Source organism: Candidatus Scalindua japonica (assembly GCF_002443295.1).
Taxonomy (GTDB): domain Bacteria; phylum Planctomycetota; class Brocadiia; order Brocadiales; family Scalinduaceae; genus Scalindua; species Scalindua japonica.
Genome location: NZ_BAOS01000010.1, coordinates 57,672 through 173,014, shown reverse-complemented (window position 1 = coordinate 173,014; position 115,343 = coordinate 57,672). Strand labels below are relative to the sequence as shown.

The 115,343-nt window shown below is 39.4% G+C and carries 95 protein-coding genes and 2 pseudogenes (2 of these 97 cut by a window edge); 46 read left to right on the top strand and 51 right to left on the bottom strand.

The annotated features are described in order from the left end of the window. From SCALIN_RS06715 to speE, 7 genes are all read left to right on the top strand, one after another. Positions 1-1,135, top strand: the 3' portion of a protein-coding gene (locus SCALIN_RS06715) for a hypothetical protein (protein WP_096893663.1). 629 nt of this gene lie to the left of the window's left edge; only the last 1,135 of its 1,764 coding nucleotides appear in the window; its start codon lies beyond the left edge, outside the window; it ends in the stop codon at positions 1,133-1,135. A 118-nt stretch (positions 1,136-1,253) separates the two neighbouring features. Beyond that, positions 1,254-2,096 carry a methyltransferase domain-containing protein gene (locus SCALIN_RS06710; protein ID WP_096893662.1) on the top strand — a complete coding sequence of 281 codons (843 nt, stop codon included), beginning with the start codon at positions 1,254-1,256 and terminating at the stop codon, positions 2,094-2,096. Positions 2,097-2,166: 70 nt separating this feature from the next. Beyond that, positions 2,167-3,258, top strand: a complete 1,092-nt coding sequence (locus SCALIN_RS06705) for a radical SAM protein (RefSeq protein WP_096893660.1) — start codon at positions 2,167-2,169, stop codon at positions 3,256-3,258. A 91-nt stretch (positions 3,259-3,349) separates the two neighbouring features. Continuing rightward, positions 3,350-5,533, top strand: coding sequence for a tetratricopeptide repeat protein (locus SCALIN_RS06700; protein WP_096893658.1), 2,184 nt, complete (start codon positions 3,350-3,352; stop codon positions 5,531-5,533). 123 nt (positions 5,534-5,656) lie between these two features. Continuing rightward, positions 5,657-6,316, top strand: a complete 660-nt coding sequence (locus SCALIN_RS06695; protein ID WP_133111729.1) for a cysteine hydrolase family protein — start codon at positions 5,657-5,659, stop codon at positions 6,314-6,316. Positions 6,317-6,675: 359 nt separating this feature from the next. After that, positions 6,676-7,068 carry an adenosylmethionine decarboxylase gene (speD, locus tag SCALIN_RS06690; protein WP_096893655.1) on the top strand — a complete coding sequence of 131 codons (393 nt, stop codon included), beginning with the start codon at positions 6,676-6,678 and terminating at the stop codon, positions 7,066-7,068. A 12-nt stretch (positions 7,069-7,080) separates the two neighbouring features. After that, positions 7,081-8,022 (top strand): polyamine aminopropyltransferase, encoded by a 942-nt coding sequence (speE, locus tag SCALIN_RS06685; protein ID WP_203415386.1) that lies wholly within the window; start codon positions 7,081-7,083, stop codon positions 8,020-8,022. Positions 8,023-8,155: 133 nt separating this feature from the next. On the opposite strand, the gene SCALIN_RS06680 is transcribed toward speE, so the two are convergent. From SCALIN_RS06680 to SCALIN_RS23830, 7 genes and pseudogenes are all read right to left on the bottom strand, one after another. Beyond that, positions 8,156-8,536, bottom strand: a complete 381-nt coding sequence (locus SCALIN_RS06680) for a response regulator (protein ID WP_096893652.1) — start codon at positions 8,534-8,536, stop codon at positions 8,156-8,158. 3 nt (positions 8,537-8,539) lie between these two features. Next, positions 8,540-8,698: a hypothetical protein gene (locus SCALIN_RS22015; RefSeq protein WP_162532190.1), complete on the bottom strand. Its 159-nt coding sequence runs from the start codon at positions 8,696-8,698 to the stop codon at positions 8,540-8,542. Positions 8,699-8,783: 85 nt separating this feature from the next. Next, complete coding sequence (locus tag SCALIN_RS06675) at positions 8,784-9,149, bottom strand: response regulator (RefSeq protein ID WP_162532189.1); 366 nt, start codon at positions 9,147-9,149, stop codon at positions 8,784-8,786. 342 nt (positions 9,150-9,491) lie between these two features. Beyond that, positions 9,492-10,982, bottom strand: coding sequence for a sigma-54-dependent transcriptional regulator (locus SCALIN_RS06670; RefSeq protein ID WP_162532188.1), 1,491 nt, complete (start codon positions 10,980-10,982; stop codon positions 9,492-9,494). Positions 10,983-11,192: 210 nt separating this feature from the next. Beyond that, positions 11,193-11,603 carry a hypothetical protein gene (locus SCALIN_RS06665; protein WP_096893648.1) on the bottom strand — a complete coding sequence of 137 codons (411 nt, stop codon included), beginning with the start codon at positions 11,601-11,603 and terminating at the stop codon, positions 11,193-11,195. 769 nt (positions 11,604-12,372) lie between these two features. Beyond that, a complete protein-coding gene (locus tag SCALIN_RS06660; RefSeq protein WP_096893647.1) occupies positions 12,373-14,532 on the bottom strand; it encodes a Tex family protein in 2,160 nt (719 codons plus the stop codon). 116 nt (positions 14,533-14,648) lie between these two features. Beyond that, a pseudogene (locus SCALIN_RS23830) lies at positions 14,649-14,924 on the bottom strand (transposase); the annotation flags it as partial. A gap of 885 nt (positions 14,925-15,809) precedes the next feature. Between SCALIN_RS23830 and SCALIN_RS06650 the strand changes: the two are divergent. Further along, a complete protein-coding gene (locus tag SCALIN_RS06650) occupies positions 15,810-16,961 on the top strand; it encodes an iron-containing alcohol dehydrogenase (RefSeq protein ID WP_096893643.1) in 1,152 nt (383 codons plus the stop codon). A gap of 231 nt (positions 16,962-17,192) precedes the next feature. Here the strand turns inward: SCALIN_RS06650 and SCALIN_RS22630 are convergent, their stop codons facing one another. Continuing rightward, positions 17,193-17,429, bottom strand: coding sequence for a hypothetical protein (locus SCALIN_RS22630; protein WP_203415384.1), 237 nt, complete (start codon positions 17,427-17,429; stop codon positions 17,193-17,195). A 264-nt stretch (positions 17,430-17,693) separates the two neighbouring features. Here SCALIN_RS22630 and SCALIN_RS06640 point away from each other — a divergent pair, with 264 nt between their 5' ends. The 7 genes from SCALIN_RS06640 to scpB all read left to right on the top strand — a co-directional run bounded on the left by SCALIN_RS06640 (position 17,694) and on the right by scpB (position 27,668). Next, positions 17,694-19,307 carry a putative sodium/potassium/calcium exchanger gene (locus SCALIN_RS06640; protein WP_096893642.1) on the top strand — a complete coding sequence of 538 codons (1,614 nt, stop codon included), beginning with the start codon at positions 17,694-17,696 and terminating at the stop codon, positions 19,305-19,307. A 398-nt stretch (positions 19,308-19,705) separates the two neighbouring features. Next, positions 19,706-19,870 carry a hypothetical protein gene (locus SCALIN_RS22010; protein WP_162532187.1) on the top strand — a complete coding sequence of 55 codons (165 nt, stop codon included), beginning with the start codon at positions 19,706-19,708 and terminating at the stop codon, positions 19,868-19,870. Between the two features lie 264 nt (positions 19,871-20,134). After that, a complete protein-coding gene (locus tag SCALIN_RS06635) occupies positions 20,135-20,350 on the top strand; it encodes a hypothetical protein (RefSeq protein WP_096893641.1) in 216 nt (71 codons plus the stop codon). A 485-nt stretch (positions 20,351-20,835) separates the two neighbouring features. Next, positions 20,836-23,517 (top strand): AsmA-like C-terminal region-containing protein, encoded by a 2,682-nt coding sequence (locus SCALIN_RS06630; RefSeq protein ID WP_096893640.1) that lies wholly within the window; start codon positions 20,836-20,838, stop codon positions 23,515-23,517. Positions 23,518-23,760: 243 nt separating this feature from the next. Then, positions 23,761-25,623, top strand: coding sequence for an ATP-dependent zinc metalloprotease FtsH (ftsH, locus tag SCALIN_RS06625; RefSeq protein ID WP_096893638.1), 1,863 nt, complete (start codon positions 23,761-23,763; stop codon positions 25,621-25,623). Next, entirely contained in the window at positions 25,604-26,974 is a 1,371-nt protein-coding gene (locus SCALIN_RS06620; protein WP_096893636.1) for a trypsin-like peptidase domain-containing protein, read from the top strand. Before ftsH ends, SCALIN_RS06620 begins: the two co-directional genes overlap by 20 nt. A 151-nt stretch (positions 26,975-27,125) precedes the next feature. After that, a complete protein-coding gene (scpB, locus tag SCALIN_RS06615) occupies positions 27,126-27,668 on the top strand; it encodes an SMC-Scp complex subunit ScpB (protein ID WP_096893635.1) in 543 nt (180 codons plus the stop codon). Between the two features lie 264 nt (positions 27,669-27,932). On the opposite strand, the gene SCALIN_RS06610 is transcribed toward scpB, so the two are convergent. The 5 genes from SCALIN_RS06610 to SCALIN_RS06590 all read right to left on the bottom strand — a co-directional run bounded on the left by SCALIN_RS06610 (position 27,933) and on the right by SCALIN_RS06590 (position 34,610). Then, positions 27,933-29,072: a 4Fe-4S binding protein gene (locus SCALIN_RS06610; RefSeq protein ID WP_096893633.1), complete on the bottom strand. Its 1,140-nt coding sequence runs from the start codon at positions 29,070-29,072 to the stop codon at positions 27,933-27,935. Between the two features lie 25 nt (positions 29,073-29,097). After that, positions 29,098-29,844 (bottom strand): TorD/DmsD family molecular chaperone, encoded by a 747-nt coding sequence (locus SCALIN_RS06605; RefSeq protein ID WP_096893632.1) that lies wholly within the window; start codon positions 29,842-29,844, stop codon positions 29,098-29,100. Positions 29,845-29,970: 126 nt separating this feature from the next. After that, positions 29,971-30,603 carry a 4Fe-4S dicluster domain-containing protein gene (locus tag SCALIN_RS06600; protein ID WP_096893630.1) on the bottom strand — a complete coding sequence of 211 codons (633 nt, stop codon included), beginning with the start codon at positions 30,601-30,603 and terminating at the stop codon, positions 29,971-29,973. Positions 30,604-30,623: 20 nt separating this feature from the next. Next, positions 30,624-33,608 (bottom strand): molybdopterin-dependent oxidoreductase, encoded by a 2,985-nt coding sequence (locus tag SCALIN_RS06595; RefSeq protein WP_096893629.1) that lies wholly within the window; start codon positions 33,606-33,608, stop codon positions 30,624-30,626. Between the two features lie 57 nt (positions 33,609-33,665). Then, positions 33,666-34,610, bottom strand: coding sequence for a c-type cytochrome (locus SCALIN_RS06590; protein ID WP_096893627.1), 945 nt, complete (start codon positions 34,608-34,610; stop codon positions 33,666-33,668). 950 nt (positions 34,611-35,560) lie between these two features. Here SCALIN_RS06590 and SCALIN_RS06585 point away from each other — a divergent pair. Next, positions 35,561-37,378, top strand: a complete 1,818-nt coding sequence (locus tag SCALIN_RS06585) for a sensor histidine kinase (RefSeq protein ID WP_096893625.1) — start codon at positions 35,561-35,563, stop codon at positions 37,376-37,378. After that, on the top strand, positions 37,371-38,027 hold the full coding sequence (locus tag SCALIN_RS06580) for a response regulator transcription factor (RefSeq protein ID WP_096893624.1): 657 nt from the start codon (positions 37,371-37,373) through the stop codon (positions 38,025-38,027). The genes SCALIN_RS06585 and SCALIN_RS06580 overlap by 8 nt, the downstream gene beginning before the upstream one ends. Positions 38,028-38,202: 175 nt before the next feature. Here the strand turns inward: SCALIN_RS06580 and SCALIN_RS06575 are convergent, their stop codons facing one another. The 8 genes from SCALIN_RS06575 to nifJ all read right to left on the bottom strand — a co-directional run bounded on the left by SCALIN_RS06575 (position 38,203) and on the right by nifJ (position 48,496). Continuing rightward, positions 38,203-39,177, bottom strand: coding sequence for a cytochrome-c peroxidase (locus SCALIN_RS06575; RefSeq protein ID WP_096893723.1), 975 nt, complete (start codon positions 39,175-39,177; stop codon positions 38,203-38,205). A gap of 104 nt (positions 39,178-39,281) precedes the next feature. Next, positions 39,282-39,443: a rubredoxin gene (gene rd, locus SCALIN_RS06570; RefSeq protein WP_096893622.1), complete on the bottom strand. Its 162-nt coding sequence runs from the start codon at positions 39,441-39,443 to the stop codon at positions 39,282-39,284. 125 nt (positions 39,444-39,568) lie between these two features. Beyond that, complete coding sequence (locus SCALIN_RS06565) at positions 39,569-40,060, bottom strand: rubrerythrin family protein (RefSeq protein WP_096893621.1); 492 nt, start codon at positions 40,058-40,060, stop codon at positions 39,569-39,571. A gap of 144 nt (positions 40,061-40,204) precedes the next feature. Next, positions 40,205-41,635, bottom strand: a complete 1,431-nt coding sequence (locus SCALIN_RS06560) for a multiheme c-type cytochrome (protein ID WP_096893620.1) — start codon at positions 41,633-41,635, stop codon at positions 40,205-40,207. A 110-nt stretch (positions 41,636-41,745) separates the two neighbouring features. Then, entirely contained in the window at positions 41,746-41,907 is a 162-nt protein-coding gene (locus SCALIN_RS22005) for a hypothetical protein (RefSeq protein ID WP_162532186.1), read from the bottom strand. Between the two features lie 54 nt (positions 41,908-41,961). Beyond that, positions 41,962-42,711, bottom strand: coding sequence for a hypothetical protein (locus tag SCALIN_RS06555; protein ID WP_096893618.1), 750 nt, complete (start codon positions 42,709-42,711; stop codon positions 41,962-41,964). Between the two features lie 621 nt (positions 42,712-43,332). Then, on the bottom strand, positions 43,333-43,941 hold the full coding sequence (locus SCALIN_RS06550) for a PEP-CTERM sorting domain-containing protein (protein ID WP_162532185.1): 609 nt from the start codon (positions 43,939-43,941) through the stop codon (positions 43,333-43,335). 967 nt (positions 43,942-44,908) lie between these two features. Beyond that, a complete protein-coding gene (gene nifJ / locus SCALIN_RS06545; RefSeq protein ID WP_096893615.1) occupies positions 44,909-48,496 on the bottom strand; it encodes a pyruvate:ferredoxin (flavodoxin) oxidoreductase in 3,588 nt (1,195 codons plus the stop codon). Positions 48,497-48,927: 431 nt separating this feature from the next. Here nifJ and SCALIN_RS06540 point away from each other — a divergent pair, with 431 nt between their 5' ends. The 5 genes from SCALIN_RS06540 to SCALIN_RS06520 all read left to right on the top strand — a co-directional run bounded on the left by SCALIN_RS06540 (position 48,928) and on the right by SCALIN_RS06520 (position 52,507). Further along, a complete protein-coding gene (locus tag SCALIN_RS06540) occupies positions 48,928-49,533 on the top strand; it encodes a sigma-70 family RNA polymerase sigma factor (protein ID WP_096893613.1) in 606 nt (201 codons plus the stop codon). Further along, positions 49,533-50,384, top strand: coding sequence for a zf-HC2 domain-containing protein (locus SCALIN_RS06535; RefSeq protein ID WP_096893612.1), 852 nt, complete (start codon positions 49,533-49,535; stop codon positions 50,382-50,384). Before SCALIN_RS06540 ends, SCALIN_RS06535 begins: the two co-directional genes overlap by 1 nt. Further along, positions 50,381-51,046: a TIGR04282 family arsenosugar biosynthesis glycosyltransferase gene (locus tag SCALIN_RS06530; RefSeq protein ID WP_096893610.1), complete on the top strand. Its 666-nt coding sequence runs from the start codon at positions 50,381-50,383 to the stop codon at positions 51,044-51,046. The genes SCALIN_RS06535 and SCALIN_RS06530 overlap by 4 nt, the downstream gene beginning before the upstream one ends. Then, positions 51,047-51,850: a DUF3108 domain-containing protein gene (locus tag SCALIN_RS06525; RefSeq protein ID WP_096893609.1), complete on the top strand. Its 804-nt coding sequence runs from the start codon at positions 51,047-51,049 to the stop codon at positions 51,848-51,850. It begins immediately after the preceding gene. 315 nt (positions 51,851-52,165) lie between these two features. Next, a complete protein-coding gene (locus SCALIN_RS06520; protein WP_096893607.1) occupies positions 52,166-52,507 on the top strand; it encodes a nucleotidyltransferase domain-containing protein in 342 nt (113 codons plus the stop codon). A 65-nt stretch (positions 52,508-52,572) separates the two neighbouring features. Here SCALIN_RS06520 and SCALIN_RS06515 read toward each other — a convergent pair whose 3' ends face one another. The 3 genes from SCALIN_RS06515 to SCALIN_RS06505 are packed head-to-tail and all read right to left on the bottom strand — an operon-like array spanning position 52,573 to position 55,883. Further along, positions 52,573-53,565 (bottom strand): flippase-like domain-containing protein, encoded by a 993-nt coding sequence (locus SCALIN_RS06515; RefSeq protein WP_096893605.1) that lies wholly within the window; start codon positions 53,563-53,565, stop codon positions 52,573-52,575. Positions 53,566-53,583: 18 nt separating this feature from the next. Then, positions 53,584-55,104 carry a B12-binding domain-containing radical SAM protein gene (locus SCALIN_RS06510; RefSeq protein ID WP_133111726.1) on the bottom strand — a complete coding sequence of 507 codons (1,521 nt, stop codon included), beginning with the start codon at positions 55,102-55,104 and terminating at the stop codon, positions 53,584-53,586. Continuing rightward, entirely contained in the window at positions 55,074-55,883 is an 810-nt protein-coding gene (locus SCALIN_RS06505) for a sugar phosphate isomerase/epimerase family protein (RefSeq protein WP_096893602.1), read from the bottom strand. The genes SCALIN_RS06510 and SCALIN_RS06505 overlap by 31 nt, the downstream gene beginning before the upstream one ends. Before the next feature lie 704 nt (positions 55,884-56,587). On the opposite strand from SCALIN_RS06505, the gene SCALIN_RS06500 reads away from it, so the two are divergent. Further along, positions 56,588-57,517: a septum formation inhibitor Maf gene (locus tag SCALIN_RS06500; protein WP_133111724.1), complete on the top strand. Its 930-nt coding sequence runs from the start codon at positions 56,588-56,590 to the stop codon at positions 57,515-57,517. Between the two features lie 268 nt (positions 57,518-57,785). Here the strand turns inward: SCALIN_RS06500 and SCALIN_RS06495 are convergent, their stop codons facing one another. From SCALIN_RS06495 to SCALIN_RS06455, 9 genes are all read right to left on the bottom strand, one after another. Next, entirely contained in the window at positions 57,786-58,787 is a 1,002-nt protein-coding gene (locus SCALIN_RS06495) for a DUF2278 family protein (RefSeq protein ID WP_096893721.1), read from the bottom strand. A 124-nt stretch (positions 58,788-58,911) separates the two neighbouring features. Then, positions 58,912-59,223 carry a DUF3303 domain-containing protein gene (locus tag SCALIN_RS06490; RefSeq protein ID WP_096893599.1) on the bottom strand — a complete coding sequence of 104 codons (312 nt, stop codon included), beginning with the start codon at positions 59,221-59,223 and terminating at the stop codon, positions 58,912-58,914. A 30-nt stretch (positions 59,224-59,253) separates the two neighbouring features. Beyond that, positions 59,254-59,877, bottom strand: a complete 624-nt coding sequence (locus tag SCALIN_RS06485; RefSeq protein WP_096893598.1) for an Lcl C-terminal domain-containing protein — start codon at positions 59,875-59,877, stop codon at positions 59,254-59,256. Between the two features lie 151 nt (positions 59,878-60,028). Next, positions 60,029-61,087, bottom strand: a complete 1,059-nt coding sequence (rsmA, locus tag SCALIN_RS06480; protein WP_162532184.1) for a 16S rRNA (adenine(1518)-N(6)/adenine(1519)-N(6))-dimethyltransferase RsmA — start codon at positions 61,085-61,087, stop codon at positions 60,029-60,031. Between the two features lie 148 nt (positions 61,088-61,235). Beyond that, positions 61,236-61,727 carry a rubrerythrin family protein gene (locus SCALIN_RS06475; RefSeq protein WP_096893596.1) on the bottom strand — a complete coding sequence of 164 codons (492 nt, stop codon included), beginning with the start codon at positions 61,725-61,727 and terminating at the stop codon, positions 61,236-61,238. A gap of 65 nt (positions 61,728-61,792) precedes the next feature. Next, entirely contained in the window at positions 61,793-62,233 is a 441-nt protein-coding gene (locus SCALIN_RS06470; protein ID WP_096893719.1) for a flavodoxin family protein, read from the bottom strand. A 28-nt stretch (positions 62,234-62,261) separates the two neighbouring features. Continuing rightward, positions 62,262-63,299, bottom strand: coding sequence for a 4-hydroxythreonine-4-phosphate dehydrogenase PdxA (gene pdxA, locus SCALIN_RS06465; RefSeq protein ID WP_096893595.1), 1,038 nt, complete (start codon positions 63,297-63,299; stop codon positions 62,262-62,264). Positions 63,300-63,307: 8 nt separating this feature from the next. Beyond that, entirely contained in the window at positions 63,308-63,952 is a 645-nt protein-coding gene (ribE, locus tag SCALIN_RS06460) for a riboflavin synthase (RefSeq protein ID WP_096893594.1), read from the bottom strand. Positions 63,953-64,099: 147 nt separating this feature from the next. Further along, a complete protein-coding gene (locus SCALIN_RS06455) occupies positions 64,100-64,756 on the bottom strand; it encodes a phosphatidylserine decarboxylase family protein (RefSeq protein ID WP_096893592.1) in 657 nt (218 codons plus the stop codon). 272 nt (positions 64,757-65,028) lie between these two features. On the opposite strand from SCALIN_RS06455, the gene SCALIN_RS06450 reads away from it, so the two are divergent. Then, complete coding sequence (locus SCALIN_RS06450) at positions 65,029-65,757, top strand: hypothetical protein (protein ID WP_096893590.1); 729 nt, start codon at positions 65,029-65,031, stop codon at positions 65,755-65,757. 726 nt (positions 65,758-66,483) lie between these two features. Here SCALIN_RS06450 and SCALIN_RS06445 read toward each other — a convergent pair. The 4 genes and pseudogenes from SCALIN_RS06445 to SCALIN_RS06430 form a co-directional block, all read right to left on the bottom strand. Continuing rightward, positions 66,484-67,443 carry a hypothetical protein gene (locus SCALIN_RS06445; protein WP_133111722.1) on the bottom strand — a complete coding sequence of 320 codons (960 nt, stop codon included), beginning with the start codon at positions 67,441-67,443 and terminating at the stop codon, positions 66,484-66,486. A gap of 26 nt (positions 67,444-67,469) precedes the next feature. After that, a pseudogene (locus SCALIN_RS06440) lies at positions 67,470-68,036 on the bottom strand (Fe-S-containing hydro-lyase); the annotation flags it as partial. Positions 68,037-68,171: 135 nt separating this feature from the next. Continuing rightward, a complete protein-coding gene (locus SCALIN_RS06435; protein ID WP_096893585.1) occupies positions 68,172-69,014 on the bottom strand; it encodes a fumarate hydratase in 843 nt (280 codons plus the stop codon). A 22-nt stretch (positions 69,015-69,036) separates the two neighbouring features. Further along, on the bottom strand, positions 69,037-69,924 hold the full coding sequence (locus SCALIN_RS06430) for a GGDEF domain-containing response regulator (RefSeq protein WP_096893584.1): 888 nt from the start codon (positions 69,922-69,924) through the stop codon (positions 69,037-69,039). Between the two features lie 282 nt (positions 69,925-70,206). On the opposite strand from SCALIN_RS06430, the gene SCALIN_RS06425 reads away from it, so the two are divergent. Both SCALIN_RS06425 and SCALIN_RS06420 read left to right on the top strand, forming a co-directional pair. Beyond that, positions 70,207-70,398 carry a CooT family nickel-binding protein gene (locus tag SCALIN_RS06425; protein WP_096893582.1) on the top strand — a complete coding sequence of 64 codons (192 nt, stop codon included), beginning with the start codon at positions 70,207-70,209 and terminating at the stop codon, positions 70,396-70,398. A gap of 92 nt (positions 70,399-70,490) precedes the next feature. Continuing rightward, a complete protein-coding gene (locus tag SCALIN_RS06420; RefSeq protein WP_096893580.1) occupies positions 70,491-70,733 on the top strand; it encodes a DUF8180 domain-containing protein in 243 nt (80 codons plus the stop codon). A 49-nt stretch (positions 70,734-70,782) separates the two neighbouring features. On the opposite strand, the gene SCALIN_RS22000 is transcribed toward SCALIN_RS06420, so the two are convergent. From SCALIN_RS22000 to SCALIN_RS06380, 9 genes are all read right to left on the bottom strand, one after another. After that, positions 70,783-70,950 (bottom strand): hypothetical protein, encoded by a 168-nt coding sequence (locus tag SCALIN_RS22000; protein WP_162532183.1) that lies wholly within the window; start codon positions 70,948-70,950, stop codon positions 70,783-70,785. A 170-nt stretch (positions 70,951-71,120) separates the two neighbouring features. Then, positions 71,121-71,774, bottom strand: coding sequence for a HamA C-terminal domain-containing protein (locus SCALIN_RS06415; RefSeq protein ID WP_096893578.1), 654 nt, complete (start codon positions 71,772-71,774; stop codon positions 71,121-71,123). Between the two features lie 391 nt (positions 71,775-72,165). Next, entirely contained in the window at positions 72,166-74,652 is a 2,487-nt protein-coding gene (gene gyrA, locus SCALIN_RS06410) for a DNA gyrase subunit A (RefSeq protein WP_096893577.1), read from the bottom strand. Next, positions 74,649-75,359: an MBL fold metallo-hydrolase gene (locus SCALIN_RS06405; RefSeq protein ID WP_203415382.1), complete on the bottom strand. Its 711-nt coding sequence runs from the start codon at positions 75,357-75,359 to the stop codon at positions 74,649-74,651. Before SCALIN_RS06405 ends, gyrA begins: the two co-directional genes overlap by 4 nt. 31 nt (positions 75,360-75,390) lie before the next feature. Further along, positions 75,391-76,593, bottom strand: coding sequence for a nucleoside-diphosphate kinase (locus SCALIN_RS06400; protein WP_096893576.1), 1,203 nt, complete (start codon positions 76,591-76,593; stop codon positions 75,391-75,393). Between the two features lie 128 nt (positions 76,594-76,721). Beyond that, positions 76,722-80,192 carry a DNA polymerase III subunit alpha gene (locus tag SCALIN_RS06395; protein ID WP_096893575.1) on the bottom strand — a complete coding sequence of 1,157 codons (3,471 nt, stop codon included), beginning with the start codon at positions 80,190-80,192 and terminating at the stop codon, positions 76,722-76,724. A 158-nt stretch (positions 80,193-80,350) separates the two neighbouring features. Beyond that, positions 80,351-81,775 (bottom strand): sigma-54-dependent transcriptional regulator, encoded by a 1,425-nt coding sequence (locus SCALIN_RS06390; protein ID WP_096893574.1) that lies wholly within the window; start codon positions 81,773-81,775, stop codon positions 80,351-80,353. 122 nt (positions 81,776-81,897) lie between these two features. Continuing rightward, positions 81,898-84,009 carry a sensor histidine kinase gene (locus tag SCALIN_RS06385; protein WP_096893573.1) on the bottom strand — a complete coding sequence of 704 codons (2,112 nt, stop codon included), beginning with the start codon at positions 84,007-84,009 and terminating at the stop codon, positions 81,898-81,900. A 12-nt stretch (positions 84,010-84,021) separates the two neighbouring features. Further along, positions 84,022-85,044, bottom strand: a complete 1,023-nt coding sequence (locus SCALIN_RS06380; protein ID WP_096893572.1) for a radical SAM/SPASM domain-containing protein — start codon at positions 85,042-85,044, stop codon at positions 84,022-84,024. Positions 85,045-85,228: 184 nt separating this feature from the next. On the opposite strand from SCALIN_RS06380, the gene SCALIN_RS06375 reads away from it, so the two are divergent. The 4 genes from SCALIN_RS06375 to SCALIN_RS06360 are packed head-to-tail and all read left to right on the top strand — an operon-like array spanning position 85,229 to position 89,568. Next, positions 85,229-86,326, top strand: coding sequence for a class I SAM-dependent methyltransferase (locus SCALIN_RS06375; protein WP_096893571.1), 1,098 nt, complete (start codon positions 85,229-85,231; stop codon positions 86,324-86,326). 38 nt (positions 86,327-86,364) lie between these two features. Next, a complete protein-coding gene (locus SCALIN_RS06370; protein WP_096893570.1) occupies positions 86,365-87,939 on the top strand; it encodes a carbamoyltransferase family protein in 1,575 nt (524 codons plus the stop codon). Between the two features lie 55 nt (positions 87,940-87,994). Continuing rightward, on the top strand, positions 87,995-88,291 hold the full coding sequence (locus tag SCALIN_RS06365) for a carbamoyltransferase N-terminal domain-containing protein (protein WP_096893569.1): 297 nt from the start codon (positions 87,995-87,997) through the stop codon (positions 88,289-88,291). Further along, positions 88,288-89,568, top strand: a complete 1,281-nt coding sequence (locus SCALIN_RS06360; RefSeq protein WP_230406569.1) for a carbamoyltransferase family protein — start codon at positions 88,288-88,290, stop codon at positions 89,566-89,568. Before SCALIN_RS06365 ends, SCALIN_RS06360 begins: the two co-directional genes overlap by 4 nt. Positions 89,569-89,763: 195 nt before the next feature. Here the strand turns inward: SCALIN_RS06360 and SCALIN_RS21995 are convergent, their stop codons facing one another. The 5 genes from SCALIN_RS21995 to SCALIN_RS06340 form a co-directional block, all read right to left on the bottom strand. Beyond that, the gene (locus tag SCALIN_RS21995) at positions 89,764-89,931 is read right to left on the bottom strand and encodes a hypothetical protein (RefSeq protein ID WP_162532182.1); all 168 of its coding nucleotides are present in this window, start codon (positions 89,929-89,931) and stop codon (positions 89,764-89,766) included. Between the two features lie 187 nt (positions 89,932-90,118). Next, on the bottom strand, positions 90,119-91,267 hold the full coding sequence (locus tag SCALIN_RS06355; RefSeq protein ID WP_096893567.1) for a glycosyltransferase family 4 protein: 1,149 nt from the start codon (positions 91,265-91,267) through the stop codon (positions 90,119-90,121). Then, entirely contained in the window at positions 91,264-92,055 is a 792-nt protein-coding gene (locus tag SCALIN_RS06350; RefSeq protein WP_096893566.1) for a glycosyltransferase family 2 protein, read from the bottom strand. The genes SCALIN_RS06355 and SCALIN_RS06350 overlap by 4 nt, the downstream gene beginning before the upstream one ends. After that, positions 92,056-93,162 (bottom strand): DegT/DnrJ/EryC1/StrS family aminotransferase, encoded by a 1,107-nt coding sequence (locus SCALIN_RS06345; RefSeq protein WP_096893565.1) that lies wholly within the window; start codon positions 93,160-93,162, stop codon positions 92,056-92,058. A gap of 150 nt (positions 93,163-93,312) precedes the next feature. Next, positions 93,313-94,296: an NAD-dependent epimerase/dehydratase family protein gene (locus SCALIN_RS06340; RefSeq protein WP_096893564.1), complete on the bottom strand. Its 984-nt coding sequence runs from the start codon at positions 94,294-94,296 to the stop codon at positions 93,313-93,315. A 336-nt stretch (positions 94,297-94,632) separates the two neighbouring features. Here SCALIN_RS06340 and SCALIN_RS06335 point away from each other — a divergent pair, with 336 nt between their 5' ends. The 16 genes from SCALIN_RS06335 to SCALIN_RS22625 form a co-directional block, all read left to right on the top strand. Then, positions 94,633-95,493 carry a glycosyltransferase family 2 protein gene (locus SCALIN_RS06335; protein WP_096893563.1) on the top strand — a complete coding sequence of 287 codons (861 nt, stop codon included), beginning with the start codon at positions 94,633-94,635 and terminating at the stop codon, positions 95,491-95,493. Between the two features lie 33 nt (positions 95,494-95,526). Beyond that, positions 95,527-96,702: a glycosyltransferase family 4 protein gene (locus SCALIN_RS06330; protein ID WP_096893562.1), complete on the top strand. Its 1,176-nt coding sequence runs from the start codon at positions 95,527-95,529 to the stop codon at positions 96,700-96,702. A 148-nt stretch (positions 96,703-96,850) separates the two neighbouring features. Beyond that, a complete protein-coding gene (locus tag SCALIN_RS06325) occupies positions 96,851-97,855 on the top strand; it encodes a glycosyltransferase family 4 protein (RefSeq protein ID WP_096893561.1) in 1,005 nt (334 codons plus the stop codon). Then, positions 97,839-98,936, top strand: a complete 1,098-nt coding sequence (waaF, locus tag SCALIN_RS06320) for a lipopolysaccharide heptosyltransferase II (protein ID WP_096893560.1) — start codon at positions 97,839-97,841, stop codon at positions 98,934-98,936. The genes SCALIN_RS06325 and waaF overlap by 17 nt, the downstream gene beginning before the upstream one ends. A 198-nt stretch (positions 98,937-99,134) precedes the next feature. After that, positions 99,135-99,809 carry a heavy metal response regulator transcription factor gene (locus tag SCALIN_RS06315; RefSeq protein ID WP_096893559.1) on the top strand — a complete coding sequence of 225 codons (675 nt, stop codon included), beginning with the start codon at positions 99,135-99,137 and terminating at the stop codon, positions 99,807-99,809. Then, positions 99,787-101,223, top strand: a complete 1,437-nt coding sequence (locus tag SCALIN_RS06310) for a heavy metal sensor histidine kinase (RefSeq protein WP_096893558.1) — start codon at positions 99,787-99,789, stop codon at positions 101,221-101,223. Before SCALIN_RS06315 ends, SCALIN_RS06310 begins: the two co-directional genes overlap by 23 nt. Before the next feature lie 26 nt (positions 101,224-101,249). Further along, positions 101,250-102,086, top strand: coding sequence for a hypothetical protein (locus tag SCALIN_RS06305; protein ID WP_096893557.1), 837 nt, complete (start codon positions 101,250-101,252; stop codon positions 102,084-102,086). A 326-nt stretch (positions 102,087-102,412) separates the two neighbouring features. Beyond that, positions 102,413-103,786, top strand: coding sequence for a TolC family protein (locus tag SCALIN_RS06300; RefSeq protein WP_096893556.1), 1,374 nt, complete (start codon positions 102,413-102,415; stop codon positions 103,784-103,786). A 162-nt stretch (positions 103,787-103,948) separates the two neighbouring features. Further along, positions 103,949-105,166, top strand: a complete 1,218-nt coding sequence (locus SCALIN_RS06295; RefSeq protein WP_096893555.1) for an efflux RND transporter periplasmic adaptor subunit — start codon at positions 103,949-103,951, stop codon at positions 105,164-105,166. Continuing rightward, positions 105,163-108,252 (top strand): efflux RND transporter permease subunit, encoded by a 3,090-nt coding sequence (locus SCALIN_RS06290; protein ID WP_203415381.1) that lies wholly within the window; start codon positions 105,163-105,165, stop codon positions 108,250-108,252. The genes SCALIN_RS06295 and SCALIN_RS06290 overlap by 4 nt, the downstream gene beginning before the upstream one ends. Before the next feature lie 184 nt (positions 108,253-108,436). Continuing rightward, entirely contained in the window at positions 108,437-109,330 is an 894-nt protein-coding gene (locus tag SCALIN_RS06285) for a B12-binding domain-containing radical SAM protein (protein WP_096893554.1), read from the top strand. An 88-nt stretch (positions 109,331-109,418) separates the two neighbouring features. Further along, positions 109,419-111,134 (top strand): phospholipid carrier-dependent glycosyltransferase, encoded by a 1,716-nt coding sequence (locus SCALIN_RS06280; RefSeq protein WP_096893553.1) that lies wholly within the window; start codon positions 109,419-109,421, stop codon positions 111,132-111,134. 182 nt (positions 111,135-111,316) lie between these two features. Beyond that, positions 111,317-112,960: an ArnT family glycosyltransferase gene (locus SCALIN_RS06275; protein WP_096893552.1), complete on the top strand. Its 1,644-nt coding sequence runs from the start codon at positions 111,317-111,319 to the stop codon at positions 112,958-112,960. 3 nt (positions 112,961-112,963) lie between these two features. Further along, complete coding sequence (locus SCALIN_RS06270; RefSeq protein ID WP_096893551.1) at positions 112,964-114,130, top strand: DegT/DnrJ/EryC1/StrS family aminotransferase; 1,167 nt, start codon at positions 112,964-112,966, stop codon at positions 114,128-114,130. A 14-nt stretch (positions 114,131-114,144) separates the two neighbouring features. Next, a complete protein-coding gene (locus tag SCALIN_RS06265; protein ID WP_203415380.1) occupies positions 114,145-115,104 on the top strand; it encodes a glycosyltransferase in 960 nt (319 codons plus the stop codon). Beyond that, positions 115,082-115,343 carry the start of a formyltransferase gene (locus SCALIN_RS22625; RefSeq protein ID WP_203415379.1) on the top strand. Its footprint extends 680 nt past the window's final position, so the window shows 262 of its 942 coding nt (coding positions 1-262); it begins with the start codon at positions 115,082-115,084; the stop codon falls past the right edge of the window. The genes SCALIN_RS06265 and SCALIN_RS22625 overlap by 23 nt, the downstream gene beginning before the upstream one ends.

Sequence of the window (115,343 nt, the reverse complement as noted above, 5' to 3'; positions counted from 1 at the left end):
TTGGGACTTGCTATTTGTTTTTCTTGGTGTCGCTTCAATAATAATAATTACAAATTGTTATTATTACATAAAAACCAGATCCTTTCATAATTTTTTTAATTATTATAAACCAAAGAACGTTATCAGTTACAAGAAATCTATGCCTGCCGAACGTAATATTTTTAAATTTGACGCGAAAGCGTATTTTGTCATATTTTCCTGCTTTCTTTGCGGAATATACTATTTTGTCGTTGGTATCACCTTCTCAGTCATCAACCATAACACCAGCATTATCTTTATGTCGGTACTGCCTTTTGTATCTCTGGCAGGTATCTGGTATCAGAATAAATTCTATATGTCACACTTCTACTCACTACTGCCTTTTGCTTCAATTGTTGCGGCATATGGTTTCAGACAGATGCTCGGGTTTTCTGGTTTAGGGTTTGTCATCTTTGCTGGTATTTCTATTCTCCTGTTGTTACCAGCTTTGTTACAGATATTTCGATATTATATCAAATACGATGCGCTTACATTTCACATAAAAACATCTCAGGTTATTAAGCAAAAGTACACACTAAACTTTATTGCAGAAGAAGGCATTGCCGAATATGTAAAACAAAATACTGCGAAAAATGATTACGTATTACAATGGGGATATAATCACGAGTTTTACGTCTTAGCTCAACGGATGGCGGCATTGAGCGGGAAATTAGCATGTGCATTAATGACTGATCCACTATTGAATGATGCGACAATACCCAGCTGGAGGAAGCACGTATTGTCAGATATCAAAAAGTTTGCTCCCGAATTCATTATTGACTTTTACGGCTCTCTGAATATCAAAAAAGTAAATGAAGTTTCAGGAATGCTTTATAAACTGGATAAATATTTCTATGGGATATACCCTTTGTATCGTCTGGTTGATACCCACTGTAGCAGGAAAAAAACAGCAACCGAAGAAATGCTGAAATCCTTAACAGAGAATAATACAAAAAGAACCATAAACAGTAAGATTTTCAACTGTAATGATGATTTTATACAATTTGTGAATCGGTTAGTAATGAAGGGCAGCATAAAAAAGGCTGATATATACACCAACGATGGCGTAACGCAGATGTTTGATGACTGGAGGAGTATCAATAACGAAAAACGATAATGGCATAAAGGTGTCAATATCTGCAGTATAAGCATGGGTTTATAAATATAAGGATAAATGAATCAGTTACCGATTATAAAAAAAACCAATCTACCATTATCTTGTAAACGGATATAAAATGAGAGTCCTGGATTTAGCGAAGCGATTATTGCCGATAAGTATTAAACTGAAAGGCCAATGCTTAATTAATAACCATCTGCCGCGATGGTTGAGTAGGAAAAAGCTACATAACATAATTGAACATAAACTTCGAACATTCAATAACCTTAAAGAGAGCATTCGTTTCTTAAATTATGATTTTAAAGACAAAAATGTGCTTGAACTGGGACCTGGCTACCTGTTTGGCCTTGCTTACCTTTTTCTGGCTGAAGGTGCTAAAAATACTGGAGTTGTTGACAGTTTTGACTGGAAGCGGTTTGTGTTGAGATATGATTATGTAATGGAGTATTACAGAAAGCATATCGAACAGGAGTATAACACTCGAATAGAGGCAACTTTCTATCCTACTAAATCAACATCTACCATTCAATCATTCGTCAACGAGAATGGAGATTCTGGGTATGCGGCCAATGAAATCGATTTAATTTATTCTAATGCGTGTCTGGAGCATGTACGTAAAGTTGATACTGTCTTCAAGAATATGTTCCGTGTTTTGAAAACTGGTGGCATCATGGTACATCAAATTGATTTGCGCAACCACTATGATTTTGACAAGCCATTAGATTATTTAAGACTGTCTGATCAGGAGTGGGAGACTCAGAATCACCCTGATGATTCTTACACAAACAGATTAAGGGTCTGTGATTATCGGAATATTTTAAATCAATATCCACATAGGGTATTAAAGTTTGCTATACAATTTGATGATCAGTTTACGGCACCTGATGATATAAATCAGAAATTTATCAATTCTAAGGACGTTGATGCGGTTGGGCTGTTTATGGTTATTGAAAAGTTATAAAATTATATTCAGCTGTTTGCCGTGCTTTCTTTAAAATTTTAATATTTCCTTTAATGAGGTGTTAAAAACAATGATTACAATGAAATCTATACTACATTCTCTGAGTTCATTTTGCCTACCAGGAAAGGTACTTACCTCTCCATTAGATAAACCTGAACGAATGCATCTCAATTTAACAAGTGCCTGCAATATACACTGTATAATCTGTCGCTGGGGTGATAAAAAATCATACCCGAAAGGTGTTTTTTTAAGTAAAGATGTTATTGATAAACTGATAACTGAAACATTTGATTCCCTGAGGGAGCTGAGAATTGATTCTGCCGGAGAAAATCTCCTCTCCAGTCATTTCGCTCATGTCCTGTCGGAGGCAACGAAACGCAATGTCCCTATATTTATATCTACTAATGGTACGATACTTAACGAAAGAAATGCTGAAGTTATCTGCAATTCATCAGTAAAGAATATGCAGATATCAATTGACAGCCCTGTAAAGGAAACACTTGAATTATTGAGATCTGGTGCAGGATATGAAAATGTTATTAAGGGAGCAGAAACTATCGTAAAAGCCAGGAGAAAAACAGATAATAATAAAAAACCACATATTGATTTCCATGCTGCTCTGTTTAAGTCTAATCTGGAACAAGTGCCGGATTTATTACGGCTGGCAAAAAGAACAGGTATTGACGGAGTAACCGTCGCATTCGGTTTTATTCATGAACACATGAATCCGGATTGGTCAATATTCTGGGAGAAAACGAGGACGAAAATAGTTATTGCGAAATCGCTGCTTCTATCAAAAATACTGGGCATACATTTTTCTGCACCGATTAATTTTCTAAAAATATTTGGTAAATACAAATCAAATAATTATTGCAATTACCTGTTCGAGTCTACCTATATTGAACCAAGCGGTAAAGTATCTCCCTGTTGTATTGGTCGTTACGATTTAGGAGATCTTAATCACTCTTCATTTTCTGACATCTGGTCAGGCAAAAGATATAGTGAATTACGAAGGACCTACAATACTGATACACCAGTATACAATAAATGTGCAAGTTGTTATATAACAGGCTATTGGGACCCAGATGACTATAAAACATATTTCCACCCGTCTCACTGGAAATATGTTGAAAAAAAATCAAACAAAATACACCCCGGCTAAAATAATTAGAGGTTTAATACTGTTAAAATTTGAGATGTTTAGTCATTGTTACAGAAACATCTGAATAAATACAAACTGAGGTATCTTGTAAATGACAAATGTATTGGCAGTAACGATATTAATTCTCACTGCGTTGACGTTAAACATCCCTAAGTTACGAAAGCCCCTATCTGAAGATGACGGTAACTGGTATTATTTATCAGTATTCTGGCAAAAAGGGGTTAGAATGTTCAAGGGATACGACAATAACGGTTATTTTGGAGTACCATGGATATCGGCAAGGCTTTACAATATTATCGGCTTTGAGAGATTAACATTCTTTTACATATTTAAATCGATCTGGTACAGTCTTACATCAGTATCTATTTACTGGCTGAGCCTGTGCTTCTGGAATGACCCTCTCTTGTCATTTGTTGCCGGGCTATCTTTCGCAATGTTAACCGCTGTACCAAACACATTATTTGTTTTAACGTATGCTGAGCACTTTTTTATTCTACCCATAAATCTTTGCATTATTTTTACATATTATGGCATGACAACCGGAAATAGTTTTTATTTTGTTCTCTCTGGTATTATGTCTGCGTGGTCTGTCCAGATAAAAACTCCCGCGCTTATCTTCAGTATGCTATTACCGCTAATTTTTTATTTCACACCGCACTTCTTAGCGGGTGTTTCTTATTACATGGTAGCGTTTATGGGAATTAATCTACTGCCAATATACCATGTTAAAAGGCAAGGCGGAGATTTAAATCAGTATTTACATAGAACATTTTACCCCGCAATTGAAGCATTCAATGTCTATATCATCAAACTTAAATTAAAGCCGCTAATTAATCGTATCTCAAAAACATCTGATTATCTTACAACAGGCACATATGTCAAAGCCCACCATAATAAGGATAGAAAGACTCAATGGGCATGTTTCAGTGACTTTATGCTGCCCGCAATTAAAGATTTATATATGATTCTTTTCTTAGCTGCTGCTCAGATTATTCTGCTATTTAAAGATTTCGATCTGTTCAGTTTATCAATGGTTTTACTCTTTATCATCTTCCTGTTAATGCAGCAGGTTCAGAAAAACTATTATACTCCACATTTCAATCCATGTTGGGCGCCTGTCAGCATTCTTGCGGCAAAGACTGCCTTTGACATATGGCCGTACCTCTTAAATAGTGGTGTTTTAGGATGGACGGTAATAGCATTCATCGGTATTGAGTGTACCAGAATTGGAATAACAATTATTAAGTCATTTTCTAAAGGTGAGATTAATTCTTTCGGATATCTTGATCCTTTATTTGGAAAGCTGTTTCGATTAGGCGAAACTATCGGTCAATATATTCGCAAGCATTCTAAAGAAGAGGAAAAACTGTTCGTGTGGGGAGATCAACCTTCTATATATCTTTACGCAGGACGAGAAGCCTTCAATTCGCATATCAGCTATCTCGTGCCTTATGCACATCATGATCATATCATAATTGAAGACGAATTACTTAACTCCCTGAGGGAAAAACCTCCTGAATTGCTGCTTTTCTACAATTATAAGGTAAAAGATAACTGGAATATCAAAAGGCTCCAGAATAAAATCGGTATTCCATACAATCTTATGAAAACTTTCAGGCTTACTGATCACAGGTATAAAAATGCCGGTAACCCGCAAGGCATCTGCTTTGACTTTCCGCTTTACCGAAGAAACGATCAACTATACAGCGAAATATTACTTGACCGTGCTTTAAACGCAGAGATCAATGGAAATGTTCATGAAACCCGGAAGCATCTTGAATACATTCTTGACATTTTTCCTGATAATTTTGAGGCTTCAGTAAGATTGTCTTTAATGAAGGAAAATTCAGTTGACAAAAAGAGAATGAGGGATTTCCTGGATGAAAAAATTAAAGAAGGCAACAATTCTAGGAAAATTTCATCTCTCTTCAGACTGTTGGCGGAACTTGATGTTGAAACAGAAGATTTTGATAACGCTCTGAACAAATATGAAAAAGCAGTTGCTTCAAATCCTAATGACTTCAGAAGTTATAATGGATTAGGCGAATTGTATTTATCCATGGATAAAACAGAAGCAGCCATTACCTTATTTAATAAAGCGGTTGCGTTGAACCCCTATTTTCCTGATGTTTATAATAACGTTGGTGTATTATTAGCCGGTAAAGGTAAATATGAAGATTCAATAAAATTTTTTCAAAAAGCACTTTCAATCTTGCCTACCCATACAGACTCACTTGAAAACCTGAGAGCAGCGGGCTCACATCTTGAAGAGTGAATAAATAAAAGCGGAGTATTTGTTGTTGACAAATATTGACAACGCTAATAAAAACAGGTAATTATTAAAGACCGAACGAGTTAGTGGAGTTTACGTCTTTATCTCTTGCGATTTTTAGATTCTTTGCTTATTATATTTTTTTCATTATTTTATACGCCATACGGCACACCTCACCTCAGCGTTATGGTAACCGATAATCAGTCACTAATTCTTATAGATCCATTGATCGGATTTTGCGGACTAAGCGGTTCTCTTGCAAAGAGGTATGGAGAGAGGGAACTCGCCGAGATCAGAAATACAATTCCCAGAATTGCCCAGGCCGCGGCGATTTCGACTAGAACACATCTTGTGAGGTCTGAATATTTTGCAGGTCAATTTACAGATGGAAACATGGATGACACTCTCGCCAATCTATGTGTTCCGGATGCTAACGAAGACTGTAGAGTAATCAGTGAATTGTCGAATGTTAAGTTTAGATCGAGAACAACTAAGTGTGAGGAGAACGCCTTTTCCTCTAAAGAATTCGGGAACGTAGTAGGTGATGACATCAGGAACGGAATTAGTAAGTTTGTAGTTGCGGGCTTCTTGCTTGAGCATTGCGTTAAAGTAACTGCAGAAAAACTTGTAGAATTCCTCTCTGATGGAAAAATTCAAGTAGTGGTTTGCACCGACTTGACTGCATCAAGAGTGGAAAAATATTCAAACGGAGTTGTAGAAAGTACAAAAGTAAACCTGAAATCGAAAGGAGTAGTAATTGAAAGCTGGGAAGAGGCATCACCATAACCTGTAATGGCTCCGTTTATCAGACAAAGAACCTTGACGTGATTCTCTGGAGTGTTTACTTGCAATACGTATAAACCTAGCCGGACACTTATCATATTTAGTACCTTTTTTATTATAGCCAGGCATAGCTTTCTCCAGGTAACAAAAATCTTTCTTGACAAATCAACGTATATAGATAAAAATGCATCTTCATTTTTTTTTAGTATAGAACCGTATGAGTTAAAGAGTTGTAAGAGTAATTTAAGGCAATGTTAAGGTCATGGTACCTGATTGTTCGCTTCTTTGTTGTTAAGGCGGGCGGTCAACAATCGCCACAAATTATTCTTTATCTTTCTTCTTAAGAAATGGGGGGGTAGAGAATGGAAGCATTCGGACGACATCTTTTAGTTGAGATGTGGGATTGTAACAGGGAAATCCTTGATGATGCGGAAAAGATAACACAAATTATGTGTGATGCTGCAAATGATGCCGGCGCGACTGTAGTCAAATCTATTCACCACGAGTTTGATCCTCCGGGAATAACTGCTGTAGCTATTTTATCAGAGTCACATATTTCAATTCATACGTGGCCTATAGAAGGCTATGTGGCTGCTGATATATTTACTTGTGGAACTGTAGCTGATCCTCAAATAGCCGTTAAGAGGCTGCTGGATGGTTTTGGGCCAAAAGAGCACACTTCCGTTGAGATAAAAAGGGGTTCACCATTTATCAAGGAGACAATGCTTTCTAAAGCGTTGTCTACAACTACTTAGAGAGGCAAACAACTGAAAAAAGACCTTCCTTCACGATGGATTTACGACTATTTCAGCCCTTCTGAAGTTCATAAACATGCCATTAAAGGTACAATATACCATGGAAATTCAGATATCCAGGAGATAGTAGTAGCCGAAACTCACAATTTTGGCAGATGCCTTATTCTTGATAATGAATTCCAATCGTTTGAACTGGATGAGTTTATCTATCACGAAGCGCTTGTACAGCCTGCTATGATAATGCATCCTGAACCAGAAAAAGTAGCTATTATAGGTGGTGGTGAGGGTGCTACATTGAGAGAAGTCCTCCATCATAAGACAGTCAACAAGGCTATGATGGTGGACATTGATGAAAAAGTGGTGGAATGTGCGGAAAAGTACCTGCCGACCTTTCATAATGGCTGCTTTTCAGATAAAAGGACAGTGCTTACTTTCGGTGATGGTCGCAAATTCATTGAGGACTCTGATGAAGAGTTTGATGCTGTAATAATGGATATTACCTGCCCACTGGAAGAGGGTCCCGCTTACAAGCTATTTACTAAAGAATTCTATGCTCTTGTAAAACAGAAGCTTACACCTCATGGTGTATTGTCTATCCAGGCAAGCACAACTTCACCAGTAGCTCTACAAACATATACCGTTCTCAGTAAAACGCTTCAAGCGGTATTTCCTAATGTATTTCCATATGCCGCGTACGTGCCATCATTCGCCCTGCTATGGGGATTCTGTCTCGCCACAAACGACCTGGATCCTGCCCAGATAAGCCCTGAAAAGATAGACCGCAGGATTTCTGAGAGGGTCAATTCAGAACTGAGATTCTATGATGGTATTACCCACCAGGCGCTCTTTAACCTTCCGAAGTATCTCAGGAAAGCACTTAAAGAACAGACTCACGTTAATCTGGACAAAAATCCCCTTATGGAACAATACCCAGGTCTGGCAGACAAGGATTAATAATTACCGTTCAGCCAGAGATTTCTGTAATTGATCTACCAGGAGTGTTTATGTGAAACTCAACATGATTTTTGCTATAAAAGGTCTTTAGAAAGAACGGGTGTTTAGATTATTGAAAAAAATAAGTTTCTATCTACATCTCAATTCCAAGAATATTAACCACTTTTTCAAGGAGCTCATCAAGATCAAAAGGTTTTGTTATATAATGATTAACACCGATATCTTTAGCCATTTGTTTATCAAACTTCTGTCCCTTTGCAGTAAGTATCAAGATGTAAACATCTTTCATTCCAAGTATATTCTTAGCCGAATTACACACATCAAAACCACTCATTTCCGGCATCATGACATCAAGGAGTACAAGATCTGGTTTTGCTCTCTTAATAATCTCAAGTGCCTGTTTTCCATCATTTGCAAGTAGTAACTCTACTCCTTTGTCTATAAGTGGTTCAAGGGTTTGTTCAATTAAGATTCTCATTCCGGGTTCATCGTCTGCAATTAAAATCGTTGCCATCTCTCATTCTCCTGAAATGATATTTATGTGTCGCATCATTTGAAACTTCCGTTTTCTTTGCCTTCCACACACATAATTAATAATTGGTATAGATAGTTTATCGGTGGTTTCAAGAGAAATGAACTGCAGCATCGTAATCTCAATCATTCCATTATTTTCCATTATGAGAAGCCCTCTCCGTACACCGGTATTCTCTATTAGTATATCCTTACATATTAATTTTCTCTTGTCAGTACTATATAATTTTCTATCCAATTTTTGCGTTGATTTCGGTAATCAAGGTTTCATTTATAGCGGTCTTATCAAGAATTACAAGTGTTGGATCTATTTCCTTTAGACTTTTGTATTTTTGCCGAGGATAGTTACTGGCTATAATAACGGGTATATCAGCATATTTGGGTATATTTTTCAAAAATAAGAAGAATGTATCTCCTGTTATCATGTCCAGTAATATATCAAGAATAATCAAGTCCGGGTTTTCTTCTTCCACTTTAGCTAATGCATCATTTTCGTCATATGCATGAATTATTCTGTAATCAGTATCGTCTAGAATGAGTTCATACAAAGTATGAAAGGACACGTCATATTCCACTATCAGGATTTTTTTACTCACTATCCAATACTCCACATATCTACAATAAATGAAAGTTTTGTGACAATAAATCTCTGCTGGTCCAAATAGATCATGCATTAGAATGGAGAAGTCTATCATGTCTTTGGACCAGCAGGTGAATGGCGGTTACTACATCAATTAAGTGTATTCGCAAAATTGATGCCAATGTTTCTTTGTGGATAGTGATGCTTTAAGTGGTTATGTAACAATATGATAGTGCTGTGGATTTGGTTTTGGATATTGCCTTCTACAGTAAATCCCTAACAAGAATTGTTATGGTTTTATAACAAAATAATACTTTATTACGTTTAGGAATCGTTCAATTTGGTAGATTTTATTTTTTTATTTCTTTAGATCCTTCCAATTGATTTCAAGTACGTGAAACTGTTGTCTCATATTATTTTCTGTAATTCCAAATAAATCGGCCAGGTCTTGATATCTGATATTACTATTTTGTCGGTCGCTCTTAAGCCTTTGGACACATTTTTGTAATATCTCCTTTCGCCCACCATTCGTAGTATATATTTTGGCAAACTTCATCCATTTATCTTTTCCTCGCCATTTTTTCTTAAAAATTTCGTCTATCAATTTTTCAATATCTGATGGCTGCTTTTCGATTTCTCCTTTGACGTCAAAATCAAAATAGTCAGTCTGCAGGATGTTAGAATCACCCGCGTTTATCATTGCTCGCCGTACGGTATTCTCAAACTCTCTTATGTTTCCAGGCCAATCATATCTTTTCAATAGCTCCAATACATCAGCCCGTAAATAATCTTTTTCTCCGTTTTTTGTTTCAACAAGAATATTCTTGTCGTCCTCCTTATTGAATTTTCTAATGAAGTAAGCAAGAAAATCTGGAATGTCATCCTTTCTCTCTCTCAAGGATGGGACCAGGATTTTATACTGATTTAAGCGGTAAAACAGATCCTCTCTAAACTTATCTGCTCTTATTAAGCTCTGAAGGTTTTTGTTTGTTGCCATAATAACCCTGGCATCTATCTTGATATCTTTCTTTCCTTTCATTCTCCGTATTGTCTTTTCCTGTAAGAATCTCAATAACCGTCCTTGCGCTTCCAGTGAGGCGTCACCTATTTCGTCAATAAATACAGTTCCTCCACAGGCTTCTTCAAGAATTCCATGATGGCTCTCTTCTGCTCCTGTAAAAGCTCCCTTTTCATGGCCGAAGAGTTCACTTATCAGAATGTTATCACTAGGAAAGTCAGTACAACTTTTTATTACAAATTGTTTATCACTTCTATTGCTATTGTCTTTAATTGCACTTGCAATCAAGCCCTTTCCTACACCACTTTCACCCGTAATCAATATGGTTGCGTTTGTGGCAGCAGCATTTAAAATGTCTTTACACACTTTTTTCATAGCCGTAGTCTTGCCAATAACAAAGTCAAACTCCTTTTGTAGAGAATCTGAGGTTGCTTCCGTATTCCTGATAGCACGCCTGATCTTCTCAGTAAAACTTCTATAAATGCCATCTATACCAGAGTTTAGCTGGTTTTTTGCAAAAGCAAAGGCACATTCCGGGTAATCTTTAAGCATGAAATCATCATCCGCCACTGTACTGGAGAGCATTATAATAGTGAGATTCGGATAACTCTTTTTTATATGTTTAAATACTAATTTACCTTTGCTAACATTACCAAATAGTACATCAAGTAACACTGCGTCAGGTTTAAAAGAGCTGATTGCCTTTAAAGCATTTTCGGCCTCAGTTTCATACTCAACCTCCAGGTCGTGTTCTTGAAGTCCGGATTTTAACAATGTACACCAACCCGGCTCGTCATCAATGACCAAAATTCTGTTTTTTCTGTAATTCAATCTTTTATCTCCTTCCATTATCTATTATTACATGGATTGAATAGTTTTGCTCTATGTACAGTAGTCACTTCTGCCTTGGTGAATATTCCTCATTATCTGGTAGGTATATGAGATTTTTTTTCTGTAAATAACGAAAATTAAAGGATGCGTCTACCAGACTTACTCGCCCGGATGAGTCATTCAGGCTGGTATACTAACCTTTTGGAAAAATCAGCTATCATTTTCTGGTTCTGGTCGGGACAGTCTGGATATAATATCTTTAAGAAGTTTTACCAGTTTGTCCCCATTGGTTAATAGCACAACTTTGTTTTCTTCTGAATAATCACCAGGTTCATCAAGTAGATCGAACATGGCCTTGTAGTTTAAATCTGCCTCAGAGAGCTGTTTGTCAATCTTGTAGTATATTCCCGCAAATCTGTTTTCTATCGTGTTCTCCAGCTTATTATATAAAGCTATCTCTTTACTGAGCCTATCTCTTCCGGTAACAATGATTACCTCTTTCATATTAAACCACCTCTTATTAAATGTATTTGCATCAGCACTTTTCAACCGATTAATACAGGATTCTATTATCCCCAGGACATTATTTAACCTGTGAATTAATATTTCTATATTTTCCATATATTCCTTCCTCATGCCAAGTCGCTAAATACACAAAGGGTTCACTTCAGGCAATTGCGGTGACAAACTATCAACCTGTTATCTCCGTCTGCAAGACTACAATATTATTATATATTCGATTATTCTCTGAGATTGTTTTAAGAAAAAAGCAGTATCCCAATTTGAAATTTCCTGTAATGTTACATAACTACAAGGAGATTTACAAGCCGAAACGGTAACTGTTTGTTATAAAACCATAACGAATTTTGTTATGGTTTTATAACAAAACGAATATTTGATTTTCTTGATGAAAACGGTAACTATCAATCGGGAAATGACATACGTATTGGTATTGATTACAGGTTGTGATGGCATGAAATTTGATATTAACAGCTTTTTAATAATAATCGTGATTTTCGTGGAGAAACGTATTTGCCAATGGCTTAGTTTTTATTTTAGGACAAAAACCGGAATATACATATTATGAACAAGAAAGAGAAGCTAACATTATACGGGGCTATAATCGGATTAACGCTATGTGCCGGGTTCCTGATATGGGTAACAGTTGGGGTTTGCAAATAAAATATCTTAGATTTTACTGACACTTTGATTCAGCATTGTTGTAATAACTTGCAGTTCTTTTTAAAGTTGTTAATTATGATAGACTTTTACTGAATGTAAACCTGTTTAGTAACTCGATACAATAGAAGATCTTTAAATTCATCAATGCTGATGGTTCAAAATTGTGACAATGACTATTTTAGTCAATTAGTCATTTCTGCTGTTGTTATTACCGAGACAGATGTTTCATCGAAAGAGATATCCTTTTTCTATCAACGTCAACTTCAAGGACTTTGACTTTGACGATATCTCCAACGGACACATGACCTTTTATGTCCTTTACGAATTTATTGGAAATTTCTGAGATGTGGACAAGGCCGTCCTGGTGTACACCAATATCAACAAAGGCACCAAAGTTGGCTACGTTGGTTACACTACCCTCCAGTATCATATCCGGTTCCAGATCTTCTATTTCATTAATTGATTCATCAAAGGCAGCAGTAATAAATAGTTTACGTGGATCACGTCCCGGTTTTTTAAGCTCTTCCAGAATATCAGTTATTGTGGGAAGTCCGGCTTTTGCACTGACAAACAGGTGAGGATCAAGTTTGTCAATCAGCTCTTCACAACCAATTATTTTACTCGGCTTTTCCTGAAGATTTTCAGCAAACATGTCTACAATATAATAACTCTCCGGGTGTACCGCCGAATTGTCCAATAGATTCGCAGAGTTGCGGATACGCATGAAACCGGCGCACTGTTCAAATGCTTTTGGACCCAGTTTTTTGACTTTTAGAAACTGGTCCCTACTGGAGAAAAGTCCGTTCTGGTTGCGGTAGCTCACAATATTTTCAGCCAGACTGCTGCTGATACCGGCGACATAGGAGAGTAGCTCCTTCGAAGCGGTATTAACGTCTACACCTACATAATTGACACAGTCTTCGACGACATCATCCAGCTTTTTTTTAAGTTTTTTCTGCTGAACATCATGTTGATATTGGCCTACACCAATAGATTTCGGATCGATCTTTACCAGCTCTGCCAGTGGGTCTTGCAGCCTGCGCGCGATACTCACCGCTCCACGGACAGTAATATCTTTGTCCGGAAATTCCCTTGCGGCAACTTCAGATGCGGAATAGATAGATGCCCCTGATTCATTAACTATTACGACTTTTATCTTTCCTTTAAATTCCGTTGCTTCATCCTGGGCCAGCGCCCAGTGTACAAATTTGCCTGTTTCCCGTGATCCGGTACCATTACCAATGGCTACTAACTCTATTTTATATCTGTTAAACCAGTCATATAGTATTCTGGCAGAACCTTTAAAATCATTTCTTGGTTCAGTGGGATAGATTACGGCGTCATCAAGGAGTTTTCCGGTATTATCCAGTGCTACAATTTTACAACCTGTGCGAAAGCCAGGATCGATTCCTACAATAGGACATCCACCACCAGGAGGGGCCAGAAGTAAATTGTTTAGATTTGAAGCAAAGGTCTCTATCGCTTCCTCATCCGCTTTGTCTTTGTTTTCAAGGCGGATTCTCGAAATTATTGATGTTTTCATCAACCGACTATATGAGTCTTCAATTGCCTCTGACACTATTTCCGCTGACTGGTTCTTTTTATCTCCTAATATACTGTTTTTCAGTTTTGCGAGAATCTCTTCATCAGGTACTTCAATTGTAAAAGTAATCACACCTTCGTCTTCCGCGCGTCTCAGGCCCAGCATATTATGGCTTGAGATAGAGTTGACAGTATGATGGTAATCATAATACATATTGTATTTTGTATTTTTCTCTTTGTATTCTTTCTTCACCTTTGAAACATAATGGCCTGCATCATGCATGTATGTGTAGACAATATTTCGGTAATCAGAATTTTCCGATATAATTTCTGAAATAATATCCCCGGCTCCTGCCAGTGCATCTTCAACACTCTCTATGTTCTTAAAACTATCCATTCCCTCTATGGCCGAGTTCACAGGATCAAAGCCATCATCTATTTCCAATATCTTCATGGCCAGTGGTTCCAGCCCTTTTTCCCTGGCGATTGTGGCACGGGTCCTTCTCTTCGGTTTGTAAGGTAGGTATATCTCTTCCAGCTCAGTCTTGGACAGACAATCATTGATAGTTTTTTCAAGCTCCGGAGACATCTTATCCTGATCGATAATAGTTTTTATTACCGTCTCTTTACGCTCTACGAGCTCACCCAGGTAGGTGTTACGCTCCTCTATATTGCGAAGAGCGACTTCATCAAGGCCACCGGTTATTTCCTTACGGTATCTTGCTACAAATGGAACTGTGTTACCCTCGGCAAAGAGGGATAATACCTTAATAACTATTGGTTTTGGCAGATTGAGTTCATCTGCAATAATATGTGTATTATTCATAAAGATATCTACCTTCTCTGAATTTGATTTTATAGCGATTCGGTTGATCGAAGTTGGCACTATATTTAGTGTTCACCTTTTATTTCGGAATCATTTACAGGCGCGACGTCCACAGCTTACTGAACTAGACAATAAAACAATTTGCCTCTTGACCTAGAAGTTTTACGAATATAACGAAATGCCAATTCGTCCAAATAGTAATCTAAAGGTGATTGATGTACGTCTCCTTGATGAGTACCAGATAACAACCTTTTCAAGGGTGAAATTGCTCTATGCGCCAATGTCAACAAATTTCTTTCAACATCATTAGGTTTTCTAACAATATTATGTTTATAACCTTTAGATGTCAATCCATCATAAGAAATCCAGCCATCTGTACAGATTCTACTTCCGTGCTCTACCTTTTTTCAACGGATGGAACCAAGCTCATAGCCGAGGCATCCGGTACACGAAAAAGGCGGATATGACCAATATGCTTATCTTTTTTTTCAGTGGCGAAGAGAACCAAAGGCGTTCCATCTGCTCATCGTTCTCTTTTACCTTTTCAACTGCCTCCAATGTAGACTTCATCAACTTCTACGGTTCCAGAAATGCGATCACATCCAAGGCATATCATAACGGTTCGCAATCTATGAAACCACGGCCATGCCGTTTCATACTCTAGTAAGACCCAAGCTGCTCTCGGCTCGCATAAAATATGCGTAGCATTTATAGTACACTGATAATGTTTAATTACTAGTATGTGGTTCAATATATAGCTTCACCCCTCTCCAGAATGAAGTTTATGCGTCTGTTCTTTAGAAACTTCAAGTTCATACTGTAGGGAAGTATAATAACACACCCTTGCCGTATTAGGGTTTGTCTTGGCGTTCTTCATCGGAATGAGTATACCATAGTATTTATACCTATACTACTTTATTGAGCAACTGTATATTATATGTTATTGTAACCTCTGGTTTTCTGTCCGAATGGTATCTGTAAGAATGGCATTGTCGGGCTTTAAGCTGATACATATTTTAATATAGGTTTATTGTATCAGCATGCTAGTATAAACCTATGCGCTTTAAGTGCACAGTGGTTTAGTTCCCCTATACTTTTCTTGACAAAAAGCAAATTTAAGCTATATAATAAATCCGTTTGTTGATCCTCTATTCCAAAATGCTTGGTTGCTATACGTATATACGACGGTGTGAGACTAACGGCTTAACATAACGAATTAATTAAGTGACTCACAGTGTTTCTGGCCTTGCACTAAAATCTATAAAGGAGAAAAATTTATGTCATCATTTATCGTTCCAAGGAAAATATATCATGGGCTTGGGTCTTTGGAGAACCTGAAAGAGGTAGAAGGCAATAAAGCCGTTATCGTTATAGGCGGTGGTTCAATAAAGAGCTCCGGGTTTCTCGATAAAACTATCAACCTTTTGAAGGAAACCGGTATTACCTCGACTGTTTTTGAAGGGGTAGAGCCTGACCCTTCCGTTGAAACCGTGATGAAAGGGGCGGAATTTCTCAAACATGAGAAACCTGATCTTATTATTGGTCTGGGTGGGTGTTCTGCCATCGATGCAGCTAAGGCCATGTGGGTATTTTATGAATACCCTGAAGTAACTTTCGAAGAGATTGTTCGTCCATTTACGATAAAACCACTGCGCAACAAGGCCCACTTTGTTGCTATCCCATCCACCAGTGGGACAGGTACCGAGGCGACCGGCGTTTCGGTCATCACTGACCGTAGTAAAGGGACCAAATACCCCTTAGTTTCCTATGAGATCTGCCCCGATATTGCTATAGTAGACGGAAATCTTTGCCAAAGCATGCCCCCCAATATCACCGCTAATACAGGGATGGATGCGTTATCCCACGATGTTGAAGCCTTTGTTGCCGACCTGGCATCACCTTACACAGACGCTCTTTCCATAGATTCTGTTCGCATCGTTTTCGATTACCTTCCCCGGGCTTTTAAGGACGGAAATAACCTTGAGGCCCGTCAGGCCATGCACGATGCTTCCTGTTTGGGCGGGATGGCATTTTCCAACGCTATTTTAGGTATTATCCACTCAATGGCACACCAGATTGGTGGCATGTTCAGTGTTCCCCATGGTTGTGCTAATGCCATCCTTATGCCAAACGTGATTCGGTTTAATAGCCGCAGCACTGACAAATACCGCTTGTTGGCCCAAGCTCTGGGAAAGGAAACTGCCGAGGATTTTGCCAAGGAGATAGAGAATCTAAGGCAGAGCGTGGGTATTAAGAGTAATTTCAAAGAGTATGGTGTCGATCCTGAGGTTTGGAAAGAAAAATTGGATGCCATAACGCAGAACGCCATGGAAGATCCTTGTACCGGCACTAATCCGCGGCAACCAACTCTGGAAGAGATAAAAAGGATTTTCGAAAGCTGCTTCAGCGGTGGGGTTGTAGATTTTTAATCCTGAGAGATTGCAGGCCATATAAGAAAAATGGATAAGCATAACTCTTTTGTTTTTTGATGATCCACGACAAGCGACTTCTGTACTAACGGGATTACTATGTTGTAAGCCAAATAAGCTACCCATCGGTTGAGTAATTTAAAAAAGTTTGGCGGTAGATAATGCAAGCCCGGGCAGGCTGAAAGCATTAGCCGTATGTGCCTTTTGTGCTGAAATTATACGACTCCCTGGCTATTGATCACCTCTGTCATTACCGGAGAACACTACAGTTTCTACAACCCCGTCCCTGTCAACTACCGTTGCCCACATATTAAGGCCAAATCCCCCATTCTCTTCTCCAACAATACTCTTCAGGGCTTCCTTTATTTTCGGATATTGAGGTAAACCGTCCGCGAAAGATTGAAGTGAAATTACCACAGTAACCAGCATAAATACTGGAATAGTATAGATTGACTTGCGTTTCTTCATAAAGCCTTATCTCCTTTTTAAATTCATTGTTGGTCTAATTGCTAATAAGTAGATAAATAAGTAGATAGTTACTTAATACTTTTTATACCATTGGAATGGATCGGAATAATATAACTGCAAGTTTATTGAAGTCAAGTGAAAACAGAGAATGTAGTATACCAGATTTACTATCAAACATTCTTTATAAATTGATTGACAAGATAATGATAAAGGATAAGATTTCTAGTTATTACTATTTAATGTATAAGTCATGTTGGAATCCTGATGGCAAAACAAAAGAGTAATAAAGAAGAAAAAGAGGTTAAAAAAAAGACAAGATCTAAGGGTACGGTAAAGTCAGCCTCAAAGGAATCAACAACACGAAAACTAACAGACGATAAACCCAAACCAAAATCAAGACCAAAGCCCAGACCAAAGCCAATAACAGAACCTGAAATAGAAACATCTTCTGACACTGAAAAGTATTTGGCACAAATAGATAAAACTCAAACCGATAAACCGGCAGATAATTTAAACAAGGTAAATGCTGGAAAGTCCGATACTGAGATTTCCTCAGAGAAGGTGGAACATTTACACAAAGACGACCAGACAGGTGGGGCAACAGAGGCAATTCTCGAAACTACTGAAATTGAAGGTTTACAGGCTGAAGAAAAATCCGACAGCATGATAGGGGAGGCTACTGTAGATCCCGACGCAAATTTGAATCCTATTGAAAAACCAGGAGGTACTCAAACAGACGAGCATTCGGGTGAGGTACATGGATCTATAGTTGAAGGTCCAGGGACAACTGAAAGTACAAAAGAGAAGCTAGATGATATACGATCGGATGACCAGACTGATGAGCCAACTGAGTTGAATGCCAGAAGTTCCGATACGGAAATCGAAGTAGGTGAAGTGGATGTCTCACAGACAGAAGAAATTACTGATGCAATACTCGAAGCGGCTGCAGAGTCTGAAAGACTTGCAAAAGTGGCAGAGAGAACAGGTCAGGGGAAGGAGGACTCTCAAGAGGACATTCCTGTGGATGGCATGTCTGAATCCACTATTGAAGACTCCGTTGCTGCTCAATATACAACAGAAAGCTTTCCAAATGAAGTTAAAAGTGTCCAGACTGAAGGCGAACAAAAGAGTGTTGTAGTTGGAACGGAAGGCATTGATACAGCAGAAAGTTCTGGTCAGGATGGAGAAGGCGTACTAATAGATAGATCAGAGGATGTGTCTGAATATGTTGCTGAGAACTCTGTTGCTGGCTGGGATTCAAAAGAGAAAAAAGATGGTACTAAGGATGATGGTCCGCCTGAAGGAGTAGACGATATGCTGACTGATCAGCAAGAGAGTGGCGTAGAGGATGAAGTTGATGAAAGTGCTGAAACATTAACAAACCATACCGGGAAAGCAGACGACACACAAACAGACAGCCATGTGATTTCTTTGGTAGAAGCCAATATTGAAAATGATGAGGCTTCAACGGCGGTTTATTGTAAAAATAAACAAAATCGTACTAAAAAGACCGGGATTGTTATATCCATTTTCATAGTGACTGCTGCAGTAATAATATTCATATTTGCATCTGTCGAAAGAAGGTCTGCCAAAAATGCACTTGTACAGACCAACAAGGTAGCTGAATCCATAAAACAGATGCAGGAAGAAACGTTAAAGGGTAGAGAACAGGTTGTCTATTCACAAATAGAGAGTCGAGAGTTGGTAATTGATTCACTATTAATAACACGAAATGGATTGGAATTGGAGCGTGCCAATTCTGACGAGTTAGAAGTAAAGAGAATTATTGATGTGTTCATAAATGATATAGATGAACGTACCGCAAAAATTAAAGACGATATCACTCGTTTAAGAGATAAAATAAAAAAAGCTGACTGATATCCAGTGTGATTCATAAAAAAATTTTATTATCTTTAATAAACAACGAGTAATTATTTACCGAGAATCCCATCCACAAAATCACCTGAAATAGATGTTTTTTACAAATCATATAAATATTTCTGGTGTTGTATTCTCTGTGTATCCCATCTTGTCAATAATATAGATAAAATTCATGGATATTTCGAAATATTTAGTTAAAGACTATTGTAAATGTGTCGATAATAAATGAAGCGTTCATTGCTCTGGAGTTTTCTTAATGTTGTTCCGTCAGTTTGTCGTGTGTGTTCTATTTGCGGAGAATCTAATGTACTGTCCAATAGATAACAGGTAGAGGTGCTCTGGTATGACAAGAAGATGTGTAGGCAAAACCCTACCTGACACTACCGGAAATTTATATGTATGATTATTTAGAACAAAGAAAATATATCAGGTTTGAAAAGCCATTTATGGTAAGGTTTAGAATGAAACCGGGCGTAAACCCGGGTGCAATCCCTGCAGGTTGGGACATGGTTGCCGTAAACAACCTGGGAGCCAGAGCTGTTTTTTTTAAATTTCAGTAATAATTTGGAGGTTGGTACAATTTTAAATTTAAAAATTGGACTTTCAACAACCGTACCTTCAATAGAATGTGATGGGGTAGTTGCTCGTGTTATAAATTATCCAAAACCTCTTTTTTTGGTATTGTAATAATTTTTACTCAAATTGATGAATATGATAGAGAAACGATAAACAAGGTTGTAGAAATGGATTGTAAACACACACTTTAGGAGTCTTATCTCAAGCATCTTAATAGCATTATTTCTCAGACAATAGGAGGTCAAAGCATGAAAATAAATAGAATTTTTCCTCATTTCTTCACCACTGATATTTGTGATGGGGAGATAACTCAGAAATATGAAAAGTCGTTTACAGAAATTCTCCATGAAGAACAGGAAAAGCTTTTGCGACTAATATCAGATGCAGAAATTACTGATAATATGCAGCAGTTTTACCAACAATGTAATCCAAGAATGGTAGACGATATATTCTTTGAAGATTAGTAAGATTAAATCGCTATCACAACAAAAACTTCCTTAAACCTCACTCACCTGTTCACCGTGGTCAATGTTGCTGATTCAATGGTTTCTGTTACCCTGCAAGCGGGGGTACGATATTTGTGCCTCCTTGCCAATTATAATACCCAGAAGTGATGTAAAGCTAAAGAACAGAGCACAGAACACGTTCAACGTTTCACTACATCGGTACAATTTGGGAAAATTCGACTTGTATTGCAAGGTATACAACTTGTGCTATTTGTTGGAATGACAGCTTACAACGTTTAGACGAAATCAATATTCCATTATCACATATTTAACGTTTGAATGACTGCAAACATTCTTTAGTTATGTCCAACCTGTCACTTTCTAACAAACCGCAAAATCTATAATGTTGTAATTAACAGTTAATTTATACTTGAAATAGGTATTAAATGAATGTATCTTTTTATTTTATAGGAATTTAACGAATTTATATATTGGAGTGATTTTTGGTAAAGTCTAAAGCTCTACTGATATTAATTATTGTATTAGCTGTTTTCGGATGTGTCCTTGTAGGTGGATATGTGAAACTTAAAGCCCTTACCTCAGATAAGGCAATTAAATCGAGGGTAACTAGTGCGTTAGAAGATTATACTGGTGGTAAGTTAAACATTGAGAGTGCGCATTTTGACTTTACCAAAGGAATCACCTTAGATAGTATTAATTATGAGGGGAAAGAACCGGAAAAATTACGTATTGAAGTCGAAAAGATTGTTGTCAGATATGAGCCATTGGCATTATTAAGAGGAGAGATTTTAATAAATAGTATCATGATAGTTTCTCCGGAGCTATTTCTACTTAGACAAAAGGGTGCAATATGGAGATTTCTTCATGGTGTTAAAGCATATCTGGATCACGCTAATATCAAGTATCCAACAGATCATTTAAGAGGTGGGGTTATTGTCAAGTCTGCTGATATTCACGTGACTGACAAGGCAGTATTCAAGGATGGCGTTTTAAATATAGAAAACGTCGATTTCTTTGGGCAGCAGCTTGGCGGTTCATTAAGAAATATAAACATTAGAGGTGCTGTTAATGATGGATTCTGGAAGGGGCTGGAGTTTAATATTGATACAAAACTTGCTAATCCTGAACTACGGTTAGAGGCCCGGTTTAAAGACAAGATAATGACTGAGGAACTTATGAAAAAAATACCTGTGATTGGAGAGAGGTTCTGGTATGAATATTCACCTCTAGGGAAGTTTGATATGGATTGTACTCTCAATTTTAATAACAAGGACGACAAGAGGAAACTGGACTACTTATTTGAACTTGATATGATTGATGGTGAGGCAACATACGTTAAATGGCCGTTTCATATAAAGCACGTTAACGGTAAGTTAGAATATTCAAGAGAAGGAGTATTTTTAAGGAGTATTAAAGGGGACATTCAGAATGAGGGACAACAGACTAATGGAGAAATTGATGCATTCTTTGATGCTGGTAATGCGCGAAAAAACATAAAACTGAACATACCGGATTTTAATATTACGGAAACACTTTTGAAAATGGTGCCTGATGTGGGAGAAAAGGTTTGGAACGATTATCATCCAAGTGGCAATATTGACTTAACAATAAATTATAGAAGTAATGAGGACAACTCTATATCAGATTATTCGGTTAAAGCATCATGCAAAGGGATTGAGGCGAAAAATCCCTTCCTTCCTTACGATCTATCCAATATTATTGGATTAATGGAAATGGACGGTAAAAATATCTATCTCAAGAATATGAGTGGTTATCTTTTAAACGGGCCAAAGATTAATCATTCCACGATCGACGGAGTTATAAATCTGAAAAGTAAAGAGAAGAGATTTACGGTTTCAATACCGAATCTGGATATGACAGAAAATCTGGTTAAGAGTATTCCAAAAAAAGGGGAAGCAATATGGTTTAGATATAAACCCACGGGTCAGGTTGATTTTATGCTTGATTATAAGGGATTTGAAGATAGTAGTAAGGATGAGTATATTATTACCGTTGATGGTAAAGGTAATGAAATTGAATACGCTGATTTGTCGATTAAAATGACTGATGTTATTGGTAGAGTGGTAGTCAGTAAAAATGATGTTCAGTTAAAAAACATGCGAGGCTATATTATTAATGGTGATCAACTTGCCCGTACTGTCTGCGATGGTTTATATATACTCAGAAGCAAAGACAAGAAAGTATTATATAATGTATTCGACTTAAGGGTGACTCAAGAGTTTCTGGATAAGTTTACTAAGCAAGTTAAAAGAGATTGGTTTAAGATTGAGCCTGAGGGATGGGTAAGTGTCGTTCTTGACGATGAGATCATTATTAAGGAAGGTAAGGAGAGACAATCTATTATCATTGATGCCAAGGGATGCAAATTTAGACTTATCAATTTTCCTCTTATCGCATCTGATGTAGATGGCAGGATAAGCATTGTAGATGGGCAACTGGCTAGCAGGAAAATAAATGGATCATACTGTGGAGGCAGCATACAGGGTGCGATCGAAGCAGATATTTCCTCGCCGGAAGGAGAGTATTCAGGGGAATTCCATTTTGACAAAGTATCCTTGCCAAAATTGATGGAAAGTTTTGTAAAAGAACAACAGGAGTGGACAGGGGTTTGTGAAGGAGGTGTTGAGTTTGAGGGTATAAATAATAACTTGATGAGTTTTACTGCCCAGGGTAGCGCTAAATTACGAGATGGTCATCTTGCTGAAATACCGGTCTTGTTGAGCATTCTAAAGATTTTGAACCTGTCCGTACCGAAAAAAGAGTCATTTCAAACAGCAGATTTAAAATATTCAGTTAAAAACAAAATCGTAAATATTGAAGAGTTGGAGATATTTAGTGACTCAATAGAGTTGGGTTGTATTGGAACGGTGAAGTTTGACGGTACAATTGATTTGACTGTAGTAGCAGGTTTAAACAGAGAGACTTTTTCTCAGATACCTTTTATTGGTAATTTAATGGATTTTGTAGTTGGTGGTGTCAGAAAAAAATTGACAAAGGTGCAAATTACGGGAACACTCTCAAATCCAGTTACTAAAATGATTGGGTTCAAACCATTTACTGATTCCGTCAAAAGAATTGTTGATGTGCTGGTACATACTAATGATAATACGGAAGAAGCTGGAAAACAGAAGAATGTTAAGTAGGTTTAATGTCGGTACAAAAACAAAAGGCTCCTTACATTAGTGTTGGATAAAGATCAGTTGTACTGAAACAGGGTGATCACGCCCTGCACATTTGTTTGGTATAAATAATTTTTCTGTTAGCGTAGTCAGGGCGCTGTTAAAAATTTGATATGTACTGATGTGCGAATAGTGTATAATAACTCCTTTTCAAACCTTAGGAGGAATATTAAAACCTTTGGTCGACAGAAAGGTTAAGACGTAACCATGGACCAACAAAAAAAAGAACCTACAAAGAAGCAACTCAACTTACCAATATGGTATATTCTCATTGCGGCTTTTCTCTTTATGAGCCTCTCTTCATATATGTTTAACCCTGTAGGTGGAAACATATCCTATAGCGATTTTAAGAGTCTGGTTAGAGATGGAAAAGTTGAATCATGTCAGATTGCATCCAGTGTTATTAAGGGGACCCTCAGGGCGGAAGACTTGAGGTCTGATAAAAAGCAAACCTTTGTTACCGCAAGAGTTGATGATCCTGATCTTGTTAAAGAGCTTGAAGCTCAGGGTGTTCAATATGCAGGAAACTATGAAAATACATGGTTGCAGCAGTTTCTGTTTACATGGATATTACCTATTGGTATTTTCTTTCTCATTTGGCGCTTTATCTTCAAGAAAATGGGGGGGGCAACTGGCAGTATAATGTCATTCGGAAAGAGCAAAGGGAGAGTATACGCTCAGGAAGATTTGAAATTTTCATTTGACGATGTTGCGGGTATAGATGAAGCAAAGGAGGAATTGCAGGAGGTGGTTGAATTCCTTAAAACACCCCATAAATTTACAAACCTGGGAGGGAGAATTCCCAAAGGTGTACTCCTGGTTGGTGCTCCGGGGACAGGTAAAACGCTTCTGGCAAAGGCTGTTGCCGGCGAGGCGAAGGTACCGTTCTTCAGTATCAGTGGTTCCGAGTTTGTTGAGATGTTTGTTGGTGTTGGGGCATCCAGAGTAAGAGATATGTTCGGGCAGGCATCTCAAAAGGCGCCGTGTATAATCTTTATCGACGAGCTTGACGCGATAGGAAAGACAAGAGGTGCGAATCCTGTTGGCGGACATGATGAACGAGAGCAGACTCTGAACCAGCTGCTTGTAGAGATGGATGGTTTTGGCGCTAATACCGGTGTGATAATTATGAGCGCTACCAACCGACCTGAAACACTTGACCCGGCACTACTCAGGCCCGGGCGGTTTGATAGACAGGTTGTTGTTGACAGGCCGGACTTACATGGTAGAGAAGCAATATTAATTATTCACTCAAAAGGTGTAAAACTTGACAAAAATGTGAACCTTAAATCAATTGCTGCGATGACGCCTGGGTTTGTCGGTGCTGATCTGGCGAATATAATAAATGAAGCAGCATTGCTGGCAGCTAGGCGCAGTAAGGAAAAGGTTGGTATGAGTGACATTGAAGAAGCTATTGAGAGGGTCATGGCTGGGCTTGAAAAGAAAAAAAGAGTGATAAACAAGCAGGAGAAAGAAATTGTTGCTTATCATGAATGCGGACACGCGCTGGTAGCGTCATGCTTAACCACTACGGATAAGGTAAAGAAAATATCGATAATTCCAAGAGGTGTTGCCGCGTTAGGCTATACCCTTCAGCTTCCCACTGAAGACAGATATATGATGACAAAATCCGAACTGACAGAACGGATCTGTGTCTTTCTCGGGGGTAGAATTGCAGAGGAAATAATCTTTAACGAGGTTTCAACAGGGGCGCAGAATGATCTTGAGAAGGCATCAGAGATAGCAAGGAGGATGGTGAAATATTACGGCATGAGTGATAAAATTGGCATTGTTACTTTTGAACCAGAAAATAAATCTGCTTACCTCGGTTTTGGTATGGGAGGCAATAAGGAATATAGTGAAGAAACTGCTAGAGACATAGATATAGAGGTTAAGAGGATTATTGATGATACTTATGTAAAAACAAAAAAAATCCTTGAGAACAAGAAGCCAATGCTAATTAGACTGGCAAAAATACTTATTGAAAATGAGGTCATAGAAGAGGATGAGCTAAAGAAGTTTCTCGATAGTGAAAAAGAGGGAAAGACTGATGAAACTAACGTTAACTGATATTCGGTCTTTGTTTAGCGGTAGCCTCTCTTGTTTCGTGGTAATAGGTGTACTCCTGCTTACAAATTCATTTTCCCGTGAAAGTCTCGCAGAAAAAACCCTTTCCGATACTTTTGTGTCCATAGTAAAAGATACAAAAAAATCTGTTGTTACTATCCATACTACTAAAATATCTGAGGATAATACACTAAACAGAGGCTTTAGAATTAAAGGACAGGGGACAGGTGTAATCTATGACAAGAAAGGTTTCATCATTACCAACAAACATGTTGTAAAAAATGCCGGTGAAATTATTATTAGATTGCACGATGAGAGTGAGTATAAAGCAGAAATTGTTGGTACGGATGAAAGGTCTGACATTGTGGTGTTAAGGATAGATGCTGAGAACTTGACACCTGCAGGTTTTGGGAATTCAGACTCGCTGGAATTAGGAGAGATTGTTTTGTCGATTGGTAACTCTTTTGGGCTTGGGCAGACGGTTACAAGCGGAATAATAAGTGCGGAGGGGACATCAAATTTGCAGCTAACGGGTTTTGAGGACTTTATTCAGACAGATGCTACCATTAATCCGAATAGCTATGGCGGGCCGCTTGTAAACCTGAATGGAGAAGTCGTTGGAATAAATACCCTTCCACCAAAACAGACAGTCGGTTATTTTGGAATAAGCCTTGCCATTCCAATAAATGTGGTTAAAAAAGTAACGGAAGATCTGATTCAATATGGAAAGATTACCAGAGGTTGGTTAGGTGTTACTGCTCAACCCGTTACCAGAGAATTACAAAAAGCTCTCGGGCTTAAAAAAAATCTGGGCGCCCTCGTAAGCGATATAGAACCAGGTTCTGCTGCCGCGAATGCCGGAATAAAAAGTGGTGATGTGATAATCAAGTATGATGGCAAAAAGCTAAAAAATATTCTACACCTCAGAAGCCTCGTTAAAGGGACAGAAATCAACAAAGAGGTTAGAATGACCGTAATAAGAGACGGTGTGGAACTGGAATTTACTACCACTATGCTTGAGTCATCAAAAACAGAAACAGAAAATAAGAAGGATTTATTCAGTAATCTGGGGGTGAATGTGCAAAACCTTACCAGCAAACTATCTATCACATTAGGATATGAGGGCGAAGAAGGTATTGTTATCACTAACGTACAGCGGGGAAGTCCCGCATTTAAGGCGGGATTAACAAAAGGTGATCTTATTGTTGAAGTCCAACATAAACCTGTTACAAGTAGCGAAGAGCTTTATCAGGCAATTTTGAAGATCAGGAACGAAGAGGATATATTATTGTTCATTAAACGTCCGGACAAAGCATCCAAATTTATTGTCCTGAAGCAGAAGAAAGGTGTTTGATTTAAATCAGTCACTTGCCAGATTTTTCTGATATTAGCGTAGGGTTGGTGTTACCCATCAGCGTTTAATTATATACATAGTGGTGATGATAGATGTCCACTGTAGCAATAAACAATACATCGTTTACACAATTCATTTATAATCATAATTGATGGAACCACTGGAAAAGAAATCTCCTGATGATGTTAAGAGAATAGTTGAGGCCGTTTTATTTGCTGTTCAAGAACCTATTTCCGCACGCAAACTGAGTGATATTGTTGGCGATACTGATACCAGGGAAATTCAGGAAGTAATTCGACAATTACGCGAGGAATATGACGCTCATGATAGAGTGTTTCAAATTGAAGAGATTGCTAACGGGTTTCAACTGCTCTCCCGACCTGAATACCATGAATGGATATCAAAGATACGTAAAAAGAGTAGCGAAAGCAAACTTTCACAACAAGCCCTGGAAACCCTGTCAATCATCGCTTACAAACAACCTATTATACGGGCCGATATTGAAGCAATTCGGGGTGTTCAATCCGGTCAGATGATTAGGACACTGATTGAAAGAGGCCTTGTAAAGATTACCGGGCGTGATGAAGTACTCGGACGTCCACTCCTCTATGGGACAACTACAAAGTTCCTGAACCATTTTGGTCTGAAATCAACTAAAGACCTTCCCAAAGTAGAAGACCTGGAGATGCCGTAAATCTGAACTTGGCAGTCCATGATCACACTATGCAGGAGCTGCATCTTGCTTACAACGATGTTCGGCTCAGTTTTCCATAAAACGTGCGAGTGAGTGTTCTATAATATATATATCACACAGAGAACAAGGCACATACTCAATCTTATTATAGATCAATAAAATTCGTCTCTGAAAATCCAATAAAAATTAGGCAAAACATCCCCCTGCTGAGAAATTATTATAAGATGAATATTTTCGAGAGATACCTGTTTATATTTGATATAGTTACCCATATCGTTTCCTACACGTTGAACATCGTGTTCTTTGCTCATTAGCTATTTTTTCTCCACAAATAGTACAGGAGACCAGTTTGATTCTGGCAATCACCTCACTTTTTTCTCCAAGAATATCTTCAATGTCAATATTTGTTTCAAAATCGATAGCATTTTGGGGACATGCTTCCTTGCAGAGTGTACAGTTGTTACATAATGAAGTATTTACATATAAGGATAGGAAGTCATTTTCCCTTTTTTTAGTGATTGCTCCTGTTGGGCAGAGAGAAATGCAGGCGCCGCATGCAGAACATCCTTTTTCGTCAACTTTTATCTTTCCAAATGATAACTCTGGCTTGTATTTAATGACCGTCTTGTTTTCATAACTATTTTGTCTGAGGATCATCTTGAGTAATTTCATTTGAGGTGAAGGCCGTTTCCTCCCCTTACTCACAATAGAGTTATTCAACTTTTCCTTAATCGTAGTTTCAGTGCGGTGGACAAAGGATGCAGTACCGTTTTTTATCTTATCGGAAAGCATTGAAAAAAGATCTCTTCTACTTAAGACCGCTTGCTTACACTTTTCTTTTTCCTCTATTTTTATTGCAAATCGTGTAACCCCTTTACTCTCCAGCAACATCTGAGAAGTGGTAAGAACGTTTTTAATCAATTTTTCTCCCAGGTGATAATGGCACTGAGAACAATTACCCTTTGTTAAAACGATTTTATCAAATCCCATAAGAGCAGTACCAAGAATAATGTTTGGCGTTATTCTTCCCAGACAATGAAGAAAAAGAGAATTTCTGTCCTGCTTGTCTGCACGGTGACAGTGAAAAAACAGGAGTTTCCTGCCTCCTGGATATAGAATCCTATTTTTTTTGTAAATGGCTTCCGCCTTACTTAACAGGTTACGATCGGAAGAAAGTTCATTCTGAAATACCTCTGTAGGACAAACGGCCTGGCATAGGCCGCAGTCAGTACAGCCGTCCTTTATGTTTGGGCCCGGGTTTAAAGATATGGCATCCTGAGGGCAGATATTTACGCATCTGCTGCAGGTGCTTTTTTTGTAAAGGACACGTTTACATAAATCCTGTAAGGCAGATGTCTTGTGGTCATCAGCCAGTACTTCCTTTAAGATTATTCCTGTACTCATTCTTTCCCCTGAACTGTTCGATATTTTATGGAGTTTTCATTTCCGGTTTACAAATTTCTGAATTTGCAATTGCTAAAAGAAAAGCTGTATCTTGACTAAGAAATTTTTCGATAATTATGGTGAGGCCACAATAAAGTTGGCTTCTTGAGTTTATCTGGATAGATTTGCTGAGTTGAGGAAACCATTCATTTAGATGTTCTTGTAGAAACTTAATCTCGATTTTACGATATCTGATAATATCCGTTACTTCTCTTTTTGCTTGATCATAAAATGTTTCCCCTTCCTGATTGGCAATCACCTCAACTTCCATTTCACACAAGAAACACATAAATGATAACTCAACTCCAATGTGTGTAGGCAATTCCTTGCACGTCCTTTCCATCTTCGCTCCTGATGACCGGTATATCTTTTTTACTGCAATGGCATATTCTCCTAGTAGAGGACCTCTTGCTTGCTGGTCTTTGCCCATTTTTCCACGATAAACGTCCTCAAACGGGGCGACATATCGACCTGTAGGCACTGCAAAGAGATCCAAATATTCCTGTTTGATAGATAAAAGATCTTTATCGATATCCACGGTAGCAGCAAATTCCCTTAAAACCTCTACAGCATTTCCACCAAATAATACAGAAAGTTCATCTATAGTCTCTTTTGACACGATGTAAAGCAGAAAGTCTTTACTGGGAGGAAGCAAGTAAACAGAAGAGAGAAATCTATACATATCCCTTCTCGCCTTAGCGTCCTGAGTTGCAACACTCGTATTCATTTTCATACCATCAACTCCTTTATTGGTAAACGAAACTTCCTGGATTTATGAAACAAATTTTTCTGTATGTTGATAATTATGATAAAATTCGTTATCGTAACGAAAGGTATTATCTTAACCATTGTTTCTTTCTTATCGTTGTCCGGTCTCGAACTTTACATGGGGAGTTGTAAGTGAAGGATCGGCAAAACCATCAGGTGCATTCATCCCCGACTCATTAGGATCAAAATCTTCCACAAGATGAAGCGCGTTTCCCACGCAGGAAGTTACACACGCTGGCTCAAACCCTGTGCGATCACCGTTTTGATCATACAAACGGTGAAAACAGAAGGTGCATTTCTCTACCTTTAAGGAATTCGAGTTGAATTGTGGTGCACCATAAGGACAAGATTGTGTACAGTTCTTGCAACCTATACAAAAGTCCTGGTTAATCAGCACAATGCCGTCTTCGTTTCTCTTGATGATAGCATTACCAGGGTCCTCGAAGTTGTCAGGATCTGATTTTGGGCATGAAGTGAGACAACCCGGGTGTTGGCAGTGATTACAGGCACTCGTAATGAATTCCAGTTTGGGATTGGGATAGACCCCACTCTCCTTCTTGACAACCCAACGGTAACTCACGTGGTCTGGAAGGACACCATTCCCGTTTTTAAAGGGCATCGGTGATTCTAATGGAGTCGTATTATTTTCTGACTTACATGCAATGGTGCATGTATCACACCCCGTACATTTATCCAAATCTATTAACCAACCTAGTTGTGACATTTTCGTCTCCTCCTGATTTATTAAACTTTTATTATAGTAACTGATGTATTAAAAAACGAACAGCTAGCCCCAATAGGTTCTTGAAGGCTTACGTTAGGATATTGATTGTCTGTTCTCATTATCTGTGTAGGTTGAATACCCGCTCCTCGACTTGGATCGTGTCCCGTAGGCTCACCATCGATTACCATTGAACGGGAAGATTGCTCCCAGTGACCGTAATGATGTGAGATACCAACTACTCCAGGCATCAATCCCTGTGTTACCTTTGCCTTTCCTTCAATACCATTAGGATTAGAAGCAGAGGAAACGTTCACCATATCTCCTGTTTCAATGCCTAGTGCGTCAGCATCTTCTGCATTAATCTCTACGAAATTTTCTGGTGCCATAAGCATAAGCCAGGGGTTAACATTTGTCCTGGCTTGTCCGTGATGCACAGTTTTGTATGTAATGAGATTGTAGGGATAGTTGGGATCACTAACAGCGTTCCCGTTAGAGTGTGTAATCGGAAGATATTGAGGTACTCCAGAATAATAAACTCCTTTAACCGAATCAATTGTACGTGCAATGGGATCATTAAAGGTCCGAATGATATTGCCATACTGATACGTTAATTTATCGCCAGTGTATTCATCTCCAGGATTGTCGAAGACACCACCTTTAGAGATAATTTCTTCAGTTGATACTCCAGTATTAAATTCCATGTTCTGCAGGAGAGCCTTTGCCCAATCCAAACTGTTATTAAGGTTTCCGACAGGATCTCCATTATCGTTTAGAAGAGCATCCGCACCTACACCTGGGAGCCCAAGTTCTTTGGCCAAGCCGATCTGAATATCCAAAACTGATTTGGTTTCGGGTAATACCGGTGTATAATCAGAACCAAGTGGGATTGTGTTTCCAATACCACCACTATCACCTATTGGTGAACCATCAAACTTTCCAACAACAGGCCTTTGAAAGGAGGTTCCTTTGTTCACTCTCCATGGTATACCAGGCACTGAGAATTTTTCCAAATATGTACTATCAGGAAGGACATAATCAGCCCATGCTGCTACCTCACCCATTACGGGACTGATGGATACTAGCAGAGGGAGCTTAGTTTCATCTGCCATGGTTTCCTCCCATACCTTTCTAAGAGCCGGAACAGAGTATGGCATAGCATTCCAGTATGTGATCAACACCTTAATCGCGTAAGGATATTGATCTTGTATGCTGGGGATTACCTCCTGGTAATTACCATGCGTTCCGAATGGGAACCAGGGTCGCGCAGCTGGGTATCCAGTAAAGAGGTTTCCGGTTTCGCTCTGATTATAAAATGTTTTAGCCCTGTCGATCCGTATTCCTTCATGTCCGGGATCTCCTGCAACCTTGCTCAGGTTTACAACTCCTGATTTATGGCTCCATCCTCCGGCTCCTGCTGTGCATCCTCCCTTAAAATCATAGTTTCCTATCAGGGTGTTCAAATGTTGAATAGCTAGTTGGTTATAGAGACCGTTAGTGTGCTTTATTGGGCCACGGTAAGTCATTGCCACCGCTTTTTTCCCATGACTGACAAACTCCATTGCAAGGTTTGAAATGGTACCGGGTTGTACCCCACAGATGCTTTCGTATTCACTGATTCCCTTACTCATTGCTGATTCTTTTAGAAGTCTGAAAGCAGATTTCACTACTACTTCGACTCCGTCTAGAGACATGGTATCTTCAACATCTAATTCTCCGTGTTTGATATCATTAAAACCCCTTAATATACCTTCAGACCAGACTACGTAATCATTGTCTAAGACTGTTGTTCCATTCGAAATTCCTGCTTCCTTTGCATTAATATAACGTTGGAACGGTTTGCCATTATCATCTGTAAAGTACCCCACAAGGTATGTTGAATCCGTCCAAGTTGGAATACCATCTTCTGCTGCCGCATCGCTATTGGTATTTTTCAGATAAAGAATATCATATCTTTGTAAATCAATAATCGATCTCATTATTCCCATAGCAAGGGCAGCGTCAGTACCCGGTTTAATTGGCACCCACTGGTCGGCCTTGGCAGCTGTATTGTTATATCGTGGGTCCACCACGACATATTTTCCTCCGTTTCTTTTAAATTGCATCAGGTTTCTCGCCATACCGACCATGGGGAAGCCAGCCTCTAGAGCATTTGATCCAAAGTAGATGATGTATTCTGCCCCCAGGATATCTGCCTGCCAACCTTCAGTTCTTCCTGCACCCATACTATTTTTGCTTCCATTGGGATCCCACGTAATCAACTCATTTGCTACATGTCGAGTCGATTCACAAACTGAGGTATGGCTGAGACCGTAATTGATCGTGCCCCAGCCGTGCTTCCAGATCCTTTCACTCATCTCTTTTTCTACGCTTCGACCTGGTGAAAATGCGAGTTGATTCCTTTTTTTGCCCAATTCAGGGATGGTCTGATCAATAGGATCATCTCTTTCTTCAGGAGGGATAAGCTCATTAATTCTTCCCGCTATCTCAGAAAAGGCTTGTTCCCAACTAATAGTCTCCCACTGCCCGGAATTCCTGGGCCCAACTCTCCTTAATGGTTTTTGGATCCTGAATGGATCATAAACCGTCTGTATTCCAGCCTGCCCCTTAAGACAAACGCGTCCCAGATGATTTACTGCATTATCAGTAGATGTATTGTACGGTAATCTATCCGGATTATTATTTTCGTCAACATCTCGATTGTTAGGGTGATAAGGATTACCATCAATCTTTACTAAAACGCCTTCCTTTACCTTGGCCCTGATACCACATCGGCTGTGACACATCTGGCAGACGCTGTAAATGATATCATCAGCAGTTTCGAGATCATCTGGACAGTTTTCTCCAGTCTCAAACGGTTGGTTTATGTTTACGCATTCAGCTTTAGCCCTGGATTTTGAGAAAACCTGGTTAGCCACCGTTGCTGATGCCAGTGCTCCGCTAACCTTTATGAAAGTACGACGGTTTACGGATGAATTGAGCAAATTATCTTCTCTCTCTTTCTTCATATTCAATTTGCCTCCTTTTCGATAAGTTATTAGTTCTTGTAATGCTTAGCTTCAATATTAATCATCACTACTGTCATTATCGCCACCTTCAACATTTGCGAGTGCGTTAGCTATTGCTCTGACCTGTGATGGCGAGAGTTCATCAAGAGGTTTCATCCCTCCCTTGTCTTCTCTTATTTTTTCCCGAATTTCCTTTGATTTCTTACCTTTAACTTCAGAGTTTGACAGATCATTATGACAAAATGCGCAGGTTAGTTCATAAAGTATCTCACCATCGGTTATAGATGTCTGATAATACCTCTTCGCCTCACCAAAATCATCACCATGACACACAGCACAAAGATCGGCTTTGACCTGTTTTCTCAGGTTCCCTGCAGACCCTTGGACTAAATCTACATTACGGTGACACCACCCACATTTTTCATTATCCTTTTCCCCTGGAGTTTCTAAAAGCATGGATGTGTGAGCAGTCAGTATTGAAGGAACCAGGCTCTCCTCAACGAGGATTGCAACATGGCAGCTAGTACAGTTTTTATCATACTGCGGGGAATTCCTGTCATGTAAGGATATGAGATTTTTATCATCACCGTTACCACCATCATTACCTCCACCATCACTACAAGTTATCGGTGCATTTTTAACATCTTTTGAAACTTTCATACCCTCCACTTCTGCAAGTACCTTGCATGGAACATCCGGTTCGGAAATAGGACTAAACTTAAACTTAATTGTTTCATCCCTACCTCTTTTTTCTGCAAGGAATTCACCTGTTATATCATCAAATAAACTAACTGTATGCCTTCTCCATCTTCTCTCCTCTATTATCTTAACCTCAACTTGAAGCTCATTATCTTCAGATTTGTATTCTGCTTTTTCAATCTTTACTGATTCGATAGCAAATACAATATTTGAAACTAAAATAATAGATAATGTAATAATACTTGTTAAAATAAGTCGTAATTTACAACTTTCAAAAAATAACAACTTCAACACAGTATCCATGTTTTTCTCCTCCAATATCTGAAATTGGCTAAGTTAAAATATTGTTCCTGCTTTTCTTCTTAAGTATTACTAAAAAAGCATGCTAAACTTTTGTTTCTTTAAATGGGTAATAAATATAGACTCATAAGAGCAAGTCCAGCAATTAACTTACTAAAGTATTTACTTACATTCATCACTCTAATTACCTCCTAACCGTTCTAATCTCACACTACTAAAGTAATAGGATCGCAATATATATGCCAAAGATGACCTATCGAGTTATCCATCAGATTCAAACGGGTTTAGAATATTGTATGGTATTTAAAGAAATTATTTTGAAGGGTTTTCCATACAGTATAAAATGATATACAAGATTCACAGATGCCTAACGTCTTTTAAATGCTATGTTATTTGTAGATTATTTCATACAACTTGTGCCAGCATATGCTGTTGTGGTAGTAGTAGTAACAAAGAGGAGCAATATACTCAATAAAACACTTTTGACCAATACGGCCCTCATTCTATTTCTCATAATAATGGTTATTTTTTTCTAATATGTTATAAACAAATACCCTTGATAAATTATTTTTATAAATAATTTATCAAGGGTATTTTGAATTAAAAATTAAATAAACGAATATTATTCGTAAGATTTTTTTTTGTAAAAATAAGAGAGATCTCTTATTTATAGCTGCTAAGTTTTTAATGATCATAATGTTAGCATTATGAATGCACTGTCTTTATCAAAGTGAAAATCGTATTGTTTATTTTGGCAATATGAAAAACTTACGAATCTAAGAAAAAGAAATGAAAATAGTCGTAAATTGTATCGCTATACATATTGGCGGTAGTAAGAAACAAGCCTGAATTTATTGTTTTAGGGGGGAAATAAGGTAATATACCTACATATAAATAATAAATTATATTAGTGTAAGTAATTTAAATATGAAAGATACTATTAATTCGCGGCTATGAAGATAAGAAATAAGTTAATCATTGTATTGCTCATGTTCTCGATTATTCCAGTTACTACCCTTTTAATATTTGAAATAAAAAGGGACCAGGAAACTTTGGAGAAGCAAATTGGTGTAAGTTCACTCGAATTTACTCGTTTAGCAATGATGAGGATAAATGAATATCTATATTTCAAATATGTAGATGTTCAAAAGTGGGTAAATAATATAAATCAAGAGGGCATCTCTGCAGGTGATGACGATGCCAGTATCTCTAACTATTTAAAGAAACTAGTAGAAAGTTATGATGAATATCATTATATCATCTGCCTGAATAAAGAAGGAAGGATTGTAGCGTCAAGTGATGTTGAGTTGATGAATATGGACATTGAGCCTGGCATGGAAATCCAGAAGTTGCTAAATGGAAAACTGATTATTCAGGATGTATCATTCAATAAAATGGCAGGAGGATATGCCGTTGTCATTTCAGTCCCAATCAGAGATACTGACGAACAAACCAGGATCGTCGGTGTAATTTCGGCTGCGCTGAGATGGAATAAAGTAAATAAAATGATTGCTTCTTTGGAGATAAAGGGGAAAAAACAAGATTTAGCTAATCATTTCATGCTTACTAATGAAGACGGGCTTGTAATATCTTGTTTTGATAATAAACAAATGTTTGCAACTAATCTGATCAGCATAGGGCTAAAATCAGCGAAAAACGCACAAGAACACAAGGAAGGCTCAATTGTTGAAACTTCTGAACATGGTCTTTCTTCATTCTCCACTTATACTTATATGAAGAAATATAATGAGATGCCACTCGTAAATTGGCGTTTAATTCTCTACCAAGACTCTGAGCGTGTCTTTGAGCCAGTTTACTCCCTGGAGAAGCCGATTTTATATATATTACCAACTACTATAGTATTTTTAATCATTATTTCATACTACTTAGCTAATAGAATTAGTAAGCCTATTCTTTCCCTTGCCTTAATGGCTCAGGATATTGGTAAAGGCGATTTATCTAAAAAAATAAATGTCAACAGTAAAGATGAAATTGCCTATCTGGCTGATTCATTTAACAAAATGCGTGTTGCGCTTAGTAGGTCATTTACAAATATTGAAAGACACAAGAAAGAACTTCAGCAACTTTCCAAAAGAATTGTAATAGTTCAGGAAGAAGAACGTAAAAATCTATCCCGAGAATTGCATGATGACGCGGGACAGGCGCTTACGGCCATGAAAATTAATGTTGAGATGATGGAGAAGGAAATTCCTGATAGTAACGTAAGTGTCAGGAGAAGACTTGCTGATACAAAACAACTTTTATCACATACTTTGCAGGAAATCCGAACACTTGCATTTGAACTCAGACCCTCTTTACTAGACGATTTTGGTGTCCAGTCTGCAATAAAAGAATATACAAAAGGATATTCTGAGAGAACTAAGATAGATGTACAGGTTTTAGGCAAAAAAATTGTTAAAAGATTTCCTTCTGAGATAGACATACTCTTATATCGTTGTGTACAGGAAGCTTTGAACAACGTGGTAAAACATTCTAAGGCAACAAAAGTGACAATAGAAATAATAGCGGATAAGGAAGAAATCCATATGAGGGTTAAAGATAACGGTTATGGTTTTGATGTAAAAGAAGTTTTGGAGGAAAATAAAAAAAGCACAAGCATCGGTTTATTCGGTATGAAGGAAAGAGTAGCACTTTTGAATGGAAGTTTAAAAATATATTCGGAAAGAAAGAAAGGCACAGAATTAGCTATACTTATACCTTTTAAAACTAATAAAGAAAATAGTGTTTTTGAGGGAGGGAGGGATGTCTAAAATTAGAGTATTACTTGCTGATGATCATACGATAGTAAGGCAGGGCTTAATAGCTCTTCTGGATTCTCACGAAGATATCGAGATAGTAGGAGAGGCGGAAAATGGCAGGCAGGCTTTTGAAAAGACGAAACAAATGATTCCGGATATAGTAGTGCTTGACATCACCATGCCAAATCTTAATGGAATTGAGGCAACACGTAAGATTAAGAAACTAAATCCAGAAATTAAAGTTATAGTTCTAACTATGCATGATAATGAAGAGTATGTATATCAGCTCCTCCAGGCAGGTGCTTCAGGATATTTACTCAAAGAGTCAGCAGTATCAGATCTGGTTTCAGCCATAAATGCAGTAAAAAAAGGAGATATTTTTTTAAGCCCTAAAATATCTAAAGTAGTTGTTAAAGATTATATAAAACACACCGAGAGAGAATCAAAAGCATTTGATAGCCTGAATATGCTTACTAGTCGTGAACGTGAGGTACTACAGTTAATTGCGGAAGGATACACAAATAAAGAGGTCGCTCGTCTTCTAAAATTAAGTATAAAGACAGTTGATATTCATAGAGCTCACATAAAAGAAAAACTCCAAATACGAGACACAGCAGGTCTCGTAAAATATTCCATTAGACATGGTCTTATCAAGTTTTAATATTTATATATGTGACCGCGTTATCCTGAGAATCTCCCCTGTGATAGTGAGATTGAATCTATAGATCTTTTGAAATGGCGTGGAAAGAGAACAAAAATTCTAACTTTATCTGGTATGAAAAGTAGGAGAAACACCAGTCCCATGCATTATAACCCTGTTTATCAAAAGCACGAAATCAATTGCGGTTTGGTTGCGGAGTAGTTGCTGTTGAGGGTGGTAGAATAGGAAGAGCTATTGATGGCTGCTCACCCGTTAAGGTTCTCAGGAACGCAACTATTTTGCTTGTTTCATTATCAGTAAGTATTGCTCCCAGTTGATATTCGGCCATAATTTTAACCGCTTCATCCAGATCCCATGTGCTTGCATCGTGGAAATAGGGAGCCGTCAGCTCTATATTTCTCAGCAGGGGAACCTTGAATACGTATTTATCTTCCTCTTTTTTTGTCACATTGTATCTGCCAAGAGTATGAGTATCTTTGTCATACGGTTTTATATTGCCAAATTTGCGATAAGAGTTTCCCCCTACACCAACACCATTATGACAGAATATGCAACCTTTGTTCTTAAATAGATCATATCCTTCCTTCTCAAATTCAGAAATGGTTTCTTCATAGCCATTCAGCCAATGATCAAATCTTGAGTTCGGTGTGGTTAAGGTCTCTTCAAATGCTGCTAGAGCATCAGTAACACGGTCAACATTAATTTCTTCTCCACCGTATACTTGTTTAAACCATTGCACATACTCCGGTATAGACTGCAATACGTTTACTGCTAACTCATGGTTTGAACCCATTTCAATAGGATTGGCTATGGGACCACCTGCCTGTTCTTTTAAGTCTTTCGCACGGCCATCCCAGAATTGTGCCAGATTGAACTTTGCATTCAGTACGGTAGGTGAATTTATCGGACCAAAAAACCATTTATGTCCGATAGAGCTTGGCAAATTATCTGCACCACCAGTTGAGAGGTTATGACAGGAGTTGCAGGTTATCCCGCCAGATTTGGACAATCTGGGTTCAAAAAATAATTTCTTTCCTAATTCGACTTTTGCCTTATCGTAGTAATAGTTTATTGGAATTGGTTTGATAAGTTCTTTTGAACGTTCTGAATCAGATTCCACGAGCATACTTCTGCCTCTACCGTAAGTCATATCAACCCTGCCCCCGGCAGTAGTAAATGATTGTATCGCAACATTCACAAAGACAAGAGCAAATAAACAGCTAATCGCATTAAATTTATTTATATTCATTATGATTAATCTGCTTTCTTAAATAGACTTTTTTTTGCACCACATTCAGGGCATACCCAATCATCAGGCAGATCCTCAAATTTAGTACCGGCCGCTATTCCTGCATTAGGATCACCTTCTTCAGGATCATAAACATGGCCACACATTTTACAAACATATTTTATCATTTTTCGATCTCCTTGTTAACTCGGCAATTATTTAGATGCTACCTATAAAGGCATAACACATTATTTCACAATCAGATAATCTGACAATAATATTACGTATTTAATTGCCCGGTTAATATAATAAATTAACTGATTTTCATAAACTGTGTACCTGATGCTCCACAAATGGGGCATTTGTCGGGTGCGCTGTTTTCCACTGTATTTCCACAGATTGGACAGACATAATAATCAACGTTTTCATTCTTTCCAAGATTATCAAGAGCTTTTTGATAAAGATCTGCATGGATACTCTCAACCTTATTGGCAAATTCAAAACTCTGCAGGGCTTTATTATCTCCCTCTTTCTTTGCCTCTTCAATCATTTCAGGATACATTTTTGTAAACTCGTGTGTTTCACCGCCTATTGCCTCCTGAAGATTATCTTTAGTACTTTTGATACCTCCCATTACTCGCAAATGTTTATGTGCATGTACCGTTTCCGCCTCGGCTGCGGCACGAAAAAGTTTTGCCACTTGACCAAATCCCTCATCTTCTGCCTTTTTGGCAAAGGCCAGGTATTTTCTGTTTGCTTGTGACTCACCGGCAAAAGCGTCTTCTAAATTATCCATTGTTGACATGCTGTTTCTCCCTGACTTTTATTTAATTAAAAAAATTATCACTAAAAAAAATTATATGAACCATGCTTTTACATCTTTTAATTATTAATTCTAAAAAACACTATGAAACAAATACTTTCTTATTTGAGGAATGACCGGCAAGCCTCACAGGCTGAGTTCCTTTGTCAATTCCGTCATATTAATTATGGGGAGTTCAATTGACTTTTCACCCAAAAGATCATTCACAAGATACTGCGGAGCACTACGATAATTCAAAACAGCCTTTATCTTTAATGGAAGCTTAATATCTTCCGGGATTAATAAAGAGAATTGTTCTTCCTTCTTTCCTTTTGGAGGAACTCGATTGTCTGAGATGATGTGTGTCGCCTCCCAGACATGTACGGTCGGTTCTCCATGTTCATTTCCAAATACTGTGTGATATATCGTCGCCACTGAATCAATATTTCCTTTGCTATCCACTCCACCACGCTTAAACAGAAGGCTTCCGGCAGAATCAGTTATAGAAACCTCTAACCACATTTGCCGTAACTCTGTCAGACCGGTAGGCAGATAATGTCCTGCTCCAGTATTTTTAATGTCTACCTGAAATTGTAGTAAGCCGCCTTTTTTGACATCTGGATTTACATGAACTTCAAGTGTTGCTGCATTCTTTAACCTATCAATAGCCATCTGAGGCTGCACCTCTGAGTTTGGTGGCAGAGAGATGTGGGCAGCGCTTCCGCCTACAAAATAGTGAGTCCATATATGTGGCCTCTCTTTGCCTCCCATTATTTCCGGAGAAGCAAACCCAGGGTTATCAGGACGTTCAGTACTTCCTGTGGAGGGAAAGCCGGGACGCTGTCTCATGTGGCAGTCCTGGCAATGTACAGAGGTCTCTGGATCACCGGTATTATACGGACCTTGTCTCCATTCGGTGTAAGTTTGTTCTATAGGAAGATCATTTCCCGCATGTGATACATCGTGGCAACCTCCACAGAATTCTGAGCGTGTGTGTAACTCGGAAAATTGACTTTTGTGTATCGTATCAGGACAGTCATCAAACGGCCCATACTTGGTGCCTCCCTCCATTGCAACCGCATTACCGGGACTTAAAATGTACGGCGCGTTACCGATTCCTGTTGTTGCTCTTACAGAATGGCAGAAATCACATACAACACCTCCCTTTTCATCATCCAGAGGAAGGTCTGTTTCTCCTGCACTGTGTCCAATAGGATGGTGGCAGCGGACACATGATTCTATGGTTTGTTTTTGTGACTCTCCTTTGGCTGTTTCTTTACCCAGATTATAAACCGCCTGAAATAATGGGTTTTTCCAGGCATTCGCATGAGTTGAACCACTCCACATCTTAAAGATTTCAGGATGACAGGCTCCGCAGGCAGTTGGACTGAAGAACTGGCTTTTCTTGACGTCTCCCGGTATCGTTATGGGTTCATCAACAATATTTTCAGGTCTCGTTTCTGGTGGAAGTTTCCATGTCGGTGCCCAATCACTGGGGTTGCTTCCCAGAGAAACTTTTGTAAATAAGAAAAATGTGGCAAACAAGCAGCCTGTTATAATCCTTAAGTTAAAACGCATAGTATTATATCCTTTCGCAGAAAAAAACACATTTATACAGTTTCTGATAGTTAAACTATTTTCATCGTTATTGATAGTACTTTAACTTATGATGGGAATGTTTTGTAATCTCACCTGCCCGCGTTCATTGTACCAACTTCAAAGTTAGAGTTTGCCCACCTCAAACCACATCTTACCAGCACAATCCTGATGCCTAAGTTCCCTTGAGCAAGATACTCAATCATTTTACGATATTCTTCTATTACAAATTCAAGAAGCTCAGAATAGTCCATTTATCGACTATTCATTTGATAGGCTTTAGCATAACTCTTGGGTAGTAATCAGCATTATTGTGACTTCTGCACAATGGGGGTTGGGTTAGGATCAAACGGGTTTAATCTCATTGAGATAGAAAACAGAAATGGATAACTGACTATTAAGTGCTCCATGTGCTTCAGCCACAGCAGGGCAAGCTGTCCATATACTCTTTTCGTGTCACCATGGAGGTGATCTTGGTCTTCACTAGGCAAACAATCTACATCCATACGAGCCTCGAATTCCTCAGCCATATGAAACACAGCCCATAACAAGTCTGTAAAAAATTCGTGTTCTAGTAGATTTGGATTCTCCAACAATCTCAAGAGATAATCCCTCTTCGCTACAAGAAATACCTTTAAAGCCTCCCAATCGGGCATCTCCTGCTCAATGCTAAAATCATGTTTCCTCAAATACTTACAGACCCTTGCGAATCTTATTTCAGCAGTGTCTCCCTTGAAGGCCAACTCTCGTTGTATTCTTTCTATTTGAGGATCCCACTTGGACAGAATTTCCAAAAGCTTCATTCCGACTTCGCTGAAAAATGCCCCTATGATAATGTTCATGTGTTTCTGCCGAGCCTTTTTTTCTCGGTCTTCAAGTACACGATGGATGATCAAAGATACCATAAGAACTTCAATGAATACAAAGGCGATGTCTCCAATCAAGAATATAAATATATGATGAGAATCCTTGAAAATGAAGTAATGCAAAACATAGAAAAAAGCAGACAACGCAATCAGCATTGCACCCAGCATAATATACCAACTTAATCGATTCATAATATAAACTTATTATATACTAACAATCAGTAAGTTACCCAACAAATAATTGATATATTTATAGATGGCACAAATCGATATATCATCTATAAATCAAATACTTTATCATGCTTTGTAAATTACTCATTCCTAATAGTTCAAAAGTCCTTTCTTGATTATATTGTTAGTTGTAAGTCGAGTTTACTTCATATTCAATAGCGTTATCTTTACTTTAAGCACTTTAATATATTAAATCGCAAGGAATCTGATTTTTGGCTTCATACGTAATTTCGTTAAGTAAAATTCCCAGTACGGCAAACTCACTCTGTTGAAATTTAGTTTAGGATGGACAATCAATAAAAAAACACCTACATCCATCAGCTAATGAAAAATGTAGGTGTCTGTATAATGAATCAATATTGGTAAATAATTGGTTAGATAAACATTACAAGTAAAATGTCCAGCTTTTATAGGCACGCAGGGTAATTGTGATTATCATATCCATGTCTGTTAACTCGACGGAGTTAACAATAGAATCAAAGCAGTGAAATGAAAGCCTATGGTTTTTAGACGGCTGGTACTTTTTTTACAAATTATACAAACAAACCTTCTCGAACTAATTTGGCAATGATCGGCAATCAACTATCTGGCTTTTATTAACCACTCCTTTTTCCACCTTCTTCTTACGCCATAACCTACTATCCCGGCAAGTCCTATTCCTAATAAGGCATTTGTTGCCGGCTCGGGTACCGATTCAACAGCAGCAACATTAACAGAACCAGTTTGATTTAGTGTAAAGAACAAGTTTGCGTTGCTGACAGATGTTTGTGTGTACCCAAACTGCTCGAATGTCGGAGTGGTCGCAAAATCATTGATATAGAGCCAGAAATCATCGGTCGAAGGGCTGAATTGGATAACATCCGAACCAGACGAGAGACCACCCACCCTTAAACTACCAGCAGGAAATGTTCCGGCCACTGGGTCATAAGAGAAGGAAATCATCGAACCCAACGCAATATTCAGACTATTCAAAGCGATGTCGGCTGTATTGTTCGTCACTGCCACTGTTGGATCGAGTGTGACCGTAAAATTACCTGAGACAGGATCTGTAGGCGCTGGATCTGGTCCCGCCCCAATCTGGAAAGTATTGGCACTGAAAGAAACATCATACGTTATCTGCGTAGCATTAGCAGATACGGCCACCAGTAATAAAAACACCAATGCAACCGAAAAATAAATCGATCGTCTCATTCCTTTATTTTGTCCGTCACTCGGCATGGTAACCCGTTTACATATACAAGGTAACTTCTGAAAAGTTTTCATGAGTTTCCCTCCTTTAATTTAATCATATAATGTAAAAGTATATTAACGTTTAAGCTTCGTATTGATTACTAATGTATCTCAAAATTATACAACAATCATTAAACTACTAACAGCAACTCAAGAAAATATGGTGTTTTATAATGTAATTGTTTTATAATCTAACGTAAAATGGCTTGATTTGTCAAGACTATTTTCTACTATTTTTAGATGCATTAGTTAATAATCAGTGCAAGAGAAAAATTGTAACGGAAGAGGGTCAGTATGGCAACTGGAGTTATACTTTTTGACAATCCGCTAACCAATGCTCCTTGCTGAAATTTCTTATCTAAAAATAATTCTTTTTGGTGTTATCTCTCTTTACATCCCCTATAGTTTAAATGACCCAACTCACTGTCTGTCTTGTTGAGTCACACTGATTCAGGTTCATCCGGTGTAAACGGAGTTCTTCAGTCTCCAACCCAATCAATCGTCTATCCACGGTCAAGATTGTACTTAAAGAAACTGGTTGTGACACAGCCTGATAGCTGGTGGTTTCCTGTACAGATGAATTAAGAAAAATTTGCTTAAATCTGTCATAAGTCATTTAGAATCATGTGAAATTACCATAAAACAGAGGTTGTAGCGCCTGAACAAATGTTTCTGTTGGCGGCAGCATAAAATATTGGCTATACACGACTAACTATCCTTATTAGTGGATTTAACTTTCGGCATTTAGGCACCATTCTATCAGCATCCTTGACAGATGGGCGCTTGCATAGCTACGGCAAGGGTATGTAGCCAAAACTTAACCGTGTGGTGGTTTCTTTATAAAATAAGGCTATACAGTTTACGTAAAAAATTCTTAAAACTCAGCTCGTCTTAACACAAAATCAGAATTAGATTCAATAAATATATCTCACGCAGAAGGATCCCACGCCGCCATGTGTTTAAGCAGATTCCACCTTCTCTTGATGTCTGCTTTTGCCTGTTCCATAAGATCTGCTGCGGCTTCCGGATTGGCTGCCCTTAGCGCCTTGTAGCGGTTCTCACGATACGCATACTCTTCAAATGGAGTTGAAGGCTCTTTGCTGTTGATAAGAAGCGGGTTTTTACCCTGCGCTTCGAGTTCAGGATTATATCTATAGAGCGGCCAGTAACCACTTGTCACCGCTTTCTTCATCGCATCGATACCCTTACTCATATCCATGCCATGTGCAATACAAACTGAATATGCAATTATCAACGCCGGACCGTCATATGCCTCTGCTTCTGCAAATGCCTTGATTGTCTGGGCCGGATTTGCACCAAAGTTCACCTGGGCCACATAAACATTACCGTACGTTGACATTATCATGCCGATGTTCTTCTTGGGAGTTGTCTTGCCACCGGCCGCAAACTGTGCAACTGCACCAAGGGGTGTTGCTTTTGACATCTGACCGCCGGTATTTGAATACACTTCAGTATCCATGATCAATAACTTTATGTTCTCACCTGTTGCCAGTACGTGGTCTACTCCTCCATAACCGATATCATAACCCCAGCCGTCTCCTCCGACGGACCATACGCTCTTTTTGATTATATAGTCAGCCTGGGATAGTAAGCTCTTTGCTTCAGGAGAATCGCATCCGGAGAGTTTTTTCTTCAGTTCATCAATGCGGCCTCTCTGCACCTCAATATCTTCTTGTGTTGATACGCCTGCATTTTGTTTGATTGCACTAAACAGATCCTTTAAATCCGCATAAGAGGAGTCCGCGGCAAGACGATCTATCAATTCCATCGCCTGTGCGTGGAACTTGTCCATTGTCTGTCTCATGCCGAGTCCAAACTCTGCCGTGTCTTCGAATAGAGAATTTGACCAGGCAGGCCCTCTGCCATCGTCCCTTGTTGTGTACGGTGTTGTAGGCAGGTTTCCGCCATAAATGGAGCTACAACCTGTCGCGTTCGCAATCATCAGGCGATCTCCAAACATCTGTGTCATTAATTTGATATAAGGAGTTTCTCCGCAACCTAAACATGCACCGCTATATTCAAAAAGAGGCTTCACGAACTGACTGCCTTTAACACTGTTAACCTTGAATCTTGACCTGTCTGTTTCAGGAAGTTTGAGAAAGAAATCGTAACATTCGGCTTCCGTCTCACGCAATGGTTCCTGGAACTTCATATTGATCGCTTTAACACCTTCAATCTTGTTTCCATCAGCATCTTTTTTCTGTCCCGGACAGTTAAAAACACATGAACCGCAACCGGTACAATCCTCTGGGGCAACCTGTACGGTAAACTTAAGACCCTGCATATCTTTACCCGTTGCGTCTATGGATTTATATGTGGAAGGCGCGCCATTAAGCAGTGAAGGGTCATATGCCTTTACCCTGATGCTGGCATGCGGACAGACAAACGAACATTGAGCACATTGAATACAGGCGTCAGGTTCCCAGACAGGAATATTGACACCGATATTTCGCTTTTCATACTGAGTGGTTGCCGTTGGCCATGTTCCATCATCAGGCATTTTAGACACAGGAAGGGAGTCTCCTTTGTCAGCCAGCAATGTTGCTGTTACGTCCTTAACAAAAGCAGGTGCGTGATCAGGCACCGGAGGACGCATGCATTTACAGCTGGTAGCCTCAACAGGGACAGGTACCTCAACAATATTCTGTAATGCGGAATCTACCGCTTTATAATTTAGATTGACAATATCTTCACCCTTCTTCATGTATGTCTTTTTGATTTCTGTTTTTATTGATTTTACAGCATCCTCTTTAGGAATAATCCCTGAAATAACAAAAAATGCGGTCTGCATGATCATGTTGATTCTTGCGCCGAGGCCAATCTCTTCGGCAAGCGCAATGGCATCAATAATGTAGAATTTCATCTTCTTGGATATAAGATGTTCCTGTACCTCAGCCGGCAATGTGTCCCAAACATCGTCTTTATTGTGAGATGTGGTAAGGAGGAATGTCGCACCATCTTCAGCGTTTGAAAGCATATCTATCTTATCCGGGAACGAAGGATTGTGACATGCAATGAAATTTGCCTTTTTAATGAGATATGGTTTCTGTATTCTATCCTTTCCGAAACGAAGATGCGATACGGTAGTCGCGCCTGATTTTTTCGAATCATAGACAAAATATGCCTGTGAGTAATTATCTGTCTCATTTCCAATTATTTTAATAGTGTTTTTATTTGCACCTACAGTACCGTCTGCTCCTAAACCGTAAAACAGTGATCTGAATTCACCTTTTTCTCCAATGTCAAAAGAGTCATCAAAATCAAGGCTGGTGCCGCAAACATCATCTTTAATTCCTATGGTGAAATGGTTTTTGGGTTTTTCTGATGAAAGGTTGTCATATACTGCCTTTACCATCGCTGGTGTAAAGTCTTTTGAGCCAAGGCCATAGCGTCCTCCAATTATTTTTGGATAAGACTTTAGTTTTGATGTGCCTCTGTCCATCATCTCTCCAATGGCCGTCCTGACATCAAGATATAAAGGTTCACCAATTGCGCCTGGTTCCTTTGTACGGTCAAGCACAGCTATTGATTTTACGCTTGATGGCAGGCTTGCGTCAAAAGCCTCTATATCAAACGGTCTATAAAGCCTTACCAGTACAACTCCAAGTTTTTCACCTTTGGCATTTAGCGCGTTTACGGTATTAAGTGTAACTTCGCTTGCTGAACCCATGATGACAATTATATGTTCCGCATCCGGGTCACCCAGATAATCAAATAGTTTATACTGACGTCCGACGACTTCGGCAAATTTGTCCATTGCCTTCTGGACGATGGCAGGGGTCGCGTCATAGTACTTGTTAACAGTCTCTCTTCCCTGGAAGTAAACATCAGGGTTCTGTGATGTACCACGAATATTGGGACGATCAGGGGTAAGGCCTCTTTTGCGGTGGGCAATTACAAGATCATTATCTATTACGGCGCGCATATCGTCGAAACTGACCTCTTCGATCTTCTGTACTTCATGTGAAGTCCTGAATCCGTCAAAGAAGTGCATAAACGGAATTCTGGATTCAAGTGTGGCGGCCTGGGCGATAAGCGCAAAGTCCATTGATTCCTGGACGTTTTGAGAGCACAACATGGCAAAACCGGTAGAACGTGCCGCCATTACGTCTGAATGGTCTCCAAAAATAGATAACCCCTGCGCCGCAAGAGAACGGGCGGTTATATGAAACACTGTAGGTGTCAACTCACCGGCAATTTTGTACATATTAGGTATAATTAAGAGAAGTCCCTGAGAAGCAGAAATAGTTGTAGCCATTGCTCCGGTAGTAAGAGAACCATGCACAGCACCCGCAACACCTGCTTCAGATTGCATCTGGCTGACTTTTGGCACTGATTCCCAAATATTCTTCTGCCCTTTAGCGGACTTTGCATCACAGATTTCCGCAATAGGAGAAGAAGGCGTTATTGGATAAATTGTAATAATTTCATTAGTAGCGTGTACCACATGTGCGCATGCGGTACAACCATCAACTATAACCGTTTTTCTACTCATAAGTATCTCCTTGAACTAGCTAAAACCTGGAAAGCTAATTGCTCTATTTTGATAAATTAATTACAATAAAGTCTTTAAAAATACGATTGTAACTATTCACGGGGTATCATATGTATACAAGTGTCAAGCCTTATTTGTCAATGAATACCGTTTTCCTTATAAAATTGGATTAAGGTAATTGTGGCTCTTGATGCAATAGGGTTTAGTTTATTAATGATACTCCGCGAATAGTTACAAACGCATAACTATAATGTATTTAGTTGAAAAAGTAAATAAGATTTTAGCTATGTAGCCGTTATTTCACACCTTTATATCATTCTATTAATAATTTTCTTGCCTTTTTTCCTGTGTTTAATAACATGGACAAAAATTATTTTAAAATATTTAAACAGGAACCTTTTTCCTTAATAAGCTGTTATATAAGGTGATGAATGGAAGACTTTGTCAATCAGGAAAGTAAAATTAGCGAGTTTGAAGCAGAAGCCCTTGAACATATAGATTCGCTCTTTAACTTTGGAATGCGAATGACAGGAAGCAGGGAATCAGCAGAAGACCTTGTTCAGGAAACATACCTTAAGGTACATAGATTTTCACATACGTTTAAGGAAGGTTCCAACCTGAAGGCATGGTTATTCAGGATTTTACGAAATACATTCATTAATACCTATAGAAAGAAGATTAAAGAGCCCAAATCGGTTCATTATGATGAGGTTGAAGACTTTTATTTATTCAACAAGATTAAAACTGATAAGAAAACAGGAGAGTATGAAAGAGGAGAAGTTTCAGATGTTTATGAGTTTCTGGAGGATGAGGTAAAAAATGCGGTTAATAACCTGCCGCTTGCTTTCAGGGAGGTTGTTTTGTATTCGGATATTGAAGAACTCAGTTATGGGGAAATATCAGAAATTATTGGATGTCCGATAGGGACTGTAAAATCGAGACTTTTCAGAGCAAGAAAATTGTTGCAGAAATCTTTATGGAACTATGCAAACGAAAGAGGTTTTTTGAAAGAAAGACATGAGGGAAAAGAAATATAATGACTTGTAACGAAGCTATTGAGCAATTCCACGAATTCCTGGATAATGAACTTGATGAAACGAACTATTCAAACATCAGACAACATATAGATTTATGTCATAAGTGTTGTGAAAAGTTCGAGTTCGAACAGGCAATAAAGAGAACCGTAAAAGAAAAAACCCAAATTCACAAAACACCTCAACATCTACTGCAAAGTATCAAGAGCCAGTGGGCAGAGTTAAACGAAGGACGTAGCAGGCCGGAACCTTCAGTAGTAGAATCTAAAAGGACGTTCTTGGATGGGATTTTTGGCTTATTTACTTTACGGCCGGCATATGTAACAATGGCGGTGTTATTACCAATGACTATTATTGGCCTTGCCGCTTATCTTGCTTTTTTCAGACCGGTAGAGTACTCTCCTATTGTTAAAGTCGCGGCAGAACGTCACGATAGCTTCGTTAATAACAATATGCATCTTGATCTTGTAAGTTCAGACAGTAATGAAATAAGAAGGCATTTTCAAAATTTACAACGATCTAATCCTGCCATCGATGTCCCTGAATTTAATGGGCGTGAAATGGAACTCTTAGGTTGTAAGGACTACAGCCGGGACGGAAGAAAAAGTGCTTATGTTGGATTAAGAGGTAATCAAAATAAAATTTCATTAGAGATGGCAAACGGTTCAGGGATCGATATGGACAAACTACCGCACAAATTCTTCAAGGGCAGGACATATTACTTTGCAAGATATAATGGATATAATGTAGTTATGTGGAAACATGGCAATACACTATATAGTCTGACTTCTACAATGAATAGAGAAGGGCTTATGCGTGTAGCCAGTGAAACCATCCTTTCATATAATAAATGAGTACATCTTTTATTATATTCGCAAAGGGCCCAATTCCAGGTAAGGTCAAAACCAGGCTTACTCCTATTCTTTCTCCCCCGGCAGCTGCTGAGTTATACAAAGCATTTATTGCCGACATAGTTTCTAATACACACAAACTGAAATGCAATCAAGTAACTATCGCATTTACGCCTCCAAATGCGGAAGCTACACTTCAAGGTATATGTGGTAAATCAGTAAATTATTTACAACAAGAGGGGCATAATCTTGGTGAGCGAATGAAAAATGCGTTCAAACACTCGTTCGATAAAGGTTCAAAAAGAACAGTAATTATAGGCACAGACAGTCCTACCCTTCCTTTAACTTATATAAGGGACGCCTTTGAAGCACTGAAAAAAGTTCCTGTCACAATAGGCCCAACTTTCGATGGTGGTTATTATCTTATAGGTCTTTCAGAGCAGAACGATTCAATTTTTGAAGGTGTTGACTGGAGCACATCAACAGTATTCAGCCAGACCCTGTCAAGGATACAGGAGATAAGTAAACCCTTATATGTGCTTCCACCATGGTACGATGTTGACACCCCGGACAATCTGGAATTTCTGCGTTCTCACATTATGTCAATGAAAATGGGTGGCAATAAAGACATTCCTGAAAAAACATTACAATTTTTGAAGATATAGATGATTAATGTTGCAATATCCGAACACTATTTTATAAAGATTGCTTCGTGCTTGCTGTTACCATTTCTCTTTCATACCGGGAGAGTAAACGCTGATACAAATACATTTGAAGGAGAGGTTCTCAGGTACAATATCGGATTCTGGCTTTTCAAAAAAGTAGGGACAGCCACATTTAAATGTGAGAGAGACGGTGATAGCCTGGTTGTAACGATTGACGCGTGTACGGCAGGATTTCTTGATAAGATTATACATAGACACAACATCTACAGAACAACTATGACGATTGATGATATTACCAACAGACTTAAACCTGTCAATTCGTATGAAAAAAAGATCAAGAGGGAAAAAGAGCGTGCTATGGTCACGGATTATGATTACGAAAACAATATATGCAGTTATAAGACATGGAGACATGGGATGGTGCATAAAGAAGGGAGCCATAAACTGGAACCTGAAGGGTGTGATGATATGATATCGGTATCTTACAACTTTCGAAATGAAATATACGGTGAGGTAAAAGATGGCGCCGATTTCAATATTGCAACCGTATATAAAGATAAATCTCCAAATTTCAGCGCTCATGTCCGTTCTGCTGAGGGTTCGGACGAACAATCAAAATGGAAGGGTATTATTCCTGACATAAAATACATAGTGGATATAGCATTGGACCCTGAGCTCCTTGACTCAAAGGAAGGCAAACTTGTCGTCTTGCTTACGGAGGATTTAATACCGGTTGGATATGTGGCAAAAGACGTTGTCGGATTCGGGGATTTGTATGGTTTTCTGGAGGAAGAGATAAATTAAAGATCTTAAAACGTTAATTGATATTTCCATCATGCCTGACCATAAGTGTGTCTTTCCAGGTATTCAGCCATCGCTTCAGAAAAAAGCTGACTACGCGACTTGTGCATACGTTTTGCATGCTTTTTAGCTGCTTTAAATACAGAGTCTGGGATTGAAATTGCAGTTTTCATACCGGCAGTATAACTTTCGGCAGTTGCGATGTCAAGTGGGACTACTTAAGTTATTTTGTTTTTTTGCCATCCCTACTTTAGCCTTGATTACAGAAAATATTAAACAACTCTATCATTTTTTTAAAAGTAAAATGGAAGATAAATAATGTTTGGATTGCCGAAATCCACAATTGATCTTCTGCGAGACTATTTCTTGAAAATTCCGGAAATTGAAAAAGTAGTAATTTATGGCTCCAGGGCCAAAGGGAATTATGAAAAAGGATCAGATATAGACTTTGCCTTTTTCAGCCGCTCTGAAGAAGATCTTACCGGTAAACTTCTCATGGAACTGGATGAACTGCCCACCCCATATCTTTTTAATGTGACCAATTACTATAAACTTAAACATCTGGAATTGAAAGAACACATAGATCGAGTAGGGATTGTGTTTTATGAGACTATTAGTCGTAAACATGTAGGGCCCGTTTCCCAAACGGGCTTATTATGATGCCCGTTTGGGAAACGGGCCCTACAGTTTTGACCAGGGAAAAAGTGATGATACGTGTTAATACACTATTCGTTCGTTGGTAGTCCTGCAATTGCCCATTCAAGTTTTGAAAGGACAAATAACCCGATACCGGTCCATATTACTTCCCGGAACCTTCTCAAAATACCAAATGTTAGCGCTACACCGGCGCCGAATTTCAGGCTTGTGAATATGGCGATAATGCCTCCTTCTTGACCACCAACGCTACCAGGTATAAATGACGTTATACCTTTTGCAACTGTTGAAAGTGATTCAATCACATATGCTGACACAGTATCTACTGGTATATTTAACAGGTAAAAAATCAGGAATACTTCCAGCAAGCCCGCCAGCCAACCCATAAAAAAGCAGACAAAGGAGTAAAAAGCCTTCTTTTTGTTGTGACAGTAAAATTGGTATATGTTTTCATCAAGCTCTCTCAGCCTGACTTCCCTCTCTTCAATATAACGTATCCTTATTCTCAGTATTCGTAATAGTTTTAACAGAAAGGCAAAAAGACCATGTTTCTGTATAAAGATAATGAATATTATTACGGGTATACCTAATAATACAATTGCTATTGAACCTGTCAAACGTGTACTGGAGATATTTAGTTTATATAGAAAAAGGAGGATTCCAATCATTACAAAAATTATCTGTGTTATCACCATCATTGTTTTTGAGATGACAACAGAGGTCATACCATCAACCATTGAAATATTGTGCCTCTTAAGAAAATAAGCTTTTAAAGGTTCCCCGGCAAAATTTGCGGATGGTATTATTGAATTTACCGATTCTCCTGCAAGTCTTATTATAAAGAGGTCTTTAAAACATATGTTCCCTACTTTAAATGAATACTTCCATCCCAGTGTATCAAGGATAAAAACCAGTGAGAATGGAAAAAACAGAAGCAAAACTTTCCATTTCAGGATAATGAATTGTTGGTAAATAATTGAAGGACCAACTTTGTAAATCAGTGCAATAAGAATTGAGCAACCGACAATTAGCAATAGTATTTTGTATTTCTTCTTGTTTTTCACCGATTATTCATGGTTTAACTATAAATACTTCTCAGTATATTCACGGGATAATTCTTCATACAATGCTTCTGCTTCCCTGCTGTCGCCTTCGCATTTTTCAATCCTTGGCCACTCACTCTTGGGGAACCTTACGTATAGAGGGAATGTTTTCTGAAGGGCGAGGAGTTCCTCTCTGGAGATTTGAGGCATGTTTAATACTGTTTCAGATCTGTAGTCACCTGCATGCGCGTCTTTCTGCATGAGACCCTCTTCATCGCAATAATCGCGTAATGCAGTGCCTTTATATGGATTGTATAGTGACACCATAACACCTGGTACATTTAATTTTCTGTTAAACTCAATTGTCTCAAAAATATTCTCCCTGGTTTCTGTCGGGAAGCCTATAATATTGTTAGCGCTTACCCTGAGACTGGACTTCTCTAAAAGGCTGAAAGCCTTTAATATTGTTTCGTCGTTCATATTCCTGCCAAGAAGATTACGGCGCAGTTCCATGTTGCCGCTTTCAATACCCAGGCTTATTCCCTCACAACCTGAAGACTCAAGGAGTTTAATATTCTCTTCATTGATTGATTCCGGTCTTGCTTCAATCCAGAATGGTATATCCACTTCCTTATAACGTTCTATGAATTCTGCTATTCTTTCCCGTTTTGTAGTAAGAAAGCTTTCGGCTACCAGATATGCAAATTCCAGATTGTATCTCTCTTTTTTCTCCTTCATCTCGTCAATAAGCCTTTTGATACTTTTTTCTCTATAGTAACCGCCGTTATTTGCGTACAGTTTATTAAGCCCGTAATCACTGCAGAACCGGCAACTGTATGGACAGCCTCTGTTCATTTCAAATGTGCCGGTCATAGATATCTTGCCGCCCATGGGTTTGTAAAATCTCCTGGCTTCGAATATTGTCCAGTCCTGGAACGGCAGCTCGTCAAGATTAACGGGCCTTCTGATCCCGTTTCTGTATATCTTGCCGTTCTGCTTGATCCACAGGTTTTGTACGGTAGTTATGTCCTGTTTTTCTCTTATTTTATTACATAGTTCAACAAGTGCGTATTCTCCTTCTCCCACGCATACCATATCGACACAATCTTCAGCGATTATCTCCGCAGGGGCAAAAGTGGCGAAGATACCACCCACAATCATGGGAACGTTGTAATACTCTCTAATGCTTTTCAGCATATCTATACCAAGTTCGTAAGTGCACTCTATGCACGAAAGGCCGATAATATCCGGTTTGTACTCTTCCACCATCTTTTTAAGATCTTCAAACATATCTGTATCTTTATATACCAGTCCGAATTCCTCACGGTTTGTTTTTCTTACCTGAAGGTTCTTTGCTCTTGCTTCGTCACCCGTTTCTGTTGCGGTTTTGTAAAAGGTAGTGTCGAACAACTTTACCCCGAAACCTTCTTCTTTGAGGCATGCTGATATCAAGGAGAGTCCCACAGGAAGAAGGACATCCATCATGGTATTACAGTTTATAAATAATATCTTGAACTCTTTGTTCTCTGTCATTTTCTGTTTACTATTCCCTTCACCCAATCCATACCTTCCTTAACCTCACCTGGTATGTTGTCGTAATATGTATGGTTATATTCGAATACTATGTTACAGTTTTTATTATGTGCTAAAATTATTTCGAGTGTTTTTTTTATGTCTATCCATCCATCTTTTGCTTTCTGTGAAGGATGGACAGGTACGTGATTATACTTTTTACAATGTTCCATACCCTTCGTGTTCCACACATGTATTGATTTTGTATATGGTGCCATAGTTTCTACATCTTTAAAAAAATTACGATTTCGTATTCCTGATATAAGTGATGTATGGCCTATATCAATACAGATGCCCAATAAAGGGTGATCACTGACAAAATCTACAAATTGTTCCGGCTCATGAAAATGTCCCGAATATCCACCGAACTCAATATTAATTGGCAACTTATATCTGTCTGCCAGATCACAGAACTTTAACCTTGTGTCATTCGCAAGGTTTATTGCATTTTTCCTGTCAGGAGAATCATCCTTCCAGGTCAGATGTGTTACGACAAAATCTGCTTTCCACTCCTTCGCGTAATACATGGTGTTGTCGATCAGCTTAAAAGAGAGAGTCCTTTTATTCGGATCATCATTCAGAAAAAAAGTGGTTACACCTATATAGGGAAAATAAGAGGGTCTGAAAAATGGTACATGAAAACTGAAGGGCAGTTTTTTGCTCTTAATGAAAGACTTTAGCTCTCCTAATCCATTCTCTTGAAAGTCAAAAACCTCATATCTATCTAATCCTGTATGTAAGTAGCCTGCAGGTTGTGTTCTTTCCATATTACAATCATGTTAAAATCAAGTTTGAAGTGTCTAAAGTGCCTAAAGAAAAAAAGTTTTTAACTTCGCTAAGCGTGGTATTGCTATCTACCTGCATGTTCATATACAGGCAGTTAACTTTAGTTCACTTGAGACTTCCTGCCTGATAACGTCATTCAGGCGAGTAGGCACTTTAAACTCTAATAAGTATACCTGATTTGTTACTCCTTGTTAAATATTTTTTATATGCTTTGATGATTAGCCAGGACATCCGGTGGTATTGGTTACATATTTTATTTAACAGATTCAACTTGACCATGTTGTCCTGTTGGAATATGATTGTGTGTGGAATTTATATACTAATGTATAGTGGTAATTGTTGATGAATGTAAAAATAAACAGTCTCTTGGTTTCATGGATTTCTTATAAAAAATTAGTTATAGTCGCTACAAAAGAAACAACTATAAGGATGTAAGGAATGCAGGAGAAAAACAACATAATAATTTGATTTATGGGATTTTCGTTTTATGCGTGATGAAACGGTACGATTTATCGTGCCTGGAAACACGGGTTTGATAAATCAAACCACTTATAAGGCGCACATTCAATATTTTTCTACCCAAATGGCGCTTAGCTGACTACAACACATACAATAGTAGTAGCTCTACTCCTGCCGCGGAGGGGGGGGTTGAAATTAATGGTAAGTGAAGAAAGGAGAAATGATTTTGAAATACAAGATAAAATGTATAATACTGCTGACAACATTTTCTCTAGTATTTTCTCATTGTACATCCGTAGCTTATTCATTACCTGAGGAAAAGGACTTTTACTCATACTGGCACAATCACGGTGCGGAAATAACACGCTTTGAACTCGAACAGGGCCGATATGGCGAAATCCATCCCGGTCATGCCATTTTGATATTTGTTACCGAGTCATTTCTTCCCGACATACAGGTAAAGTCAGATTATGAATCATCTCGACAAAAAAGTATCCCGGTCTTAAAGCTAAACCTTATCAAGAGATTTGATACGGGCATCTATGACTATTCAATGATGAAATCCGTTTTTACACCAATCTCTACTGAAAAACAACAGCTAGACAAAACATTAAAAGTATCAACTACAAGACAGGACTGGTGCGGCCATGTTTACCTTCAGTATAATCTTGAGGATGACCACTATAAAATAAAGCAGTATTCATATTTTGAAAAGGAGGGGGACAGGGTCGTGACTGTACCATCTGTGCATCTGGAGGATGAGATATGGACACACATACGTATTGCTCCTGAAAAACTTCCGATAGGAGAAATAAAAATGATTCCCGGGAGTTTCTATACCACGTTACGCATGATTGATATAGGGGAGGAAGGGGCTGTTGCGGAATTAATAAATATACGGGATGGAGATAGGGGGGGTGTTTCACAGTATACGGTGACCTATCCATCCCTGCAAAGGACTCTTTCTATCCGCTTCAACAATAACTTTCCATATGATATTCTGTCGTGGAGCGATACCTATACAAGCGGTTCAGGGAAAAATGCAAAAGTATTGACAACGAAAGCACGACGCACGCATGCCGTGATGACAGACTACTGGAATAAAAACAGTGTTAAGGATCTTGAGCTTAGAAAAGAGTTGGGGTTGGCAAAGTGATTATATCGTTTAAGAACAAGGGGTTCGGGTTATCTTCTTAAGATATAAACATCATGATATAGAAAAAATCCTGGACTCTTTGTTGTTGGTGCAGAATAAATATAAAGATACACTATTCAATAAGTTTGCAGTTATAAGAACTACCAAATTAAGCACAGTTGTTAGCCTCAACTTATTATTTATCAACTACATAGCTTGACCCGACCATAGGTTCTCTTAAAAGATTTAAACTACGTTTTGACGGTCCGTGAGGACACTCATTTTAAGTTCAAAATATCAAAGTCCATCCCTGCCTTCTTATCTGGCTTCTTGAGTAAGAGACGCCATCCGCTTTCAGACCTTGCGGAGTTAAAAGCGTTATTTGGCCTCCTTTATTACCAAGTTGGATATCTTGTCCGGTGAGTTCTATTTTTAGTGAATCTCCAGCAGCCAAAGTCTGGGTCAAAAGAATTTTTGAATCTTTACGGTGATTCAATAGTTTCCAATCTTTAAGATCAATATCGTCATTACTGACATTAAGCAAGGTGACTGTTTCCTTTCCATAATCATCTCCCTTCGGGTTGACCAATGCAGCAACAATTCTGATTTTTCCAGTAGTGTGAATGTCATCCGGTTGTGTATCAAGCGGATGACCTGTCTTGTCATCTGTATGTATTGCCTGAGACTGAAAAGCAAGAAATATTCCTATCCACTGTTTATTTTCCGGAAAGTAGAAAAGCAATCCTCCATCCTGATACACTCCATTATCATTCTTCCAACGGCCGCTATTTCCTTGATTCATGTGAATATCATGTATTCCCTGTCCCGGACTAAAACCAAAATATCTGTCGGGTCTGTTTGATGTAGGCCATTTTTCCCCAAAAGCATAAATTATGGGACCATTTTGCTTCTTTGCCCTGTCAGAATACATTTTAAGCAGGTCATTCAAATCGTTATCCGGACCTGTTTGCGTATGAGGTATTAGCTTCATACTATTTATATCAAATAAATTTCCTCTGATATAATCCAGTGCGATACCATTTTTTTCTGATTTAACTGAATGCAGGCCATGCTCAAGTTTGCTTAGTTCATCTGTCATTGTGTGAGAAAAATCAGAAATCACAATGTATTTTAATTCTGAAGGTTGTGCGGCAGATAATACGTTTACTGCTATACGGTATAAGTTGCCGTTTTCATCAACCTTAACCTGAAAATGTGGAGTATCATTATCGCGTTCTTCCTGATAGTCGATAAGTGTTCCTTTTAGTAGTGAATAATGCTTTAGTCCCATAATGGCTCCTTTTTCATTAAGTTTAAGACTTATAAGGGACAATCCCTCTATTTTCAGGCATTCTTAAAAGAGATTCAGTCACAATCAGCTATATTATAGAGGATTGTGACTGACCAATACATAGTTACTTTGGCTGGTTTATGTTAATCCACTCCTGCATTGGAAGGACAGGCCTGAATGAACCGGTCTGAGTCGGGATGAGCGGCAGGAAGAACTTGACCATTTCGGAATAGTCTTTTGCCTGTACGATAATATAGTAATCGTGTTCAGTTACTGTTACATAGGAACCAAGTATCTTTATTCCCTTCTTTTCGAAATCACTCTTGCTCGCCCAGAAATCAGTGAGCATCTTCGCGCCTTCGTTAGTCCTGCCCGGACAATTTTCCGGTGTATGTGTCCAATGTGCTACATATATTGTGCCTTCGTCATTAGCCATTTGAATCTCTCCTTATTTTAGTTTTAAATCTCAATTACCTGAACTTACCCGTACCGGACGGACTTTTTTTCTTTCGAACATTATATCGTTTCTGCTTACTAAACCATGGATGAAGTTTACGCTCCATGCTCTATCCAGCTGTAGACTGGTACTTGAAACATTGCTGTCACATGTCCAGATACTTGATTGTGTTTTATCAAACACAGTGTCAATAAATTGATTACTGTTTTTCTCAATTGGTTCTAATAATGAGGCCGCTTCTTCCAGCGTTGGTAATCTCCAATTTGAAAATCCGGCATAACTCATCTTGTTCAAATCTGTTATCCATTTCTTAGCTCTTTTCCAGCTCATACTTTTCAAAGAACCGGATTGATGCCACATCAATCCGGTCGCATAATCTATAACGACTTTATCGTTTTTTATTATATTTATTTCGTAATTGTGACTGATTGTGCTGTGTCCAATAAAACCCTGATTCTCTCTCTTTTCACGTATTACTATGTTGGGGATTTCTTCAATTTCACTTAGAGGTACTATTTTATAATATGGACGCAGGTTTATTTTTGGTCTCTTATTCTTTGCTGATTCGATAGCAGGGGATGCGCAAAAAACAAATGAAATAGTTAAGATAAAAAGTGAAAAAAAATACTTCATAATACCTCCGGTAATTGTCTGCCTCTATGGCTATGGCAGATTATATTTGATATTGATAATTTAATGTTGATAACACTTCGACTCCGCTCAGTGTCATGTCATCCTGTACGGGGTCGAAGGATAGCGTTTGTCGTAAAAGTTACTTGGTTTGTTATCGCTGTACAGATTGTCTCCAGGTATTCAAATACTCAGTAATCCCATTGGAAAGATCAATCAGTTTTTCCAAGTCTAACTCTTCTCCTCTGCTCTCAGGTCTAATGTCAGTACGTTCTACAATTGTTATCAAGTCATTACGTATGTTTCTGGACTTATTATTAATGCCCAGTCCTGAACAAAATGATAATAGACTATTTAATAAAGTTTTTCTTCTTGAAACATATATTGCATGGATAACGTTCTGAAAGTCTTGATAATCACGAACCCTGTCAGCATACCGGTGTCGATTAATTGTCATCTTGACGATAGCAGAATCTACTAGCGGCACGGGCCAGAAAACGTCCGGTGGTAGTTTTTTCAATACTTTTACATCAGCAAAAAGTTTAGCCATGATAGAAAGTACACCATAATTCCTGGTCCCCGGTATCGCTTTCATCCTGTCTGTTGTATCCTTCTGAAGCATCACTATCATTGTCTTGATGGGTAATACTTCCTGTAGCAAGTCAATAATAACCGGTGTGCTGATATAATATGGCAAATTGGATACGACTTTGACGGACAAATTTTCTGGAGAAGGAGCAGATTGGATGTAATCAGTTATAGACTCTACGATTAGCGGATGGATATGGTGTTTTGATTTCAGTATATCCTTGTTAAATGTAGTTACATTATTGTAATCCTTTAGTGTCTCTTTCATGATTTCAAACAGTCTGCGGTCCAGTTCTACAGCGAAAACATGTCTGGCATTCTGAGTAAGCAACCTTGTCAGAGAGCCTGTACCGGTTCCTATTTCCAAGACCACATCATTACTGCCCAACTCTGCAGCTTTAACGATAAACTGTAACAGATTCTGGTCTATTAGAAAGTTTTGTCCCCACTGTTTTTTGACACGAACGCCTCGTTCCTCTAAAAGCGCTTTCAACATCGATTTTGTGTGTGGAATGTCTAATGTAATAATATCTTCAAAGAACATGATTAAAGTAATCCGTCTTAATAATTTAGCAGCTACCTTCAGGGTTTGTCCTGAGAGTGTTGAAGGGCTGCATTGTTTCATAAGGATTTTATATTCAGGTAAAGACTTCCTATGTTGATAAGAGTTCGACATCGCTCAGTCTTCCCTCATCCTGAGCGATGTCGAAGGAAAGTCGTTTGTTGCAACACCAATCAACCGGGTTTACTTTAACTTGGACGTCTTGCATGGGTCAGTCAATCTTTGTAAATTTGGACGAAGGAGCTCCGCAGACATGGCATTTATCGGGAGCATCATTTTCTGTCGTATTTCCGCATATCTGACATACATAATAATCGACTGATTCATTGTCGCCAAGTTTGTCCAGTGCCTTCTGATACAGGCTTGCGTGGATACTCTCTACCTTATTGGCAAGATCAAAACTCTGCACAGCCTTCTTGTTGCCTTCTTGTTCTGCTTCTAAAATCATCTGAGGATACATCTTTGTATACTCATGGGTCTCTCCCTCAATGGCCTCCTGAATATTTTCTTTTGTACTTTTGATGCCGCCCATTACTTTGAGATGTTGGTGGGCATGCACTGTTTCAGCTGCAGCCGCGGCACGAAAGAGTTTTGCCGCCTGTTTAAAACCCTCTTCATCTGCTTTATTAGCAAAAGCCAGATATTTCCTGTTTGCCTGAGATTCACCGGCGAATGCCTCCTGTAGATTGTCCTGTGTTGACATATTTCCTGTCCTTTCCTGTATAATGTTGCTAAATCTGATTTATGAACCTGGTACTATAACAATGGTCACAGCTTTTCACTAACGCTCTTTCCGTAATCCTGACAAGCCCTCATGCCCTCAGTACCTTCCACTAAATTTTCCAGCAGATTGAAAGACCCTAATGACGTCATATCCATTTTGAAAACGTTTTCCATTGTATCATAGATATATTTTGGTGCATCACCGCTGTGTGTATATGAGCCAAAAGCTCCTCCTGCCTTCCCATTCAGTTGCGCTTTCTCTACCAGAAACAGGAATGTCTTCATATTCGCCGTCATATCTCTGTGATAGGTAGGACAGCCTAAAATATAACCGTCGTATCCCTCCAACTCTTTCTCGCTCTTTATATCAGACAGTTTTCTGATTTCTGCATCGTTACCACCGAAACGGATACCTTCGGCAATATAATCCGCCATTTTCTCTGTTTTACCTGTTCTGCTATAGTATGCAATTAGTATTTTTCCCATATTATTCGCTCCTTTTCCGTTTTGTTTGTTACACAAATAAATGATTTCGTGTTTCCGCCATTGTAACTGCTGTACTTATTGCCTCAATCATTGATCCGGGATCCGCATTACCTTTACCTGCTATGTCAAAGGCGGTACCATGTGTTGGTGAGGTCCTGATAACAGGTATGCCAAGAGTAATATTTACTCCGGAATCGAACGCGTGCATTTTTATCGGGATTGTCCCCTGATCGTGAAACTGTACTACTACACTGTCAAACTCTCCTTTAAGCACCTTATTAAAAACGGTGTCTGATGATAGAGGTCCGTGGCAATCAATCCCCATTTCCCGTGCTTGCGCTATCGCCGGTATGATAACTTCTCTCTCCTCCGTACCGAAGCGGTCACCGTCACCGCAATGTGGGTTTAAACCACAAACTGCAATTTTAGGTTGATAAATACCAAAAAATGTTTTAAGCCCTGTTGCGGTTATTTGTATAGTGGAGAGTACATTTTTCCGGTTAATAAATCCGGATACTTCATTTACTGCAAGGTGAGTAGTAACAAACGAGACTCTGAGTCTTTTTCCAACCATAAACATTACGACATTTTCTACAGATGTCTTCTCTTTGAGCAACTCAGTATGTCCCGCATAATCAAAACCTGCCAGTTTGATTGCTTCCTTGCTTATGGGCGCTGTTACAAGCGCGTCTATTTCATCTCCAAGCGCCAGATCAAGTCCTTTCAGAATATATTCTATTGATGCCCTGCCACTTTCCGGCAGGGGTTTGTGCTTCAGCGAATCCAGGACTGAGATGTTATCAAGGTCTAATATATTTATATCATCTGTTAAGCCTCTATATGTATTTAATGATCTATTATCGATTCGTGACGTCTGTAGCCTCGTATCTAAACCGAGATTGTCTGCAATGCCACTCAAGACTTTTTTAGAACCGATTATGACATAATTGGCCGCAGCCATTATTTCAGGTGATGCCAGTGCTTTAAGGATTACCTCCGGTCCTATACCGCCGGGATCTCCCATTGTTATTCCGATTATTTTTTTTTCTTTGCCCTCAGATTTCATTTTGTTTTTTACATAAACCCTTTTTCTTTTAACATCTCTTCCGATATCTCTGATGAGGAGGTATCATTAGTTGTTAATATCCTTTTCACCCATTTGCCTAACATGTCTGTCTCGATGTTTACCTTCTGTCCTGCCTTCTTAAAACCTAATGTTGTTGCGTCAAGCGTGAATGGGATAAGAGCAACAGAAAACAGTTTCTCTTTAAGATCTACAATGGTTAAGCTAATCCCGTCTATGGCCACAGAACCCTTTTTTATCATCATGCTTGTGGTCTCGTTACTTACGCAAATCCACACTGTGCATTGGCCGGTTTCATTTGCTATTTTGTTAATTGTGCCAACACAATCGACATGTCCTGTTACAAAATGCCCTCCGAGTTTATCACCTATCTTCAGAGACCTTTCTATATTTACACGGTCGGAAACATTTAATTTACCGATATTAGTTTTGCTTAATGTTTCTCTGGAAACATCAAAATATACTTCTGTGCCTTTTATCTGTGTAACTGTCAGGCAGGCCCCGTTTATGGCGATACTATCACCTGGAATTACACCATCTTTTAATGATCCTATGTCAACGACAATGATTGCCGAATTTGCCTGTAAGCTGACCTGCTTTATTTTACCTAAATGCTCGATTATACCAGTAAACATTTCTCATTTCAAAAAATCATATTTAATATCTTAATTGTAATGGTATTTCAATATTGATAACACTTCAGTTCTGCTCAGTGTAAAGTTATTCTGAGCGGGGAGTCGAAAGATATTTTTTTCAGCTTGTCCGAAACGGCTAATACCATATTATATTTTTAGAGTGCCCAATATGGTAGAACCCGCAGAAACCATTTGTCCTTCTTTGACAGCTACTTGAAAATCTGCTTCTTCAGGAATGTAGACTTCCAGCCTGGAGCCAAACTTAATCATACCGAATCTCTTGCCTCGTTCTACATCCTGTCCAATTGAACAATCACACACAATTCTCCTGGCAACCTTTCCTGCAACCTGTTTTATCATAATCTTTGTTTTCCCATTGTCCGTCATGATTCCCATCAAATTATGTTCATTCATTTCAGATGAATCAGGAGAACGGGCATCCAGGAACTTCCCTGGTACGTGTTTTATAAATTCAACTTTTCCGCCATATGAAATTCTATTTACGTGGACGCTGAACAGAGACATAAATATCGCAATTTTCAATGCCTTACATTTTAAATAATTTTCCTCCTGTACGTGCGATATTGCAATTATTCTGCCATCAGCAGGAGAGACCAGACTGTTTTCTCCCTCAGGAATGTTCCTTTCAGGGTCCCTGAAAAAATAGAAAACAAATAAGAGGAATATAAAAAATGGTATACAGGCTAACGGATAAAAAAAGAGACTCAATACTATCATTACAAATAAGAACATTCCAAAAAAAGAGAGCTCTCTGGAACCATATTCAGCAAAGGGGAATCTCATAAAAAAAATACTCCTGACTATTTATGTAATATATAAAATTACTATTTTATTAAAATGAAGGTAAAATGGAACAGATTGTAGATCGTGTTTTATGGTATATACGTTGATTACCGCAAGTAAAATAAGGTTATTTTCTAGCATATAAACAATTATCTGTCAACCTAATGTATGACCAATCGAGTTATTTCTTTACACTCTTTATTAATAGTTGTAATATGTTTTTTCTACATTAAACTAGTCTATTAACAAATAGTATTCGGAGAATCTAAAATATGAAAGCCATACAGAGATTATTATATAACTCTTTTTTTGCGGTGTTCCTGTTGTTTGCTATTTATGGATGCCAAACCACTGATAGCACCATTACTTCCGGATCATCTGATTCAAAACTTACATCCGTTAAAGCAGAATCTACTGTGAATGATGTGGAGCATACTTTATTAGAAACCAGTGATGTAGAGAAAGACGTTTCTGCAGCTTCAGTATCCGCAACAGAAAAAACCGGAAAAACAGCTGGGAATCAAAATGAAATTATGGAGAATTTTGGAAACTATTTTCTTGGCAGGTTGAAGGGGCACGGAGGAGCAATGCCTACGGATATTTCCAGTGTGAAAGAGAATGTAAACCGGGATAAACAGGTGGATGATTTAAGTGAAAAACCTGCTAATATAGAGAGCAGGCCATATATCGAAATGGAGAAAAAACTGTATGGTAAGTGGAGCAATAAATTAAAAACAGAATCTTATGATTTTCATGACAATGGCACGGTGATAATTGTTATCAGAGGTCCGAGAGAGAATATGATGAAGTTAAATGGCAATTATAGGATTGTTGGAGCAGCTCGTATAAAGATAGATTTTAGAAACGACTCTATAGCGAGCCGAAGGCCTCCAAGCTACTTTAAGATTTCCATATCAGAAAATGCATTTTCGTTAACGGATGAACCGAAAAAGAAGGGTGGACCGGATGGACCAACTACAGTATATATGAGAGTGGAATAATCAGCCGGATAACTAATAAATTATCTATTTAGCCACTGATACACAGAGGAAAGAAATTTGATTGTGTGTTTCAGTGGTGTCATGTGGTCTTTCAAGCCCTTCACAAGCTATTTTGAATTAGTTTGTTAAAGTACTATTGTTGTGTGCGTTCATGTTCTTTATTAAACCACATATCTTGTTCCTTATACTTACAAAACAATGATATGGGTACAAATATAAATTTTTGAAATATGATGGTTGTTGCTTTAATAGTGACGGATAAATATCATCATAATTGTCATCATCACATTCTTCACGTTTTGTGAAATGGTTATTCATCTTGTCTTTCTCCAAAGTTTGTAATAGAATTTTTTTATATCTGGAAGAGGTGCAAAAGCGGTGCCGAAACAAAGAGGTTGTGAATAGGGGATTGTTAAGCTTACCGTAAGTCCCTGGTGTGGTTTGGCAAGTGGCAACAATTTAATAACATGTACCATGAAAATATCCAGTTGGTAGACAAACTTGTATAAAAATTGTTCAGATTTTATTAAAAGAAAAAAGGAAACTATTTCCGAAAAGTTTCAGGTTGAGAGGGTCAAAAGTTCGCGTATGCATAGTGCGGCTTAACCGCAACCAGGTTTTATATATCTTTTTACCCGGATGGTATTATAGCAGTAGATGAGCAATTGTTACGAAGTATTTGTGGTTTGAACGGTTTAAGCTCTTTAAACCGATTTTCTCAAGTCTTTACCGGTACGGTGTGAATATTACTCTTATATGTTCGTCATTCATTGATTCGATAGCTTTCTGAATCCTTGCTATCGGATCAATGATGGTATATCTGGATAACGATTTTCTTTTTTGGTTAGGGCTCATTTTGATCCTCTTTAACGGGTCTCTTGTTTCCCTGGGATTTCTTTCCAGGATCTCTCCTTTGACATTTGCTTCAATATTTGCGGATGAACTTATGCCCGTAATCCTTAAAATCTGTTTTATGGAGTTGTCAGCGGACAGGTATATCATTCCCTTATCGGTCAGGCAATACTCCGTTATGCCATAATGTGAACATACTTTAAATGTGATATTGCCATCAGGGTTTCTCTTAAAGAATTCTGTTGAGTTACCTATCATATTTAGCAGGTCTGATCTGGAAGGGTAAGCGCTTTTGATTAATAACCTTACTCTTTCCCTTTCAATCTGCTTGTCATTCATGGGTACACCATCTTCCTCTCGTTTTCTGATTTTATCTTCTAACGAGAGTCGGTAAGAGGGGTGAAAATGGTATAAAACTATATTACTATTTTCACTCATCAATTTGTCCAGAAGTTGAACATCAAGTTTCGCCTTCGTTATATAGCGTCTCTCTATCTTCTTTTCCGCTTCTTCATTATGCCCAATCTCAATCCATTTTTCCCGGTGAGGTAAATATACCCACGATTCTTCTATTTGTGAATGTGCAATGAGTTTCCTTATGTCTGATATACCTTTTTTTTCGCTTTTATAAATTACGGTTTTGAATGCGTTCCTATTGTTTACAATGAGATCATTGATAATGTTATATTCCTCTTGCCTGTTTGAGTGCACAGCAGATAAAGTAATATGATTAATAGCTAGTGTAAAGGTAGAGATGTATACAGATAGCAGGGTGATTCTTAATGTGTTTACTGGAATTCGGCAGGATTTATATTTAAAGAATAGTAATTGCAAAGTTAACTCAACAATATTGGTAAAAACTAAACGTTAGGTTTATTGTACTTTTCTCTTCCTATATTGTACAAATCATTTCCTTTAGTATCATTTACAACTATTGCCGGAAAGTTTTCTACTTGCATTTTACGTATGGCCTCAGTGCCAAGGTCTTCAAATGCGATAATTTCAACACTCTTTATTGTCTTTGCAATGAGGGCAGCAGCACCACCAACTGCGGCAAAATAGACGGCTTTGTGCATTTTCATTGCCTCTTTTACCTCTTCCGATCTGCCGCCTTTCCCTATTGTACCCTTTAATCCCATTTTGATTAGGGTAGGGGCATAGGTGTCCATTCTGTAGCTTGTTGTAGGTCCGGCAGAGCCGATGATCTGGCCTGGTTTCGCAGGAGTTGGTCCAACGTAATAGAGCAGTTGACCTTCTATGTTAAAGGGTAATTTCTTTCCTGTCTCGATCATCTCCATGAGCCGTTTATGAGCAGCATCTCTTCCCGTGTATAATACACCGCTGATCCTGACCTTGTCTCCGGCTTTCAACTTCTCAATGGTAGAGTCGTTTAATGGTGTTTTTAAATTGATGTATTCTGTCATAACTCTCTTTTTCTGATATTTTGGTGGATAGCCTGCTCAACTACGTCTTTTGGGCGGGTGCGCACACCACGCTGATTTTCATGCATGGTAACAAAAATCACCAGGCAAAAAAACAAGATATACAGATGTTTTTGTTCACTAAATCACAGCACTCTTCACCCTATGCGAATGACACTCTATATTTACGGCTACCGGTAAACTGGCGATGTGGCAGGGATATGTTTCTACCTGCACAGATAGAGCGGTTGTTCTTCCGCCAAGGCCTTGAGGTCCTATCCCAAGTTTATTTATCTTTTCTAATAGTTCGATTTCCAGACTTGCAATAGTTTCATCTCGATTGTGACTACCAACCTGGCGTAAAATTGCTTTCTTTGCTAACAGGGTAGAATAATCAAATGTTCCCCCAAGACCGACTCCCACAATTATCGGAGGGCAGGGATTTGCTCCTGCTGCACTTACCGTTTCCAATACAAAGTTTACCACACCTTCTCTTCCATGTGCGGGTGTCAACATTGCTGAACGACTCATGTTTTCGCATCCGCCGCCTTTTGCGTCAAATGTTATCTTTAATTTGTTGCCGGGCACAATGTCAGTATGGATTACAGCCGGAGTGTTGTCACCTGTGTTGATACGGTCTATAGGATTTTTTACAATTGACTTGCGTAGTAAGCCGTTCTTGTAGCCGCGTCTTATTCCTTCATTGACAGCATTCCGTAAATCTCCTCCTGAGAGTACTACTTCCTGGCCAATTTCAATGAATACTATGGCAAAACCGGTATCCTGGCATACGGGAACCTGCTCCTTCCTGCCAATCTCGGCATTTTGCAATATCTGCGTAATTACTTCTTTGCCTAGAGGAGACTCCTCTTTTTCCAGGAAGTTTTGTAATGAAGTTAACAGATCTTCACCAAGATTATAATTTGCATCTATACAAAGTTTTTCAATGATATCTGTTATCTGTTCAGTATTAATCTTACGCATAATGTTTCTGCAGGGTGGATAATTACGTCTCCAGTGTTTTCTTCCTCTGTTCAATCATTGCCTTTTTTGCACGGTTTATCAACTCTTCGATAGTGCAAAGCTCTTCAGTATCGTAATATGCAGTGCCTATACATAGTGATAATTTATATTGTCTGTTTTCCTGTTTATTACGATTGTTTATCTCTTCCTGCAGTCTGGTAATAATAATTTCATTATTAGCGTCAAATGATTCTATCGCAATAGCCGTAAACTCGTCTCTGCTGTGACGCGCTATTATATCAGATTCACGAAAGGCCTCTTTAAGAATATTTGCTGTTTCGATCTTTGCCAGGTCTTCGTATTGACGGCTGGATTCCCTGTTGATCTCGTTCAAACCCTCAATGTGGATATAAAAGAGTATCATTCCACGTTTCGTCCGTATCGCAATACTTAACTGCTGTTGAGCAAAAAGCAGAAATCCTTTCCGGTTGTACATACCTGTCAGATCATCAACAAGTGAAAGCGACTGTAATTCAACTCGACCTTTATGTCGCATGATAGCATGTCGCAGAATTCGTGACAGTGCGTTACTGTTCATTTTACTCTTGATCAGATACTCTTCAGCACCTTTCTGCAATGCTTTGACTGCCATTGCTTCATCCTCCATACTCGTCATTACCACAACCGGAATCTCGGGAGATCTCTCACAAACTCTGGTAATGGTATCTAATACCTGTTTGTCAGGAAGAGTTAAGTCCAGCATAACAATGTCATAATGTTCGTTATCAAGTTCCAATAACGCTTCTCCAAGTTGCGGTACGTGAGTCATTTCACAATTAATGTTCTTAATTTCATTGATAATCTTCCCCATAAGAATCGCATGATCGATTCCATCTTCAACATAGAGTATTTTGATCCTTTTATCATCCATTTTATTGCATTACGCATTTTATAGTTAGTTTGGGGGTATTTTGAGTTAAATTGTCTCCTTTGTCAAATATCTTTTTTTGAAGTAATATTTTACTCTTTCTTAATAACAGGGTAGATTTAAAAAAACATTTGCTATTTTAAAGTGTTCTGTTTTAATTGAAGTTATAGATAATTCAATGTCGGTGGATTAACATACACTTATTATTCAGACAGAATAAAGACATAAAAATTTCTTTTTAATAATTAATAAAGAATATATAACATTTTCATTAAAGGAAACACTATGTGTCAGATGAAAATAGTGATGGATAAGGAAGGCCAGCAGGAATTAGTAATGGAAGACGTTGCACATCTTGAAGTGGTTGAAGAGGGAATCAAGATCAGTACGCTATTTGAAGAGCCGAGACTCATTCCGGATGTGACAATAAAAACAATTGATTTTCTTTCCGGCAAAGCAATGCTTCAAGGAAGGTGAGTTTACTAAAGTATTAATTGTACAGTATTGACAACAAATCTGATTATTTGGATATAATGAAGATTTGCAGTCACAAATAACAGGAAAAACAGATGACAGAACAAGATACAATTAAGAAACTCCGGGTTTTGTTGCCACACTGGATTGAGCATAATAACAGCCATATGGCGGAGTTCAGAAAGTGGGAAGGGGAGGCAAAAAAAGAGTCCGGGGAAGAGGTTGCGCAATTACTGGATAAGGCTATCAGGGATATGGAAGAGGCTGGCAAATCCCTTTCCGAAGCGCTTGAAAAAGTTGGTGGTCCGTTGGAAGGTGCGGGGCACCATCATCATTAATGGGCAGTGTATATCCTGACATATTTATCAACATGATGGTTGTAACTGTTTAATATATTAACCACCTGCAGATGTAAACGATTGCAGTTGTGCCTGCACCTACAATAAGTAATGACTTGATGAGTTTCCAGAAAAATGCGCTCCATTGGACAAAGTCTGGAGTATCTCTAGACTCTTCTGTCGTTTCCTCTTCTATTGTATTATTTTCTTGTGTCATGTTATTATTGTAATAAGTGTTTGAATATATTCAAATAATAAAAAGCCAGTATATTTAATAATGTTTGATTTGCTCTATCCTCACATTTGTAATCACAAATTTCTGTATGTCCCTATCGTTTCTCTTTGAAAGATGATCATTCTTCTCGAAGTAACGAACCAATACATTTTCTAGAAAGTCATCTTAACATTCGCATTTAAATTTGATGTTATCAGCTCCAAATCGCCTTGTTGTACGGATTCTGCAGATTGTGGATCCAGCGAAAAATCTTTAACACAGCTTAAACAATTATCCATAGCTGTAGACATTTTTTTGTACATTTTAGACTCACCCCAAAAGAGATTTAGTTTACCCTTCTCGTTATCAAATTTTACGTGAATACCATCTGCCCCTTGATAATGAACTTGACCTGATGTTTTAAGAGTCATTTTACTAATTAACTGAGGTATTTTTAAATATTCAAGCACTAAGATATACAGTAGTGTTTCTCCGCCTTCACCAGTTTTCTCTAGATCAGTAAAAAGAGTTTTTGCTCTCTTCTTTAGTGCAAGAACCTTTGAAGCTGAACCTGTGTTATTAAAATAGTTTCTGGCTTCATCAATATCTTTTTTGGGAATCGCATAATCGACAAGCTTTGTATCTATAAACTCAACAAGATCTTTAAGTCTTAACTCTCCATTTGCATCGACTCTAAGGCTATAGCAATATCCTTTACTATTTGTTCCTTTAATTTCGATATCACAAGAAACTTGTTGAAGTCTGGAGTTTATTTCACCATAAGAACCAATTAAAAGATTATCTATTGCTTTTTCTATTCTATCCATTTACACAATCCAATTTCATATGACAACCATTCCTATCGAATTTCAGAGCAAAAATTAAGGATTTTATCAGTAGTTGAGTTGTAGTATTACTATAACGCAAGGAGCGTCACTTTAAATGTCCTCACGCAGAGCGTGGGCATTAAGGGTTATCATGTGAAATGATATGTCCTTCATTTCGGAAGGATTCCAGTATTATTTTTGGAGTGCAGTGACCGGAATGTCTGCTGCGCCGGTGTCTCTGCTTTAAAACGTATCATCACGCCTGCCTGCCATAAGTCGGGCAGGGATGATGAAACCCAAATGGCAACGCTATATAACTCATGTATAAGTTCGTCTGGCCTGTCCGACTTATGGCAGTGGGAGAAACTGGCACTACGAATTTCCGTACTAATTAATCAGTTTGCTCTGGCTGTTGTGGTTCTGCTTCATCGGTTCCGGTATCTTCTGTCTCTTCTTCCTCTCCACCTATAACCGGTGCGACAGATACAAGTTTGTCACCTTTTTTCAGTGAAATTAGTGTTACACCCTGAGTATTACGCCCTATTGATCTTATAGTACTAATGGAGGTACGGATTACCATGCCGTTTGCCGTCATCATCATGAGTTCATCTTGATCGCTGACATTCATCAGGGCGACAACTTTGCCGTTTCTCTCAGATGTCTTGATATTAATGACTCCCTGTCCACTTCTGCGCTGGATCGAATATTCACTGTAGTCTGTTCTTTTTCCAAATCCGTTCTCACAGACGGTTAAGAGTGTCGCGTTTTTGTCAACGACAACAATGCCTTTAACTTTGTCATCACCCTTTAATCCTATACCTTTGACGCCGCGAGTCGCGCGTCCCATGCTTCGTACATCGTCTTCCGGAAAGCGGATCGCCTTACCATTTTCGGTACCAAGCACAATTTCCTGTCCTCCCTGTGTCAGTTTAACACCTATCAGTTTGTCACCATTGTCGAGGAGGATAGAGATTATTCCGCCTTTCTTAGGGCGGCCAAAAGCGCTGAGGACAGTCTTCTTTATTATTCCATTCCTGGTTGCCATTACCAATTGTCTCTCGTCGAATTTGCGAACAGGAATCGTGGATGTAACATTCTCGTTTTTATCTAATTCAAGAAGGTTAACTATTGCTCGTCCCTTTGCTATTCGGCTGGCGTTGGGGATGTCGTATACTTTTTGCCAGTATACTTTTCCCATATCCGTAAAAAACAGAATATAGTCGTGTGTTGACGCGATAAAGAGATTTTCAACAAAATCACCTTCTTTCATACCCGCACCGGTAACACCTTTTCCACCTCTGTGTTGTTTTCTGTACGTGGTAAGAGGTAGCCGTTTTATGTATCCCTCATGGGTAATTATGACGGTAACATCCTCTTCGGAAATGAGGTCCTCCATATTGAGTTCACCAATATCACCGATAATTTGTGACTTTCTTTCATCTCCGTATCTTTCTTTTATTTCGTGGAGGTCTTCCCGGATAATGTCCAAAACAAGGTTCTCATTTTCCAGGATAGATTTGTATTCCCTGATGTTTTCACAGACTTTCTTATACTCCTCTTCTATCTTGGATTGTTCCAGGTTTGTTAATCTCTGCAGTCTCATTTCAAGGATTGCATTTGCCTGTCTCTCTGATAGGGAGAACCTCGATACCAGGGAATCTCTGGCATCATCTACGGTTTTTGATGCTTTTATGAGTGCAATAACTTCATCAATATTTTCAAGGGCAATCCTTAGTCCTTCCAGGATATGGGCTCTCTCTTCTGCACGATCCAGCAGAAAACGTGTGCGGCGTCTGATTATTTCCTTCCTGTGAGTAATATAAGCGTTAAGTAGCTGCTTCAGGTTTAACGTTTCAGGGCGGCCTTCCACCAATGCTATCATAATAATGCTGAAGGAGTCCTGTAGTTTTGTATGTTTATATAACTGGTTTAGAATAACCTCAGCTTCCTCGTTCCTTTTTAAGACGATAACGATTCTGCTTCCCTCCCTGTCACTTTCATTCCGAACATCTGTTATGCCCTTTATCACATCGTTTCTGACTAATTCTGCAATCCTCTCTATTATTCTGTCCCTGTTAAGTTGATAAGGAATTTCAGTTACCACTATGCTCTGTTTGTTATTTTTTGATGTTTCTACATGAGACTTTGCTCTTACGGTTATTATACCTCTGCCTGTTTTGTATCCGTCTTCTATTCCTCGAACTCCGCATATTAACGCCCCTGTTGGAAAGTCAGGTCCTTTTATTATGGTCAAAAGTTCATTTATGGTTACATCCGGATTATCAATGACTTTTATTATTCCGTCGCATACCTCATTTACATTATGGGGAGGTATGCTTGTCGCCATACCAACGGCAATACCTGAACCGCCATTGCATAAAATATTTGGAAATTTTGAAGGAAGCACTGATGGTTCTGTTCTGGTGTCATCGTAATTCGGGGTGAAATCGACGGTGTTCTGCTTTATATCCTCCATCATTTCTGCAGAAGCGTGTGTCATCTTGGCTTCCGTATATCTCATAGCAGCAGGTGGATCGCCATCAATTGATCCGAAATTTCCCTGGCCTTTTATCAATGTATATCTCAAGCTCCAGTCCTGCGCCATACGTACAAGTGTTGGATATACAACCTGCTCACCATGTGGATGGTAATTTCCTGTTGTATCACCACATATCTTTGCGCATTTTCTGAACTTGGCGCCAGGGCCAAGATTGAGGTCGTTCATTGCGACAAGTATCCTTCTCTGTGATGGTTTAAGTCCGTCCCGCACATCAGGCAATGCACGGCTCATAATAACACTCATCGCAAAGGTCAGGTACGACTCTTTCATTTCCTCTTCTATGAGAATGTCCTTTATATTTCCTTTTTCTTCTATCATTTAAATCTTTCCTTTTCGGCTTTGACTGTTGTAGATGATCCGTGTCCGGGGTAAATAACCGTGTTCTCATCCAGCTTAAAAATACACTCTTTAATTGATTTGAGTAGATGGTTGTGGCTTCCTCCCGGTAAATCTGTTCTGCCATATCCTCCCGCGAAGAGAGTATCTCCTGAAAATAGTATCGGAGCTTCTCCATTATCCGTAGAATCAGTATATATTCCTATTCCACCGGGCGTATGGCCGGGAAGATGCAAAACCCTGAATTCATAACCATTAAGTTTGATTTTTTCATCGTGGCTTAGCGTTCTACATGCCGGAGGTGATGAATATCGTTTTCCCCCCAGAAGTGAGAGGTTCTTGAATGGGTCTTCCAGCATCTCTGCATCATCCGTATGAATACATATTTGAATATCCGGAAATTTTTCCTTCAACTCCTTGTTCGCACCAATGTGGTCCCCATGCCCATGGGTATTAACGAGAATGACTGGACGAAGTTTGTTTTCCTCCAGGTAGCCCACTATTGTTTCGGTATCTCCACCGGGGTCTATGATCATGGCATCTGAACATTTCAACGAAACTATGTAACAACAAGCGTCCAGAGGCCCAACTTCTAATTTTTGAATATCCAACATGATAATACTTGATAGTTCCAGATAAAAGCACGAACAAAAAAAACCTGCATCCCGTTCAGGACAGGGCTTGTCCATGCAACCCATTTATAAATCTAATTAACTTTTACTAGGAAGATCCGCTCTTCTTAATATATCGATTAATTATCTGCTTAATATCACAGGTTTTAGTCTCTTTATTGAATCCTATGATTTTTCTTTCTCTTATTACACTATTCGTGGAATCAGACGCGTGTACGGCATTTTTTCTTATATCCAGTGCATAAAAACGTCTGATGCTGGAATACTTCGCTTTCCTTGGATCTGTGGCTCCCAATAGTTCACGGATAGTCTTAATTGTATTTATGCCCTGGTACAGTATTGCGATACAGATAGTATGCTTACCATCAGAAGTTTTCTTGGTTTCAGCAAAGGGAGAGGGTTCACTGCCGGTCATGTATTGCAGTATGCTGTTGAATTCACCATTTACTTTTGGCTTCTTCATCTGGGCTGCCATATTATTCAAAAGTTCATCCGTCAACTCAAAAGAAGTGAAGTCCTCCTGTTTTAATGATGCCTTTAATTTTTCAACCAGTTCCGGTTTAAATTTATCATCGAAACTACTATTGAAGAAGTCTTTCACGGGGCCATAAAACTCTTCTGCCTGTTTAGTGCTTAAGTCAAGGAGTTTGATGCCGACTATATAGAAACCGGTCCTGGAAAACATACTTATAATATTTCCGGCACGCGGATCATGTTTTTCAAAAGGTTTAAGTATTATGAGTGAAGTTTCCGGCTTTCGGTTTTTACCAAAATCAACAACATTTTCCAGAATACCTCCATCACTCAAAGAATATTTCGCGAATAACTTAAGCTGCTTGATGTTTGTTGCCTTGTCAGCGGATGTAAGGACTGCAGGCTCGAAATAGTCTACTTTTCCGTCTTCAGATACAATAGTGTCACCGAAAGTACCCCTGATGGTATCTCCTCTTAATGGGTCTGATGCGGATCCAATTACTTTATTATGAAGAATATTAACCGCGTTTTTACCTTCGAAGAGGAGAAGCATAGCTCGGTTTGTCATACCAAGTTTATTATTTTTTCTCAGCATGTTGTTTACATAATCTATCATTACCTTCTTCCATACGGCTTTCATCTTCTGAGCCTCGATAGTTTTTATATATTCATCCAGGAACTTGTCGCTGGGAGTGTACATTCTGGCGCCTACAAGTTCCAGATCAGACAAAGATAAAAGTCTGCATATTATGCCACCTGTTCTGCTTTTTAATAAGCTATACGGAGTTATTAAAGCGTAAGTTAATTCTTGTTTCATTTCCACCTATACCTTCCTTAAAGTTTAATAGTTATTTGGTAAATAATTAGTTTGTAAAATAAAATGACGGGCAGTGTACATATTTACTAAAACTCTCCCTGTATTTACGGGGATGTACTGTTACACCTTCACGCGCTCTTTGAGACCAGACATCCTTCACCAACCAGGTTTCGTATACCATTAAAGACATTTTCGTTTAACGCAATAGAATACCCGTTGGATGTCTTTATTGTTACCGATTTATTACCGGGGACCTCGAATTTTATGAATACAGGACAAGGCCCTTTATTTGCCGAGAGAATTTCTTTCAAACCCGAGAGAATATCATCATTTATTTGTGCATATTTGAGGCGTATTATAGCATTCTTGGGCGGTTTGTTCTCTATTTTTTTTTCGATTTCTTCCGGAGTTATTATTTCTGTGACCCTGATTGAGGCTTCCGTATCTCTGAAGCCTACTTTCCCTTTAACAAAAACCACTTCATCGGCATGGAGTTGACCATTGAGAGAGGCGAGTTTTTTCTCGAAAATAACGCATTTTACCATCCCTTCCATATCTTCTATGGTAAAATATGCAATTGGTTTGCCCTTTTTAGTGGTAGTGCGGTTAACACTGTCAACTATTCCTCCTATCAAGACATCGGCATCTTCCGGCTTTTCTGAAAGTTCTCCGGTTGTTATATCTGAATAATGCTCTATTGCATCTTTATACCTTTTTAACGGATGTGAACTGACATAAAGTCCCATTGCCTCTTTTTCCGCTTTTAGCAGTTGTTTTTCAGACCATTTCTCTGTCTCAGGCAAACTATGAAAAACATTTAAGTCCACTGTGTTTTCCTGTGCACCAAAAAGGCTCATCTGCCCCATACGGCGGTCTTTATTTGATTTTGCACCAACTTTCAATAATGTGTCTATTCCTTCAAAGAATTGAGACCGGTATCCCGGCAACGAATCAAAGCATCCCGATTTGATAAGACTTTCCATTACCTGCTTATTAACCAGCCGCAGGTCTACACGTTCACAGAAATCGAATGCTGTGGTATATTCACCATCCTTTTCTCTTGCAGCAATGATTGATTCTATCGCTTTTTCACCAACATTTTTTATTGCCCCGAGACCGAACCTGACCTGTTGGTCCGATACAATTGTGAAATCCGAATAGCTTTCGTTTACACATGGTGGTAATAATTCAATGCCCATTCGGTTACATTCATGCATATAGTCTACAATCTTCAGATTATTCTGCTTTTCGCACGTCATCTGGGCTGTCATGTATTGCGTTGGGTAGTTGGCTTTCAGGTAAGCAGTCTGGTAGCAGACCATAGCATAAGCGGCAGAGTGTGATTTATTAAACCCGTAACCCGCAAAGTATTCCATCAGTTCAAAGATTTTCTCTGCAATTTTTTTTGGTATTTCGTTATCTTTGGCCCCATTTAAAAATTGGGCTTTGAATTTTGCCATTACTTCCGGTTTCTTTTTACCCATTGCCTTTCTCAAATTATCAGCTTCATTAAGAGTAAATCCTCCCAGTTTGTTTGCGATACGCATTACCTGCTCCTGGTAAACAATCAGTCCATATGTCTCTTTGAGCAAAGGTTCTAGCATTGGGTGGAGATATTTCACGGTTTCTCTTCCGTGTCTGCAATTTATGAAAGTATCAACCATTCCGCTTCCTAACGGTCCGGGCCGATATAACGCAACTAGTGGTAAAACATCTTCAAATTTATCAGGTTTTAGTTTCATCAGCAGGTCTCTGAAACCTCTGCTTGTCTCTACCTGGAAAACACCCTTTACATCACCTCGGGACAATAAGTCATATGTTTTCTTATCATCTATAGGAAGTTTATCGATATCAATAACTGTCCCGGTTGTTTCCTTTATAAGTTTCCTTGCTTTATCAATAACAGAGAACTTTCTTACTCCAAGAAAATCAGCCTTCAACAAACCTATCTTCTCGACAAGGGTCTCTCCGTCAAATTGTGTTATTACAGTATCCTTGTTCTTTGCCAGAGGGATGTAGTTGGTTAATGGTTCGTCGGAAACAACCACGCCGGCGGCATGTGTAGATGCATGTCTGCGAAGTCCTTCGAGTTTTGTAGAAATATTGAACAGCTCCTGTATCTGCTGTTCTCTGTGACACATTTCTTTTAATTCCGGTTCCTGTTCAAGGGCCTCTTTTAATGTTATTCCCAGTGCGGGTGGGATTAATTTTGCTATTTTATCGACGGTAGGTAACGGTATGTCCATGGCCCTGCCAACATCCCTGATCACAGCTTTGGCCTTCATAGTACCAAAGGTGACAATTTGTGCGACATTGTTATCGCCTCCATATCTTTTCTTTACATATTGAATTACTTTGTCTCTGCCATCGGCACAGAAATCAATATCAAGGTCAGGCATGGAAAGTCTTTCGGCATTCAGGAAACGTTCAAACAGTAGATCATATTTTATAGGATCTATATTTGAGATTCCGAGCAGATAGGCGACTAAACTACCGGCACCTGAACCACGAGCTATTGCCGGTATTTGTTCTTTGTTCGCGAAGTCAATGAAGTCCCAGACTATGAGAAAATAGTCAACAAACCTGGTCTCTTCTATTACACTCAGCTCATGGTCTAATCTGTCGCTGATTACCTTATCAATTTTTTTGTATAACTCTAAAGCGCCGTGCTCGCAGAGTTTTCTCAGGTGCTGTTTATTCGTCATGCCAGGCTTGTAACAGAGAGAATCTTTCCTAGGGTGAAATCGGGGCAGGTGCATGGTATTCAAGTCCAGTTCAACACAGCATCTATCCGCGATTAAAGATGTGTTCATTAACGCATCCGGTATCTCTCCAAAAGTCTTTTCCATCTGTTCCTGTGATTTAAAGTAGAACTCGTTAGTGCTCATGCGCATTCTTTTGATATCATGAATGGATTTTCTCGTGTTTATACATAAGAGCGCATCATGGGCAGAATAATCGTCAGGTTCCATATAGTGTATGTCATTAGTCGCTACTGTTTTTAATCCCAGATCTTGGCTGATTTTTAATGCTGAGCTTACTAACTCATCCTGTCGTTCAATTTTATTATTCTGTAACTCCAGATAGAAATTATCAGAGCCGAAGATATCTCTGTATCGAGATGCGGTGCTTAATGCCTTCTGATAATCGTTATTTAACAGGTTTTGATTTATCTCTGACTGCATACATCCGCTCAGGCAGATTATTCCTTTTGAATACTCGTTTATTAACTCTTTGTCTATTCTAGGCTTATAATAAAAACCTTCCAGATAGGAAGATGATGCCAGTTTAAGAAGGTTTCGATACCCTTCATTGTTTTCTGCCAGAAGTGTCAAGTGGTATATTTTCTGTTTACCACCTTCTTTAGTCATTCTGCTGCCCTGAGCAACATAAGACTCAAACCCGAGGATTGGTTTTATATCCTTTTGCCTGGCGTATTCGTAAAATCCAATTGCACCAAACATGTTACCGTGGTCTGTCAATGCCACACTCTTCATGTTCAAAGATTTTGTTTTATCTACCAGATCATTGACTCTGCATGCGCCATCTAGCAGGCTGTAATCACTATGGACATGCAAATGGACAAAATTATTTTTCATAAATTATACTCTCTTAACGAATTCTGAAGTCTTTCTATTTTTTATTATATATTATACAGGTTATAAAATACTATCGTAACAAATACGATCCTCTGGCTCCGCTCAGGATTACACTGTTCAGACTGTTTAGTGTGATTCTTCTGAGCGGAGTCAAAGGATTATTTCATATTTAGTTCTTTAATTTTGTGTTGCAGGCTTTGCCTGTGCATACCGAGCGCTTCGGCAGTTTTGCTTATATTTCCATCGTTTTCTGCTAATTTCCTGCTTACAAAGTCCCTTTCGAATGCCTCCACAACTATTTTTTTGGCATCTCTGAAAGGTAAATTATAATCTAGACTACTGTTGCTATTTGAATTCCTAATCTCTTCAGGGAAGTCACTGATTTCGAGAGTTTCAGCATTTGCCATTACAACTGCGCTCTCTATAACATTTTGCAGTTCTCTGACATTGCCAGGCCAGGAATACCTGGTAAAGTATTTTACAGCTTCATTTGATATAGATTTTACGTTTTTTTTGTGCTTCTCTGAAAAAAACTGTATAAACCTTTCAGCCAATATTATAATATCTTCTCTGCGATTTCTCAATGGTGGAAGTGAAATTTCAACCACCTTAAGTCTGTAGTACAGATCTTCTCTGAAATTATCTTTTTTTATCTCTTTAAACAGGTCTTTATGGGTTGCGCTGATCAGCCTTACATCAACGCGAAGAGTTTCCGTTCCTCCTAACCGTTCGAAGCTTTGCTCCTGAATGACCCGCAATACTTTTGCCTGTGTATTAGGGCTCATATCTCCAATTTCATCGAGAAATATTGTACCTTTATTCGCCAGTTCGAATTTGCCCAGACGTCTTTCCACCGCACCTGTAAATGCGCCTTTTTCATGTCCGAATAATTCACTCTCAATTAGTGTTTCCGGGAGTGCGGCACAATTCATAATAATCATCGGATTATTCTTACGAGAACTTTTTTTGTGGATTTCCTTGGCCACCAACTCTTTTCCGCTTCCGCTTTCACCCTGAATTAAAACCGTTACGTCAGACGGCCCAACTTTCTCTATCTTATTAAATACTTGATTCATTTCCCGGCTTTCTCCGACTATTTCACCCCTTGAGCCAAGCCTGTCAATTTCTGATCGCAACCTGGCGTTTTCTTCCTCAAGTGCGAGTTTTTCGAATGCATGTTTGGCTATTAACCTGAGTTCGTCTATTTCGTAAGGTTTTGATATGTAGTCGTAAGCTCCTTTCTTCATGGCATCAACAGCAACTCTTTCAGAACCGTAAGCAGTTACTATGACTATCATAGGAGGGGTTTCCATACTATTTATCTCTTCTAATACCTGGATCCCGTTAATCTTTGGCATATTAATGTCAAGGAAAACAAGAGAGGGGCTTTTAGTCTTTATTACAACAAAAGCATCAATACCATCACCGGCTTCCATCACTTCATAACCGTCTTTTTCCAATGCCAGCTTCATTCCAAACCTTGCAGCTTTTTCGTCATCTACTATTAGTATTAATTTTTTCAGAACCTGACTCCTTTCACTCTTCCAACAATGGAAGTACCTCAATTTTTTCAAACCTAACATGGTGCCTGTATATTGGCAGTTTCGGCCTCCGGCCTGATCTGCTATTCGGTCTACCTGTGCATAGCCCGTAAACAGGCACCATGTTAGATTTGCAACCGGGGTGATGCCCGTGCCTCTGCAATTTAACCTACCAGTACACCCTCTGACGATGGAATTTTAACCGTGAACTTTGTGGATGAATTTTCACTTTTTACCTTGATCATACCTCTGAGTTCTTCCAGTTTCTTTTTAACAATAGCCAATCCTAAACCGGTACCCATCTGTTTGGTTGTATAAAATGGTTCAAAAATCTTACCCATATCTTCATCAGAAATTTCAGGACCGGTATTTTCAAACACAGTAGTAATATAATCATCTTGTTGATCATAGCTCATTGATATTGTAAGCTTTCCACCTTCTGACATGGCTTGAATAGCATTATGAATAAGATTAAAGAATACTTCATTTAATGATCCCTCGTCTACAGTGATAATCGGCAGATCATTTTGAATATTCAAGTATATATTGACGTTGTTCATTTTTGCTTCATGTCTTAAGACAACTAACACCTTATTGATTACATCATTTATCTTGACAGTTGATTTACAATCCATTTGCGGTTTGGCAAATACCAGAAGTTGATTTACAACTTTTGTCAGACGATCTATCTCTTCTACAATTATCGAAAGACTTTTCTGCGTTTTAGATTCATTTATGGAATCTTCTTTTAAGACCTGGACTATTGCCTTTATCGAACTTAACGGGTTTTTTACCTCATGTGCGACACTTGTAGATAGCCTGCCCAGACTGGATAGTTTTTCGTTTTCATACATTTTCCTTTCCATCTGAAGCTTTTCTTGTAAAAGTTCGGCTTTGGCCATTGCTGAACTTATTTGATTCGCAATCAGCATCAACTGTTCTAGGTTCTCAGCGCGCAATCTCATTCCCCTGCGAGATTTACCAAGAGTCAATAAACCTGTCAGTTTTCTTTCCTCGAAAATCGGGAATATAAAGAACATTTCCAGCCGTTTCATTTCATTTATGATAGATGCATCTGTAACTTCGTGTCTGTCCAGCACGGCAATCTCACCTTTATCGAAATACTTCACTGTATTTATTATATCTTTTCTGGTAATAAATGTATTCTCTCCGTGAATGACGACTTGTGTTCTTCCTTCTTTGAACAGGATCAGGTTGACATTTTTAATTGCAGTTGCTTTTTTTATTGATTCTACAATGTTTTCCAACAGGAGAGATAAATCAATGAGCAGATCTGTGCTGATCTGGTGGCTCAGCTCATTTAAAAGATACTCTGTATCCGTAATCATCTTAAAGGAGAGTTTTCTCATCAACCCTTGAATATTCTCTTTCAATTTTGGAAACCAGTATACGAGCGTTATAATCAGCACCGCTTCTAATACCTTTCCGTTAATTGAATAATTGAACTCAAGGTATTTACTTAATTGCCTTATACCGAAATAGTAGAAACAGATAACCAGTACTGCCAGAAATGAATAAAACACACTTCGTCTGAGAACAAATTCCATATAATTGTAACGATAAACATAGTAAGAAAATATGATACTGGGAAAGATGGATGAAAGCATAGTAACCAGGATCATATAATCACCAATATATGGGATATCACTTCCTTTGAGAAGGACAGTACAGGTAACCAGAATTGTAATGAAGATGAGAATCCAGAAAATAGAGAAGTGAAATCTCTGCTCCTCCACTTCTTCAACTTTTGCAGAGAGGATACGGGAGGTAACTGCAGAAGTAAATATCGAGAACAGAAGCCATATGATAAAAGGTTTTACAAATGGTGAACCACTCACCAGGACATTAGATTCTTCAAAAAATACTATCCTTCCTGCCGTAAATGAGAGCGGAATGATGGGAAGATAGATTATGGTAACCATGGTTATCATAATTTTTTTCTGAATCTTCCAACCACTTTCCAGAAGGAATAATAAAGCAGTATGCAGGAGCAGGCTTGGCGTTACACCCATTCCCATGCATGCAACAGCATTTGAAGATTGATTGATAATTGGAATATCTTTCCCAAAGAGCATTAAGCTGAAAAGAGAGATGACATTACCATAATGCCACATAGCTACACTTATCACAAGGAACAAGAAGACAAGTTCACTCCCTTTCTTATTCTTCCTCTGAATAATCAGTATTGAAAGAATTGTGTGAAGGATTGAACCAAGAATGAAGCCTGCTAACGCTACAATTTCTATTATTGTCATGGCTTTATTATTTTAGATATACAGGTAATCGTTTGCCTTGCAAATATGACAAACTGTTTTAGTGTTGTTTTTACGGCCTAGTACCTCTTTCCTCGCCGATATATATTTTTTGCTGTTCCAAATGTTTTTAAAAGTATCTTCCTTTATATTACCAAAAGAGTGTGTTTCACTATACACAGAACAGCATGGTAAAACATTTCCGTCCCAGTTGATTACGGTCTCGGTCCATAAAAGACGGCAATCAAATCTCTTTTTTGGTTTCTTTTCTTCCATATTAAAAGTGTTATATTCCGGATTTTCAGGCAGCCACTTTGAATCACGCTCGATAGATTTATCGGCAGTTTCAAATATCTCCTTGCCCATATCTGTGCGTATCTTGTTTATTGACAGTTTTATTCCTATCCCTTTTGCTATGGCCTTAGCTGTTTCAATTTCATGTTCATTGTGGCTGAAGACGTGAAACAGCCATATTAGTTCTGTATAACTATTTCCTAATTGCTTCTTTTTCTTGAGTAAAAGTTTCATATTTGATATAACCTTGTTAAAATTACCGCCAATATGATAGGTTGAATAGGTGGTACTACTCGTACCATCACAGGAGATGTATATTTTTTGTAGATTTGCTTTGATTATTGCTTCGGCCTGAGCATCATCAATAGGAAGGCTCAGATTTGTACTTATTTTTATCGCTATTCTGTTTTTGCCAGCATATTCTACCATTTTTATAAGTTCTTTATTGAGAAGGGGTTCTCCCCAATTATACAGCCTGACCATGAGCAGGTTCTTTCCGATTTCGTCTATAATCCTTTTGAAATTGGAGAATGGGAGTAAGCCCTTCCGGGCGGAACTGTCTTTCTGGCCGCTTGGACACAGCGGGCAACGAAGGTTACAGATATTACCTGATTCTATCGTAATCTTAGCGGGATAATAATAAAGGTGTGTAGAGCCTATTGAAAACTGAACCTTACCCATAAACAGGTTATAGAGTTTTCTTATACTGTAGATGCGGAGATGTCTCCATAAATCGTTTAACATTTTATCTCAGAATATGTTATGGATTGATCAAAAGGCCTATAGCCACTAACGATGATTGGTGTACAATTATATGTATCCAAAATGATGTTTAGTAATTATAGTATAAATTACCTTAAATATCAAACGAATCGTTCAGAATGACACTGTAGTTTCTAAATGATATCAATTTTAGGATTGATTAAGAATGTATAATTCAAAATCTAAAGAGGGACAAAATCTGGAATATGTATCTTGCTGTCTATGCGGAGGAAATACATTCGACAATGTATTAATCAGTAATTATGTAAGTCCATCCAATCACCAAACTATTGATGACGGGAGCAGCAATAGTATTATGGAAACATTCAATTTGGTAAGGTGCAGGAATTGCGGACTTCAACAAGTTAATCCAAGGCCGTCAAAACAACATATTGGTCGCTATTATACAGAAGATTATTATGCGCATACATCATTGAAAGTTAAGAAACCAAAGAAAAAAAGTCTTTTTGCCGGTAAATGGATAGATTTTAAAGACGATGTAAGAAGACTTATCCGCGTAAAGTTTTATAACTACCCTTGTAGTCTGGAAGACAAAGATAGGAATATAAGCGTTTCTAAGAGAATTTTCTCATGGCTTTTTTATTTAACTTATCGCTCCAGGCTCGATATTATACCATTTACAGGAGAAGGAAAGATACTAGATCTTGGTTGTGGAAATGGAAGATTTCTTTCAACCATGAGAAAATTTGGCTGGCAAACATACGGTGTTGAAAAGAATCCAACGGCATCCAGGTATGCAAGAGATGAGCTTCACTTAGATGTTAAAACCGGAGAGCTATTACACTATCAGTTTGAGAGTAGCTCTTTTGACACAGTAACCATGTGGCATTCACTCGAACATCTTTATGATCCTTTGTGTACATTAAAGGAGATAGGGAGGGTTTTAAATAATAACGGGCAGCTTATAGTAGCAGTACCTAATATTGATAGTTTTGTCGCAAAGGTATTTAAGACATACTGGTATGGGTTGCAGCTTCCAATTCATCTCATTGCATTTACACCTGGTTCAATCACAAAGATGTTAAATCAAGCTGGTTTCGATGTTAAAAAGATTTATTTAGACAGGCGTGGTGCGACTTTAAGACTCAGTCTCCTTAATCTCAAAGATGGAAAATACAGAGTCCTTTCCAGATTATCACGTTTCAAAGGAGCAATAAAAGCACTTAATTTTATTCTGGCAATGTTCGGGTCTTGCGATATTATAGTAATTCACGCACGCAAGAAAGCAACCTGCGATGTTTGATTGCACAATTTGATAAAACAATATTACAGGAGTAATAAATGATAATTCTGGGAGTAACACACCCCATTTCATGGAACAACGGGGCATGCATCCTTGTAGATGGCAAACTAATCGCTATGGTTGAGGAGGAAAGATTAAATAGGTTTAAACATGCTATTGAGGTGCCAGCTGAGCGTGCCATAGAATTTTGCCTCAACAGGGCCGGGGTAACATTGGATGATGTCGATTATTTTGCCATAGGTTGGGAGTCTATGAAAGGGCATAAAAAAAAAGAGCAGCATATCTGGGACAATAAGCTGAAGCAGTTGCCATTTCGCCATGAGGATGACAGAATCAGGTTCGTAAGGCATCACATCGCCCATGCATTAAGCGCTTATTACGTTTCAGGATTTGAACATTCAAATATATTATCATTTGATGGTTCTGGAGGTGATGAATCAGGTCTCCTGATGGTTGGAGAAAAGAGTGATTGCAGGATCGTGAAGACCATACCAAATAAAAGTAGCTGGGGGCATCTTTACGGCCTGATGACGAAAGCGTTGGGATTTCGATACCATAGCGAAGAAGGAAAGGTTATGGGACTTGCAGCTTATGGACAGCCAATTGAGAACGAATTTAAGTTTATTGACTGGGACAATGAAATTCCAATTATGGACAAAAAAGGTCTTAAGAAATATTTCTCCGGTCTGGTGCAAAGGAAAAAGGGTGAGGAGCTGAACCAGCATCACAAAGACCTGGCAGCAACCGTACAGCATGCACTTGAGAGGGCGGCCATACAGATGAGTTCATATCTGCATAACATAACCGGTTCTAAGAACCTGTGCATGGCAGGTGGATGCGCCTTAAACTGTTCAATGAATGGCGTACTCTTGAGATCAGACCATGTTGACAATATATTTATCCAGCCTGCAGCCCACGATGCAAGTACTGCATTAGGGGCTGCTTTAAGTGTATACAAAGATGTTGTGGGGCATAGACCTGACATTGTCCTTAAACACCCTTATTATGGCCCGGATTATACCAATGAGGAAGTTGAATTAGAATTAAAGAAATATAAACTGAAAAACTTCAAGCGTTGTAATGATATTGCCAGAGAGACTGCAGCGTTGATTGCGGACAATAAAACAGTTGGCTGGTTTCAGGGCAGAATGGAATTCGGCCCCAGGGCACTTGGAGGCAGAAGCATACTCGGTAATCCGAAGAATAAGGATATGAAAGATATTGTAAATAAAAGTATAAAGGGAAGAGAACCATGGAGACCATTCGCTCCATCATTCCTTGCAGAAGATTATGTTGATTACGTAAAACAACCTTACAATTCTCCGTTCATGATAATTGCCTTTCAGGCTATTGAGGAAAAAGTTTCTGAAATAGCTTCCGCCGCACATGTTGACAATACGGTAAGGGTGCAGTCGGTCAGAAAAGAGGTTGCCCCCCGGTATTGGGAACTAATCAACGAATTCAAAAAGATAACTGAAGTGCCGGCACTTCTTAATACCAGTTTCAACGTAGCTGGTCAACCAATTGTCTGCACACCCCGCGATGCGATAATGACATTCTTCGGATGCGGCCTTGATTATCTTGCGATTGAAGATTATCTGGTGTGGAAGTAAATTTGAATAGAAAGATACTATATACATAAGTGAAGGTTAAAGATGGGAGTAATAAATGATAATTCTGGGAGTAACACACCCTATTTCGTGGAACAACGGGGCATGCATACTTGTTGATGGCAAACTGACAGCAATGGTGGAGGAAGAGCGGTTTAACAGGTTTAAACATTCACCGAGGGCATCCGCTGATATGTCTATTGAGTTTTGCCTCAAAAGGGCGGGGGTAACATTGGACGAAGTTGATTATATTGCCATCGGATGGGAATCTGCGGAACGGCAGAAAAAGAAAAAAAATATCCATGGGAGTTTCTGCTCAGGCAGTTACCTTTCAGGTATATGGATGAGAAGATGAAATTCGTGAACCATCACGTTGCTCACGCGTTAAGCTCTTATTATGTTTCTGGGTTTGATCGTTCAAATATTGTTTCACTGGATGGTTATGGAGGTAGCGATTCCGGCATCCTTGCGATTGCAGAGGGTGACGATCTCAGGGTAGTCAAGTCAATACCCAACAGAAACAGTTGGGGACACCTGTATGGTGAGATCACAAGTAAGCTGGGCTTTAAATCCCATAGCGATGAAGGAAAAGTTATGGGCCTCGCGGCCTACGGACAACATGATGAGAATGAATTTAATTTTATTGAATGGGGCGGGGATATACCTGTAATCGATAAGAAAGGTTTTAAGAAATACCTTTCGGGTGTTACGCCAAGGAAACCGGGAGAAGAGTTAAATCAGCATCACAAAGACCTTGCTGCAACAGTTCAACACACACTGGAGAGAGCTGCTCTACAGATGAGCTCTTATCTTCGTAATATATCCGGGTCAGAAAACCTCTGCGTCTCAGGTGGGTGTGCTTTAAACTGTTCAATGAATGGAGTACTCTTGAGATCAGACCACGTTGAAAACATTTTCATCCAGCCTGCCGCCCACGATATTGGTACGGCATTAGGCGCTGCCGTAAGTGTCTACAAAGATGTTGTCGGACACAGACCTGATATCGTTTTAGAACATCCTTACTACGGACCGGACTACACCAATGAGCAGGTAGAGTTTGAGTTAAAGAAGTACAAACTGAGTAATTTCAAAAAGTGTAATGATATTGCCAGAGAGACTGCAACACTCATTGCAGACAACAAAACAGTCGGCTGGTTTCAAGGCAGGATGGAATTCGGCCCCAGGGCGCTTGGAGGCAGAAGCATACTTGGTAATCCGAAAAACAGAGATATGAAGGACATTGTCAACAAGAGTATAAAGGGAAGAGAGCCATGGAGGCCCTTCGCGCCGTCATTCCTTGCAGAGGATTATTGCGATTACGTAAAACAACCTTACAATTCCCCATTCATGATAATTGCCTTTCAGGCTATTGAGGAAAAAGTCTCTGAAATAGCTTCCGCCGCGCATATAGACAATACGGTAAGAGTGCAGTCTGTCAGAAAAGAGGTTGCCCCCCGGTATTGGGAATTAATCAACGAATTCAAAAAGATAACAGGAGTCCCCGCACTTCTCAATACCAGTTTCAACGTAGCCGGTCAACCCATAGTCTGTACACCCCGTGACGCAATAATGACCTTCTTTGGATGTGGTCTTGATTACCTTGCTATAGAAGACTATCTGGTTTGGAAGTGATAATTTTGCCTGAATTGAGAGATTTTGTATTATAGTAGCCGTCCGCCTGGTTGGACGTTTCTGATCACATAATATTAGCAGGATGGGTTAAACGCAGTGAACCCCTCATTGTTGTTTTTATTTCTGGTTTTCATAATATAATCTACCAACAACAACACTCGGAAATTCAAGGGTTAATTTTTTCGTCGATTCTAACTAATTGGCAAAGGAGTACATTGTTGCACAGGTTTTTATTTCTCTTTTTTCACTTCCTTCAGATTTCTGCATACAGCTTCTATTAATCAGTATTATCCCTGCCATAACAAGTCCCATTATTGCAATCTTAATGAGTATTTTCAGTAACTTTATAAATCTTGTTCCCATTTTGCTTCCCTCTAATTAATTTCTATTTACCGCGAAGACGTAAAGGTTGCAAAGAAAAAACTCAAAGAAATATGAAGAAACTGAAAAAGAGATAATTTCTTACAACAAAATGCAAAAGTTATTGGTTGTGTTTCCTACATACTTCCAATAAAACAACTCTGCATCCTTTGCGTCTAATCAGTAAAAACTATTTTAATAAAAGCTCTTTATACACATTTTCTACTTTTTCTGCCATAGATTCTTGAGAAAAAATATCTTGTGTTTTTTTCAATGATGCGGCAGCCATCTTTTTTCTAAGTTCGATATCAGTAGCTAACCTTACGGTAGCCTCTGCAAGATTTTCCGGTGTATCGTCAATGACAAATCCAGTGCTATTGTTATCTACAATGGAAGAGAGCATCCCCCGGTCTGCAGCAATAACGGGTTTTCCCATTGCCATAACTTCCCTGACCGCACGGCTGGAGCCGTCTGTTCCGGGCATCAGGAATATATTGTAATCCATACACGAGACAGCTTCTACATAATCACTTGTCCGATAACCTGGATGGACTACGACATCTTCCAGTCCCATCTCTTTGGCCGGTTCCGTCAAAAGTTGTTTCTCTTTCGTCCCTCTGCCTATCACGAGTAGCTTTAACTTAGGCACTTTTTTAGACGCGATCTTTATGGCTTTCAGAAGTATGTGAAACCTTCGGTGGGTCTGTATTCTGGCTATAATTCCGACTACAATATCATCATCTTTCATTCCAAACTTCTTCCTGTAGGTGAGCGGTCCGCTTCCCGGGTTGAATCGCTGACAATCGATAGAGGCATTAATCATAATGGTCTTATCCGCACTTAATCCAAAGCTGTTCATGTCCGCCACTCTCGCATCCTCAGAAACATCTATTAATTTATCTGTGAGTCTGGTGAGACAATATTTGTTCCTCAGATTTTTTTTCAATACGACTCCGTCATGATTTGTACGTACGATGGGCAAGCGTCTTCCGGTGCGTCTGGCGGCTATTCCGCCAACCAGATGGTCCTGATTTCGATGAACATGGACGATATCAAACGCTTCATCGTTCATAAAAACCGAAAGATTCTTAATGTCAGAGATGTACTTGAAAAGGTTGAAATGTTTGCTCAGGTGAAATCTGGTAACCGGTACCAGGCCACGTTCGTACGCATACTTTTCAACGGATTCTGAGTCCGGTGGAAACGGGTAATCGTCCATAGCCTTACCACAGGCAAGAGTAACATCGTGTCCTCGCTTCTTTAATTCTACACAAAGATTGAGTGCCGGCTCTGCCGGTCCGGTCCATTTCCAATCACTAAAGAGATGAAGTATTTTCATTTGTATGCGTTTTTGTCTGTGCCGATCTGCGGTTTATTTTTAATTCGTAATTCCCATAGTTTTGCGTATTTCATGAAGACGTAAAATGACGTTGTTATAGCTGCTATCAGTCCCGGTACTCCATCCTGAAATCCACGCTTGAAAATATATCCTTTAATAAATCTGAAAAGAGGCCTGAATAGAAGTTGAAAAAGGAGGAATTTCACCCCTTTTTTCTCCATTTCTACAGCGCTCATATCTGTATATTTATCGATGGTATCTAGTTGATGGGAAAGATTTCTATAGGTATAGTGATAACAATCATTCTTTAAATATTTTGCCTTGCCGTTTAGCTCAAGAGTAGCATGCGGTTCTTTGACCCATGTGCCCTTGCCTTTCTTATAGAGAAGGAGGTCATAAGCGGGATACCACTCTCCATGGTTAATCCAGCTTCCAAGGTATCGTGTTCTGCGCGGGAAGTAAAAACCATCCCAGTCGTTTGAATTATTGTTTAAAAGAGACTGGATTTCCAGATATAGTTCAGGAGAGATTATCTCATCAGCATCTGTAAAGAGGATCCATTCATAATTAGCAAGGCTTACAATATAGTTAGACTGGTCCTTGAATCCTGGCCACTCTCTCTGATATACCCTGTCAGTGTATTTTCGGCATATTTCAACCGTATTGTCAGTACTGAAGGAGTCTACTACGATGATCTCGTCAGCCCACTTAACGTTTTCCATACACTCCTTAATTACGTCATTATTATTAAATGTCATTACACATGCCGAAACACTGGCTCTGGTCATTTATGTTGCTCCCTGAAACTCTGTAATTAAACCGGCAACTGTTTCGATCTCTTCTGTTGTCAGTTCCGGGTAAATAGGTAAAGATAATATCTCTCCCGCATTCCTTTCGCTCATAGGAAAGTCTCCCTCCTGATATCCGAGTTTCTTATACGCTTCCTGCATATGAATCGGGATCGGATAGTGTATCTGTGTGCCGACTCCACGCTCCTGGAGATATTCCCTGAGAGCATCTCTTCTATTTGTCCTTATAACAAATAGATGGTATACGTGCTTTGCCCATTGCCTTTCACAGGGAAGCTGTACATTTGAATTAAAGAGTAATTGCTGATAGAGCATTGCTATTTCCCTGCGTCTGTTCGTCCATGTCTGTAAATGTTTTAATTTGACTCTAAGGACGGCTGCCTGTAATTCATCTAGCCGGGAATTGAATCCCTCAATTTGTGATGTGAATTTTTTTACTTCACCGTAATTTCTGAGCATTATGAGTCTGTTATAGAACTCTTCATCATTTGTAACGATCATCCCTCCATCACCGTAAGCGCCAAGGTTCTTTGTGGGATAGAAACTGAAGCAACCCATATCGCCGTAGGTGCCGACATTTCTGCTGTTATATTGTGCGCAGTGGGCCTGACATGCATCTTCAATTATTCTTAAGTTGTACGCTTCCGCCAATTTCTTTATCTGCTCCATCTCAGATGAGTGTCCATACATATGTACAGGTAGAATCGCCTTCGTTTTATTTGTAATTTTCTTCTCTATCTTTTTTGTGTCTATTGTATAGGTATCCGGAGTAACGTCAATAAGTACTGGTCTGGCTCCCGCAAATGAGATGGCGGATATAGTAGGGACTGCAGTATTTGGAACGGTGATCACTTCGTCTCCGGGTCCAATATCACAAGCCTTCAGGGAAAGATGCAGCGCTTCCGTACCGGAACCCACTCCAATGGCAAATTCGGCACCAAGATAGTTTGCAAATTCTACTTCAAACATTCTGACGTTTTCTCCCAGTACAAAAGTTCCGCTGTCGAAAACATTGGTAAAGGCGTTGTCCAGTTCCGTCTTCAAATATTTATATTGTCTTTTTAGGTCAAAAACCGGGATATTCATATTATTTACTTTTATTTAATAAAACAAATTCATTACAGTGTATGAGAGACGAAAGCGTGAAGGATGATAGAAGAGAGACGAAGGATGAAATGTGAAATAATCATCCATCATCATAGCCACGAAGGGGTGGTCGTCCTTCATCCATCATTCTTACCAATAATGCTCTTTGTATTTCTCATAGTAATCAAATGAAGATTGCAGTCCTTCTTCTAATGAGATCTTCGGCTCCCACCCAACGGTATTCTTAATCTTTTCAAAATTTGCAACATAATCACCTATTTCTATTCTTTTAAGATCATCATCAAATGGAATCAATTCATAATCGCCTTTATTGTAAACACCTATCATTGTTTCTACCAGTTCTATCAGGTTTTTTGGTATTCCACCAAGGTTGTATACTTCACCGTTGGTTTTTTCACAACAAGATACCAGTAACAGGGCATCCACAACATCATCAACATAATTTATGTCTCTAATCTGTTTACCATCACCGTATAACTTAATTGTCTGGCCTTCTATGAGTTGTCTGATAAACCAGTTAATTATTCCCTGCTTGTGATGCCTCATCTGATGTCTCGGTCCGTAAGTATTTGTCAGCCTTAGAGAAACAGCTCTTATTCCATAAATATTGTTATATAAAATATGATATGATTCTCCCGCAATATTATTGATTCCGTTAACATCAGTAGGATGCATCAGGTGTTTTTCGTCTACAGGCAGTCGATCTGCTTTGCCGTATTGTCCTCTCGTACCCGCAAAAATAATTTTAACGTCTCTATTGTTTTTACGACAGGATTCCAGGATTGATAATTGGCTCCTGCAATTGATATCCAAGTCAGTGAAAGGGTCCTTCATGCTGTCTATATGGCTTAAAGTACCGGCAAGGTTGAATATGATATCCATTCCTTTTACCAGATAGTCCATACTGTGCTTGTCTCTTACATCAGCAATATTTACCTTTAAATTGTTCTCAATACCATTAATGTTAAAGTTGTTCCCTCCGTAATCCGGTATCAGAGAATCGACAATACAAATGTCCGCATCCATCTTTGCAAGCCGTTGGGCCAGTGTGCTCCCAATAAAACCCAGGCCACCTGTTATTAGTATCTTTTTGTTCTTAAAGTTGCTTTCCATCGTAAGTAATCAATTTATCTTAGATAAATGACTTGAAATTATTAAAATCTGAATCATAATGATAAAAATCATTTTTTTCAATCATTTTACTTGGAAATATTTCTGTTAGTGCTTATTTTACTAATGTTGAACGCTCTCTAGAGCAAAAGAGAGTCACAATGTTTTTTTCAGGTAATTAATAAAAGTTGCAGGTTATAATTAATATATGGAAAAAGATATCTTTCTCTCATTCGATGCGAATCCAGTGCTGGAATCCTCTCGAAAAATCCTTTGCGTTTTTTGTATGGGAAAGAGAGGGGATTCGTCATACTGGGAATCCGGACTTAGAAAAGTTAAATGCCAACAGTAAGTGTTATAATACATACTTATAATAACGAAAAATTTATTGCAGAGACTATAGAGTCTGTCTTGGGCCAGACATACAAGCACTTTGAGATTATAGTTGTTGATGATGGCTCTGTGGATAGCACACGTAATGAACTTGAGCCATATATGGAGAAAATAAAATATCACTACAAGGAGAATGGCGGTATAGCAAATGCCAAGAACGCGGGTATACGTTTATCTGAAGCTGAATTTATTGCGTTTCTTGACCATGATGATTTGTGGGATCCTGATAAACTGAAGTTACAGATGGAATGTTTTAACGAAAACCCTCAGGTAGGACTGGTTTATGCGAAATATACCAGTTTCAGGGATGGCAAAGAACTGAGGACAAAACCTGAAAAAGGATTCAGCGGTTGGATATTTAAAGAACTTCTTTCCAAAAGCTTTATTCAGACTTCAACCGTGGTCGTAAAAAGAGAATGTCTGAATGATGTCGGACCGTATGATGAGTCATTCTCACTTGGAGACGAGTATGACATGTTCTTACGGATAGCAAAAAAATTCCAATGCGGATTTGTTGATCAAGGGCTTACAAGGTACAGGGTACACGATACTAATGCGTCAAAAGATGATTTCCTTTTTGATAATGAAAATCTTGGCGTCTACAAAAAGGTTTATAATAATTTTACGGACCTTGACGGGGTAGAGAAAAAGATACTAAGGAAAAGGATTGCCAGGTACAGTTTAAAGGTCGCGGAAGGCCTCCATAGTCAAGGAAGATTGGAAGAGTCAAAGAGATATCAAAAAGAAGCGCGTAATTATTTACCGTTTTACAGACGTTTTACCAGCAGCAAGATTTTCAAAACGTAAACACGCCATAACAGTTTACCCTATGTAAAGCCAATGAAAATTGCCTTAAATATCTATAAGTATTTGCCAACAAAAGGAGGTGGAGAAGGATATCTTGCCAATTTTGCAAACCAGCTTGTAGAGAGGGGTCATGAAGTACATGTTTTTGCCAGTAAATGGGAAAGCAATAATAAGAAGATACACTATCACACAATCCCATCAATAAGGTATCCTAAATTCCTTAAAGATGTTTCATTTGTTGTAAACGGTCGGAGGGAGATGGCTAAATATGATTTTGATATTGTACACGTTGTAGGCAGAGCGCTGGGAATGAATGTTTTCAATCCACACTGTGGCGTTGAAAAAGCATGGCTGAAACAGGATTTGTTGTCAGTAAGATGTCCTTATTTAAGACTGCTGAAACGTATAATAACATTTTTCAGCTTCAGACAAAATTATATTTTGTGGCTGGATAGAAAACAGTATACGGGTAAAGGTGTCTCCAGGATCATCGCAATATCAGATATGATAAAGAATGATATTATCAGGTATCATGATATAGATCCTCACAAAATAGATGTAGTCTATAATGGTGTAGACCTCCGGAGGTTCAATCCGGACAATAAAAAGGAATACCGAGCTGTTATAAGATCAAAACTTTCTCTTGGTGAAGAATTTATTATTTTGTATATCAGTAATAACTTCAGGCTGAAGGGGCTCTCGACGTTGATAATGTCACTGGGAGAGCTTAAAAAATCCGGAAAGGACTTTAAAGCCTTAATAATAGGAAGAGGTAATGATACTCCATACCGTAAACTGGCAAAAAAACTGGATTGTCAGGAGAACCTGATGTTCTTAGGGCATGTAGGTGGGATAGAGAAATATTACGCGGCGTCAGATCTTTATGTACATCCTACATTTTTTGATTCATGTTCTCTGGTGGTAACTGAGTCCCTTGCAAGCGGACTGCCGGTGATTACGACAAAATATGATGGCGCAAGCGGTGTAATGGAAGATGGCAGGGAAGGCTTTGTTATGAAGAGACCGGAGGACCACAGGGAACTGGCTGAGAAGATAAGCCTGTTTTTTGATGATGAATTTCGACAAAAGGCTTCCATTTCTGCGCGGGAAAAAGCTGAAAAGTATCCTGCAGAGAAAAACTGTGATGAAATTATCAAAATATTTAACGAAGTAGCTTCTCGAAATAAATTGGAAAACCAAACATTTTAGGGGTAATTTTTGATTTTATTGCGAAGCTTGCCCGAACAGTCTATCCGGGAGGGTGATTTCATACTGGTGGGTAACAAGAGAAGGAAATGTTGTTCTCTCATTATAACCCTCTCCACAGGGGGAGAGGGACGGGTGAGGGGGTAAGTTTATGAAGATACTGTTCTTAGTTCAAGGTCTTGATGTGGCGGCAAGCAGGTACAGGGTGCTCCAATATATGACATATCTCAGGGATAATGGAGTAGAGGCAACTGTGCAGCGTTTTCCGAAAGGATTCTTTGCCAAACTGAAAGTATTCAAGAGTGTAGACCAATACGATATTCTGTTTATACAGCGAAAGAGATTTTCCGTTTTCTGGCTTAAGCTTATCAGGAAAAACGCGAGAAAAATTGTTTACGATTTTGATGATTCTGTAATGCACCGAAATTCTAAGTATATCAATCATACATCAAAAACGCGTGTCAAAATGTTCAAGAATATGGTTAACGCTTCAGATCACGTTATAGCAGGAAATGGATTTTTACAGGAGAATACAACTTCCTATACACGCAATGTTACCATTATACCGTCTCCCATAGACATCTCTTTTTATCCGCAAAAGAGATATCCTGAGAAAAATGATGACGTTACTCTGGGTTGGATTGGCGCCCACGGAAGCATCCATTATCTGAAGAAGATGAAACCTATATTTGGAACTCTCGGCAAAAGGAATGAGAAATTAAGATTGAAGATTGTCTGTGATACGTTTTTCGATTGTGAGAATATCGTTGTGGAGAAAAAACAATGGACAGAGAAAGATGAGGTCGCAGACATTCAAAGTTTTGATATTGGTCTGATGCCGCTCATGGACGATCCATGGTCACATGGTAAATGTGGGCTGAAAATATTACAGTGCCTTGCTGTGGGTGTTCCGGTAGTCTGCAGTCCTGCAGGGATCAACAGGGAAATCGTTGAGGACGGAGTGCACGGTTTCTGGGCAAACACAAAGGATGAGTGGATAGAAAAACTTGAAATCCTTATAAATGACAATGAGCTTCGAGAGAAAATGGGAATGGCAGGAAGAGAGAGAGTTATTGAGCATTATTCACTCAAGGCAAACGCACCGAGGATGCTGAAGATATTTCAGGAATTAATTCAAAATGGAACAGATAATTAAGGCAAAGAAGATACTGGTAAGGGCTCCAAATTGGGTTGGTGACGTTGTGATGGCAACTCCCGCCTTCAGGTGTATCCGGGAAAATTTTGCTGATTCGCAAATAACGTTACTGATCAAAAAAAATTTACGGGGCATAATTGACGGCTCTTCCTGGTTTGATGAAGTTATTGAACTGGAACCCAAGGCGGGAAAGAGTAAAAGCGGCAATGCGAAAGCATATCTGGGATTGATCAAAAAAATCAGGACGGAACAATTCGATTTGGGTTTTTTATTTCCTAATTCATTCAGTTCAGCTCTGATGGTTTGGTTAGGGGGGGTAAAGAGGCGCGTTGGTTATAAAAGAGACTCTCGTTCCTTCCTGTTGACTGACGGTATAGAGAGACTGAGTGAGAATGGAAAATTTCTGCCAACATATATGGGTGATTACTATTTAAAGCTGTGTTCTCAACTTGGATGCAAGGTGGAGTCCGGAAAACCGGAACTGCTTATTTCCGGAGAATGTGAAACGAAAGCAGGAGAGTTATTAAAAGAATACAAAATTGATAAGAAGCCGTTCATCCTGATGAACCCTGGAGCATCTTACGGCTCCTCAAAACTCTGGACGGCTGAGGGATTTGCAAGGACAGCAGATTTGTTAAAGGAAGTTGTTGACTGCAATATCGTCCTGACTTGCGGTCCGGGTGAAACCGGACTTGCTGATGAGATTGAAAAATATTCCAGGAAGGGTCTGATCAACCTTTCGCGTGCATCAATCTCTCTTGATCTGTTTAAGGTAATCGTTAAACGATGCATGCTCTTGATAGCGCTGGACTCGGGGCCAAGGCATTACGCGGTAGCCTTGAACCGGCCTGTTGTCGTACTGATGGGCCCTAATAATCCCATGTATACTGATTCAGAATATGAGACAGGTAAGGTGATAAGAGAAGATATCGATTGTTCACCATGTCAGCTCAAGACGTGTCCCACGGATCGCCGCTGTATGACCATGATAACACCGGAGAAAGTGGTGCAGACATGTATCGATATTTTAGGGTATCAGAGAAATGAACAAAACAAAACAACTACAAAACCGCTTCATTAACATTTTTTAATCTCTCATTCATCTTGTCTTAATGTTTGTTTTGTAATGTATAAATAGTATGATGGTTTTGGATATTGATAATACTTCGACTTTGCTCACCTGTTAGGTGGAGTGGGACGTCATCCTGAATGCCCTCCCGTGCCGGATCGGACGAGGAGTCGAAGGATAATCTTTTGTCACAATTACAATAATTTAAATATGAGAATCCTGATTGTTGAAGATGAAGAGAAGATGGCCAGATACCTGAAAAAGGGGCTGGAAGAGAGCTCTTATGTAGTGGACATTGCTCTTAATGGTACGGATGGTCTGCATCTGGCGACACATGAGGTCTATGATCTTTTGATACTGGACATTATGTTGCCGGAGCATGATGGAAAAACAATACTTAAAGAGGTTCGAAGCGCCGGGATCATTACGCCGGTGATCTTCCTTACAGCAAAAGATTCAATAGCAGACAGGGTTGAAGGGTTAAATATTGGGGCTGATGACTACATCGTCAAGCCTTTCTCCTTTCATGAACTGCTGGCCCGTGTTCGTGTCTGTCTGCGAAGAGGTAGCCACAAGACATCGTCAGAATTAACAGTGGGTGATCTGACCCTTGACCCGCTTACCAGAAAGGTATTCAGGGGAAAGAAAAAGATAGAGATGTCACCTATTGAATTTTCCCTCCTGGAATATTTGATGCAGCATGCGGGACAGGTAGTTACCCGGACGATGATTTCAGAACATGTATGGGATTCAAATTTTGAGAGTTTCAGTAATGTCGTGGACGTTCATATCGCCAAGCTGAGAAGTAAGATTGATAAGCACTTTGATATAAATCTCATACACACACAAAGGGGAGCTGGATATGTCATCGAAGAGCCGGATTAGATTATTCAATACAATCGGCGTCAGGATCGCTTTATGGTATTCAGTGTCGGTTCTATTAATGCTGCTTGTTTTAGGCTCTTTTTTGTATTATAGATTAACACATACGCTTAATAAGGAAACCGATCGCATATTATTTGATGAAAGCGAATTTATCGTTCAAAGTATTAAAAATAACAGTTACACTACGAATGATTTATTAAAACTAATAGAGATAAAGTCCTCTAGTAAGAGGTATCTTAGGACATCAATAAGATTGTATGATATAGAACAGAGTTCTTTTATCGGCTCAGAGAATTTCTTTTTTCCGGATTTAGAGATTTCTGCTGATAAAATGGGAAAAATGGTACAAGGAGAACAGACGTTAGAAAAGATATGGGTTGAAGGTTTAAGATCTCCCTACCGCTTAATAACAAGACCTGTAGTGATTGGTAATTCCTGTAAGTATATTCTTCAGGTGGGTATTTATATGAGACTCTCATATAAATCAGTAGAAAACATGGAAGAAAATTTTCTAATGTCAGCGCCGATACTCATTATATTGAGTATTATCGGAGGTTGGTTGATTTCCAGGAAGAATTTGTCTCCGATAACAAAAATGACTGAAACCGCACGGCAGATAACCGGATCAGACATGAAAAGGAGAATTTTTTCTTCTCATACGGGAGATGAAGTGGATGAACTGGCACATACCATAAATATCATGCTGGACAGGATTGAGGAGTCTTTCACAAAGATTGCTCAGTTTACAGCGGATGTTTCTCACGAACTCAGGACACCTGTTGCTTCTCTTAAAACAGGAATTGAAGTCATGCTGTCAAAGGATAGGACAGCAGCAGAGTATCGTAAATTACTCTATCACAGTTTAGTGTCATTAGAAAGAATAACCAGGACAATCAGTGATTTAATGGAACTCTCAAGATCAGATTCAGGTTCAAATATCTTACATCTGAAATCATTCAACCTGGGCAATACGTTGAAGGAAATTCAAAGGAAATTCAGTCCGGTATCAGATACAAAGAATATAGTATTATCAAATAAGGAATTTCCGGAAGTGGAAATCAACGGAGATAAGATTATGTTGCGGCGTGTGTTTGCGAATCTGCTGGACAACGCCATCAAATACACTTCACCCGGTGGTCGCGTGTACATTTCTCTGGAAGATAGGAACGATGATGTTATTGTCAGCATAACGGATACGGGAGTCGGTATTACTGAAGAGAGTCTCAGAAAGATTTTTGACCGTTGTTTCCGTGTAGACACTTCACGGTCAGGAGAGACGGGAGGTTCCGGTCTCGGTCTTAGTATCAGCAAAAATATTGTTGAATTTCATAAAGGGAGAATAGAGGTAAGAAGTGACATTGGTGTGGGAAGCACCTTTGACGTTATACTTCCCAAAAATCTTATAAATTCCTGAATACACTATTTTTTATCAACAAGATAATGGAAAAATTTGAGTTAATAGCCCATCCGCTTCCTTATACTATGGGCAATGGAGGTGACTTAATAAAACATGGCCTTTTAGCTGAATTTACGGACTGGCATTGCAGAGAAATTCCCCATAGTCTTACCTATTATGACCCTTTTGGTGGGCGTCCCTGGCAGGAACCGGTTCATGATGCTGTTTCTAAAAGGATAAAGACTCTTGAGGCATGTCCATTGAAAGAGGTTCAATCAATACATTCGGAAAAATATCTTGGTAGTGGGCATATCGTATCTCAAATCAGTAAGCAATATGAAAATAAAATCACAGTTTTCTCGTCAGACAGCGATAGTGCTGCCAGGCAGGATCTTGAAGCTAGCGGGTTAAATCTGATCAGATTGAGAGGGTTTAATCTGGAAGACGGGTTGTCTATCCTTCAAGGCAGCATCGATAGAAGCAAACATGCACTGATATTAATTGATCCATTTTATGATCTTGAAAATATAAACAAAAAAATATTGGACAAAATAATCCGAAAAGTAAAAGAAGACAATACCTCAATTGCTCTATTTGTATTGTATTATAATGCAGAAATTAACCTTTGGTCTCAGTTCAAAAAAATAAATGAAAATTTGACCGGAGATTCCTTCAATTATATTTCTCTTCAGTGTGATGCAATAGAAAATTCAACAATTGAAGGGGAGTCAAAATTCCATTCATCTATTATACTTTACACTCACAACAATTATCCAAACGACAAACTAAACATCCTTTCTGAAAATGTATCTAAATTTTCAAGGAACCTTACAAAAGCAGTAGGATGTCCAATCGGATTTGATAGTCAAATCATCTCATAACAGTGTGCATTCGTTTGGATGCCTGATCCAAATGTTCTCTGGCTGGTTCAGGGTTGTAGCCTGAACCGAAACGTTTAGGTTCAATCAGCATGATTGAACCTGCAGGAAACCGTTCTAAGTGACGTCATCTTCTGAGCGCCCGCCCGTGCCGGATCGGACGGGGAGTCGAAGGATGTCTGATGTCGTGATTACAACACGGTTACCGTATACCAATAAACCTGCAACATTAACATTTCTTCATCTTCCCTTCATCATGCCTTAATGTATATTAATATATAAACGTTATAAATTATGAAAATATTAAAACTTCTTATCATTGATAAACCATGTGTCTGAAAACCCTTTACTATTTTTTCCTTTTTCCGGTTGTTCTGATATCAGTTGGCTGTTTCGCGCATTTAACACATGATCGTGCATACGTATCTGATTCTATCAGCAGACGTACCGGGCATAATCTTGCATCAGACGAAAAAGCGGAAGATGTAAGGCTACCGGATAATATTTCGCTTATAGACGGCTTGACAGAGGATGAAGCGGTTGCCATTGCCTTATGGAATAATGCAAAATTTCAGTCTGATCTTACCGATCTTGGTTTCTCACGGGCAGATCTGATAGAGGCGGGTATGATCAGTAATCCGGTATTTTCAATGTTTTTCCCGGCAGGGCCAAAACAGATGGAAACCACTATATTTATGCCGATAGAGTCACTATGGCAGAGACCGTGTCGTGTATCTGCAGCCAGGTTGAGCGCTGAACGCGTAGCTGAAAACCTGGTCCAGAATGGTCTTAACCTCGTTCGTGACGTCATGTTAACCTATACAAATCTAATATTCTCACAGGAGCGGGTGAATATTGCAAAAAAAGAGACGGTACTTAATGGGGAAATCCTTACTATTGCACAGGCTCGTCTGCGTGCCGGTGATATAAGTGGACTGGACGAGTCAGTATTTGAACTTGAAGCGGCTCGCAAAGAGAGAGATTTAGTTAATACTATTCGTGATGCTGAACTTTTAGATGCAAAACTGAGAACACTTCTTGGACTGGAGCAGGAGGAAAAGACAATCAAGCTGGAACCAATACAGATAGATAGCGAATGGGATATAAACCTTGAACAGCTTATCACCTCAGCATATGCAGCACGTCCTGATTTACGTGCTGCAGAGATTGCTATTGAGGAAGCAGGCAAACGTCTGGGATGGGAACGATCAAAAATCTTCAATTTTACTGCCATTATGGATTTTAATGAAAGAGGCAGGAGCGGCTCGGAATTTGGGCCGGGGGCATGGTTTGAACTGCCAATTTTTAACAGGAATAATGGAAAGGTTTCACGCTCTAAAGCACAATTGGAAAAGGCAGCAAAACAGTATGTGGCGGTAAAGCAGGAAATAGCCCTAAAGGTGCGTGAAGCGTATATAAATTATCTTTCGGCACAGAATGCATTAAAAATTCTGCGTTCCGGTTTATTGTCATCTTCCATTACTGCTGTAGAGATAGCAGAGAAAAGATACTCTGTTGGTGAAATTACCTATCAGGATTATCTTGGATTTAAACGTCAGCTCCTGGATTCACGCTTGAGAGAGGCAGAATCAACAGCAGAACTGCGCAGGGCTTCAGCACAACTCAGACATAGTGTAGGATTTAAACAGAAAATGTTGAAAACAGAAACGGTAGGGGCTGTTTCCCATACAGCCCCTTTTTGAGGCTTTTTTGGCCTGCCCGACTCGTCATTCAAGCGGGGAAATGAACCCTACAATTTATGCATTAGATTTTAGCAAAATTGTCATTCCCATGAAAATGGGAATCTGCAACTTAAGACTGCGGGACTGACAGATGTCATTACTTTACAAACAAAGGAGATTAATGTGCACGGAAGTTCAAAATATATTCAAACGTATACCGGTAAATTTATTTTGTTGTTCTCTCTTATACTTATTTGTGTTTTCAGTAAGAATAACCTTTCTGAAGGGAAATCAGATAAACCGGCAAAGGTGAATAATGGTGTCAAAGAGTCAGAGCTTACAACTGTTATTCTTTCTCCGACGGCAGAACAACGTCTGGGAGTAGAAACCACTGTCGCGGATTACCAAATTATACGGAACACGTTAAGACTCGGTGGAGAAATAATGTCACTTCCCGGTCATCAAGCCAGGATTGCCGCGCCAATGGCGGGAACTGTTTACGGTATAAACAGTGATGAGTTGCTACCGGCAGGAACTCAGGTCAAAAAAGGTCAGGCTATCCTGAACCTGTTATTGCTCACACCGGAGAAAGATATCGCGGGTGTTCGTGAAGCGGTCGAAGTAAAAAAGGTACAATTAGAGGTTGCACAAGCTCAGGCAGATCGTGCAAAACTTCTTTTGCAGGATAAGGCAACCAGCAGGAAGATTTATCTGGAGGCACAGGCCGGACTGGCTGCCGCAAGGGCGTCCCTCAAGGCGGCTGAGGCACGGCTGCATCTCCTGGACGGTACAGGGATGGAATCAGCTACGGAAGGGCTTTCCACTTTTGTTTTGAAGTCACCTGTTGACGGTGTGATACAGCGTATTCATGTTGCACCGGGACAAGCCGTTTCTGCGTCAACTCTCCTGTTTGAGGTTGTCAGCCAGGACCCTGTCTGGGTACGTGTACCTGTTTATGTTGGTGATATGGTAACGGTAGATCAGGAAAAGGATGCGATTATTCAACCTCTTGGGAACGTACGTAATAAAAATGTTTATAATGCAAAGCCCGTAAATGGTCCGTTACTCAGTGATCCTAACAGCGTATCGTCAGATCTTTTCTTTGAGATATCGAATCCGGATGGTCTCTTTCGCACGGGACAGAAGGTGAGTGTTTCACTGACGAAACTGGGTTCCGGCAATAGAATTGCTGTCCCCTGGTCCGCAATAATGTACGACATACATGGAGGGAGCTGGGTTTATTTGAAAACTGCCAGGTATACATACTCAAGGCAACGGGTTGAAGTATCCGGTGTTATTGATGGTTATGCAGTCGTAACACGTGGTGTTAATAAAGATGATGAGATTGTCATTACAGCAGTTACAGAGCTATTCGGAACAGAATTTGGGGGTGGTAAATGATAAGGTGGCTGGTGTCTACATCTCTGCGTCTGCGTGTTTCCATTGTTGTAGTGACCATGGTGTTGTTGATTGCCGGTTCACATACGGTGAGCAAACGAAGCTCCTTTGACGTATTTCCTGAATTTGCACCTCCCCTTGTAGAGATACAGACAGAAGGCCCCGGACTTTCAACGTCAGAGGTTGAGACCCTGATTACCATACCTGTTGAGAGCGCTGTTAACGGTGTCTCATGGTTGAAAAAAGTTCGTTCAAAATCTGTGCTTGGTCTCTCCTCGGTAGTACTTTATTTTAAAGAGGGTACCGATGTCATGCAGGCCCGGCAGCTCGTTCAGGAGCGGCTGGTTCAGCTTGCAGAAAGATTGCCCTCTGTGGTAAAAGCTCCGGTCATCCTTTCTCCACTATCGTCCACCAGCAGAGTCCTCAAGATAGGTCTTTCCTCTCAAAAACTGTCACAGAAGGAAATGACAACAGTCGCGAAATGGACGATCAGGCCTCGGCTTATGGCCATTCCGGGCGTGGCGAATGTTGCCATCTGGGGACAGCGAGACCGTCAGATTCAGGTACTCATAGACCCTGACAATCTGTATACCCATGGAGTTACTACAAATGACGTAGTACAGTCTGTTCGTGATGCTACAGCAATCGGAGGCGGTGGATTTATCGACACGCCCAATCAGCGTCTTGCAGTCACAAATGTTCTGTCTCTTAAATCACCTGAAGATCTTTCACATGTGCCGGTTGCTTTTCGTAATGGAGTTGCTATCAAGCTGGGTGATCTGGCGGAGCTGACAGAAGGTTTTCCGCCACCTATTGGTGACTCGGTTATAAATGAAGGGCCGGGTTTACTACTAATTGTTGAAAAACAGCCGTGGGGGAATACACTTGAAGTAACGCGTAAGATTGAAGAAGTACTGGAGGCTCTCAGGCCGGGTATTAAGGACATTGAAATGGATTCTACAATTTTTCGTCCGGCAACATTTATTGAAATGTCACTCCATAATCTTAACCGATCACTACTTATCGGCTGTGTCCTTGTAATAATCGTACTGGCTTTTTTTCTCAATGACTGGCGCACTGCCCTGATCAGCGTTCTGGCAATTCCGACTTCACTGGTGATAGCCGCACTGGTCCTTCACTATCGCGGGGGAACTATTAATACCATGGTTCTTGCCGGGCTGGTTATAGCGCTCGGAGAGCTGGTTGACGATGCCGTTATTGATGTAGAAAATATCATGCGCAGACTCCGTCTCAACCGCGAAGCCGGTAATCCTGAATCGGCATTCAAGGTCGTGCTGAACGCTTCAATGGAGGTACGCAGCGCTGTTGTATATGGAAGTGTAATCGTTGTACTGGTGCTGATTCCTGTTTTCTTCCTTGAGGGACTGGCGGGTTCATTCTTCAGCCCGCTTGCTTTCTCCTACATACTGGCTATCATGTCGTCTCTGCTGGTTGCTCTTACCCTTACGCCCGCATTGTCACTAATCCTTTTGCCGGGGGCATCTCATCGCCGGGAGCCCTCATTCGTAAGATGGCTGAAAGCACGTTACCGGGCAATGCTGCCGCCTTTGATTATGAGGCCGAAGCGTGTCATCTCTTTTCTGGCAGGTGCTTTCATCCTGGCAGCAGTTTCAGTTACCTTCCTCGGCGAGGAATTTCTTCCGAATTTCAAGGAGCACGACTTCCTGATGCACTGGGTTGGAAAACCGGGGACTTCACTACAGGCGATGGAGCGCATAACCACCCGAGTAAGTAAAGAGCTTCGAGCCATTCCTGGCGTGCGTAATTTTGGCTCGCACATCGGCAGATCAGAGGTTGCCGATGAGGTGGTAGGTCCGAACTTTGCAGAACTATGGATCAGTATTGACCCTGATGTAGACTACGACACGACCGTTGCAAAAATACAGGAAGTAGTAGACGGTTATCCGGGACTGTACCGGGACCTGCTTACGTATCTGCGAGAGAGAATCAAGGAGGTGCTTACCGGATCCAGCGCGACAATTGTCGTGCGTATATATGGTGAGAATCTCGAAATCCTGCGCGAAAAAGCTGAAGACGTCAGAACATCAATTTCTGATGTAAGAGGCGTTGCTGATTTGAAAGTGAAACCGCAGATCCTTGTCCCACAGGTTGAGGTACATTACCGACCGGATGCTGCTGTGCATTTCGGGTTAAACGGTGGTATGGTCCGCAATGCTGTTGCATTGCTGATGAATGGGGTGAAAGTGGGGGAGTTTTATGAAGACCAGAATATTTTCGATGTAGTCGTTTGGGGCGCTCCTCAGGTTCGTAACAGTCTTGATGCTCTTCGTTCTCTGAGAATTGAAACACCTACAGGCGGCATCGTTCCATTGAACGAAGTAGCGGATGTTTTTGTTGCTCCTGTACCGAACAAGATTACCCGTGAATCGGCATCGCGTTATACGGAGGTTACCTGTAATGTACGGGATCGCGATCTGGGTAGTGTGGAGCGTGATATTAGAAATAGGGTGGATGACATCCCATTCAACAGTGGTTACCATCCTGAGGTCCTTGGAGAATACGCGGCACAGGAATCATCGAGAAACCGCATTATCATACTCTCAATAATGTCCGTTATCGGTATTTTCCTGATTCTGCATGTGAGTTTTGGCTCTGTCAGACTTGCTCTTCTCGTGTTTCTGGGTCTTCCATTCGCCTTAATTGGCGGTGTCGTGGCCGCGTTCCTGGGTGGTGGAGTGCTTTCCCTTGGTTCATTGATAGGATTTATCGCGGTACTGGGAATCTCCGCCAGGAACAGCATCATGCTTATCAGCCACTATAATAATCTGGAGGTACAGGAGAACCAACCTTTTGATATCAACCTGATTGTGCGTGGTGCAACGGAACGACTGGTGCCTATACTTATGACGACCTTGACGACTGGTTTAGCGCTCTTGCCGATAATCATAGGAGGCAATTTACCCGGTCAGGAGATTGAACATCCGATGGCAATAGTCATTGTTGGCGGACTGATAAGTTCAATTCTACTCAACCTGTTTGTCATGCCGGTTATGTACTGGAAGCTTCGAGGGCACGCAAAGTCATTACTAAACCAGTCTGAGACTTAATGATACTCTTTCCCGCTTCATCTCAAGTTTCAAGTCAATAGAATTTCATATCTATTAATTTAGTAATTAAATCTTTACCATTTCATTTTGTATTATCCATCTGTTGATTAGATTATATTCTGAATCTATTTTTTACATCATCTGCTTACCGTCATATATCTATCTATCGATCGATTTTCTCATAATGAAGAGAGTGTTAATAAAAATAGAGATGTCTGGTATGGCTATTCCCCGCAGAGATCTGCTGGACAGCAGTATGTATTCATCTTTTTATTCCGTTCAGGCTACACGTGGATGTCCCTTTAATTGTGAGTTTTGTACCGTTACCGCCTTTTTTGGACAGGAGTTCAGGACAAGACCAGTGGAAGAGGTTATAGAAGAGATCAAAGGGCTTGACACGAAAGAGTTCTTTTTTATCGATGATAACATCACCGGGCGGGCCGTTTTTTCCAAAAAGCTTTTTAAAGAACTGATTCCTTTAAATCGTAAATGGGGCGGCCAGACAACGCTGAATTTTGCTAAAGATGATGAGCTGCTTTCGTTATACGCAAAAAGCGGCGGCAGGTATGCCTTTATAGGGTTCGAAACATTATCAGACGAAAATCTAAGAAAAATCAGCAAATCGTGGAATTCGCCCGATGGCTACAGAGAGGCTATTAAAAGGATTCATGGTGTCGGGATTAATATCGTTGGCAGTTTTATTTTCGGACTTGATGGAGATGGCCCTGATGTTTTTGAAAAGACCTATAATTTCATAATGGAAAACAAGATTGACGCCGCCCAGTTCCATATACTGACGCCATTCCCCGGCACGAAACTGTACGATGACATGGTTAAGGATGACAGAATTACTGACCACGATTGGTCAAAATACCATACCGGCGAGGTAGTCTTTAAACCGGCAAAAATGACGGAGAGGGAACTGCAGGAGGGGTACTGGTGGATTTTTCATAAAACCTATGAGATGAAAAATGTTCTCAGAAGAAGCCTGCGTAGCCCACGAGGCCTTGCTTACCGTATCGGGACTAACCTCAGCTACAGAAGGAAAGCCAGAAAGATGCCTTATGTAATGACTTGATCAAAAAGCGTGAAAGTTCGAAAGCACATCTCTCTGTATCTCTCATCCAACCATTTATTCTCTGCCCTGATTTTATCGAGGTCCGAGAATGTCTCCAAACTCCAAAAGGTTCGATGGTATTACGCTTTTTACCTGTAAAAAAATACACACTATTACCGTATTAAAAAAAGGAGTGATCGGTTTATCAATTCTGTTTCTTCTGTTGTACATAGCTCCAATGAATGTGCGTCCTGTGGCTGTCCCTGATGAAGCGCGATACGGAGAGATATCCCGGGAAATGCTGGATACTAAAGATTTTATCGTTCCCAGGTTGAACGGGTTGCGCTATTTTGAGAAACCTGTGCTCGGATACTGGCTGAATTCCGAATCCATGGCTCTGTTCGGAGATAATGGTTTTGCCATCCGTTTTCCATCCGCTCTTGCTGTTGGGCTGACGGCCCTGACAATCTTCTTGATGGTCAGGCGCTTTTACAAGTGTGATCGAACTGCGCTGCTGGCTGCCTTTATCTATATGACTTTTGTTGGGGTCTACGGTGTGGGCACTTTCTGTGTGCCGGATAACCTGCTTACTTTTTTTCTTACCGCCATGCTGAGTTGTTTCTTTGTGGCTGGCGCCAACGATACCGGGAAGAAGCGGAACCGGTGGTTGTTGCTCTGCGGGGTCTTCTGCGGTGCCGCATTCATGACAAAAGGCTTTCTTGTTATTATTGTACCGACAGTGATTATGGTCCCGTTTTTATTGTGGGAGAGACGCTGGCGTGTGATTTTTACTGTACCATGGCTTCCTCTGCTGGGAGCCATAGTCGTAGCGCTGCCGTGGTGCTTTATGATTGCCTCACGAGAACCGGATTTCTGGCGTTATTTTTTCTGGGTGGAACATGTTCAACGCTTTTTCTCGGCGGACTCCGGCATGCATGAGAAACCATTCTGGTTTCTGATTCCGTTTTTCCTTGATGGTTCGTTGCCCTGGTTGCTGTTTATTCCAGTGGTCCTGGTTCGATGGAACGGCGAACTTCTCCGTAAGCCGCTAATTCGTTTCTGCGTATGCTGGATGATTCTACCGCTTGTGTTCTTTTCGATCTCGTCAGGAAAGACGATTACCTATGTCCTTCCCTGTTTCCCTCCGCTGGCTGTGCTTCTTGGGATTGGACTTACTGAATATTTCAGGAAGGGAATGGGAGGAATGTTCAAATATTGTTCTCTCTTATTGAACGTGTTAACGGGCCTTATGGTTGTAGCTCTGCTCTCTACTGTCTTTACACCAGATTTGCACAGGAAGATTTATGGTTCCGGAGAGGATTATAAACTATGGTACTGCGTTTGTGCGGCGGTAGTGTGTTTTGTGGTCTTGTTGATAACCCTGCGCATGCAAAACGGACTGCGAAAGACGTTTATGCACGGCCTGCCTGCGATTATTATAATGCTGGCGTTTCCATTTGCTGTACCGATTGAGCATTCCGTTAAAACGGGAATGTCCACTTTCCTGCATTCACAGCAGGATCATATAACCACGAACACCATCCTGGTCGCAGACTCACGATCTGTGCAGCCGGTCTGTTACGCTTACAAGCGTGATGATGTATATCTGTTTATGCGTGCTGGTGAACTGCGTTACGGATTATCCTATCCGGACAGCGCCGGTCGATTTATCGATACGGTTGATCTGAAAAAGTGGTTGAACGAACGTGGCAACCGACAGGTAGCTATTATTATAAAGGAATCCACGAAAAGCAGATCCGGTGTTTCCTGGCCTGAACCCGGATATCAAGCGACATGGAACGGTTGCTGGTTCGCAGTTTATTAAATTCAGTTGTGATATTAATCTTGTTTGCAGAAAAACATTACCATTTCTTAATAATTGATTCATGAATAATATTTAATGATTTCCTCATCTTTGCTTAATGTATGAGTCGGTATATTACCGGAAAGATTACATTTTGACTTTTTAGATTATGCTCCATTCATCCATTGGGATTACAAAAGGTTATGCAGGAATTAAAATTTAAATCACTTTGTTCAAGATACTGGTTTATAGCCGTAATCACGGCAGTGTCGTTTGTGGGGATCTTTGATCATGATCTCTGGACTGCCGATGAGCCCCGGGTTGCCGAAATAGCTCGGGAGTTCTTTGATGAGGGCTCCTCGCTTGCCGTCCCACGGTTGAATGGTGAGCCGTTTATGGAGAAACCTCCTCTCTATTTCTGGTGCGTGGCTCTTTCCTACAAAATTTTTGGAGGTCATTCGGCAAGCGCGGCAAGAATACCATCCGTTTTTTTCGGAATTGGCACTCTTGTATTTACCTATCTCCTTGCCGTAAGGATGTATGGCAGGCAAACTGCCTTGTGGTCCTGTATGGTACTTTCCTTAAGCGCTGAATTTTTTTATATTAATCACAAATCACTTGTGGATACCTCTCTTGTGTTTTTTGTAACAGGGACCGTTTACTGGTTATACCTTGCATTAACAGCTGAGAGCGGCAAAAAAGATGGTTATTATTTAATCTGTTACCTCTTCGCTACCGGGTCTTTTTTTGCTAAAGGGTTTATCGGGACTGCATTCCCCGTCTTACTTTTCATATGTTGGATTTTATGGAGAAGGGACTGGCATGAGATTAAAAAAGCCAGGCTATGGATCGGCTTTCTTATCGTTGGTTCCAGTATTAGTCTCTGGTTCTGGTTTCTCTGGAAAGAGGGTTCATGGGAACATATCAGCACTTTTCTTGTTCATAATAACCTTCAGCGTATTATACCGGGCGTTGGTGCTGGATATTCTGGGGGGCATGTAAAACCATTCTATTATTATGTGAATGTCTTTTGGCGTGCGTTTGCACCGTGGAGCATTTTGACACCTGCCGTATTCTTCTATGCATACCGTAAAGGTATTGTAGACAAAAACAGGCTTTTTCTTGTTTTATGGTTTGTTTCCGGTCTGCTTATGCTCTCGTTCGCAGGGACAAAACGAACTATTTATCTTGTGCCACTATTTCCTGCCATTTCGATACTTACAGGTTCGTGGTTTCGCGCTATGGAAACACGCAAGACTGATAGCAGGATTTATGAATTGAGTCAATGGTCTATCCTATGTATTTGTGGTATTAGCATTGCTGTTTTATCCGGATTGGCTTTTAAGTATGAGTTTATTCATACGACCGTGTTTATGTTATTAATACCGGTGCTTGTGTTTAGCTATGTCATGCTGTGTCGTTCGTTTATTAAAAGCAGAAAGTTTGCTTTAGGTGGATTATCTCTATTACTAAGCATGATTTATATATCGTATCTACTTATATTTGTTCCATATATTAATGAGAGGAAAAGCTTTAAACCATTTTGCAAGAAATTAGATGAAATAGTGACAGTAAACGGAAAACCCATTTATGCCTTTCAACCTGAAGAGACTACCAGGGCTGTTGTACCATTCTATACAGGCCGCAAACTGATACCGGTAAATAATCTGGAAGAGGCCAAGTCTTTGCAGAGGGACAACACTGTTTTTATGCTTGTTCTGGACAAACGTAATAATATGTCAAACTATAACAGTCTTAAGGAGATCTTTCCTTACATTATATTCTCAGAGGTTATTGGGAAACGAAGAAAGTTCAAATTATTGAGTAATCAGGGCAAGAAAGGATAAAGAATGAAAAGAAACACTTTCCTACCATTTTCGAGACCGGATATTGGGCAGGAGGAAATTGACGCTGTTGTTGATGTTCTCTCTTCTGGATGGATAACCTCTGGTCCAAAGGTAGAGGCATTTGAAAAGGCTTTTGCCGAATATGTCGGTAGTCCTTATGCGCTTGCACTTTCCTCATGCACGGCAGGTCTGCATCTGGCGATAGCGCTCCTTGATTTGAAACCGGGTGATGAAGTAATTACAGCGTCTCTGACCTGGCCGGCAACCGTGAACATGATACATCTGTGCGGAGGGAGGCCGGTATTTGTTGATGTGGAACGGGATACCGTAAATCTCGATGTCTCCTGGGTTGAAGCTGCAATTACCGAACAGACCAGGGCAGTAATCCCCGTCCATTTTGCCGGGCAGGCATGCGACCTTAATGGTCTGAGGAATGTTTGTAAAAGCCGTGGCATAGCACTTATTGAAGACGCGGCACACGCGATAGGGAGTGAATACGAAGGGAATCGGATAGGATCAAGTGACAATATAGCCGTTTTCAGTTTCCACCCCATTAAGAATATGACTACCGGGGAAGGCGGCATGATTACAACACATGATAAAGATACCTATGAAAGGCTTAGACTCTTACGATTCCACGGAGTAGATAAGGATGCATGGAAGCGTTATGGCAGTGCGGAGAAGGAAGGGTACGATCTCCTTCTCCCGGGGTGGAAGTATAATATGACAGATATACAGGCAGCGATAGGCCTGACTCAATTGAAACGTCTGGACAATATGATTGAAAGGCGCGAGAAGCTGACAATGCTTTATGACGAACTGCTGAAAGATGTTCGAGAGCTAACACTTCCTGGCTATGTTTCATACTCGGTAAGACACGCGTGTCATCTCTATACGGTTATCGTGGACAGGGACAAGGCAGGCATAACGCGCGATGAATTTATGCAGGAAATGAAAAAGCAGAATATCGGGACAGGACTTCATTTTCTCGCGGCACACAAACTGTTGTTTTATCGGAAACATTATCCCATTCCTGATGGTTTACTTCCGGAAACAGAATATATATCGGAACGTATCGTTTCTCTGCCGCTTTATCCCTGTATGAAAGAGACTGATGTGCAGGATGTAGTCTTTGCAATTAAGGATATATTAACAAAATGCAAAAAATGAGGATACATTCTTAAATGAAAATTAGAGCACCGTATCTATCAGTGGTAATTCCGATATTTAACGAGGAAGATAATATCAGTGAGCTTTCAGGCCGGCTCAAAAAAGTTATGACTGAAATGGACCATACGTATGAAATTATCTTTATTGATGACGGAAGTACGGACAGATCGCTTGCAATGCTCAAGCAGTGCCAGGAAGAGACGCCTGAGATAACGATAATTGAGTTCAATAGGAACTACGGGCAGCATGCCGCGGTTTTTGCCGGTTTTGAGAGAAGTTCAGGGGAGATAGTAGTGACACTGGATGCTGACCTGCAAAATCCTCCTGAGGAGATCCCAAAACTGGTAAACAAAGCGGAAGAAGGATTTGAAGTAGTCGCGACTGTTCGGGTAAAACGTAAGGATTCTCTATTCAGAAAATGCGCCTCTTATACAATAAACAGGATTACCGCGAAGATTACGGGTGTTAAACTGAAGGATTATGGTTGTATGTTGAGGGTTTACCGGAAGAATATCGTTACGTTGATGTGCGCGTCAAAGGAAATCTCAACCTTTATTCCGGTACTTGCCACGTCCTATGCCAGGAATATGGCAGAAATTGAGGTCAAGCATGATTCCCGTAATCAAGGGGATTCCAAGTACAGCATAATGCGTCTTATATCACTTCAGTTCGACCTCATGACAAGTTTTTCGATCTGGCCGTTGAGGATGCTCATGTTCTTAGGACTTGCAGTTTCTCTGGCAGGAGTTGGGTTTGGAATATATCTCTTTGCAATGAGAATAATTATGGGTGCTGAGTGGGCAGTTGGCGGTGTATTTACGCTGTTCGCCGTGCTTTTTTTCTTTGTGGGTACGCAATTTCTTGCATTTGGACTTCTGGGAGAATATATAGGACGAATTTACGCCGAGGTAAGAAAGCGGCCGAGGTTTGTGATTGAGAAGATATATTCCCATGAGGAGGAAATCTGTTATTAAGATTATAGTGCTGGGATATCACAATATAGGCTGCAGGTGCCTTGAATACCTTTTAGGGAAGAATGAAAACGTAGTTGCTGTCTTTACCCACAAGGACAACCCTGAAGAGAACCTGTTTTTTGATTCGATGGCAGAAATCGCCAGTTCCGCCGGTATCCTCTGTTATACACCGGGAAATATTAACTATCCTGAATGGGTAGCCTTTATAAAAGAACTTGCTCCTGACATTATTTTCTCAT

What these genes read in the sequence shown, in the direction of transcription:
- SCALIN_RS06710 (WP_096893662.1), top strand. Translation starts at nt 1,254, where the DNA reads ATGAGAGTCCTGGATTTAGCGAAGCGATTATTGCCGATAAGTATTAAA.
- SCALIN_RS06300 (WP_096893556.1), top strand. Translation starts at nt 102,413, where the DNA reads ATGTGTCTGAAAACCCTTTACTATTTTTTCCTTTTTCCGGTTGTTCTG.
- SCALIN_RS06705 (WP_096893660.1), top strand. Translation starts at nt 2,167, where the DNA reads ATGATTACAATGAAATCTATACTACATTCTCTGAGTTCATTTTGCCTA.
- SCALIN_RS06360 (WP_230406569.1), top strand. Translation starts at nt 88,288, where the DNA reads ATGAAATTCGTGAACCATCACGTTGCTCACGCGTTAAGCTCTTATTAT.
- SCALIN_RS06270 (WP_096893551.1), top strand. Translation starts at nt 112,964, where the DNA reads ATGAAAAGAAACACTTTCCTACCATTTTCGAGACCGGATATTGGGCAG.
- SCALIN_RS06535 (WP_096893612.1), top strand. Translation starts at nt 49,533, where the DNA reads ATGACTTGTAACGAAGCTATTGAGCAATTCCACGAATTCCTGGATAAT.
- pdxA (WP_096893595.1), bottom strand. Translation starts at nt 63,299, where the DNA reads ATGAAATCTGAGGGCAAAGAAAAAAAAATAATCGGAATAACAATGGGA.
- SCALIN_RS22630 (WP_203415384.1), bottom strand. Translation starts at nt 17,429, where the DNA reads ATGAAGAAACGCAAGTCAATCTATACTATTCCAGTATTTATGCTGGTT.
- SCALIN_RS06485 (WP_096893598.1), bottom strand. Translation starts at nt 59,877, where the DNA reads ATGAAGTATTTTTTTTCACTTTTTATCTTAACTATTTCATTTGTTTTT.
- SCALIN_RS06595 (WP_096893629.1), bottom strand. Translation starts at nt 33,608, where the DNA reads ATGAAGAAAGAGAGAGAAGATAATTTGCTCAATTCATCCGTAAACCGT.
- SCALIN_RS06345 (WP_096893565.1), bottom strand. Translation starts at nt 93,162, where the DNA reads ATGAATATCCCGGTTTTTGACCTAAAAAGACAATATAAATATTTGAAG.
- SCALIN_RS06650 (WP_096893643.1), top strand. Translation starts at nt 15,810, where the DNA reads ATGTCATCATTTATCGTTCCAAGGAAAATATATCATGGGCTTGGGTCT.
- SCALIN_RS06380 (WP_096893572.1), bottom strand. Translation starts at nt 85,044, where the DNA reads ATGTTAAACGATTTATGGAGACATCTCCGCATCTACAGTATAAGAAAA.
- SCALIN_RS06610 (WP_096893633.1), bottom strand. Translation starts at nt 29,072, where the DNA reads ATGAGTACAGGAATAATCTTAAAGGAAGTACTGGCTGATGACCACAAG.
- SCALIN_RS06305 (WP_096893557.1), top strand. Translation starts at nt 101,250, where the DNA reads ATGGAAAAATTTGAGTTAATAGCCCATCCGCTTCCTTATACTATGGGC.
- SCALIN_RS06285 (WP_096893554.1), top strand. Translation starts at nt 108,437, where the DNA reads ATGAAGAGAGTGTTAATAAAAATAGAGATGTCTGGTATGGCTATTCCC.
- SCALIN_RS06470 (WP_096893719.1), bottom strand. Translation starts at nt 62,233, where the DNA reads ATGGGAAAAATACTAATTGCATACTATAGCAGAACAGGTAAAACAGAG.
- SCALIN_RS06660 (WP_096893647.1), bottom strand. Translation starts at nt 14,532, where the DNA reads ATGAATAATACACATATTATTGCAGATGAACTCAATCTGCCAAAACCA.
- SCALIN_RS06325 (WP_096893561.1), top strand. Translation starts at nt 96,851, where the DNA reads ATGAAGATACTGTTCTTAGTTCAAGGTCTTGATGTGGCGGCAAGCAGG.
- SCALIN_RS06310 (WP_096893558.1), top strand. Translation starts at nt 99,787, where the DNA reads ATGTCATCGAAGAGCCGGATTAGATTATTCAATACAATCGGCGTCAGG.
- SCALIN_RS06425 (WP_096893582.1), top strand. Translation starts at nt 70,207, where the DNA reads ATGTGTCAGATGAAAATAGTGATGGATAAGGAAGGCCAGCAGGAATTA.
- SCALIN_RS06580 (WP_096893624.1), top strand. Translation starts at nt 37,371, where the DNA reads ATGTCTAAAATTAGAGTATTACTTGCTGATGATCATACGATAGTAAGG.
- SCALIN_RS06330 (WP_096893562.1), top strand. Translation starts at nt 95,527, where the DNA reads ATGAAAATTGCCTTAAATATCTATAAGTATTTGCCAACAAAAGGAGGT.
- SCALIN_RS06680 (WP_096893652.1), bottom strand. Translation starts at nt 8,536, where the DNA reads ATGGCAACGATTTTAATTGCAGACGATGAACCCGGAATGAGAATCTTA.
- SCALIN_RS06540 (WP_096893613.1), top strand. Translation starts at nt 48,928, where the DNA reads ATGGAAGACTTTGTCAATCAGGAAAGTAAAATTAGCGAGTTTGAAGCA.
- SCALIN_RS06350 (WP_096893566.1), bottom strand. Translation starts at nt 92,055, where the DNA reads ATGACCAGAGCCAGTGTTTCGGCATGTGTAATGACATTTAATAATAAT.
- gyrA (WP_096893577.1), bottom strand. Translation starts at nt 74,652, where the DNA reads ATGATAGAAGAAAAAGGAAATATAAAGGACATTCTCATAGAAGAGGAA.
- SCALIN_RS06560 (WP_096893620.1), bottom strand. Translation starts at nt 41,635, where the DNA reads ATGCGTTTTAACTTAAGGATTATAACAGGCTGCTTGTTTGCCACATTT.
- SCALIN_RS06430 (WP_096893584.1), bottom strand. Translation starts at nt 69,924, where the DNA reads ATGGATGATAAAAGGATCAAAATACTCTATGTTGAAGATGGAATCGAT.
- SCALIN_RS06585 (WP_096893625.1), top strand. Translation starts at nt 35,561, where the DNA reads ATGAAGATAAGAAATAAGTTAATCATTGTATTGCTCATGTTCTCGATT.
- nifJ (WP_096893615.1), bottom strand. Translation starts at nt 48,496, where the DNA reads ATGAGTAGAAAAACGGTTATAGTTGATGGTTGTACCGCATGCGCACAT.
- SCALIN_RS06420 (WP_096893580.1), top strand. Translation starts at nt 70,491, where the DNA reads ATGACAGAACAAGATACAATTAAGAAACTCCGGGTTTTGTTGCCACAC.
- SCALIN_RS06290 (WP_203415381.1), top strand. Translation starts at nt 105,163, where the DNA reads ATGATAAGGTGGCTGGTGTCTACATCTCTGCGTCTGCGTGTTTCCATT.
- SCALIN_RS06520 (WP_096893607.1), top strand. Translation starts at nt 52,166, where the DNA reads ATGTTTGGATTGCCGAAATCCACAATTGATCTTCTGCGAGACTATTTC.
- SCALIN_RS06335 (WP_096893563.1), top strand. Translation starts at nt 94,633, where the DNA reads ATGCCAACAGTAAGTGTTATAATACATACTTATAATAACGAAAAATTT.
- SCALIN_RS06400 (WP_096893576.1), bottom strand. Translation starts at nt 76,593, where the DNA reads ATGAAACAAGAATTAACTTACGCTTTAATAACTCCGTATAGCTTATTA.
- ftsH (WP_096893638.1), top strand. Translation starts at nt 23,761, where the DNA reads ATGGACCAACAAAAAAAAGAACCTACAAAGAAGCAACTCAACTTACCA.
- SCALIN_RS06395 (WP_096893575.1), bottom strand. Translation starts at nt 80,192, where the DNA reads ATGAAAAATAATTTTGTCCATTTGCATGTCCATAGTGATTACAGCCTG.
- rd (WP_096893622.1), bottom strand. Translation starts at nt 39,443, where the DNA reads ATGATAAAATATGTTTGTAAAATGTGTGGCCATGTTTATGATCCTGAA.
- SCALIN_RS22000 (WP_162532183.1), bottom strand. Translation starts at nt 70,950, where the DNA reads ATGACACAAGAAAATAATACAATAGAAGAGGAAACGACAGAAGAGTCT.
- SCALIN_RS06490 (WP_096893599.1), bottom strand. Translation starts at nt 59,223, where the DNA reads ATGGCTAATGACGAAGGCACAATATATGTAGCACATTGGACACATACA.
- SCALIN_RS06385 (WP_096893573.1), bottom strand. Translation starts at nt 84,009, where the DNA reads ATGACAATAATAGAAATTGTAGCGTTAGCAGGCTTCATTCTTGGTTCA.
- speD (WP_096893655.1), top strand. Translation starts at nt 6,676, where the DNA reads ATGGAAGCATTCGGACGACATCTTTTAGTTGAGATGTGGGATTGTAAC.
- SCALIN_RS21995 (WP_162532182.1), bottom strand. Translation starts at nt 89,931, where the DNA reads ATGGGAACAAGATTTATAAAGTTACTGAAAATACTCATTAAGATTGCA.
- SCALIN_RS06450 (WP_096893590.1), top strand. Translation starts at nt 65,029, where the DNA reads ATGAAAGCCATACAGAGATTATTATATAACTCTTTTTTTGCGGTGTTC.
- SCALIN_RS06590 (WP_096893627.1), bottom strand. Translation starts at nt 34,610, where the DNA reads ATGGATACTGTGTTGAAGTTGTTATTTTTTGAAAGTTGTAAATTACGA.
- SCALIN_RS06390 (WP_096893574.1), bottom strand. Translation starts at nt 81,775, where the DNA reads ATGTTAGGTTTGAAAAAATTGAGGTACTTCCATTGTTGGAAGAGTGAA.
- SCALIN_RS06265 (WP_203415380.1), top strand. Translation starts at nt 114,145, where the DNA reads ATGAAAATTAGAGCACCGTATCTATCAGTGGTAATTCCGATATTTAAC.
- SCALIN_RS06415 (WP_096893578.1), bottom strand. Translation starts at nt 71,774, where the DNA reads ATGGATAGAATAGAAAAAGCAATAGATAATCTTTTAATTGGTTCTTAT.
- SCALIN_RS06640 (WP_096893642.1), top strand. Translation starts at nt 17,694, where the DNA reads ATGGCAAAACAAAAGAGTAATAAAGAAGAAAAAGAGGTTAAAAAAAAG.
- SCALIN_RS22010 (WP_162532187.1), top strand. Translation starts at nt 19,706, where the DNA reads ATGTATGATTATTTAGAACAAAGAAAATATATCAGGTTTGAAAAGCCA.
- SCALIN_RS06475 (WP_096893596.1), bottom strand. Translation starts at nt 61,727, where the DNA reads ATGTCAACACAGGACAATCTACAGGAGGCATTCGCCGGTGAATCTCAG.
- SCALIN_RS06635 (WP_096893641.1), top strand. Translation starts at nt 20,135, where the DNA reads ATGAAAATAAATAGAATTTTTCCTCATTTCTTCACCACTGATATTTGT.
- SCALIN_RS06455 (WP_096893592.1), bottom strand. Translation starts at nt 64,756, where the DNA reads ATGAGATTCCCCTTTGCTGAATATGGTTCCAGAGAGCTCTCTTTTTTT.
- SCALIN_RS06505 (WP_096893602.1), bottom strand. Translation starts at nt 55,883, where the DNA reads ATGGAAAGAACACAACCTGCAGGCTACTTACATACAGGATTAGATAGA.
- SCALIN_RS06525 (WP_096893609.1), top strand. Translation starts at nt 51,047, where the DNA reads ATGATTAATGTTGCAATATCCGAACACTATTTTATAAAGATTGCTTCG.
- SCALIN_RS06605 (WP_096893632.1), bottom strand. Translation starts at nt 29,844, where the DNA reads ATGAAAATGAATACGAGTGTTGCAACTCAGGACGCTAAGGCGAGAAGG.
- rsmA (WP_162532184.1), bottom strand. Translation starts at nt 61,087, where the DNA reads ATGAAACAATGCAGCCCTTCAACACTCTCAGGACAAACCCTGAAGGTA.
- SCALIN_RS06530 (WP_096893610.1), top strand. Translation starts at nt 50,381, where the DNA reads ATGAGTACATCTTTTATTATATTCGCAAAGGGCCCAATTCCAGGTAAG.
- SCALIN_RS06340 (WP_096893564.1), bottom strand. Translation starts at nt 94,296, where the DNA reads ATGGAAAGCAACTTTAAGAACAAAAAGATACTAATAACAGGTGGCCTG.
- SCALIN_RS06600 (WP_096893630.1), bottom strand. Translation starts at nt 30,603, where the DNA reads ATGTCACAACTAGGTTGGTTAATAGATTTGGATAAATGTACGGGGTGT.
- SCALIN_RS06375 (WP_096893571.1), top strand. Translation starts at nt 85,229, where the DNA reads ATGTATAATTCAAAATCTAAAGAGGGACAAAATCTGGAATATGTATCT.
- SCALIN_RS06665 (WP_096893648.1), bottom strand. Translation starts at nt 11,603, where the DNA reads ATGGAAAATATAGAAATATTAATTCACAGGTTAAATAATGTCCTGGGG.
- SCALIN_RS22005 (WP_162532186.1), bottom strand. Translation starts at nt 41,907, where the DNA reads ATGGACTATTCTGAGCTTCTTGAATTTGTAATAGAAGAATATCGTAAA.
- SCALIN_RS06280 (WP_096893553.1), top strand. Translation starts at nt 109,419, where the DNA reads ATGTCTCCAAACTCCAAAAGGTTCGATGGTATTACGCTTTTTACCTGT.
- waaF (WP_096893560.1), top strand. Translation starts at nt 97,839, where the DNA reads ATGGAACAGATAATTAAGGCAAAGAAGATACTGGTAAGGGCTCCAAAT.
- SCALIN_RS06555 (WP_096893618.1), bottom strand. Translation starts at nt 42,711, where the DNA reads ATGAATCGATTAAGTTGGTATATTATGCTGGGTGCAATGCTGATTGCG.
- SCALIN_RS06355 (WP_096893567.1), bottom strand. Translation starts at nt 91,267, where the DNA reads ATGAAAATACTTCATCTCTTTAGTGATTGGAAATGGACCGGACCGGCA.
- SCALIN_RS06620 (WP_096893636.1), top strand. Translation starts at nt 25,604, where the DNA reads ATGAAACTAACGTTAACTGATATTCGGTCTTTGTTTAGCGGTAGCCTC.
- SCALIN_RS22015 (WP_162532190.1), bottom strand. Translation starts at nt 8,698, where the DNA reads ATGGAAAATAATGGAATGATTGAGATTACGATGCTGCAGTTCATTTCT.
- SCALIN_RS06435 (WP_096893585.1), bottom strand. Translation starts at nt 69,014, where the DNA reads ATGCGTAAGATTAATACTGAACAGATAACAGATATCATTGAAAAACTT.
- SCALIN_RS06700 (WP_096893658.1), top strand. Translation starts at nt 3,350, where the DNA reads ATGACAAATGTATTGGCAGTAACGATATTAATTCTCACTGCGTTGACG.
- SCALIN_RS06495 (WP_096893721.1), bottom strand. Translation starts at nt 58,787, where the DNA reads ATGGGACTAAAGCATTATTCACTACTAAAAGGAACACTTATCGACTAT.
- SCALIN_RS06575 (WP_096893723.1), bottom strand. Translation starts at nt 39,177, where the DNA reads ATGACTTACGGTAGAGGCAGAAGTATGCTCGTGGAATCTGATTCAGAA.
- ribE (WP_096893594.1), bottom strand. Translation starts at nt 63,952, where the DNA reads ATGTTTACTGGTATAATCGAGCATTTAGGTAAAATAAAGCAGGTCAGC.
- SCALIN_RS06550 (WP_162532185.1), bottom strand. Translation starts at nt 43,941, where the DNA reads ATGAGACGATCGATTTATTTTTCGGTTGCATTGGTGTTTTTATTACTG.
- SCALIN_RS06405 (WP_203415382.1), bottom strand. Translation starts at nt 75,359, where the DNA reads ATGGACAAGCCCTGTCCTGAACGGGATGCAGGTTTTTTTTGTTCGTGC.
- SCALIN_RS06565 (WP_096893621.1), bottom strand. Translation starts at nt 40,060, where the DNA reads ATGTCAACAATGGATAATTTAGAAGACGCTTTTGCCGGTGAGTCACAA.
- SCALIN_RS06370 (WP_096893570.1), top strand. Translation starts at nt 86,365, where the DNA reads ATGATAATTCTGGGAGTAACACACCCCATTTCATGGAACAACGGGGCA.
- SCALIN_RS06315 (WP_096893559.1), top strand. Translation starts at nt 99,135, where the DNA reads ATGAGAATCCTGATTGTTGAAGATGAAGAGAAGATGGCCAGATACCTG.
- SCALIN_RS06365 (WP_096893569.1), top strand. Translation starts at nt 87,995, where the DNA reads ATGATAATTCTGGGAGTAACACACCCTATTTCGTGGAACAACGGGGCA.
- SCALIN_RS06275 (WP_096893552.1), top strand. Translation starts at nt 111,317, where the DNA reads ATGCAGGAATTAAAATTTAAATCACTTTGTTCAAGATACTGGTTTATA.
- scpB (WP_096893635.1), top strand. Translation starts at nt 27,126, where the DNA reads ATGGAACCACTGGAAAAGAAATCTCCTGATGATGTTAAGAGAATAGTT.